Annotated in this window: 107 protein-coding genes, 1 other RNA gene and 2 pseudogenes (1 of these 110 cut by a window edge); 52 read left to right on the top strand and 58 right to left on the bottom strand. The window is 71.5% G+C overall.

Features of this window, described 5'->3' with window-relative positions:
- Positions 1-500 carry the 5' portion of an HtaA domain-containing protein gene (locus ABD366_RS17715; protein ID WP_324766660.1) on the bottom strand. The gene continues 931 nt to the left of window position 1, outside the view, so the window shows 500 of its 1,431 coding nt (coding positions 1-500); its start codon is at positions 498-500; its stop codon lies off the left edge, out of view.
- A 138-nt stretch (positions 501-638) separates the two neighbouring features.
- On the opposite strand from ABD366_RS17715, the gene ABD366_RS17710 reads away from it, so the two are divergent.
- The 5 genes from ABD366_RS17710 (at position 639) to ABD366_RS17690 (ending at position 4,229) form a co-directional block, all read left to right on the top strand.
- On the top strand, positions 639-1,673 hold the full coding sequence (locus ABD366_RS17710) for a heme/hemin ABC transporter substrate-binding protein (protein ID WP_324766661.1): 1,035 nt from the start codon (positions 639-641) through the stop codon (positions 1,671-1,673).
- A 1-nt stretch (position 1,674) separates the two neighbouring features.
- Positions 1,675-2,760 carry a FecCD family ABC transporter permease gene (locus tag ABD366_RS17705; protein ID WP_324766662.1) on the top strand — a complete coding sequence of 362 codons (1,086 nt, stop codon included), beginning with the start codon at positions 1,675-1,677 and terminating at the stop codon, positions 2,758-2,760.
- Positions 2,757-3,593 (top strand): heme ABC transporter ATP-binding protein, encoded by an 837-nt coding sequence (locus tag ABD366_RS17700; RefSeq protein WP_324766663.1) that lies wholly within the window; start codon positions 2,757-2,759, stop codon positions 3,591-3,593. The genes ABD366_RS17705 and ABD366_RS17700 overlap by 4 nt, the downstream gene beginning before the upstream one ends.
- A gap of 109 nt (positions 3,594-3,702) precedes the next feature.
- A complete protein-coding gene (locus ABD366_RS17695) occupies positions 3,703-3,975 on the top strand; it encodes a type II toxin-antitoxin system Phd/YefM family antitoxin (protein ID WP_324766664.1) in 273 nt (90 codons plus the stop codon).
- Complete coding sequence (locus ABD366_RS17690; protein ID WP_324766665.1) at positions 3,972-4,229, top strand: Txe/YoeB family addiction module toxin; 258 nt, start codon at positions 3,972-3,974, stop codon at positions 4,227-4,229. The genes ABD366_RS17695 and ABD366_RS17690 overlap by 4 nt, the downstream gene beginning before the upstream one ends.
- A 35-nt stretch (positions 4,230-4,264) precedes the next feature.
- On the opposite strand, the gene ABD366_RS17685 is transcribed toward ABD366_RS17690, so the two are convergent.
- Entirely contained in the window at positions 4,265-6,391 is a 2,127-nt protein-coding gene (locus tag ABD366_RS17685) for a tetratricopeptide repeat protein (RefSeq protein ID WP_411293632.1), read from the bottom strand.
- Positions 6,388-6,798 carry a hypothetical protein gene (locus tag ABD366_RS17680; RefSeq protein ID WP_324766746.1) on the bottom strand — a complete coding sequence of 137 codons (411 nt, stop codon included), beginning with the start codon at positions 6,796-6,798 and terminating at the stop codon, positions 6,388-6,390. The genes ABD366_RS17685 and ABD366_RS17680 overlap by 4 nt, the downstream gene beginning before the upstream one ends.
- A gap of 229 nt (positions 6,799-7,027) precedes the next feature.
- Here ABD366_RS17680 and ABD366_RS17675 point away from each other — a divergent pair, with 229 nt between their 5' ends.
- The 4 genes from ABD366_RS17675 (at position 7,028) to ABD366_RS17660 (ending at position 10,838) form a co-directional block, all read left to right on the top strand.
- Positions 7,028-7,297 (top strand): hypothetical protein, encoded by a 270-nt coding sequence (locus ABD366_RS17675; RefSeq protein ID WP_324766667.1) that lies wholly within the window; start codon positions 7,028-7,030, stop codon positions 7,295-7,297.
- Positions 7,290-7,928 (top strand): DUF6879 family protein, encoded by a 639-nt coding sequence (locus ABD366_RS17670; protein WP_324766668.1) that lies wholly within the window; start codon positions 7,290-7,292, stop codon positions 7,926-7,928. Before ABD366_RS17675 ends, ABD366_RS17670 begins: the two co-directional genes overlap by 8 nt.
- Positions 7,929-8,148: 220 nt before the next feature.
- The gene (locus ABD366_RS17665; protein ID WP_324766669.1) at positions 8,149-9,942 is read left to right on the top strand and encodes a pentapeptide repeat-containing protein; all 1,794 of its coding nucleotides are present in this window, start codon (positions 8,149-8,151) and stop codon (positions 9,940-9,942) included.
- Between the two features lie 170 nt (positions 9,943-10,112).
- Positions 10,113-10,838 (top strand): hypothetical protein, encoded by a 726-nt coding sequence (locus ABD366_RS17660; protein WP_324766670.1) that lies wholly within the window; start codon positions 10,113-10,115, stop codon positions 10,836-10,838.
- 118 nt (positions 10,839-10,956) lie between these two features.
- On the opposite strand, the gene rnpB is transcribed toward ABD366_RS17660, so the two are convergent.
- An RNA gene (gene rnpB, locus ABD366_RS17655) (RNase P RNA component class A) lies at positions 10,957-11,356 on the bottom strand.
- A gap of 107 nt (positions 11,357-11,463) precedes the next feature.
- Here rnpB and ABD366_RS17650 point away from each other — a divergent pair.
- From ABD366_RS17650 to eda, 4 genes are all read left to right on the top strand, one after another.
- Positions 11,464-12,225 carry a MerR family transcriptional regulator gene (locus ABD366_RS17650; protein ID WP_324766671.1) on the top strand — a complete coding sequence of 254 codons (762 nt, stop codon included), beginning with the start codon at positions 11,464-11,466 and terminating at the stop codon, positions 12,223-12,225.
- Between the two features lie 8 nt (positions 12,226-12,233).
- Complete coding sequence (locus ABD366_RS17645) at positions 12,234-13,031, top strand: hypothetical protein (protein ID WP_324766672.1); 798 nt, start codon at positions 12,234-12,236, stop codon at positions 13,029-13,031.
- A 56-nt stretch (positions 13,032-13,087) separates the two neighbouring features.
- Positions 13,088-13,870 (top strand): peroxide stress protein YaaA, encoded by a 783-nt coding sequence (gene yaaA / locus ABD366_RS17640; protein ID WP_324766673.1) that lies wholly within the window; start codon positions 13,088-13,090, stop codon positions 13,868-13,870.
- Positions 13,871-13,943: 73 nt separating this feature from the next.
- Positions 13,944-14,564: a bifunctional 4-hydroxy-2-oxoglutarate aldolase/2-dehydro-3-deoxy-phosphogluconate aldolase gene (eda, locus tag ABD366_RS17635; RefSeq protein WP_324766674.1), complete on the top strand. Its 621-nt coding sequence runs from the start codon at positions 13,944-13,946 to the stop codon at positions 14,562-14,564.
- A gap of 3 nt (positions 14,565-14,567) precedes the next feature.
- On the opposite strand, the pseudogene ABD366_RS17630 reads toward eda, so the two are convergent.
- From ABD366_RS17630 to ABD366_RS17615, 4 genes and pseudogenes are all read right to left on the bottom strand, one after another.
- Positions 14,568-15,206 (bottom strand): annotated as a pseudogene (locus tag ABD366_RS17630) (histidine phosphatase family protein); the annotation flags it as partial.
- Positions 15,207-15,241: 35 nt separating this feature from the next.
- On the bottom strand, positions 15,242-15,985 hold the full coding sequence (locus ABD366_RS17625; RefSeq protein ID WP_324766747.1) for a zinc ribbon domain-containing protein: 744 nt from the start codon (positions 15,983-15,985) through the stop codon (positions 15,242-15,244).
- On the bottom strand, positions 15,982-16,842 hold the full coding sequence (locus ABD366_RS17620) for a Nif3-like dinuclear metal center hexameric protein (protein ID WP_324766675.1): 861 nt from the start codon (positions 16,840-16,842) through the stop codon (positions 15,982-15,984). The genes ABD366_RS17625 and ABD366_RS17620 overlap by 4 nt, the downstream gene beginning before the upstream one ends.
- A 65-nt stretch (positions 16,843-16,907) precedes the next feature.
- On the bottom strand, positions 16,908-17,957 hold the full coding sequence (locus ABD366_RS17615; protein WP_324766748.1) for an ABC transporter substrate-binding protein: 1,050 nt from the start codon (positions 17,955-17,957) through the stop codon (positions 16,908-16,910).
- Positions 17,958-18,237: 280 nt separating this feature from the next.
- Between ABD366_RS17615 and ABD366_RS17610 the strand changes: the two genes are divergently transcribed.
- The gene (locus tag ABD366_RS17610) at positions 18,238-19,392 is read left to right on the top strand and encodes a hypothetical protein (RefSeq protein WP_324766676.1); all 1,155 of its coding nucleotides are present in this window, start codon (positions 18,238-18,240) and stop codon (positions 19,390-19,392) included.
- A gap of 56 nt (positions 19,393-19,448) precedes the next feature.
- Positions 19,449-19,625 carry a hypothetical protein gene (locus ABD366_RS17605; protein ID WP_324766677.1) on the top strand — a complete coding sequence of 59 codons (177 nt, stop codon included), beginning with the start codon at positions 19,449-19,451 and terminating at the stop codon, positions 19,623-19,625.
- 79 nt (positions 19,626-19,704) lie between these two features.
- On the opposite strand, the gene ABD366_RS17600 is transcribed toward ABD366_RS17605, so the two are convergent.
- The 3 genes from ABD366_RS17600 to ABD366_RS17590 form a co-directional block, all read right to left on the bottom strand.
- Positions 19,705-20,646, bottom strand: a complete 942-nt coding sequence (locus tag ABD366_RS17600; RefSeq protein ID WP_324766678.1) for a 3-oxoacyl-ACP reductase — start codon at positions 20,644-20,646, stop codon at positions 19,705-19,707.
- Positions 20,647-20,928: 282 nt separating this feature from the next.
- The gene (locus ABD366_RS17595; protein ID WP_324766679.1) at positions 20,929-22,005 is read right to left on the bottom strand and encodes a Zn-dependent alcohol dehydrogenase; all 1,077 of its coding nucleotides are present in this window, start codon (positions 22,003-22,005) and stop codon (positions 20,929-20,931) included.
- A gap of 41 nt (positions 22,006-22,046) precedes the next feature.
- Complete coding sequence (locus ABD366_RS17590; RefSeq protein ID WP_324766680.1) at positions 22,047-22,901, bottom strand: MaoC/PaaZ C-terminal domain-containing protein; 855 nt, start codon at positions 22,899-22,901, stop codon at positions 22,047-22,049.
- A 283-nt stretch (positions 22,902-23,184) separates the two neighbouring features.
- Here ABD366_RS17590 and ABD366_RS17585 point away from each other — a divergent pair, with 283 nt between their 5' ends.
- From ABD366_RS17585 to ABD366_RS17570, 4 genes are all read left to right on the top strand, one after another.
- Positions 23,185-24,132 carry an ABC transporter ATP-binding protein gene (locus ABD366_RS17585; RefSeq protein ID WP_324766681.1) on the top strand — a complete coding sequence of 316 codons (948 nt, stop codon included), beginning with the start codon at positions 23,185-23,187 and terminating at the stop codon, positions 24,130-24,132.
- The gene (locus ABD366_RS17580; protein WP_324766682.1) at positions 24,132-24,848 is read left to right on the top strand and encodes an ABC transporter permease; all 717 of its coding nucleotides are present in this window, start codon (positions 24,132-24,134) and stop codon (positions 24,846-24,848) included. The genes ABD366_RS17585 and ABD366_RS17580 overlap by 1 nt, the downstream gene beginning before the upstream one ends.
- A 32-nt stretch (positions 24,849-24,880) precedes the next feature.
- Positions 24,881-26,140 (top strand): sensor histidine kinase, encoded by a 1,260-nt coding sequence (locus tag ABD366_RS17575; protein WP_324766749.1) that lies wholly within the window; start codon positions 24,881-24,883, stop codon positions 26,138-26,140.
- Between the two features lie 145 nt (positions 26,141-26,285).
- Positions 26,286-26,918: a response regulator transcription factor gene (locus ABD366_RS17570; protein WP_324766750.1), complete on the top strand. Its 633-nt coding sequence runs from the start codon at positions 26,286-26,288 to the stop codon at positions 26,916-26,918.
- Positions 26,919-27,117: 199 nt separating this feature from the next.
- Here ABD366_RS17570 and ABD366_RS17565 read toward each other — a convergent pair whose 3' ends face one another.
- The 8 genes from ABD366_RS17565 to ABD366_RS17530 form a co-directional block, all read right to left on the bottom strand.
- A complete protein-coding gene (locus ABD366_RS17565; protein ID WP_324766683.1) occupies positions 27,118-28,569 on the bottom strand; it encodes a DHA2 family efflux MFS transporter permease subunit in 1,452 nt (483 codons plus the stop codon).
- A gap of 110 nt (positions 28,570-28,679) precedes the next feature.
- A complete protein-coding gene (locus tag ABD366_RS17560; protein ID WP_324766684.1) occupies positions 28,680-29,069 on the bottom strand; it encodes a type II toxin-antitoxin system death-on-curing family toxin in 390 nt (129 codons plus the stop codon).
- Entirely contained in the window at positions 29,066-29,260 is a 195-nt protein-coding gene (locus ABD366_RS17555; protein ID WP_324766685.1) for a hypothetical protein, read from the bottom strand. Before ABD366_RS17555 ends, ABD366_RS17560 begins: the two co-directional genes overlap by 4 nt.
- A gap of 80 nt (positions 29,261-29,340) precedes the next feature.
- Positions 29,341-30,534, bottom strand: a complete 1,194-nt coding sequence (locus ABD366_RS17550) for a lipid-transfer protein (RefSeq protein WP_324766686.1) — start codon at positions 30,532-30,534, stop codon at positions 29,341-29,343.
- A gap of 67 nt (positions 30,535-30,601) precedes the next feature.
- Positions 30,602-31,783 carry an acyl-CoA dehydrogenase family protein gene (locus ABD366_RS17545; protein WP_324766687.1) on the bottom strand — a complete coding sequence of 394 codons (1,182 nt, stop codon included), beginning with the start codon at positions 31,781-31,783 and terminating at the stop codon, positions 30,602-30,604.
- 6 nt (positions 31,784-31,789) lie between these two features.
- Complete coding sequence (locus ABD366_RS17540) at positions 31,790-33,016, bottom strand: CaiB/BaiF CoA transferase family protein (protein WP_324766688.1); 1,227 nt, start codon at positions 33,014-33,016, stop codon at positions 31,790-31,792.
- A gap of 168 nt (positions 33,017-33,184) precedes the next feature.
- On the bottom strand, positions 33,185-34,099 hold the full coding sequence (locus ABD366_RS17535; protein ID WP_324766689.1) for a LysR substrate-binding domain-containing protein: 915 nt from the start codon (positions 34,097-34,099) through the stop codon (positions 33,185-33,187).
- Between the two features lie 53 nt (positions 34,100-34,152).
- Complete coding sequence (locus tag ABD366_RS17530; RefSeq protein ID WP_324766690.1) at positions 34,153-36,690, bottom strand: acyl-CoA dehydrogenase family protein; 2,538 nt, start codon at positions 36,688-36,690, stop codon at positions 34,153-34,155.
- A gap of 301 nt (positions 36,691-36,991) precedes the next feature.
- Between ABD366_RS17530 and ABD366_RS17525 the strand changes: the two genes are divergently transcribed.
- Positions 36,992-38,731 carry an MFS transporter gene (locus ABD366_RS17525; protein ID WP_324766691.1) on the top strand — a complete coding sequence of 580 codons (1,740 nt, stop codon included), beginning with the start codon at positions 36,992-36,994 and terminating at the stop codon, positions 38,729-38,731.
- Between the two features lie 119 nt (positions 38,732-38,850).
- On the opposite strand, the gene ABD366_RS17520 is transcribed toward ABD366_RS17525, so the two are convergent.
- Both ABD366_RS17520 and ABD366_RS17515 read right to left on the bottom strand, forming a co-directional pair.
- On the bottom strand, positions 38,851-40,614 hold the full coding sequence (locus tag ABD366_RS17520) for an immunoglobulin domain-containing protein (RefSeq protein WP_324766692.1): 1,764 nt from the start codon (positions 40,612-40,614) through the stop codon (positions 38,851-38,853).
- A gap of 8 nt (positions 40,615-40,622) precedes the next feature.
- A complete protein-coding gene (locus tag ABD366_RS17515) occupies positions 40,623-41,153 on the bottom strand; it encodes a hypothetical protein (RefSeq protein WP_324766693.1) in 531 nt (176 codons plus the stop codon).
- Positions 41,154-41,353: 200 nt separating this feature from the next.
- On the opposite strand from ABD366_RS17515, the gene ABD366_RS17510 reads away from it, so the two are divergent.
- The 4 genes from ABD366_RS17510 to ABD366_RS17495 all read left to right on the top strand — a co-directional run bounded on the left by ABD366_RS17510 (position 41,354) and on the right by ABD366_RS17495 (position 45,191).
- Entirely contained in the window at positions 41,354-42,022 is a 669-nt protein-coding gene (locus tag ABD366_RS17510) for a class I SAM-dependent methyltransferase (protein WP_324766751.1), read from the top strand.
- A gap of 22 nt (positions 42,023-42,044) precedes the next feature.
- Complete coding sequence (locus ABD366_RS17505) at positions 42,045-43,070, top strand: N-acetylmuramoyl-L-alanine amidase (protein ID WP_411293633.1); 1,026 nt, start codon at positions 42,045-42,047, stop codon at positions 43,068-43,070.
- Positions 43,071-43,199: 129 nt separating this feature from the next.
- Positions 43,200-44,069 (top strand): hypothetical protein, encoded by an 870-nt coding sequence (locus ABD366_RS17500; protein ID WP_324766694.1) that lies wholly within the window; start codon positions 43,200-43,202, stop codon positions 44,067-44,069.
- Positions 44,070-44,180: 111 nt separating this feature from the next.
- Positions 44,181-45,191, top strand: coding sequence for an LLM class F420-dependent oxidoreductase (locus ABD366_RS17495; RefSeq protein ID WP_324766695.1), 1,011 nt, complete (start codon positions 44,181-44,183; stop codon positions 45,189-45,191).
- A gap of 30 nt (positions 45,192-45,221) precedes the next feature.
- Here the strand turns inward: ABD366_RS17495 and ABD366_RS17490 are convergent, their stop codons facing one another.
- Entirely contained in the window at positions 45,222-45,710 is a 489-nt protein-coding gene (locus ABD366_RS17490) for a hypothetical protein (protein WP_324766753.1), read from the bottom strand.
- A gap of 213 nt (positions 45,711-45,923) precedes the next feature.
- On the opposite strand from ABD366_RS17490, the gene ABD366_RS17485 reads away from it, so the two are divergent.
- Complete coding sequence (locus ABD366_RS17485; protein WP_324766696.1) at positions 45,924-46,211, top strand: hypothetical protein; 288 nt, start codon at positions 45,924-45,926, stop codon at positions 46,209-46,211.
- Between the two features lie 218 nt (positions 46,212-46,429).
- Here ABD366_RS17485 and ABD366_RS17480 read toward each other — a convergent pair whose 3' ends face one another.
- The 3 genes from ABD366_RS17480 to ABD366_RS17470 are packed head-to-tail and all read right to left on the bottom strand — an operon-like array spanning position 46,430 to position 49,580.
- Positions 46,430-47,503: a prenyltransferase/squalene oxidase repeat-containing protein gene (locus tag ABD366_RS17480; RefSeq protein WP_324766697.1), complete on the bottom strand. Its 1,074-nt coding sequence runs from the start codon at positions 47,501-47,503 to the stop codon at positions 46,430-46,432.
- The gene (locus ABD366_RS17475; protein ID WP_324766698.1) at positions 47,500-48,240 is read right to left on the bottom strand and encodes a class I SAM-dependent methyltransferase; all 741 of its coding nucleotides are present in this window, start codon (positions 48,238-48,240) and stop codon (positions 47,500-47,502) included. Before ABD366_RS17475 ends, ABD366_RS17480 begins: the two co-directional genes overlap by 4 nt.
- Positions 48,234-49,580: a glycosyltransferase family 4 protein gene (locus ABD366_RS17470; protein ID WP_324766699.1), complete on the bottom strand. Its 1,347-nt coding sequence runs from the start codon at positions 49,578-49,580 to the stop codon at positions 48,234-48,236. The genes ABD366_RS17475 and ABD366_RS17470 overlap by 7 nt, the downstream gene beginning before the upstream one ends.
- Before the next feature lie 184 nt (positions 49,581-49,764).
- Between ABD366_RS17470 and ABD366_RS17465 the strand changes: the two genes are divergently transcribed.
- Both ABD366_RS17465 and ABD366_RS17460 read left to right on the top strand, forming a co-directional pair.
- Positions 49,765-50,385 carry a TetR family transcriptional regulator gene (locus ABD366_RS17465; RefSeq protein ID WP_324766700.1) on the top strand — a complete coding sequence of 207 codons (621 nt, stop codon included), beginning with the start codon at positions 49,765-49,767 and terminating at the stop codon, positions 50,383-50,385.
- 146 nt (positions 50,386-50,531) lie between these two features.
- Positions 50,532-50,996: pseudogene (locus ABD366_RS17460) on the top strand (LuxR C-terminal-related transcriptional regulator); the annotation flags it as partial.
- Here the strand turns inward: ABD366_RS17460 and ABD366_RS17455 are convergent.
- The 6 genes from ABD366_RS17455 to ABD366_RS17430 form a co-directional block, all read right to left on the bottom strand.
- Positions 50,910-52,796, bottom strand: a complete 1,887-nt coding sequence (locus ABD366_RS17455; protein ID WP_324766701.1) for an ABC transporter ATP-binding protein — start codon at positions 52,794-52,796, stop codon at positions 50,910-50,912. The pseudogene ABD366_RS17460 and the gene ABD366_RS17455 overlap by 87 nt on opposite strands.
- The gene (locus ABD366_RS17450; protein WP_425576962.1) at positions 52,793-54,958 is read right to left on the bottom strand and encodes an ABC transporter transmembrane domain-containing protein; all 2,166 of its coding nucleotides are present in this window, start codon (positions 54,956-54,958) and stop codon (positions 52,793-52,795) included. The genes ABD366_RS17455 and ABD366_RS17450 overlap by 4 nt, the downstream gene beginning before the upstream one ends.
- A gap of 109 nt (positions 54,959-55,067) precedes the next feature.
- Complete coding sequence (locus tag ABD366_RS17445) at positions 55,068-55,202, bottom strand: SapB/AmfS family lanthipeptide (RefSeq protein ID WP_324766703.1); 135 nt, start codon at positions 55,200-55,202, stop codon at positions 55,068-55,070.
- An 89-nt stretch (positions 55,203-55,291) separates the two neighbouring features.
- Complete coding sequence (gene lanKC, locus ABD366_RS17440; protein WP_324766704.1) at positions 55,292-57,934, bottom strand: class III lanthionine synthetase LanKC; 2,643 nt, start codon at positions 57,932-57,934, stop codon at positions 55,292-55,294.
- A gap of 175 nt (positions 57,935-58,109) precedes the next feature.
- Positions 58,110-58,343 carry a ferredoxin gene (locus tag ABD366_RS17435; protein WP_324766705.1) on the bottom strand — a complete coding sequence of 78 codons (234 nt, stop codon included), beginning with the start codon at positions 58,341-58,343 and terminating at the stop codon, positions 58,110-58,112.
- Positions 58,344-58,345: 2 nt separating this feature from the next.
- Positions 58,346-59,818 (bottom strand): aldehyde dehydrogenase, encoded by a 1,473-nt coding sequence (locus ABD366_RS17430; RefSeq protein ID WP_324766706.1) that lies wholly within the window; start codon positions 59,816-59,818, stop codon positions 58,346-58,348.
- Between the two features lie 205 nt (positions 59,819-60,023).
- Between ABD366_RS17430 and ABD366_RS17425 the strand changes: the two genes are divergently transcribed.
- From ABD366_RS17425 to ABD366_RS17385, 9 genes are all read left to right on the top strand, one after another.
- Positions 60,024-61,076, top strand: a complete 1,053-nt coding sequence (locus ABD366_RS17425; protein WP_324766707.1) for a Strvi_7410 family MBL fold metallo-hydrolase — start codon at positions 60,024-60,026, stop codon at positions 61,074-61,076.
- 106 nt (positions 61,077-61,182) lie between these two features.
- Complete coding sequence (locus ABD366_RS17420) at positions 61,183-61,449, top strand: hypothetical protein (protein WP_324766708.1); 267 nt, start codon at positions 61,183-61,185, stop codon at positions 61,447-61,449.
- A 14-nt stretch (positions 61,450-61,463) separates the two neighbouring features.
- The gene (locus ABD366_RS17415; RefSeq protein ID WP_324766709.1) at positions 61,464-62,630 is read left to right on the top strand and encodes a flotillin family protein; all 1,167 of its coding nucleotides are present in this window, start codon (positions 61,464-61,466) and stop codon (positions 62,628-62,630) included.
- A 554-nt stretch (positions 62,631-63,184) separates the two neighbouring features.
- Positions 63,185-64,423, top strand: coding sequence for an SCO2321 family membrane protein (locus ABD366_RS17410; protein ID WP_324766710.1), 1,239 nt, complete (start codon positions 63,185-63,187; stop codon positions 64,421-64,423).
- Positions 64,420-65,103 carry an SCO2322 family protein gene (locus tag ABD366_RS17405; protein WP_324766711.1) on the top strand — a complete coding sequence of 228 codons (684 nt, stop codon included), beginning with the start codon at positions 64,420-64,422 and terminating at the stop codon, positions 65,101-65,103. The genes ABD366_RS17410 and ABD366_RS17405 overlap by 4 nt, the downstream gene beginning before the upstream one ends.
- Positions 65,104-65,107: 4 nt before the next feature.
- On the top strand, positions 65,108-66,235 hold the full coding sequence (locus tag ABD366_RS17400) for an energy-coupling factor transporter transmembrane component T (RefSeq protein ID WP_324766712.1): 1,128 nt from the start codon (positions 65,108-65,110) through the stop codon (positions 66,233-66,235).
- A complete protein-coding gene (locus tag ABD366_RS17395) occupies positions 66,232-67,845 on the top strand; it encodes an ABC transporter ATP-binding protein (protein WP_324766713.1) in 1,614 nt (537 codons plus the stop codon). The genes ABD366_RS17400 and ABD366_RS17395 overlap by 4 nt, the downstream gene beginning before the upstream one ends.
- Complete coding sequence (locus ABD366_RS17390; RefSeq protein WP_324766714.1) at positions 67,842-68,840, top strand: ECF transporter S component; 999 nt, start codon at positions 67,842-67,844, stop codon at positions 68,838-68,840. The genes ABD366_RS17395 and ABD366_RS17390 overlap by 4 nt, the downstream gene beginning before the upstream one ends.
- A gap of 257 nt (positions 68,841-69,097) precedes the next feature.
- Positions 69,098-69,508, top strand: coding sequence for an aggregation-promoting factor C-terminal-like domain-containing protein (locus ABD366_RS17385; protein ID WP_324766715.1), 411 nt, complete (start codon positions 69,098-69,100; stop codon positions 69,506-69,508).
- A 119-nt stretch (positions 69,509-69,627) separates the two neighbouring features.
- Here ABD366_RS17385 and ABD366_RS17380 read toward each other — a convergent pair whose 3' ends face one another.
- Positions 69,628-70,797, bottom strand: a complete 1,170-nt coding sequence (locus tag ABD366_RS17380; protein ID WP_324766716.1) for a steroid 3-ketoacyl-CoA thiolase — start codon at positions 70,795-70,797, stop codon at positions 69,628-69,630.
- Between the two features lie 258 nt (positions 70,798-71,055).
- Between ABD366_RS17380 and ABD366_RS17375 the strand changes: the two genes are divergently transcribed.
- Positions 71,056-72,303: a cytochrome P450 gene (locus ABD366_RS17375; RefSeq protein ID WP_324766717.1), complete on the top strand. Its 1,248-nt coding sequence runs from the start codon at positions 71,056-71,058 to the stop codon at positions 72,301-72,303.
- Between the two features lie 136 nt (positions 72,304-72,439).
- A complete protein-coding gene (locus ABD366_RS17370; protein WP_411293635.1) occupies positions 72,440-74,068 on the top strand; it encodes a hypothetical protein in 1,629 nt (542 codons plus the stop codon).
- On the opposite strand, the gene ABD366_RS17365 is transcribed toward ABD366_RS17370, so the two are convergent.
- The 16 genes from ABD366_RS17365 to ABD366_RS17290 form a co-directional block, all read right to left on the bottom strand.
- The gene (locus ABD366_RS17365) at positions 74,042-75,244 is read right to left on the bottom strand and encodes a lytic transglycosylase domain-containing protein (protein ID WP_324766718.1); all 1,203 of its coding nucleotides are present in this window, start codon (positions 75,242-75,244) and stop codon (positions 74,042-74,044) included. The genes ABD366_RS17370 and ABD366_RS17365 overlap by 27 nt on opposite strands.
- Positions 75,245-75,289: 45 nt before the next feature.
- The gene (locus ABD366_RS17360) at positions 75,290-76,015 is read right to left on the bottom strand and encodes a hypothetical protein (protein ID WP_324766719.1); all 726 of its coding nucleotides are present in this window, start codon (positions 76,013-76,015) and stop codon (positions 75,290-75,292) included.
- Positions 76,016-76,032: 17 nt separating this feature from the next.
- On the bottom strand, positions 76,033-76,560 hold the full coding sequence (locus ABD366_RS17355) for a nuclear transport factor 2 family protein (RefSeq protein ID WP_324766755.1): 528 nt from the start codon (positions 76,558-76,560) through the stop codon (positions 76,033-76,035).
- 38 nt (positions 76,561-76,598) lie between these two features.
- Positions 76,599-77,246 carry a hypothetical protein gene (locus ABD366_RS17350; RefSeq protein ID WP_324766720.1) on the bottom strand — a complete coding sequence of 216 codons (648 nt, stop codon included), beginning with the start codon at positions 77,244-77,246 and terminating at the stop codon, positions 76,599-76,601.
- Entirely contained in the window at positions 77,243-77,764 is a 522-nt protein-coding gene (locus tag ABD366_RS17345) for a hypothetical protein (RefSeq protein ID WP_324766756.1), read from the bottom strand. Before ABD366_RS17345 ends, ABD366_RS17350 begins: the two co-directional genes overlap by 4 nt.
- Positions 77,764-78,999 (bottom strand): MlaD family protein, encoded by a 1,236-nt coding sequence (locus ABD366_RS17340; protein WP_324766721.1) that lies wholly within the window; start codon positions 78,997-78,999, stop codon positions 77,764-77,766. The genes ABD366_RS17345 and ABD366_RS17340 overlap by 1 nt, the downstream gene beginning before the upstream one ends.
- The gene (locus tag ABD366_RS17335) at positions 78,996-80,165 is read right to left on the bottom strand and encodes an MCE family protein (RefSeq protein ID WP_324766722.1); all 1,170 of its coding nucleotides are present in this window, start codon (positions 80,163-80,165) and stop codon (positions 78,996-78,998) included. Before ABD366_RS17335 ends, ABD366_RS17340 begins: the two co-directional genes overlap by 4 nt.
- On the bottom strand, positions 80,165-81,166 hold the full coding sequence (locus ABD366_RS17330; RefSeq protein ID WP_324766757.1) for an MCE family protein: 1,002 nt from the start codon (positions 81,164-81,166) through the stop codon (positions 80,165-80,167). The genes ABD366_RS17335 and ABD366_RS17330 overlap by 1 nt, the downstream gene beginning before the upstream one ends.
- A gap of 10 nt (positions 81,167-81,176) precedes the next feature.
- Positions 81,177-82,241 (bottom strand): MCE family protein, encoded by a 1,065-nt coding sequence (locus ABD366_RS17325; protein ID WP_324766723.1) that lies wholly within the window; start codon positions 82,239-82,241, stop codon positions 81,177-81,179.
- Entirely contained in the window at positions 82,241-83,302 is a 1,062-nt protein-coding gene (locus ABD366_RS17320) for an MlaD family protein (RefSeq protein ID WP_324766724.1), read from the bottom strand. Before ABD366_RS17320 ends, ABD366_RS17325 begins: the two co-directional genes overlap by 1 nt.
- Complete coding sequence (locus ABD366_RS17315; RefSeq protein ID WP_324766725.1) at positions 83,299-84,555, bottom strand: MCE family protein; 1,257 nt, start codon at positions 84,553-84,555, stop codon at positions 83,299-83,301. Before ABD366_RS17315 ends, ABD366_RS17320 begins: the two co-directional genes overlap by 4 nt.
- Positions 84,552-85,358, bottom strand: a complete 807-nt coding sequence (locus ABD366_RS17310) for an MlaE family ABC transporter permease (RefSeq protein WP_324766726.1) — start codon at positions 85,356-85,358, stop codon at positions 84,552-84,554. The genes ABD366_RS17315 and ABD366_RS17310 overlap by 4 nt, the downstream gene beginning before the upstream one ends.
- A gap of 7 nt (positions 85,359-85,365) precedes the next feature.
- Complete coding sequence (locus tag ABD366_RS17305; protein WP_324766727.1) at positions 85,366-86,199, bottom strand: MlaE family ABC transporter permease; 834 nt, start codon at positions 86,197-86,199, stop codon at positions 85,366-85,368.
- Between the two features lie 169 nt (positions 86,200-86,368).
- Positions 86,369-87,376 (bottom strand): ABC transporter ATP-binding protein, encoded by a 1,008-nt coding sequence (locus ABD366_RS17300; protein WP_324766728.1) that lies wholly within the window; start codon positions 87,374-87,376, stop codon positions 86,369-86,371.
- A 451-nt stretch (positions 87,377-87,827) separates the two neighbouring features.
- Positions 87,828-88,442 carry a hypothetical protein gene (locus ABD366_RS17295; RefSeq protein ID WP_324766729.1) on the bottom strand — a complete coding sequence of 205 codons (615 nt, stop codon included), beginning with the start codon at positions 88,440-88,442 and terminating at the stop codon, positions 87,828-87,830.
- On the bottom strand, positions 88,443-89,396 hold the full coding sequence (locus tag ABD366_RS17290; RefSeq protein ID WP_324766730.1) for a hypothetical protein: 954 nt from the start codon (positions 89,394-89,396) through the stop codon (positions 88,443-88,445).
- Between the two features lie 479 nt (positions 89,397-89,875).
- Between ABD366_RS17290 and ABD366_RS17285 the strand changes: the two genes are divergently transcribed.
- From ABD366_RS17285 to ABD366_RS17275, 3 genes are all read left to right on the top strand, one after another.
- Positions 89,876-90,472: a hypothetical protein gene (locus tag ABD366_RS17285; protein ID WP_324766731.1), complete on the top strand. Its 597-nt coding sequence runs from the start codon at positions 89,876-89,878 to the stop codon at positions 90,470-90,472.
- Between the two features lie 171 nt (positions 90,473-90,643).
- Positions 90,644-92,242, top strand: coding sequence for a DUF6801 domain-containing protein (locus ABD366_RS17280; RefSeq protein WP_324766732.1), 1,599 nt, complete (start codon positions 90,644-90,646; stop codon positions 92,240-92,242).
- A 186-nt stretch (positions 92,243-92,428) separates the two neighbouring features.
- Complete coding sequence (locus tag ABD366_RS17275) at positions 92,429-93,640, top strand: PucR-like N-terminal domain-containing protein (protein WP_324766733.1); 1,212 nt, start codon at positions 92,429-92,431, stop codon at positions 93,638-93,640.
- Here ABD366_RS17275 and ABD366_RS17270 read toward each other — a convergent pair.
- Genes ABD366_RS17270 through ABD366_RS17260 form a run of 3 tightly spaced genes read right to left on the bottom strand, consistent with a single transcriptional unit; the run spans position 93,627 to position 96,853 of the window.
- Positions 93,627-93,968, bottom strand: coding sequence for a DUF397 domain-containing protein (locus ABD366_RS17270; protein WP_324766734.1), 342 nt, complete (start codon positions 93,966-93,968; stop codon positions 93,627-93,629). The genes ABD366_RS17275 and ABD366_RS17270 overlap by 14 nt on opposite strands.
- Positions 93,937-94,782, bottom strand: a complete 846-nt coding sequence (locus tag ABD366_RS17265) for a helix-turn-helix domain-containing protein (protein ID WP_324766735.1) — start codon at positions 94,780-94,782, stop codon at positions 93,937-93,939. Before ABD366_RS17265 ends, ABD366_RS17270 begins: the two co-directional genes overlap by 32 nt.
- A gap of 31 nt (positions 94,783-94,813) precedes the next feature.
- Positions 94,814-96,853 (bottom strand): bifunctional glycosyltransferase 87/phosphatase PAP2 family protein, encoded by a 2,040-nt coding sequence (locus tag ABD366_RS17260; protein ID WP_411293636.1) that lies wholly within the window; start codon positions 96,851-96,853, stop codon positions 94,814-94,816.
- Positions 96,854-97,281: 428 nt separating this feature from the next.
- Between ABD366_RS17260 and ABD366_RS17255 the strand changes: the two genes are divergently transcribed.
- Positions 97,282-98,679, top strand: a complete 1,398-nt coding sequence (locus tag ABD366_RS17255; RefSeq protein WP_411293637.1) for an MFS transporter — start codon at positions 97,282-97,284, stop codon at positions 98,677-98,679.
- A gap of 155 nt (positions 98,680-98,834) precedes the next feature.
- Positions 98,835-99,518 carry an O-methyltransferase gene (locus ABD366_RS17250; protein ID WP_324766737.1) on the top strand — a complete coding sequence of 228 codons (684 nt, stop codon included), beginning with the start codon at positions 98,835-98,837 and terminating at the stop codon, positions 99,516-99,518.
- Positions 99,519-99,568: 50 nt separating this feature from the next.
- On the opposite strand, the gene ABD366_RS17245 is transcribed toward ABD366_RS17250, so the two are convergent.
- A complete protein-coding gene (locus ABD366_RS17245) occupies positions 99,569-99,970 on the bottom strand; it encodes an FHA domain-containing protein (protein ID WP_324766738.1) in 402 nt (133 codons plus the stop codon).
- 73 nt (positions 99,971-100,043) lie between these two features.
- On the opposite strand from ABD366_RS17245, the gene ABD366_RS17240 reads away from it, so the two are divergent.
- Together ABD366_RS17240 and ABD366_RS17235 are read left to right on the top strand one after the other, a co-directional pair.
- The gene (locus tag ABD366_RS17240; RefSeq protein WP_324766739.1) at positions 100,044-100,361 is read left to right on the top strand and encodes an antibiotic biosynthesis monooxygenase family protein; all 318 of its coding nucleotides are present in this window, start codon (positions 100,044-100,046) and stop codon (positions 100,359-100,361) included.
- 123 nt (positions 100,362-100,484) lie between these two features.
- On the top strand, positions 100,485-101,114 hold the full coding sequence (locus tag ABD366_RS17235) for a glyoxalase (protein ID WP_324766740.1): 630 nt from the start codon (positions 100,485-100,487) through the stop codon (positions 101,112-101,114).
- 32 nt (positions 101,115-101,146) lie between these two features.
- Here the strand turns inward: ABD366_RS17235 and ABD366_RS17230 are convergent, their stop codons facing one another.
- Both ABD366_RS17230 and ABD366_RS17225 read right to left on the bottom strand, forming a co-directional pair.
- Positions 101,147-101,689: a hypothetical protein gene (locus ABD366_RS17230; RefSeq protein WP_324766741.1), complete on the bottom strand. Its 543-nt coding sequence runs from the start codon at positions 101,687-101,689 to the stop codon at positions 101,147-101,149.
- A 243-nt stretch (positions 101,690-101,932) separates the two neighbouring features.
- Entirely contained in the window at positions 101,933-102,616 is a 684-nt protein-coding gene (locus ABD366_RS17225; RefSeq protein ID WP_324766742.1) for a hypothetical protein, read from the bottom strand.
- A gap of 171 nt (positions 102,617-102,787) precedes the next feature.
- Here ABD366_RS17225 and ABD366_RS17220 point away from each other — a divergent pair, with 171 nt between their 5' ends.
- Positions 102,788-103,288: a GNAT family N-acetyltransferase gene (locus tag ABD366_RS17220; RefSeq protein WP_324766743.1), complete on the top strand. Its 501-nt coding sequence runs from the start codon at positions 102,788-102,790 to the stop codon at positions 103,286-103,288.
- Between the two features lie 190 nt (positions 103,289-103,478).
- Here the strand turns inward: ABD366_RS17220 and ABD366_RS17215 are convergent, their stop codons facing one another.
- Positions 103,479-105,560 carry an MDR family MFS transporter gene (locus tag ABD366_RS17215; protein WP_324767480.1) on the bottom strand — a complete coding sequence of 694 codons (2,082 nt, stop codon included), beginning with the start codon at positions 105,558-105,560 and terminating at the stop codon, positions 103,479-103,481.
- Between the two features lie 161 nt (positions 105,561-105,721).
- Here ABD366_RS17215 and ABD366_RS17210 point away from each other — a divergent pair, with 161 nt between their 5' ends.
- Positions 105,722-106,546 (top strand): peptidoglycan-binding domain-containing protein, encoded by an 825-nt coding sequence (locus ABD366_RS17210; RefSeq protein ID WP_324767481.1) that lies wholly within the window; start codon positions 105,722-105,724, stop codon positions 106,544-106,546.
- A gap of 62 nt (positions 106,547-106,608) precedes the next feature.
- On the opposite strand, the gene ABD366_RS17205 is transcribed toward ABD366_RS17210, so the two are convergent.
- Entirely contained in the window at positions 106,609-107,277 is a 669-nt protein-coding gene (locus ABD366_RS17205) for an HAD-IA family hydrolase (protein ID WP_324767483.1), read from the bottom strand.
- A gap of 396 nt (positions 107,278-107,673) precedes the next feature.
- Between ABD366_RS17205 and ABD366_RS17200 the strand changes: the two genes are divergently transcribed.
- From ABD366_RS17200 to ABD366_RS17190, 3 genes are all read left to right on the top strand, one after another.
- A complete protein-coding gene (locus ABD366_RS17200) occupies positions 107,674-108,327 on the top strand; it encodes an HNH endonuclease family protein (protein ID WP_324767485.1) in 654 nt (217 codons plus the stop codon).
- A 138-nt stretch (positions 108,328-108,465) separates the two neighbouring features.
- Positions 108,466-110,151 (top strand): alkaline phosphatase D family protein, encoded by a 1,686-nt coding sequence (locus ABD366_RS17195; RefSeq protein ID WP_324767486.1) that lies wholly within the window; start codon positions 108,466-108,468, stop codon positions 110,149-110,151.
- 181 nt (positions 110,152-110,332) lie between these two features.
- Positions 110,333-110,779, top strand: a complete 447-nt coding sequence (locus ABD366_RS17190; RefSeq protein ID WP_324767487.1) for a DoxX family protein — start codon at positions 110,333-110,335, stop codon at positions 110,777-110,779.
- Between the two features lie 80 nt (positions 110,780-110,859).
- Here ABD366_RS17190 and ABD366_RS17185 read toward each other — a convergent pair whose 3' ends face one another.
- Positions 110,860-111,414 carry a superoxide dismutase family protein gene (locus ABD366_RS17185; RefSeq protein ID WP_324767488.1) on the bottom strand — a complete coding sequence of 185 codons (555 nt, stop codon included), beginning with the start codon at positions 111,412-111,414 and terminating at the stop codon, positions 110,860-110,862.
- Positions 111,415-111,636: 222 nt separating this feature from the next.
- On the opposite strand from ABD366_RS17185, the gene ABD366_RS17180 reads away from it, so the two are divergent.
- The gene (locus ABD366_RS17180) at positions 111,637-112,266 is read left to right on the top strand and encodes a DedA family protein (RefSeq protein WP_324767489.1); all 630 of its coding nucleotides are present in this window, start codon (positions 111,637-111,639) and stop codon (positions 112,264-112,266) included.
- Positions 112,267-112,273: 7 nt separating this feature from the next.
- Here ABD366_RS17180 and ABD366_RS17175 read toward each other — a convergent pair whose 3' ends face one another.
- Positions 112,274-112,507 (bottom strand): DUF2277 domain-containing protein, encoded by a 234-nt coding sequence (locus ABD366_RS17175; protein ID WP_324767490.1) that lies wholly within the window; start codon positions 112,505-112,507, stop codon positions 112,274-112,276.
- 126 nt (positions 112,508-112,633) lie between these two features.
- Here ABD366_RS17175 and ABD366_RS17170 point away from each other — a divergent pair, with 126 nt between their 5' ends.
- Complete coding sequence (locus ABD366_RS17170) at positions 112,634-112,993, top strand: hypothetical protein (RefSeq protein ID WP_324767491.1); 360 nt, start codon at positions 112,634-112,636, stop codon at positions 112,991-112,993.
- Positions 112,994-113,026 lie beyond the last annotated feature (33 nt).

Genomic DNA, 113,026 nt, shown 5'->3' with positions numbered 1-113,026 from the left:
CCGTCGCCCTTCATGTTGATCCCGCCGAGGGAGAGCGTGGCGAAAGGCACCTGGCGGGACGACGTGACCGCCCCGGTGCCCTTCACCTTGCTCACGACATCGACGTACAGCGTCCCGCTGCCGCCCGCGATACGGACGGTGGGTCGGCTGATGGTCATGTCGAGTTCGTGGGAGCCGTCGCTCTTGCGGTGCCCGACGAAGTGCACGCCGCCGGAGAACGACGAGGTGAAGGCCCCCGTCGCGCCGTCGTACGTGCCGGTCGCCGAGTGGAAGCGGAACTGGCTCGCGCCGGTGGTCGCCGCGCCGCCCGTCAGGGAGTAACTCCCCTTGGCTATGGGGCCCGTGATGTAGCTCTGGAACGACGATTTGAGGCCCCAGTCCAGCCGGCCGCCCTGCACGGTACGGGCCGCGGCGTGCGCGCCGGCGACCGGGAGCAGCGCGCCGAGCAGCGCGGTGAACAGGGCGACGGCGAGGACACGTATCCGTGCGCGTCGGGGCATGGCGGTTCCTCCGGGGTACGTCACCAGACCCTGGCGACTTAGGTAAGGCTAACCTAAACTATGATCGCTCGAGTCAACAGCCCCTCTCAGCTCTCACTGCTCTCACAGCCCCTCTCACCACGACAGGACGGTGTCCGCGTGCCGACGTCAGCGGCCCCCTCACGCGCTTCCCGACGGGCGGGCGTGCTGATCTCCGTACTCGCCCTGGCCCTCGCGCTGTTCGCCACCGCCTGCACCAGCGGCGCCACGGCCACCACGAAGGCCGGGACCCGGGCGGCCACGACGGCGAACCGCCTCGAACCGCTCGCGGCCCCCGCTCCGAAGCTGCCCGCCACGGTCACCTCGGCCGACGGCCACCGGGTGACCGTGGAGCGGGCCGACCTGATCGTGCCGCTCTCCGGCAGCCTCAGCGAGATCGTGTTCACGCTCGGGCTCGGCAAGCGGGTGGTCGCCCGCGACATCACCGCCACCTTCGACCAGGCGAAGAAGCTGCCGGTCGTCACCCGCAACCACGACGTGTCCGCGGAGAGCGTGCTCTCCCTCAAGCCGGACCTGGTCCTCGCCGAGCAGACGACGGGGCCCGCCGAGGCGATGCAGCAGGTACGCGACGCGGGCATCCCCGTCGTCGTCATCGACCCGGCGCAGGGGCTCGACGACGTGGGCCCCCGCATCCAGGCGGTCGCGGACACGCTCGGAGTCCCGTCGGCCGGGCGGGAGTTGACGAAGCGCTCCGAGGACCGGATCACCGCCGTACGCAAGGACATCCCGCGCGCATCGGCGTCGGAGAAGCCCCGCGTCGCCTTCCTCTACGTACGCGGCTCGGCGTCCGTCTACCTCATCGGCGGCGCGAAGTCCGGCGCCACGTCCCTGCTGGAGGCGGCGGGGGCGGTCGACGCGGGCGCCGCGTCAGGCCTGAAGACCGACTTCCGTGCCATCACCAGCGAGGCCCTCGCCAAGGCGGCGCCCGACGCGGTCCTCGTCATGACGAAGGGCCTCGACTCCGTGGGCGGCATCGACGGCCTGGTGAAGATCCCGGGCGTGGCCGAGACCCCGGCGGGCGTCGACCGCCGGGTCGTCTCGGTCGAGGACGGCGTCCTGCTCAACTACGGCCCGCGCACGGACCAGGTCCTGCGCTCGATCGTGGACCAGCTGTACGGCGAGGACGGTGCCTGACGTGACGGCCACCGCGAGCCCGCCCACGATCTCCCCACGGCAGGCCCCCGCCCGCCAACCCCGTGGCAGAGCCTGGCTGTTGACCCTGGGCCTCGCCGCGGCGCTCGTAGCGCTGGCCCTCCTCTCGGCGGGCATCGGCGCGTACGACATCCCGCCGGGGGACGTACTCGCCTCCGTCCAGCACCGCGTCGGCCTGGGCGGCTCGGCGCTCGACCGGGTCGGCGAATCGGTCCTGTGGAACGTGCGGCTCCCCCGCGTCGTCCTCGCCCTCCTCGTCGGCGCCTCGCTCGGCTGCGCGGGCGCGCTGATGCAGGGCGTCTTCGGCAACCCGCTCGCCGAGCCGGGCGTCATCGGCATCTCCTCGGGCGCGGCGGTCGGCGCGGTCGCCTGCATCGCGCTCGGTCTCGACTTCTTCGGCACGTGGACGATCACGGTCTGCGCGTTCGTGTCGGGCCTGGCGACGGTCCTGATCGTCTACACGATGTCCCGCTCGGCCGGCCGCACGGAGGTCGTCACCCTGATCCTCACGGGCATCGCCGTGAACGCCTTCGCCGGCGCGCTGATCGGCCTGTTCCTCTCCTACGCGGACACGGCCGCCGTCAACCAGATCACGTTCTGGCAGCTCGGCTCGCTGGCGCAGGCGACCTGGCCGAAGGTCCTGGCGGTCCTCCCCTGCGCGGCACTCGGCCTCCTCGTCGCCCCCTTCTACTCCCGCAAGCTGGACCTCCTCTCCCTGGGCGAACGCCCGGCCCGCCACCTGGGCGTGGACGTCGAGAAGCTCCGTATCGCCCTCATCCTCGTCATCGCCCTGCTCACGGCGGCGGCGGTCGCGGTCTCCGGAGTGATCGGCTTCGTGGGCCTGGTGATCCCGCATCTGCTGCGCATGCTCGCCGGCCCCGGCCACCGCTTCCTCGTCCCCGGCAGCGCGCTGGGTGGCGCGGTCGTCCTGATCGGAGCGGACCTGGCCGCCCGCACGGTGGCGGCCCCCGCCGAACTCCCCATCGGCGCCCTCACCGCACTGACCGGCAGCCCGTTCTTCTTCTGGCTGCTGCGCCGCACCCGCCGCAAGCAAGGAGGCTGGGCATGAGCACACCCTGGACGACACGACTGCGCCGCGCCCGAACCCTCCCGTCCCGCCACGCCCCCGGCGAAACGGTCGCCGAAGCCCGCGCCCTGCACCTGAACCTGGGCCCCCGCGAGGTCCTGTCCGGCGTCGACCTCACGGTCCGGGCGGGCGAGGTACTGGCCCTGGTCGGCCCCAACGGGGCAGGTAAATCAACCCTGTTGGCAGCGCTGGCGGCGGACCTGCCACCCGCCTCGGGCGAACTCCGCATCGACGACCGCCCGGCATCCTCCTGGACACCCCCCGAACTGGCCCTGCGCCGGGCCCTCCTCCCCCAGTCGGCGTCCCTCTCCTTCCCCTTCCCCGTCGAAGAGGTGGTCCGTATGGGCCGCGCCCCCTGGACGGGCACCCCGTACGAGGACGAGGACGACGCGGCGATCGCGGCGGCACTACGAGCAACGGAAACCGAGAGCTTCGCCCCCCGCCCCTTCTCGGCCCTCTCCGGCGGCGAACGCGCCCGGGTCGCCCTGGCCCGGGTCCTGGCCCAGTCGACCCAACTCCTCCTCCTCGACGAACCCACCGCCGCCCTCGACCTCCGCCACCAGGAACTGGTCCTCCGCGTCTGCCGAGCCCGCGCCACGGCAGGCGACGCGGTAGTCGTCGTCCTCCACGACCTGGGCCTGGCAGCGGCCCACGCGGACCGCACGGCGATCCTCCACGCCGGCCACATCACAGCGGACGGCCCCCCGGCGGAGGTCTTCACCGCCCCCCTCCTCAGCGAGGTCTACCAACACCCGGTCGAGGTCCTGCCGCATCCGGGGTCGGGGGCGCCACTGGTGGTTCCGGTCCGGAAATGAGTGAGCCACGACCTGAGGATTCCCCTGCGGACAGCCCGTCCCACTCGTACCGGATTCGAGTACGAGAGTGGTACCGTTTTTCCGTACCGTTCGGAATGAGGTGTCGCAAGTGACGATAAGCGCCAGTGAAGCCCGCAAGGACCTCTTCCCGCTCATCAAGCGCGTCAACGACGACCACACACCCGTGCGCATCAGCTCCAAGAGCGGCGACGCGGTCATCATGTCCGCCGAGGACTACGACTCCTGGCAGGAGACCGTCTACCTGCTGCGTTCCCCCGCCAACGCGCGAAGCCTCATGGAGGCGGTCGCCCGGGACAGGGCCGGCGAGACCGTGGTCACCAGGACCGTGGAAGAGCTGGAAGAGCTGGCGGGTGAAGGGTGAGAAGTGTCCACTTCGACCCGGCCGGGTGGGAGGACTTCCTGTTCTGGCTCGGCTCGGACCGCTCCATGGCCCGCAGGGTCACACGGCTGATCGCGGAGATCCAGAGCACCCCCTTCACCGGCATCGGCAAGCCCGAGCCCCTGAAGGGCGACCTGTCCGGCTACTGGTCACGCCGGATCGACGACGAGCACCGGCTCGTCTACCGGGTGGACGAGAAGGAAGTCAAGATCCTCAAAGCCCGTTACCACTACTGAGGCCACCATCTCCGGTTGCGGCACACGCCGTCACCTCACCGACCCGACCGGTACGTGTCCAGCAACCGCCGGCCCGCGACCGTGAAGGGGTGCTCGGGACCCAGGCCGTGTTCCCGCCGAGCGACGACGTCGGTCATCAGCTCGATCGCCGCATCCTCATGACCGAGAGCGGCCCGGGTCCGGGAGAGCAGCTGCCGGGCCGCGAGCACGATCGGGTACTCCGGCCCGAAGCGCCGCACATACGCCTCGGTGACCAGCCGGATCTCGCTGTCCGCCTCGTCGAACCGGCCCAGGAGATACAGCGCCCACGCGTGGTTGTGTTTGGCGCCCAGTGTCACTGTGTGATCGGGGCCGAGGAGCCGGTCGCACTCCGAAGGCAACGAGAGCAGCGCACCGTCCTCCACAGTGACCACCTCGGTTGCGGGCAGCATCTCCAGCAGGCTGGCACGGGCGCGCAGGGTCAGCGGATGTGCGGGTCCCAGTGCCGAGCGCCGACCGGCGACGGTGGCGGTGAGCAACGCGACCGATTCTTCTCGTCTTCCGAGGTTCGCCAGCACGAGCTGAAGGCCGTAGGACGTGTCCAGGGTGCCCGGGTCATCGGGCCCGAACAGACCCTCCTGAGTGGCACGAACGCCGCGGAGCAACGACTCGGCCTCTACGAACCTGCCCAGCCGGAACAACGCCCGTCCGGCCCTGGACCGGGCGGCCAGGACCATACGGTCGTCCGCGCGGAGCAGTCGTCGTGCGAGGTCCGCAGCGGTTCGGGAGGTCTCCCAGGCCGAGAGGTAGTCACCGGTCCGGTGCAGAGCAACTGACAGCCGCGTCGCCACGCCCAGGGCGTCGGCAGCGGCCGACGGCTCGCCGACACGCCGCAGCAGGGCCAGCGCGTGCGGTACCAGCAGGCGCAGTCGCGGCTCATGCGGCCCGGCGTCGGGTACACCGGGTACGGCCGCGTCGAGCAGTCGGACGGCCACCGCGTCGAGAGTGGGCACCAGTTCCGCGGGGGTCGCCGCGGAGACGCTGTCGAGCAGGACGCCATGGCTCTGCACACAGCGCATGCCGACGACGTCGACCAGCTCGGACAGCGACTGGTCGAGCAGGGCCCTCAGAGCTGTCTCGGTACGGGCCCGGGAAAGGACATCGGCGATTCCCTCATGGTTGAGCAGGGCCAGTGGCAGGGGTTCGGCGGCGAACCGGGCAAGGAGTCTGAGCAGGGCCACCGCTTCGGGCAGGCCGCGTGCCTCGAACGTGTCGAGGGTCAGCTGCCAGGTCAGGCCGACCAGGTGCCGCGGGTCCGCTTCGGACAGCGCGTCGGCGCCGCGGTCGATCAGCTGAACCCGCTCGTCTCCGTCGAGATGATGTCCGTAGGCGTCCATCGTCCAGGGGTCGAGCACCTGATGGGAGAGGAAGCCTCCGGCCAGAGTGAGGGCGAGCGGCAGCCGCCCGAGCCGGTCCGCGATCCGCGCCGCCTGCTCCGCCGTACCGCTGTCCGGGGCGAGGTCGCGCAGTACGAGCGCGGCGTCTTCCCGTGGCAGTACGCCGATGTGCTGCAGCTCGGCCCCCGGCCACCAGCGCGCCGCCGCTCGGCGTGTGGTCACCACGACGATGCCGCGTGGGCTGGTGCGCAGCCAGCCGTCTCGCAGGATCTCCGGCTCGTCGGCGTTGTCGAGGACCAGCAGCCAGGGCTCGGCGGAGCGGTCGAGATGCTGCCAGACGAGATCGGCCGCGGGACGGAGGCCGTTTCGGGCGGCCAGCAGTTCGCCGTCGCCCGCACCCCGGTCGGCGGCCACGGCCAGCATGCCGCCGCGCAGGCTCGCACGGTCGGCGACGTTGACCCACAATGCTGCCCGGCCCCGTTCGCGGGCGACCTCCTGGAACAGGGTGCACGCGACCGCCGTCTTGCCCGCGCCGCCCATGCCGTACAGCACGTAGACCTCGCCACCGCGCCCTCCCGCGACGCTCGCCCGCAGGCGTTCCATCACCTCGTTGCGATCACGCAGCACGACGGGAGGCCGTCCCACTGCCGGACGGCGCACCGAGTCCGGGCCGCTCGGCTCGGGGCCACCACCTCCGTAGTGATGGTGCTCGTTGATGTGCTGGTCACCGGATGACTGGAAGACCCGTCCACGGTCCTCTGCGTAACCGTCCATCCCACCCGTCATCGCTCTGCGATGTGCTGGTCTCGTCCCGCTTGGTAGACCCGGGCCTGGCCGGAGGCGGTGGCGTGCTGGGTGACCTGTCGGGCCACCGATCCGTCGGGATCGAGTTCGTCCAGCAGCCTGCGCAGTTCCTCGGCGGCGGCGGGCCGGGCGATGATCAGACGCCGTACGAACCCCTGCCACTGCAAGCGCAGTTCGTCCAGAGTCTCCTGATCGTGCGCCGCCACGGCAGCCAGTACATCCTCGCGGCCTGCCTCTAACTCAGCGACGACCATCTCGGCCCGCTCGGGCTGCATCCGACGCCAGAGCCGCGCGAACCCGTCACGCGTGCGCTGCCAGGCATCTGCTGCCATCAACGTGACCAAGGTGGTTCCTGCGCTCTGTGCGAGCGAGGTCACTTCCGGGTCCACAATCACCCCTCCGTTCACCCGATTTACCGACATCGCAGCAGAAGAAACGTGCCTTCTTGGCGTCGGCATGATCTTCTTTCCAATCAACATCATTTCATCCCAGAACGGCATGAGACAACAAGGAGTCAATCCTCGCCAATACCCTCGTGGACCTGGCCCGACACATGGCCAGGCCAGCTAGTTGCCCGCTACAGTGAAAGCCGCCCGATCTATTGAGGGGGAGACGAAGATGGCCAGGCCATGGGAAGCAGATCCGGACACGACTTTCAAACGACGTCTGGGGAAATCACCCCAAGAACTCGGAAATACAACCGGGACTCCTGACTGCCCCGACATCTGGGAACTCGCCAACGGGGACATCGCCGTCATCGGTCGTGACCTCACTCAGTCACTCGGCAAGAACCTGCCCGACGGTGTCTCGATCGGGTCGGACGAGCGCCTCGTGGTCATCCCCAGGAACATGCTTGTCGCGGCGAAGCCGGACATCCCCAGTGTTTGACTCTTTCCCCGCCGGCGCCTCCCAGCGCATGGATCGCCCTGCGTACCACGCGGACCTGGGCCGGATCTACACCAGCGGGATCGGCTTCCTGAACAAGCTCGAGCGCGGACAGCACTTCAAGGAGCGCGGCTTCGCCAGCTGGGAGGCCTTCGCGGCGGGCGACTGGCACAGGGCCCTGTCCTTGGCCGACGAGGGCCGTGAGGAGTACGCGGAGGAACTGCGTCGGGCCGAGCAGCTAGGAGTCTCGCACCGCCGCCTGCGCGTGGTGGAATTCCCGGTAACGCCGTATGTGCAATGGGAATTATTCGTGCTGCGTGTACGCGTGGACCTGGGCGACGACATCAGAATTCTCGACGCCCGGGAAATTTCGAACATCGAGCAGAGCCGCCCGGTCCCGGAAGTGGTGATCCTCGACGACGTGGTGATGTACGGGGTCGTTTACGACGACGACGGAAACCCGGATGGAGCCAACCGCTACACCGACCGGTCGCTGATCCAGGAAACCAACCTGGGGTTCGACACGCTCTATGAGCGCGGTGAGGGTTTCCACGAGTTCTTCGAGCGGGAGATCGAACCACTTCCCCCGCCCAAGGCAGCCACGAGCAGGCAAGGCTCTCCCGATCTGCGCTGACCAAGCCTCACCCTGCGACTCCGACGAACCCTGGTCCATCAACCTCAGAGCTCAGAACGGGCGTCGGTAGGACGGCCCGGTCGGATGCGGGCATGCACGAGCACGGCAACCATCGGCCGTGCTTGATCGTCCTCCGTGTATGCCACACCCGAGCCCTGAACCGTTCCCGACTCCGCCCGTCTGGCCGCACTGTGGCCAAGGCACCACGACGGATGACCCGGTGGGCTGCCATGGCGTCCACGTCCCTGGTCACACCGCATGCCTCGCCCATCTGGCCGACGCCGACCGCGACGCCTACCTGGCCGACCTGGCCCCCGGGGCCGCCATCGACCATCGCGGCACGCCCTTCACCGAACTCCTTCTCAATGCCCTCCTCGACGCCCTCCTCGACCCCGCCACCGGACACCCCCGCATCGGCGAGGCCCGGTTCGAGGCGGCGACCTTCCAAGGCGACGCCCGGTTCCTCAGGGCAACCTTCCAGAGCAATGCGTGGTTCGACTCGGCGACCTTTCAGGGCCTCGCATGGTTCGACTCAGCGCTATTCCAGGGCCTCGCTCGGTTCGAGTCGGCGTCCTTCCAGGGCCTCGCCCATTTCAACTCGGCCAGTTTCCAGGGGTACGCCGGATTCAGGTCCGCGACCTTCCACGACCTCGCGTGGTTCGACTCGGCGACCTTCCATGGCATCACCAAGTTCGCCTCGGCAACCTTCGAGAACCGTGCGCAATTCGCCTCGGCGACCTTCCAGGAAGCCGCCTTCGAGCGGGCGGTCTTCCAGGGCACCGGCCAGTTCAGGGCGGCGACCTTCGCGGGGCACGCTTCATTCGGGTGGACGACCTTCAAAGGTGCCGCCCAGTTCCAAGCGGCAGTTTTCGAGGGCGACGCCGGGTTCGGGGAGGCGACCTTCGAGCGGTCGGTCACCCTCGGGCCTTTGGCGTGCGCCGGGCGATTCGTGCTGTCCGAGGCGACGTTCAGCGGCCCGGCCAACCTCTCGCTCACCGCGCGCCGCCTGCAATGCTCGCGAACTCGTTGGTCGTCGACGGCCGAGTTGCGTCTGCGCTACGCCACGGTGGACTTCGCCCACGCGGTCTTCGAATACCCCCTCACGATCGCCGCGGAGGCGGACCCTTTCGTACTTCCCGACGGACAGCTGGTGGACGAACAGATTCTGGCCGACGCGCCCGATGCCACAGTGCGGGTGGCTTCGTTGCGTGGGGTGGACGCGGCCCATCTGCTCCTCGCCGACGTCGACCTGTCGAGGTGCCTTTTCGCCGGGACCGTGCACCTGGACCAGGTGCGGCTGGAAGGCGCCTGCGTCTTCGACGGGGTCCCGTCCGGCACGCACCGGCGACGCCGACGCCCCATACGTTTCACACAACGCCGCACTCTCGCCGAGGAACACTGCTGGCGCGCGAGCCGGGCGACAGCGGTCCGGGGCTGGAACGTGGCGGTGTTCGGCGCCGGACAGGTCGGGCCTGCGCAGCTGGCGCCGGTGTACCGGGCGTTGCGCAAGGCGTTCGAGGACGGCAAGAACGAGCCGGGGGCGGCGGATTTCTACTACGGCGAGATGGAGATGCGCCGACACGACCACACCGGCACCGCCCGCGCGGAACGCGGACTTCTGCACAGCTACTGGCTGCTGTCCGGCTACGGTCTGCGTGCCTCCAGAGCGCTGGGCTGGCTCGCTGCGGCCATGCTCGTCACCATCGTGCTGCTGATGGGCTTGGGACTCCCGAGAGCCGATCCCCGGCAGGAGGCGACCGGCACCGTGCCACCCGGTGGCGGCAAGGTCACCTTCGAGATCGACAAGGCTGATCCCCAGAACCCCACCAGGAACAGGTTCACCGGTGAGCGCCTCGAGAAGGCCCTGAACGTCACGCTCAACTCGGTGGTGTTCCGCTCCTCCGAACAGGATCTGACCACCGCCGGCACCTACATCGAGATGGCGTCCCGCGTCACCGAGCCCGTCCTCCTGGGCCTGGCGGTCCTGGCTGTCCGCAACCGCGTCAAACGCTGACGCGCGGGCGTCACTGTCAGGGACCGAAGTGACCGGTCCCCCGGAGCTGCCATGAACCGTCGCGGGCTGGAGAGCCGGTTCGGACCTTTCAGAACATCGCTGGTGCAGGGTCCGGCCGGCTGATTTAGTGACAACTCCAATCAGCACGTGATGACTTGGGGGGCCCAGGCATGGCAGCAGACACCCACGATGAACCGGGCGACAGACCGGATCCAGACGCGGCCGTACGTGGGCAGCGGGTCCTCGACCTCTTGGACAGAGCGATCGACCTCCAGACTCCACTGGTACGCAAGAACATCACCCGAGCCCGCCGGCGCAACGCAGACGCGACACCGGCTCAGGTGATCCGCAGCCTGGAGCGGATGTACGTCAGCGCCCTGACCGGAACGGGTGCTGCGGTGGGAGGAACCGCGGCAGCGCCCGGCGTCGGTACCGGCCTCGCACTGGCACTGTCGGCGGGCGAGACCCTCTCGTCTCTTGAGCTGAGCGCCCTCTTCGCTCTGTCGATCGCCGAAGTCCACGGGGTGCCCATCGACGAGGTCGAGCGCCGTCGGACGATCGTGATGGGAGTCATGCTCGGCGGGTCCGGCTCCACCACCATTACGAAGGTCGCCGAGCGCACGGGACAGCACTGGGGACGCCAGGTTGTCGCCAAGGTGCCGGTCGAGACGCTGCGCCAGATCAACAAGATCCTGGGGAAGAACTTCATCACGAAGTACGGGACCAAGCAGGGAATCATCGTGCTGGGCCGAGTGGCACCGTTCGGTATCGGCGCCGTGATCGGTGGCGGCGCCAACGCCGCCCTCGCCACTCTGGCGGTGAGGGCCGGCCGCCGCGCGTTCGGCCCGGCCCCGACGGCGTGGCCGGAAGCGACGTACGAGGATGCGCAAGGCTGACCCCTGGTGCACCTCGTAGGCGCCCGCTCTGAGGGGAAGGCGGGCGTCTACGCGTGGGGACTGCACGCCAAGCCGGAGAGCAAACTGCTTCAGCGGCAACGACGCGCCGGGGAGGCGGCAGACGAGTCGGGCTGTACGCCGGGTTCTGTCGCCCGGTCACCTCGCGGTGGCCGGGGAGACGGCCATCCATCTAGGGCCGGCGTTGCCACCGGCCTCGTGCGGTCTACCCGCGGACTCGGGCGGGCAGCCCTCGATCGTCCGCGCAGAGCCACCGAGGCGGCTCCTCTTGACCTTGCTCCAGGTGGGGTTTACCTAGCCGCCTGAGTCACCTCAGGCGCTGGTGGTCTCTTACACCACCGTTTCACCCTTACCCGGCACCGAAGCGCCGGGCGGTCTGTTTTCTGTGGCACTGTCCCGCGGGTCACCCCGGGTGGCCGTTAGCCACCACCTTGCCCTGTGGAGCCCGGACGTTCCTCGGGAGGTTCCTAAGAACCCCACGCGGCCGTCCGCCCGGCTCGTCTGCCGTGTCGGCCATGATACCCGGCGTGCGCCATCGTCTTCGCCCGCCCGCGGCCGGCGAGCGGCGCCTTGACCCTGCCGTAGCGTCAACGTTTCTACTGAGGTCATGAGGATCGGAGAGCTGGCCGCGACGGTCGGCGTCACCACGCGTGCCATCAGGCACTACCACCACCTCGGACTGCTGCCGGAGCCCGAGCGCCTCGGCAACGGATATCGCGAGTACGGGCTGCGGCACGCCGTCGAGCTGGCCCGGATCCGGCGGCTGACCGAGCTGGGGCTCGGGCTCGGCGAGGTGCGGGACGTGCTGGCCGAGGACGCCGGGCGCGATCTCGTCGAGGTGCTCGCCGAGCTGGACGCCGATCTGGCCCGGCAGGAGGCCGCGATCCACGGCCGGCGCGCCCGGCTGCGCGAGCTGCTGGCGGAGGCCGAGCAGGGGCGGCTGCCCGCGGAGGGGCCTGTTTCGCCTGAACTGGCGGCGCTGTTCGGCGAGTTGGGTGATCTGGGCCGAACGTCACCGACGGCAGCGAAGGACCGCGAGATGCTCACTCTGATCGACACGTCCACACCGCCCGAGCTGCGCGGACAGCTGATGGCGACGCTGCTGCCCACCATGACGGGGCCGGGCGCGCTGGACGCTGCCCGTGACGTGTACGCCCGGCTCGACGCGCTCGCCGACGCCGCGCCGGACGACCCGCGGGTGGCCGAGGCGGCGCAGGCCGTGATGGCGTGGCTGCCGCCGGAGCTGCCGACGGCCGAGGTGGAGGAGAACAACGCCCTCCTCGACGCGATCCTCGGTGACTTCTCCCCCGCGCAGGCCGAGGTCGTGCGGCTCGCGCTGCGCATGGCCTCCGAGGGCGGTGCGCGGTGAAGCGGGTGATGCGGGCACTGGCCTGCGCGGTCCTGGCCGCCGAGCTCGGGCTCGCGGGCTGCCTGGTGGCGGGGGTGCGGCTGCCGTGGTTCGTCGAGGCCACCGTGCTCCTCGTCGTCGCCGTCGAGGTCGCACTGCTCCTCGTGACGTACCGGCGTGGGGGCCGGGCCGCCCTTCAGGATGTCCTGCCCGCGGGCGCGCGCCAGATCGTCGGGAACGAGCTGCGGGTGTTCGGCAGTCTCGGGCTGTGGGCGGCCCGGCGGCGGCACGGAGTGCCCCCGGGCGCCGACTCCTTCTCGTACGCCCGCGGCCAGGCCACGATGATGTACGCCTTCGCGTTCGTCTGCGTCGTCGAGACCTTCGGGATGTCCGTACTGCTGCGGGACTGGCCCACGGCGCACAGGATCGTGCTGATCCTCGACGTCTACACCGTGCTGATGGTGCTCGGCCTGCACGCGGCGTCCGTGACGCGGCCGCATGTGATCACCGCCGACGCGCTGCGGGTGCGCCGGGGCAGTCACGTGGACCTTCGCATACCGCTGGAGCGGATCGCGTCCGTGCGCCGGGAGAACCGGTTCACGCACACGGCGAGCAAGGGCGAGCTGAACCTCGATGTCGCCGCGCAGACCAGCATCACCCTCGAACTCGACGAGCCGGTACGGCACCTCACCTTTCTGGGGCGGCCCAAGGAGGTCCACCGGGTGCGGCTGCACGCGGAGGAGCCGGACCTGCTCGCACGCACACTCGAGGTCCGGCTCACGCAGGCGCGGACCGGACCTTCACCCGTCCCCGAACTGCCTGGGTGAGCCGACTACCCTGGCGCGGGGCCGCACCCCTCCCCCCGCTCCGAAGGAGAACGCACGTGCTCGTCTTGCTGCCGCCGTCCGAAGGAAAGGCCGCCCCCGGCCGAGGCGCCCCGTTGCGGCTCGACTCACTGTCGCTGCCGGGGCTCGCCGGGGCGCGGGCCGCGGTCCTGGACGAGCTGGTCGAGCTGTGCGCCGCCGATGAGGAGAAGGCGCGCGAGGTGCTCGGGCTGAGCGAGGGGCTACGCGGCGAGGTCGCCAAGAACGCGGAGCTGCGCACGGCCGGCACCCGCCCGTCCGGTGAGATCTACACCGGTGTCCTCTACGACGCCCTGGACCTGGCCTCCCTCGACACGGCGGCGAAGAAGCGGGCCGCGAAGGCGCTGCTGGTGTTCTCCGGGCTGTGGGGCGCGGTGCGCGTGACCGACCGCATCCCCTCCTACCGCTGCTCGATGGGCGTGAAGCTGCCGGGGCTCGGCGCGCTCGGCACGTACTGGCGGGCGCCGATGGCCGATGTGATGCCCGAGGCGGCCGGGAACGGGCTGGTGCTCGACCTGCGTTCGGCCGCGTACGCGAGCGCCTGGAAGCCGAAGGGCGAGGTGGCCGAGCGGACGGCGACGGTACGGGTGCTGCACGCGCCGACCCGCAAGGTCGTCAGCCATTTCAACAAGGCGACCAAGGGCCGCATCGTGCGCGCGCTCCTGACCTCGGGGGCCGCGCCCGCGTCCCCGGCCGTACTGGTCGACGTGCTGCGGGACCTCCAGTACACGGTGGAGGTCGAGAAGCCCGCGAAGGCCGGGCAGCCGTGGAGTCTGGACGTGCTGGTCGACGAGGTCCACTGAACCTGGAGGGCATGCATTGCAGCATGCGCAACGTGCTTTGCGCATGCTGCGTACCGCGGGGCAGGATGTTGCCATGACCTCCTCTGTGCTCGATCTCGCCCCTGTCGTCCCCGTCGTCGTCGTGGAGGATGTCGCCGACGCGGTGCCGCTCGCGCGGGCGCTGGTCGCGGGCGGGCTGCCCGCGATCGAGGTGACCCTGCGCACGCCCGCGGCTCTCGACGCGATCAGGGCCATCGCCGCCGAGGTGCCGGACGCGGTCGTCGGCGCGGGCACCGTCATATCGCCCGAGAACGTCGCCGACTCGGTGGCCGCGGGCGCCCGCTTCCTGGTCAGCCCCGGCTGGACGGACACGCTGCTCGACGCGATGCGGGACTCCGGGGTGCCGTTCCTGCCGGGCGTATCCACGACGTCGGAGGTCGTGGCGCTGCTGGAGCGCGGTGTGAGCGAGATGAAGTTCTTCCCGGCCGAGGCCGCGGGCGGCGCGCCCTACCTGAAGGCGCTCGCCGGGCCGCTGCCGCAGGCCCGGTTCTGCCCGACCGGCGGGGTCTCGCCCGCGAACGCCCCCACCTACCTGGCACTGAAGAACGTCGGCTGCGTGGGCGGCAGTTGGATGCTTCCGGCCGACGCGATCGCGGCGAAGGACTGGGCGCGGGTGGAGGAGCTGGCCCGCGAGGCCGCGGCACTGCGCCCGTAGTCGCTAACGCAGGTGCGCGGTCTCGTTGAGGACGCGCACGCTCGCGTTGCCGTCGGCGTAGTACGCGATCGTCGTCAGGGACGCCGCCGACAGCTCCATGCGGAACAGTGCCTCGGGCGGGGCGCCGAGCGCGAGCCGCACCAGCGTCTTGATGGGCGTGCCGTGGCTGACCACGAGGACCGTACGGCCCCGGTGCCCGGCGGTCAGCCGGTCGCGGGCCGCCGCGACCCGCTCGGCGACCGCGGCGAAACTCTCGCCGCCACCGCTGGGAGCCGCGTCCGCCGAGGCCAGCCAGGCCTTCATGTCGTCCGGATGGCGCTCCCCGACCTCCTTGAACGTGAGCCCTTCCCAGGCCCCGAAGTCGGTCTCGCGCAGGCCGTCGTCGACCGTGACGCCGAGGCCGAGCCGGTCGGCCACGGCCTGAGCGGTCTCCCGGCAGCGCCTCAGGGGCGACGACACGATGGCCTCGACGGAGCGGGGGCCGCGCGCCGCGAGGGCGTCCGCCACGCGATCAGCCTGGTGCCGGCCCGTCGCGGACAGCTCCGGGTCGCTCCCCCCGCTGCCGGAGAACCGCTTCTCGGGGGTGAGGGCCGTCTCGCCGTGCCGGAGCAGGACGAACGTGGCCGGGGGGCTCATATCAGGCCCCCCGGCCCTCGCGTTCGTGGCGTTCTCGCCGGTCAGAGGCCCGACTCCGACGTACGGACGAGGATGCGACGGCAGTTCTCGCAGCGGACCACCGCGTCGGCGGCGGCCTTGCGGACGTCGTTCAGCTCCGTGATGTTGAGCTCCAGGCGGCAGCCCTCGCAGCGGCGCTGGAACAGCTTGGCCGCGCCGACGCCGCCCTCCTTCTCGCGCAGCTTGTCGTAGAGCTTCAGCAGGTCGGCGGGGATGGAGCCCGCGACGACCTCGCGCTCCTTCGTCACCGTGGCGGCCTCGGCGTCGAGCGAGGCGGCGGCCTCGTCACGGCGGGCCGTCGCGTCGTCGACCTTGGCCTGGACGGAGGCGAGGCGCTCGGTCAGCTCGCTGACACGCTCCTGCGCCGACTCACGGCGCTCCATGACCTCCAGGACGACGTCCTCGAGGTCGCCCTGGCGCTTGGCGAGCGAGGCGATCTCCCGCTGGAGGTTCTCCAGGTCCTTCGGCGACGTGACCGCGCCGGAGTCCAGACGCTGCTGGTCGCGGGTGGCGCGCTGGCGGACCTGGTCGACGTCCTGCTCGGCCTTGGTCTGCTCGCGGGAGCAGTCGCTCTCCTCGGTCGTCGCGGCGACGTGCAGGTCACGCAGTTGCGCGAGGTCCTTGTTGAGCGACTCGATCTCGGCGTGCTCGGGCAGCGACTTCTTCTTGTGCCGGAGCTGCTGGAGGCGTACGTCCAGATCCTGGACGTCGAGAAGGCGGATCTGGTCGGCGGGCGCGGCGTTCAGTTGGGGGCTCCAAAAGTAGTCAGGGGTTCGCGGTGGGACGCCGCGTGGGCGGTCCAGGGGTCGGTGACCGTACGCGAGACGTGGACGCGCAGGTCCCATCCCTCGCGGTCGGAGATCTCGTCGAGCTGGGCGGCGGCCAGCTCGCACCAGGGCCACTCGGTGGCCCAGTGCGCCGCGTCGAGCAGCGCGAGAGGTGTGTGGGCGCGGGCCTCGCTCACCGGGTGGTGGCGCAGGTCGGCGGTGAGGAAGGCGTCGACGCCGGCGGCGCGCACGTCGTCGAAGAGGCTGTCGCCGCTGCCGCCGGAGACCGCGAGCGTACGGATCGTCGCGTCGGGGTCGCCCGCGACGCGGATGCCCTGCGCGGTGGCGGGGAGGCGCTCGGCGGCGCGGGCGGCCAGCTCGCGCAGGGTCAGCGGGTGGTCGAGCTCGCAGACGCGGCCGAGGCCGCGGCGGCCCGTGGGGTCGGCGGGGTCGGGCACGAGGGGGCGCACGACGCGGACGTCGAGCGCTCCGGCGAGCGCGTCGGAGACGCCCGGGTCGGCCTTGTCGGCGTTCGTGTGCGCGACGTGCAGCGCGATGTCGTTCTTGATGAGGGTGTGGACGGCCCTGCCCTTGAAGGTGTCGGCCGCGACCGTCGTCGTCCCGCGCAGGTAGAGCGGGTGGTGCGTGACCAGCAGGTCCGCGCCGAGCTTCACGGCCTCGTCGACGATCTCCTGGACCGGGTCGACGGCGAACAGGACCCGGCCGACCTGGGCGTCCGGGTCCCCGGCGACCGTGCCGACCGCGTCCCAGCCCTCGGCCAGGGCGGGGGGCCAGAGGGCGTCGAGCGCGGCGGTTACTTCAGACAGACGGGGCACGCAGACAGGTTACCTGCGCTACGCGCCCCTCCCCCAAGCCCGGTTGCCTCACGAGGCCTGCCCGATCACTTGACCAGATGCGTGCGGAGGTCCTCGATGACCTCGCCGGCGGCGGTGACACCGAGGCCCAGGTACCAGGTCTCGTCCGGGACATCCTCGGCCTGTCCGTTCTTCACGGCACCGAGCTTCTTCCAGAGCGGGTTGTCCTCGGCGCTCGCACGCTGCGTCTTCTTGGCGTCGCCATAGACACCGGTGAAGATCCAGTCGGCGTCCGCGGAGTCGATCTTCTCGGGGCTGATCTCGGTCGCCAGGTCGTTGACCTGCTGGTTCTTCGGGCGCGGGATGCCGGCGTCGTCGAGGATCGTGCCGATGAAGGAGGCCTTGGCGTAGAGGCGGATGCGGTCCGGCATGTAGCGCAGCATCGTGACGGTGGGGGCTTTGCCACCGCCCGCCTTCTTCACGTCGGCGCCGAGCTTCGCGACCTTCTTGTCGTACTCCGCGAGGTTCGCCTCGGCGGCGGCCGTCCGGTCGAGGGCGGAGGCGTTGAGGAGGTAGTTCTCCTTCCACGTGAAGCCCGGGCGGATGGAGAAGACGGTCGGGGCGATCTTGGAGAGCTGGGGGTAGAGCTTGGCGGCGCGCAGTTCGCTGCCGAGGATCAGATCGGGCTTGAGGCCCGCGATCGCCTCCAGGTTGAGCGAGTTGATCGTGCCGACGTTCTTGGGGTGGCCGGCCGTCTTCTTCAGGTAGGAGGGAATGCCGTCGTCGCCCTCGGTGGGGGCGTAGCCGACGGGCTCGACGCCGAGCGAGGCGACGTTGTCCAGCTCGCCGACGTCGAGGACGACGACGCGCTGCGGCTTCTTCGGCAGCTCCGTCCTGCCCAGGGCGTGCGTGACGGTGCGCGGGAACTCGCCGGGCTTCGCCGTCGTCCCCATCTTCGCCGTCCGGTCCGCGGCCTTCGAGAAGTCGTCGCCGCCCTGGGCGACCGCCTTGAAGCCCGCGCCGTTGTCGCTCTTCGCCGAACCGTCGCCGCCGCCGGAACCGCAGGCGGTCAGGGCCAGCGCGGCGGCCGTCGTGACGGCGGCGGCCGCGATCCGGGTGCGGGGACGCAGGGCTATCGGGGACATCGGTTTGCTCCAGCTCTGGGTGCACAGAAGGCTCACAGGTGTGAGTTAGGGAAACCTAACACCAGCGTCCGCGGGCTCCGCCGCCGGTCGGTGAGCACACCAAGCAGTTCCCGCACAGTCGATTCCGGCCATGGCCACCCTTTGGTGTGAAGAGGAGGACGGCGTGTGCCACGGAGGTCTGTACGAAAACTAGCTTCGGCTGTGCAGACGAACGGGGCGGACACCGAGGTAACCGACCGAGGTACCAGGACGAGCGGAGGCGACGGACCCCATGACGGCCTTGGCCATCGAGCCCGCGACCGGGACGCGACCCGAGCCGCCGCGGACCGGGTGTGTGATCACCGCGGACGCGACGTACGCGGCACGGCTCGCGCACGACGGGGCGAACCCCGGGTCGTGGTTCCCCGAGCGCTGGACGCTGGACGGGCCCGAGCCGTACGCGGTGCCGCTTCCCGCCCACCAGCCGGAGGAGCCGGGCACCGCCGTCCTGCCGCTGACCGACGGCCGGGTGCTCATCCGGCGCGAGGCCGACGGCCGCCACCTCTTCTCCCTCCTCTATCCGACCGGTCCCGGCACCGGCGAGGTGCCGCTGGGGGCCGTGGAGTGCGGGGAGCTGACGCTGCTGCCGCCGGCCCCGGACGGGCTGCGCGCGTACGCGCTGGCCGTGCGCGAGGAGATGACGGACGTCTGGCTCGTGGCGGGCGGCGCGTTCGGGCCCGAGCACGTGGCCGAGATCAAGGGGCGCTGCTCGGGCGGGGTGTGGCTGGATCACGCGGGGCGGCTGCTCGCGCTCGACCGGGCGGAGCCGGGGGGCGGGCCGGTGAAGACGGTGGCGGTGGACCTGGACCGGGGCGGCGAGGTGTCCCCGCTGCTGCAGATCACCGAGGACAGCACGGACCGGCTGCTCCTCGCCGATCTCGACAGCGGCCTGATCGTGGTCCGTTCGGACGCCGCGGAGCCGGGGCGGCCACGGCTCGGCTGGGGTGTCCTCGGCAGTACGCTTCCGGTCCGCTTCCCGCGTGCGCTGCGGCCGGCGGACTGCGCGGTGACGCCGTTCGCCGTGCAGCCGGGGCAGACGCTCATGCCGGAGGGCTGCGCGGTGGCGCTGCGCATCGACAACACGGCCGGCGCGGGCGGCCACGAGGCCGGTGCGCCGTGGCTCGGGGTGTGGCGCCCGGCCGACGGGCAGCTGCATCAACTCGCGGCGCCGCGCGGCTGGTTGACGGGCTCCGGCTTCTGGTCGCGGGACGGTGTCCTGGCGCTTCCCTACTCCACCGAGGACGTGCCGTGCGGGCTGGCCCGGCTGCCCGCGCCGGAGCCCGCGGCGCCTCGCGCGGCCCCGCCGGACAGCACGCCGGCGCCCGCCGCGCCACGTCCGGTGCCGTTGGCGCAGGCGCCTCTCGGGGGGCGCAGCGCCGGAGGTTAGACTCGCCCGGCTGTAAGTGAAGGATCTTGTACGGGTTTACGGGGTGAGTTCTTCCGATGACGGAAAGCAACGGCATGGGCGCGGGTACGGACAGCGCGGAGTGGGCCGAGGGCACGGACACCGGGCACGGCCGCCACCGCGGCACGGTCACGGCGTCGTCCGCACAGGGTGGGCAGGGCGACCAGCCCGAACCGCACGGGCGGCACCGGGGGCCTCGCGCCCAGGAGGCGTAGGCCGTACGTGACGCAGCGCGAAGGGCCCGGTTTCCGCCGGGCCCTTCGCGTTGTGCGGAGGGGGTTCCAAGGCGGGCTCTCAGCCGTGCTTGAGGCCGAGCACCTCCGCCGCCGCGAACGTCTCGTTCGGGGGGCGGTCCTTGTAGTGCGGGGTGAGCAGCGCGTCGAGTTCGTCGTACGTGAACGCTTCCTCGGCGGTGTCGAACTTCGCCTGCACCCTGGGGCGTTCGACGATCGCGACCATGCCGCCGTGGACGACGAGGAGTTGGCCGTTGATGCGCGCGGCGGCGGGTGAGGCGAGGTAGCCGACGAGCGGGGCCACGTGTTCGGGGGCGAGCGGGTCGAGGCTCTCGTCCGTCGGCTCGGCGAACCCGGCGAAGACGTCCTCGGTCATCCGGGTGCGGGCCCGGGGGCAGATGACGTTGGCGGTGACGCCGTACTTGGCCAGGGCCAGCGCCGTGGACGTGGTCAGGCCGACGATGCCGCCCTTCGCCGCCGCGTAGTTGGGCTGGCCCGCCGAGCCGGCGAGGAACGCCTCGGAGGACGTGTTCACGATGCGGCCGAAGACCGGGGCGCCGGTCGCCTTGGCCCGCTCGCGCCAGTGGCGGGACGCGAAGTGGGTGGTGTTGTAGTGGCCCTTGAGGTGGACGTGGATGACGGAGTCCCACTCGTCCTCGGTCATCGAGAAGATCATGCGGTCGCGGAGGATGCCGGCGTTGTTCACGAGGATGTCCAGCGATCCGTACGTGTCCACGGCCAACCGGGTCAGTTCTTCGGCCTGTTGATGGTCGGCCACGTCGCCGCTGTGCGGGGTGGCTGTGCCGCCCTGTGCGCGGATCTCCTCGGCGACCTGCTCGGCCGGGGTGGCGTCGGCGTGGCCTGTGCCGTCCCGGCCGGGGCGGCCGAAGTCGTTGACGACCACGTGGGCGCCGAGGCGGGCCAGTTCCAGCGCCTCGGCCCGGCCGAGCCCGCGCCCGGCCCCGGTCACGATGGCCGTACGGCCCTTCAGCGGCATCTCCATGTGAGCGGGATCCTCTCCCATCGGGCCTCTTCGGCAAGGCGGTGCGGCTCCGTTTTCGGGTGCGCGTCTCGTCGTGGCTGGTCGCGCAGTTCCCCGCGCCCCTGGGCAACCAAGCCCCTCCGGCGATATGGGCCGATCAAGCCCCTCCGGCGATTGAGGAGCGGGGGCCGGGGCGGAGCCCCGGGGCTGGGTGTCGTCGCCGAGTGCGGATTCTTCGTGGCTGGTCGCGCCGTTCCTCGCGCCCCTTCGGGGCGTAGGACCCCGGCCCGCCGAAGCGTTCGGCTAGATCTCGATGCACGTCCTCAGGGCGGAGCCCGTCCGCATTTGGTCGAGGGCCTCGTTGACCCCCGCCAGGGGAACCCGGTGGGTGATGAGGGACTCCAGGTCGATACGGCCCGCCCGCCACAGGGCGATGGCCCGCTCGTAGGACTGCAGCACATCCCCACCCCCGTACATCGAGGGCAGAATCCGCTTCTCGTCGAAGAAGAGCTCGAACATGTTGAGCTGAAGGAAGTCGTCCATCGCACCCGCCCCGACGACGACGAGCGTGCCACCCCGCCGCGTCGTCTCGTACGCGGTCCGGGCCGTGGCCGACTTTCCGACGACCTCGAAGACGTAGTCGAATCCCTCGCCCGCCGTGAGCCGCTGCTTGGCGTCGGCCAGTTCCCCGGGGGCGACAGCCTCCGTCGCGCCGAACTTCAGGGCCGCCTCGCGCCGCGACGTGACGGGGTCGACGGCGACGATCTGGGCGGCGCCCTTGAGCCGGGCGCCCTGGATCGCCGAGATGCCGACGCCGCCGCAGCCGATGACCACGACCGACGAACCGGCGCGCACATCGGCCGTGTTGATGGCGGAGCCGAGCCCGGTCGTGACGCCGCAGCCGATGAGCGCCGCGATGTCGAAGGGGACGTCGTCGGGGATCGGGACGGCGCACCCCGCGTCGACCACGACCTCCTCGGCGAACGTGCCGGTCCCGGCGAAGCCGAACACATCGCCGCCGGGACGCCTGAAGTTGGGGGTGCCGGCGTTCATGAACCCGGCGAGACAGAGCTGGGTCTGGCCGCGCTTGCAGGCGGGACAGGTGCCACAGGCGGGCAGCCAGCAGACAAGCACACGCTGACCCGGCGTCAGATGCGTGACACCTTCGCCCACTTCGAGGATTTCGCCCGCACCCTCGTGGCCGGGGACGAACGGGGCGGGCTGCGGCAGCACCCCGCTCATGGCGGAGATGTCGGAGTGGCACAGGCCGGTCGCCCGTACCCGGATCCGCACCTTGCCGGGGCCGAAGCCGACCGCCTCGACGTCGTCCAGTACCTCGAGTTTGCCCTGGCCTGTCTCGTGCAGTACGGCTGCTCTCATGGCGTGCGGCTCCTCTACGTCGCGTCGCGAAGGAAGGTCGTTCAGCTGTGGTCGATGACGGTGTCGGCCAGGACCGGCGCCTCGTCGCGTTCCAGGGCGGCCACCGTGACCCGGACCCGGTCCGGCTCCTGCCACATCCGGATGCGCAGCGTCTCGCCGGGGAAGACGACGCCGGCGAACCGGGTGGTGTAGCGGGTGACCCGGGAGACGTTGCCGTCGAGGAGGGTGTCGACGACGGCCTTGAGCGTCATGCCGTACGAGCACAGGCCGTGCAGGATCGGCCGTTCGAAGCCGGCGAGCTTGGCGAACTCGGGGTCGGCGTGCAGCGGGTTCCAGTCGCCGGAGAGGCGGTAGAGGAGGGCCTGGTCCTCGCGGATCGGGCGGTCGACGGTGCGGTCCGGCTCGCGGGCGGGCGGCTCCGTGCGCTCGGAGGGGCCGCGCTCGCCGCCGAAGCCGCCTTCGCCGCGGATGAAGATCTGCGCGTCGCTGGTCCACAACGGCCCGTCGGAGTCGGCGACTTCGGTGCGCAGGACGACGACGGCGGCCTTCGTCTTGTCGTGGACCGCGGCCACCCGGGCCGTCGTGTGTGCCGTGCCCTTGACGGGGATGGGGCGGTGCAGCTCGATGGTCTGGCCGCCGTGCAGGACGTGCGCGAGGTTCACGTCGATGCCGGGTGCGGCGAGTCCGCCCATCATCGCCATCCCGGCGCCCGCGACGGTCGCGAAGCTGGGCAGGACCTGCAGCCTGGACTCGAGCGTGTAGCGCAACTCGTCGGGGTCGGTGGCGGGCAGGCCCGCGCCGAGGCCGAGGTGGTAGAGCTGGATGTCCTTGTGGTCCCAGGTGATGTCGGCGGACCGAGGCTCGGCGGCCAGGGCCTTCGCGGCGTCGATGGGCATGTGACGGTCGCTCCTCACACGGGTCGGGCAGGTCGAGACCTCGGTGCGGCCGTCCGCACCGTCGGTCGCACCGAGGTCGTCACGGGCCGGTTCTAGAACCTGTTTCATTCCGTCCGGCGATCCTCATGTATAGCCAAGAGCCGATGGGTTGGGAAGGGTGCGGCCCCGCTTTTCTGACGCCACGTCAGGTAGTGCTCGGGGTCGCGGCCATGACATTTGTACCGGCCGGCCGTGGACATTGCGTATCTGCCGCTCCCCCGCCCCGGCCCGTAGCGTCGTACCCATGACGACGAGGGCGACAAAGACAGCGAGGACCGGCACCGACACGGGCACCGCACCGGCCGTGTCCTTCACAGGGGCCGTCAAGACGTTCGGGGAGGTACGGGCGGTCGACGGGCTCGACCTGGAGATCGCAGCGGGCGAGACGGTGGCGCTGCTCGGCCGCAACGGCGCGGGCAAGTCCACCGCCATCTCGCTGCTGCTCGGTCTGGACGACCCGGACGAGGGCCGCGTCGAGTTGTTCGGCGCCGCGCCGCAGGACTCCGTACGGGCCGGGCGGGTCGGCGCCATGCTCCAGGAGGGCCGGGCCGTGCCCCGGGTCACCGTCGCGGAGCTGGTCGGCTTCGTGGCCGGGCGCTACCCGGCGCCGATGGCCGTGCCGGAGGCGCTGCGGCTCGCCGGGATCGAGGAGCTGGCCGGGCGGCGGGTCGACAAGCTGTCGGGCGGGCAGACGCAGCGGGTGCGGTTCGCCGTGGCGCTGGCCGGAAACCCGTCGCTGATCGTGCTCGACGAGCCGACCGCCGCGCTCGACGTCGAGGCGCGGCACGCCTTCTGGGCGTCGATGCGGGCCTTCACGCAGCGCGGGCACACGGTCCTGTTCTCCACGCACTACCTGGAGGAGGCCGACGCCAACGCCGACCGGATCGTCGTCATCGACCACGGCCGGGTCGTCGCCGACGGCAGCGGCGAGGAGCTGCGCCGAGCGGGCGGCGGCAGCCTCGTCTGCTTCGACCTGGCGGGACGCGGCTCCGAGGGGCTCTCCCTGCTGCCGGGCGTCCTCTCCGTGGAGATCCGCGGCGACCGGGCACGGCTGCGCACCGACGACTCGGACGCGACGGTCGTGGCGCTTGCCGCGATGAACGCCGTACGGAATCTGGAGGTCGCCCCGGCCTCCCTCGACGACGCCTTCATGGCGCTGACCGCGGACCCCCGCGACCTGGAGCGTGTGTGATGTGGGACTACCTGCGGCTCGAAGTACGGCGCACGCTGCGCGACGGGAAGTTCGTGCTCGGCACGGTCGCGATGCCCGTGATGATGTACCTCCTGTTCACCAACCTCGGTGCGGACGCCAGTGGCTGGAAGACGGCCTCGATGGTCGGCATGGCCGCGTACGGAGCGCTCGGCGCGGCCCTCAACACGGGCGCCGGGGTCGCCGAGGACAAGGCGATCGGCTGGCTGCGCCAGTTGCGGATCACGCCGATGACGCCGCGCCAGGGCGTGATCGGGCGGGCCCTGACCGGCGCGGTGACGGTGCTGCCCGCGATCGCGGCGGTGCTGCTCGCGGGCGCCCTCGTCAACGGCGTACGGATGGACGCGTGGAAGTGGCCGGTCATCGCGCTGCTGCTGTGGACGGGCTCGCTGCCCTTCACCATGCTGGGCCTGGGCAACGGCTACCGGCTCACCTCGCAGGCCATGGGCGGCATCACCATGCTCTGCTACCTGGGGCTCGCGGTCCTCGGCGGCCTGTGGTTCCCGATCCAGCTCTTCCCCGGCTGGCTCCAGCAGGTCTCGTCGTTCACCCCGACCAACCGCTTCGCGCAGCTCGGTACGGCGGTCGCCGACGGGCACGCCCCCTCCGTCGCGGCTGTCGGCGTGCTTCTCTGCTGGCTGCTGGCGTTCGGTTCGTACGCTGTGGTCTCGTACCGCAGGTCCGCGCGCACCGTCTGAACGGCACCACGGGGAATCGGAGAGTGACGCACATGTCCTGGTGGAGCAAGATCGACGGGCAGTTCCACGAACTGCGCGCCACACAGGCCGAGTGGAAGGCCGAGCACGAGCGGGTGAAGGCGGAGCGCCGGGCGCGCGGGGAGCACGGCCGCCTGCCCGAGGAGCTGGGCCCGCCGCCGACCGGCTTCGCGCTGCTGCCGTGGGTACTCATGGGCCTGGGCGCGTTCTCGAACATCGTCCAGGGCAAGACCGGCAACCCGTGGCTCGGCGGCCTGGGTCTGCTCACCTTCAACTCCCTCTACGTGTACGTGGTGTTCAGGGCGTTCCACAAGGAGGCCCGCAACGCGGCCTCGACGCGGGTCGCGCTGGGCCTGATGACGCTGCTCACCTGCGCTCTCGTCGGCGGCTTCGGCGGCAGCTGGCTGGCGTTCTTCCCACTGCTCGGGCTCGCGGCCGGCGCGATCCTGCGCGGCCCGTACCTCGGCAGGTTCGCCCTGGGACTGAGCGCGCTGGCCGGGGTCGTCGCCGGGCTGAAGGAGGGCTGGGACGCGGTCGGGGTCGTGTACGGCACGTTCCTGTCGATGATGGTGACCGCGGCGATCCTCTCCCTCTCCGAGGCGGTACGTGAACTGCGGGCGGCCCGCGAGGAGTTGGCCCGCCAAGCCGTGGAGAAGGAGCGGCTGCGCTTCTCCCGCGACCTGCACGATCTGCTCGGCCACACGCTGTCGGTGATCGTGGTGAAGTCGGAGGCGGCGCGGCGGCTCGCCCCGCGCAGCATGGACGCGGCCCTGGAACAGGTCTCCGACATCGAGGCCGTCGGCCGGCAGGCCCTCACGGAGATCCGCGAGGCCGTCACCGGGTACCGGGAGGGCAGCCTCGCCACCGAACTGGACCGGGCGCGCTCGGCGCTCGACGCCGCCGGTATCGAACCGGTCGTACGCCAGTCGGGGCCGCCGCTGTCCGCGCAGACGGAGGCGCTGCTGGGCTGGGTGGTGCGGGAGGCGGTGACGAACGCGGTCCGCCACAGCTCGGCCACCACGTGCACGATCTCCGTCGAGGGCGCGGCGGAGACGGTGGTCCTGCGGGTCACCGACGACGGGGTGGGTGCGGCGGCGGTGACCGACCGCACGGTCGGCGGCACCGGCATCAAGGGCCTCACCGAGCGGCTCGCCACGGCGGGCGGCTCCCTGGAGGCGGGGCCCGGGGCGCGCGGCGGATTCGTGGTGCGGGCCGAACTGCCGTCGGGCGAGCGGGACTCGGCCCCGGACGCCGCGCTGACGGAGAGCGTCTGAGGGGGCCGGGGCCGACGCGGGGCTCTCCGGTTCCGGGAATGCGTCCCGTCAGCGGGGCGTGAGCCATACCGCGAGGCCGCTGCCTCGAGCGCGGCTGGCGCTGCCGTGACGGGCCGGCCGCCCTACGCTGTTCCCCGTGACCGAGATGCCGCAGGACCACCGCCCCGTGAAATCCGTGAGAGTCCTCCTCGCCGAGGACCAGGGAATGATGCGGGGGGCGCTGGCGCTGCTGCTCGGTCTGGAGGCGGACATCGAGGTCGTCGCCCAGGTCGCGTCGGGGGACGTCATCGTCGACAAGGCGCTCGAGTGCCGGCCCGACGTCGCTCTCCTGGACATCGAGCTGCCCGGCCGCAGCGGTCTGGACGCCGCCGCCGAGCTGCGTGACGAGGTGCCGGACTGCCGGGTGCTGATCCTCACGACGTTCGGGCGGCCCGGATATCTGCGCCGGGCCATGGAGGCGGGCGCCGCGGGATTCCTGGTCAAGGACGGGCCCGTGGAGGATCTGGCCGAGTCGATCCGCAAGGTGCTGCGCGGGGAGACGGTCGTCGATCCGGCGCTGGCCGCTGCCGCGTTGAGCGCGGGCCCTAACCCTTTGACGTCCCGTGAGGCGGATGTGCTGCGGGCCTCCGCGGACGGGGCGACTGTCTCCGACGTGGCCGGGAAGCTTCATCTCTCGGAGTCGACCGTGCGGAACTATCTTTCTTCGGCCATTGGGAAGACGGGGACGCGGAACCGTACGGAGGCGCTTCGGGCCGCGCGTCAGCAGGGCTGGTTGTAAGTCCCGCCCAGGGGCGCGGGGAACTGCGCGAGAAGCCCCACCGGGCGGGGGCGTCGATGAATCGGCAACCGGCACGGCGCTCGCCGCCCGGGGCTCCGCCCCGGCCCCCGCTCCTCAATCGCCGGAGGGGCTTGAGGAGGCAATCGCCGGAGAGGCTAGAAGGGAGCGATCGCCCGGAGGGGCTGGAAGAAGGGCTGGGTCAATCGCCCGGAGGGAATCGGCGGGGCATCCATGTCAGCAGTACCAGCACCGCCAGCACCAATATTCCCGCCCCGCAGAGGAACGCCCCCGCATAGCCGCGGGTCAGCGCCGCAGGATCCGCCGCACCCGCGGAGCGACTCGCCGCGACGGTCGACAGGATCGCGAGGCCCAGCGAACCCCCGAGTGTGCGGGAGGTATTGACGAGGCCGGAGACGAGACCCGCGTGGCCCGGCGCCGCCCCGGACGTCGCAAGGGACGCGAGCGGCGTCATCGCGAACCCGGCACCGGCCATCATCACGATGCCGGGCAGCATGATGGTCGTCACGTAGGAGCCGTCCGCGCTCATGGTCGACTGCCACGCGAACCCGGCGGCGGTCACGAGGACACCGGCCACCGCCACGTTGCGCGCCCCGAACTTCGGCATCAGGCGCGGCGCGATCTTCGAGCCGGCGACCACCGCGAGGGAGCTGGGCACGAGGGCCAGGCCCGCCTCGATGGGCGTGTAGCCGAGTACGTTCTGCGCGTACAGCGTCATGAAGAACCACATGGCGAAGCTGCCCATGCCGCAGACGAACATCGCCGCGTTGGCCGCTGCCACGGACCGCACCCTGAACAGTCCGAGCGGCATCAGCGGCAGCCGCGTACGGGCCTCGACGATCAGGAACCCGGCGATCAGGGCGAGCGCGATCCCCAGCGGCACCAGCGTCGTGGCGGCGCCCCAGCCCTCCGCCTCGGTCTGCACGACGGCGTACGCGAGGGTGGCCGTGCCCGCCGTCACGAGGAGCGCGCCCGGCAGGTCGAGGCGGCGTTCACCGCCCGCCCGGGACTCGCGGATCCAGCGGGCCGCGGCCGTGAGGACGACGGCGCCGAGGGGCACGTTGATGAGCAGTACCCAGCGCCAGTTCAGGCCCTCGGTGAGGACGCCGCCGACGAGTCCGCCGGCCGCGCCGCCGCCCGCGCCGACGGCGGTCCAGGTCGCGATGGCCCGGGCCCGCGCCGCGCCCTCCGGGACGGCGGAGGTGAGGATCGTGAGGGTGGAGGGGGCGAGCACCGCGGCGCCCAGGCCCTGCACGGCGCGCGCCGCGAGGAGCTGCCAGTCGTCCTGCGCGAGCCCGCCCGCCAGTGAGGCGAGGGTGAACAGGCCGAGGCCGACGAGGAACATCCGTTTGCGGCCGAAGAGGTCTCCCGCCCGGCCGCCGAGGAGCATGAACCCGGCGAACGCGATCGAGTACGCGTTCACCACCCATTGCAGGCCGGTCGGGCTCAGCCCGAGGTCGGCGCGCATGGACGGCAGCGCGACGTTCACGACGGACACGTCCAGGACGACGAGGAACTGCCCGGCACACGCGACGGCCACGATCAGCCAGGCGGGCGGGGCGGGTCTGCGGGCGGGTATCCCGACAGCGGTGTCGGCCTCGAGGTCAGCGGAGTTCTGCGGCATGAGTGTCATGGTCGCAGCCCGGAGGGACCCCGTACATCAGGATTTCGGTGCACCGGGACCGGGCCGGAGGTCATACGTCCGGGGACCTAGGACCGGCTCGGCCACGGGGCACGGCGGCGTCAGCCGACGGGGAACCACTCCTGGAGCGTCTTGGTGATCGTCGCCACGTCGAGATGGTCCTGCGCCACACGCTCGACGAACGGTCCCGCCTCGTCGGCCGGCGGTACAGGATGACCGGCCGGCAGGCCGTTGATGCGCAGGAAAAAGCGGGTGGCGAGCCAGGCCATGGGCTTGTTGCCGTCGATCAGCGCGTGATTGCGGGCGACGGCGTGCAGCAGTGCGGCAGCCTTCTCGTGCAGGGTCACGTACATCTCGGTACCGAACACATGAATCCGGGGCCGCTCGACGGCCGAGGCGAGCAGGCCGAGATCGCGCACACTGTGTGCCGTGCCGTTGACCTTGGCCGCGATGGCCAGGATCTCGTCGAGCTGAACGTACCGGACGCTCACTTCAGGTGGTCCAGGATCTCCGCGTCGGACTCCGTCAGCTGGGCGAGGACGTCGTGGACGTTCAGCTCGGCGCGCTCTTCGGCTTCGCGGATCGCCTCGATCGCGAGGGTCTGCTTGCTGCGCCCGGTGCGCTCCGCACGCCGGGTGAGCTTGGCGTCGAGGTCGTCGGGGAGCCGGAGTGTCATCGCCATACCTCGATGATGCCTCGCCGGTAACAGGTAGCAACGCGATACCGCATGTCGAGGCCCGGCCATCCGGGCCACCCCAGCCGTCAGGCGCGCCGGACCAGCGTCACCACCGCCGCCCCGCCGAGCCCGATGTTGTGCGCGAGCCCGGTCCGGGCGCCGGGCACCTGACGGGCGGCGGCCTCGCCGCGCAACTGCCAGGTGAGCTCGGCGAGTTGGGCGATGCCGGTAGCGCCGAGCGGATGCCCCTTGGAGATCAGGCCGCCCGAGGGGTTCACGACCCAGCGGCCGCCGTACGTGGTCGCGCCCGATGCGACGAGCTTGCCGGACTCTCCCTCCTCGCACATGCCGAGCGCCTCGTAGGTCAGCAGTTCGTTGACCGAGAAGCAGTCGTGGAGCTCGATGACGTCGACGTCGTCGATGCCGAGCCCGGCTTTCTCGTACACCTGGCGGGCCGCCGCCCGCGACATGGACTGTCCGACCACGTCGATGCACGAGCCCGACGCGAAGGACTCCCGTGTGTCCGTGGTCATCGACTGGGCCACGATCTCGACCGCCCTGTCCCCCAGGCCCCGTTCCTCGACGAACCGTTCGGAGACGACGACGGCCGCCGCCGCGCCGTCCGAGGTCGGCGAGCACTGGAGCTTGGTGAGCGGCCGGTGGACGGTCTTCGAGGCGAGGATCTCGTCGACGGTGTACGCGTCCTGGAACTGGGCGTACGGGTTGCCGGCCGAGTGGCGGTGGTTCTTGGCGCCGACCGCCGCGAGCTGCGCCTCGGTCGTGCCGTACTTCTCCATGTGTTCGCGCGCCGCGTCGCCGAAGATCTGTGCGGTGGGCGGGCTCGTCTCGAAACCGTGGCGGGCCGCCATGATGCCGTAGTGGCGGGCGACGGGCGAGGTCGCGAAGTCGGAGCCGGCGTCGGCGCCTGAGCCCAGCGCGCCGCGCTTCATCTTCTCGAAGCCGAGCGCGAGCACGCAGTCGCCGGCACCGCCCTCGACGAACTGGCGCGCCATCATCAGCGCGGTCGAGCCCGTCGCGCAGTTGTTGTTGACGTTGTAGACGGGGACGCCGGTCAACCCCAGTTCGTAGACCGCGCGTTGGCCCGCCGTGGAGGCCTGGAAGCAGTAGCCGACGGGGACCTGCTGTACGTCCTCGTACGCGACACCGGCATCCGCGAGGGCCGCGCCGCCCGCCTCCTTCACCATGTCCCAGTACTGCCAGTCGCGACCCTCGGGCTTCTCGAACCTGGTCATGCCGACGCCGACTATGTACGACTTCATGGCTGCACAGCCCTCCTGCCACCTGCCACTACCTGACTGATCGTCAGATAGTGGCAGGGCGGAGCGGCTAACGGAAGGCCGCGTGGCCCGTCAGCGCCTGACCGAGGGCGAGCGTGTGCATCTCGGTCGTGCCTTCGTACGTCAGGACGGACTCCAGGTTGTTGGCGTGCCGGATCACCGGGTATTCGAGGCTGATGCCGTTCGCGCCGAGGATCGTGCGGGCGGTCCGGCAGATCTCGATGGCCTCGCGTACGTTGTTCAGCTTGCCGAAGCTGATCTGTGCGGGGTGCACCCCGGCGTCCGAGTCCTTGAGGGCCGACAGGTGCAGCGCCGTCAGCGTCGCCTTGTGCAGTTCGAGCGCCATGTCGACCAGCTTCTGCTGCGTCAGCTGGAACGCGGCGATCGGCTTGCCGAACTGCTCGCGCTGCACCGCGTAGTCCCGCGCCGACTGCCACGCCGAGCGGGCCGCGCCCGTGACGCCCCAGACGATGCCGTAGCGGGCCTCGTTCAGGCAGGTGAGCGGGGCGCCGACACCGCGCGCCTCGGGGAGCTGCGCCGAGGCCGGGAGGCGTACGCCGTCCAGGACCAGCTCGCTCGTCACCGACGCGCGCAGCGACATCTTGTGCTTGATGAGCGGCGCCGAGAAACCGGGGGTGCCGGTGGGGACGACGAAGCCCCGTACGCCGTCCTCGGTCTGCGCCCAGACCACGGCGACGGCCGCCACCGAGCCGTTCGTGATCCACATCTTGCGGCCGTCGAGCACCCAGTCGGCGCCGTCGCGGCGGGCCCGCGTCGTCATCGACGCCGGGTCGGAGCCGTGGTCGGGCTCGGTCAGGCCGAAGCAGCCGATGGCCTCCCCCGCGGCCATCCGCGGCAGCCACTCCTGCTTCTGCTCCTCGGAGCCGAAGCGGTGGATGGCGAACATGGCGAGGGAGCCCTGGACCGAGACGAAGGAGCGCAGGCCCGAGTCGGTGGCCTCCAGCTCGCGGCAGGCGATGCCGTACGCGCGGGCCGACATCCCGGCACAGCCGTACCCCTCCAGGTGCATGCCGAGCAGGCCCATCTTGCCGAATTCCCGGGCGAGTTCGGGCAGGGCGGGCAGTTCGCCGGATTCGAACCAGTCGGCGATGTGCGGCTCGACCTTGTCGTCGAGGAACTGGCGGACGGTGTCGCGTACGGCCCGCTCCTCGTCGGTGAAGAGGGCTTCGAGGTTCAGCGGGTCGACGGGGTCGACGGCGGGGAACGGCATGGTCTCTCAGGCTCCTTGCGGGTGAGGGTCTTCGGGCGCGGCGGTCAGGAGACGGTCGGTCTCCGCTTCCCCGTACCCGAGTTCGGCGAGTACGGCACGGCTCTGCTGTCCGAGGATGGGCGGTGCGCTGCGCACGGGCGGGCGCTCGCCGCGGAAGGTGACGGGGAACGCGACCTGCCGCAGCGGCCCCACCACCGGGTGGTCGACCTTCTGCACCATGCCGAGCGCGGCGGTCTGCGGGCAGTCGTAGACCTCGTCGAGGGTGCGGATGGCGGCGACGGGGACACCGAGGGGCTTCAGCAGGCCGGTCCAGTGCGCGACCGGCTCGTCGACGAGGACGGACTCCAGCTTGGCGTTGAGGGCGGTGCGGTGGGCGACCCGGTCGCGGTTGGTGGCGAACCGCGGGTCGTCCGCCCACTCCGGGTGGCCGAGGGCGCCCACTAGACGGCGGAACAGGGCGTCGTTGCCGACCGCGATCACGAAGTGCCCGTCGGCCGCGGAGTACGCCTGGTACGGGACGAGGCTGGGGTGGCCCGAGCCGAGCCGGGCGGGGCGCTCGCCGGTGGCGAAGTAGCCGGTGGCCCAGTTGATGTGCAGGGCGAGCTGGGACTCGTAGAGGGAGGTCGTGACGGACTGGCCGCGGCCCGTGCGCTCGCGTTCGACGAGGGCCGCGTTGACGCCGACGAGGCCGAAGAGGGCGGCGCCGAGGTCGCCCATCGCGTAACCGGCCTTGACGGGCGGTCCGTCCGGTTCGCCCGTGAGGGACATCAGGCCCGCGCTCGCCTGCGCCACCATGTCGTAGCCGGGCTCGTCGCGCAGCGGACCGGTGTCGCCGAACGCGGAGATGTGCAGGACGACCAGGCGCGGGTAGCGCTCGCTCAGTTCCTTGTGGTCGAAGAGGCGGGCGAGGGTGGAGCCCGGCCGGAAGTTCTCGACCAGCACGTCCGCGTCGGCGAGCATCCGGTGCACGGCCTCCTGGCCGCCCGCGGACTTGAGGTCGAGGGTGACGGAGCGCTTGCTGCGGTTGGCCGCCAGGTAGTACGTGGCATCGGGGCCGTTGAAGGGCGGGCCCCAGGAGCGGGTGGGGTCGCCGCCGTCCGGATGCTCGACCTTGATGACGTCGGCGCCCAGGTCGGCGAGGGACATGGTGACGTACGGGCCCGCGAGGATCTTGGAGAGGTCGACGACCTTCATGCCCTTCAGGGGCGCCGCTGCGGTCTCGGGCTCAGGCACGGTCGTTCTCCCGGAGGTCGGCGGGCGGGGCCCGTCCACCATCCGGCAGCCGGGCGACGTGGTCCAGGGCGGGCGCTTCGCCGGCGGAGCCGTGCACGCCGCTTCCCGATCACTGTGCCCCGCGCGATTAGGTGCTGTCCAAGACCGATAACGGGCTCGATCGAGACGTCATCCGTCATGATCCGGCGCGTCGGCGGGGGTCGGCAGGACCTCCTCGGCCACCCGCAGCACCGCTTCCAGGGCCGCCGACCTGTCGCCGGTGCGCCAGGCGAGGGCCATCGGCAGGACCGGCACCTCGTCCCCGGTGAGCGGCCGGAAGACGACGTGTTCCAGGTGGATGTCGCGGGCCGACTCCACGACGACGGCGACCCCGACACCCGCCCCGACCAGGGCCAGCATGGTGTACGAGTCCGGGGCCTCCTGCGCGATGCGCGGCGCGAACCCGGCGTCGTGGCAGGCCTGCACCATCGCCTCGCGCACCGCCGACTCGCGCGAGAGCGGGAACGTGACGATGGGCTCGTCCGCGAGTTCGCTCACCGGCACCCCGGGCCGGCCGGCGAGCGGATGGCTGTCGGGCAGGGCGAGGACGAGGCGTTCCATGCGGACGACCCGGGCGGTGATGCCGCGCCGCACCGGCAGCGCGACGAAGCCGATGTCGAGGGTGCCGTCGATGATCCGGCGCAGCGCTTCCCCGGTGTAGGTCCGGCCCTCCAGGACCAGCTCGATGCCCGGGAGCCGGGAGGTCACGGCGCGGGTCAGCAGCGGCAGCGCGGAGTAGCTGCTGGCCCCGGCGAAGCCGACCGTGACGCGGCCGGCCTCGCCGAGGTGGGCGGCGCGTACGGTGCGGCGCACGGCGGAGGCGTCGGCGAGCAGCCGCCGGGCCGGCTCCACCAGCGCCTGCCCCGCGGGGGTCAGCCGTACGGTGCGTGTCGTGCGCTCGAAGAGCCGGACGCCGAGGTCGCGTTCGAGGAGCCTGATCTGCTGGCTGAGCGGGGACTGGGCGATGTGCAACCGCTCGGCGGCCCGCCCGAAGTGCAGTTCCTCGGCGACGGCCACGAATCCGGTGAGGTGTCTCAGCTCCACGGCCCGACGATACGTCGCCGTACGAGAGGCTCCGCCGGCATCGCGGCGGGGGCTCAGTCCCTGGGCAGCCCCAGAATCCGCTCCGCCACCACGTTGAGCTGTACCTGGGTCGTGCCGCCGGCGATCGTCAGGCAGCGGGAGAGCAGGAAGCCGTGCAGGGCCCGTTCGCCCGGCCCTTCGCGGAGTGCGCCCGTCGGGCCGAGGAGTTCGAGGGCCAGTTCGGCGACCTTCTGCTGGTGCGGGGTCTGGACCAGTTTGCGGACGGACGCCCCGGCCCCGGGCTCCTCGCCCGCGATCTGCCGCATCGTCGTCCGCAGGCCGATGCAGCCCAGGGCGTGCGCCTCCGCCGCGAGGGCCCCGATCCGCGCCCGGTACGCGCCGTCGAGGCCGCCGGACCGGGCGAGGAGCGCCTCCAGGCCGGTGTCGAAGGTCAGCTGGTCGGCCATGTGGACCCGTTCGTTGCCGAGGGTGTGCCGGGCGACCCGCCAGCCGTCGTCGACCTCCCCGACCACGGCGTCCGCGGGCAGCAGGACGTCGTCGAAGTAGACCTCGTTGAAGAGGGAGTCGCCGGTGATCTCGCGCAGCGGGCGGATGTCGATGCCGTCCGTGTTCTTCATGTCGACGAGGAAGTACGTGAGACCCCGGTGCTTGGGGGCCTGCGGGTTGGTGCGGGCCAGCAGGATGCCGTGGTCGGCCCACTGCGCGGCGCTCGTCCACACCTTCTGCCCGTTGATCCGCCAGCGCCCGTCCCCCGTCCGTTCGGCGCGGGTGCGCAGGGAGGCGAGGTCGGAGCCCGCGCCCGGTTCGGAGAACAGCTGGCACCACAGGAGGTCGCCGCGCAGGGTCGGCGGGAGGTAGCGGTCGCGTTGGGCGGGGGTGCCGTACGCGAGGAGGGAGGGGACGACCCAGGTGGCGATGCCGAGGTCGGCGACCTTGACCCCGGCCGCGCTCAACTCCTCCTGCACGGCGAGCTGTTGCACCGGTCCGGCGCCGAGCCCGTACGGCGGCGGCAGATGCGGTGCGGCGTACCCCGTCGGCGCGAGGGCACGGCGCGCGGCGGCCGGGTCGAGGCCGCGCACGCCCGCGATCACCGCCCGCGCCTCCTCCCGGTACCCGTTCGCCTCGGCGGGCAGCGCGCACCGCAGTTCGCGGCGGGCCCCCGCTCCGGCGAGCCGCACGGCCCGCAGCCGGTGCGCGTCCCCGGCGCCGAGGAGCTGCCGGGCGACGACGGCCCGGCGCAGATACAGATGGGCGTCGTGCTCCCAGGTGAAGCCGGTGCCGCCGAGGATCTGGATGCAGTCCTTGGCGCAGCTGTACGCCGTGTCGAGGGCGGACCCGGCGGCGAGCGCGGCGGCGAGGCCCCGTACGTCCTCGGCGGGCTCGTCGTCGAGGGCCCGCGCCGCGTCCCACACCAGGGCGCAGGCCTGCTCGACGCGGACGAGCATGTCGGCGCAGAGGTGTTTGACGCCCTGGAACCGTCCGATGGGCCGCCCGAACTGTTCGCGTACTTTGGCGTGCTCGGCGGCGGTGTCCAAAGCCCAGGCGGCGGTGCCGCAGGCGTCGGCGGCGAGCAGCACCGCCGCGAGGTCGCGGACGAGGGTGCCGTCCACGGCGAGGACCCGGCCGGCCGGGACGACGGCGCCCGCCGCGACGACCTCGGCGGTGGGCCTGGTCGGGTCGGCGCTCTCGTGCCCCCGCACGGTGAGCCCCGGGGTGTCGGCGTCGACCGCGAGCCAGACGACCCCGTCGGCGCTCTCGGCCGCGAGAACGAGCAGATCGGCGTCGGCGCCGGTCAGCACGGGGGGCGCGACCCCGTCGAGCACGAACCCGCCGGGCCCGACCACGGCGCCGAGCCCCCCGGACCCGAGGACGTCAGCGCCGAGACCCCCGGCCCCCGGGACGGCAGCGCCGAGCCGTTCCGACCCCGGGACGGCAGCGCTGGGGCCCTCCGACCCCGAGGCGGCAGCGCCGAGACCACCCGGCCCCGGGACGGCAGCGCCGAGACCCCCCGACCCCGAGACATCATCGCTGGGGCCCTCCGGCCCCGAGACGTCAGCGCCGTGCCCCTCCGGCCCCGAGACGTCAGCGCCGTGCCCCTCCGGCCCTGGGACGGCAACGCTGTGCCCCTCCGACCCCGGGACGGCAACGCCGGGACCACCCGACCCCGAGACGTCAACGCCGAGACCACCCAGCCCCGGGAGGGCAACGCCGAGGCCCCCCGGCCCGAAAGCGACGGCCCCGATCCGCTCCCCGCCTGCCAGTGCCCCGGCCAGATCATCGCGCCCCGCCCGCCGCAGCACCTCGGCGGTGAGCGCGCTGCCGAGGTAGGGGCCGGGCAGCGCCGCCCGGCCCGCCTCCTCGACGGCCACCGCGAGGTCGAGCAGGGTCCCGCCGCCGCCCCCGCAGGACTCCGGCAGGTGCACGCCGAGCAGGCCCTGTCCGGCGAGCCCGTCCCAGAAGGGCGGGCGGTGACCGGGCGCGGCCGGGGCGTCGAGCAGTTTGCGCACCTCGTCGGGCGGGACGACGCGCGCGATCCAGCCGCGCACGGCATCCGCGAGTTCCCGCTGTTCCTGCGTGATGGCGATGCCCATGCGGCGCACGGTAGAACACGTTCCAGTAGAGCGGAAGACCGAATCTGACGGTAAGTCAGAATTAACAACGAGGGCATCGATGTAAACAAAAGGTCAAGGATCGGCCTCGTACGACGATCGTCGGAATAGTCGCCTCAGGAAACAGGTTCGAGTTACACGCAAGCTGACCGCAGCGCACGCGGCGCACTCAGCTCACTCGTACCGCCCGCACACCGACGTGCACGCACACCGAGGTGCACGCACCCACCCGCCGTACGCGCACTCCGCCGTTCCCGAGACCGCCTTCCGGAGGCCCTCCGTAATGTCCCAGCCGACGACCACCACGCGCCGTACAGCCGGTGTCGTCCCCGTCCTCGCCTTCGCCGGCATCGTCGTCGCGGTGATGCAGACCCTGCTCGTGCCGGTGATCAAGGACCTGCCCGAGCTGCTGAGCACCGCTCCCTCCAACGCCACCTGGGTCATGACCGCGACCCTGCTCGCCGGCGCCGTCTCCACCCCGATCATGGGCCGCCTCGGCGACCTCGCGGGCAAGCGCAGGATGCTCCTCATGAGCCTTGCGATCATGGTGGTGGGGTCGCTGGTCTGCGGTTTCACCGACCAGCTCGTCGTGATGATCGCGGGCCGCGCCCTCCAGGGCTTCGCCATGGGCGCGATTCCGCTCGGCATCGGCCTGATGCGCGACATGCTGCCGCCCGAGAAGCTCGGCTCGGCCATGGCCCTGATGTCGTCCTCCATCGGCGTCGGCGGCGGTCTCGCGCTGCCGCTGGCCGCGCTCGTCGCGCAGCACGCCGACTGGCACGCGCTGTTCTTCGGCGCCGCGGGCCTCGGCGTCGTCTCGATCGTCCTCACGGTCCTCTTCGTCCCGGAGAGCCCGCTGCGCGCCAAGGGCACCTTCGACGTCGCGGGCGCCCTCGGCCTCTCGCTCGGCCTGGTCCTCTTCCTGCTGCCGATCACCAAGGGCAGCGACTGGGGCTGGAGCAGCGGTATGACGCTCGGCCTGTTCGCCGCGGCGCTCGTCGTGCTCCTCGCCTGGGGCGTGATGGAGCTGCGACTGAAGGCCCCGCTGGTCGACCTGCGCACCACCGCCCGCCGCGAGGTACTGCTCACCAACCTCGCCTCGATCATGGTCGGTGTCGCCTTCTACGCGATCTCCCTCGTCCTGCCGCAGCTGCTCCAGCTGCCGGCCGCCACCGGCTACGGCCTCGGCCAGTCGATGGTCGTCGCCGGTCTGTGCGTGGCGCCGCTCGGCCTGACGATGATGTTCACCGCCCCGGTCTACGCCCGCCTGTCCGCCCGCTTCGGCCCGAAGGTCACCCTGATCCTCGGCATGCTCATCATCGCGATCGGCTACGGCGCCGGGCTCGGCCTGATGAGCGCTGCCTGGCAGACGATCGTGATCTCGGTGGTCGTGGGCGCGGGCATCGGCCTCGCCTACTCCTCGCTGCCCGCGCTGATCATCGGCGCGGTCGACGCCTCGGAGACGGGCGCGGCCAACGGCCTCAACACCCTGATGCGCTCCATCGGTACGTCTGTGTCGTCGGCGGTCATCGGCATGGTCCTGGCCAACACGGCGAACCACGTGGGCGGCGCCGCCGTCCCGACGATGACCGGCTTCCGCACCTCCTTCATGATCGCCACGGGCGCGGTCGTCGTCGGTGTCCTGCTCGCCCTGTTCCTGCCGGGCCGCCGCGCGGCCACCGTGCGCCAGCACGTCCAGCTGCGCGCCAGCAGCGAGGAGGACGCCAACCTGGCACGCGCCGAGGTGGCCCTCGCCGACTTCCGCGGCCAGGTCCTGGACCCGGCGGGCCTGCCCGTCGCCCACGCCAAGGTGACGCTGATCGACCGGCGCGGCCGGCAGGCGGGCGCGGCGCTGACCGACGCCGAGGGCCGCTACGCCCTCGCCGTGCCCTCCGGCGGGTCCTACGTCCTCGCGGTGACGGCCCCCGGCCACGCACCGCACGCCTCGGCCGCCACGCACCACGGCGAGGCGCGCCCGGTCCACGTCGACCTGGCTCTGGCTGCGGTCGCCGAGAAGGTCTGACGGAACCGGCGGGGCTGCGGGCTCCGCACAAGAAGACGCGCCGCGCTTTTGCGCGGCGCGTCTTCTATTTCTATGCGGCGCGTCTTCTATGCGGAGCCCGTAATCCAGCGGCCCGTGATCTAGGCGGTGCTGGTACCGGTGCCGGTGCCAGAGCCGACGCCGGTACCGCGGCGCCGAGCCCTGCGTACCGCCACCGCGCCCGCCGCCAGCAGGGCCGCCGCCGCTCCGGCCGCGGACAGGACGCCCGTACCGGTCGAGGCGAGGCTGCCGCCGGTGGAGCCGGAGGCGGCCGATCCGGTGGTGCCGCCCGTGGTGGAGCCGGTGGCGCCGCCCGTGGTGCCGGACGCCGGGTCCGCCGTCGCGCCGGAGGACGGGTTCGCCCCGTCGCCGCCGTCGTCTCCGCCCGCGTCACCGGAGCTGCCGCCCGGGTCGTCCCCGGGTGTGCCCTCCGACTCGCCCGGGGCCGGAGTCGGCGTGGCGGCCTCCGTGACCGTCAGGGTCGCCGCTTCCGTGCGGGCCACGCCCGCGTCGTTGCTGAACTCGGCGCGGAACTGCCGTCCGTTCATAGTGACTTCGGCCGTGAAGGCGTACGTACCCCCGTCGGCGCCCTCCCCCGCTCCCTCGACGTCCTGCCAGGTCTGCCCGTCGTCCGCGCTGGACTGCCAACGGACGTTCGGGGCAGGGCTGCCCTCCGCCTCCGCCGTCAGCTCGACCTTCGTCCCGGCCTCGGCGGTGACGTCGGCGGGCTGCCGCGTCACCTGGGGCGTGATCTGCCGGACGAGTTTGACGATGTTCGAGGCGGCCGGGCTGGGGTTGCCGACGAAGACCTCCCCGCCGCCCGGGGTGACCGCGACGGCCGAACTGCCGTACTGGGACGAGCTGTCGCGCAGCGCTACGGGCGCCGTCACCTCGGTCAGGGTCTTCGTGTCGTAGACGCTGAGCGAGCCGACGCCGTTGCCGTCCGAGCCGGGGGTGCCGGACGCCTCGCTGTCCTGCCGTACGAGGTAGGCGCGGGCGGAACCGGCGTCGAAGGCGACGTCACCGGCGTAGTCCGTGCCCCGCAGGGTGGCGCGCGGGGTGCCGTCGGCCGCGTACACCGCGACGGTGTCGCCGCGGCCCACCCACACCGAGCCGTCGGCGGGGTCGACCTCGATGAACGGCGTCGCGTTGCCCTGCGCGGCGGGCAGTTCATAGGAACCGGCAACGGTCAGGCCCGCCGACTCGACGCGGCGCAGCAGCCCCGCGCCCGTGTCGAGGTACCAGACGCTGCCCCGCCCGGTGTCGACGGCGAACGGGCCGCTGCCGCCGGGTTCCACGGAGCGCAGCACGGTCCCGGTGGCGGTCTCGATCTCGGAGAGCTTCGCGCCCTGGGCGGCGAAGGACGTGGTGTCGCTCGTGCCGGGCCCGAGGTCGGAGACGGTCGAACCGGCCAGCCAGACGCCGGACGCCTGTGTGTCCCCGTCCTTGGCCCAACCTATGCCGCGCAGCGGGTAGTTGAAGACGACGCCGTCGGCGGCGCCGGGCAGCGGCCCCGCCATCCGGCGCACCGCGGCGGTGGCGAGCGTGCCGGCCGCGTTCGGCGCCCGGGTCACCTTGCTGCGGAGAGCGCCGGTGGCGGGGTCGAGGACGTACAGGCCCCGCTCGTCGACATCGGCGGTGGCCGCGAGGTTGTCGGCGCCGACGTACAGCTTGCCGGAGGTGGGGTGGAGGAGCAGGTCGAGAGGTTTGCCGACACCCGTGAACTCGGCCTGCCGGACGTACAGTTCGGTGCCGGGCGCGGGTTCTTCGGCGGCCACGGCGGGCGCGGGGGCGGCCCCGAGGACGACAGCGGCGGCGGCCGCGACACGCACCGCCCGTCTTCGTCCACGTACGGAGTGATCCATGGCGGCCTCTACTGGAAGTCGATCGGCGCGTGGACGTCGTAGGCGCGGTTCGCGGACGCCGTGTGGTCGGCGCGGGTCACGACGGCGCACTCGACGGTGGAGCCGCAGACGTTGCCGCCGCCGAGGTCGGCCTTGACGTGGATCGTCACGCTGAAGCTGCCGTTCGCCCCGAAGGTGGTGCTGTTCGGCACGGTGCCGCCGCCCTGGTTGGAGATCCAGTACGAGGCGCCGGTGGTGCCGGACTCGTCCTGGCCGCCGAGGCACGGGGTGGGCTTGTTGGCGCCCTGGTCTCCGTCGATCGCGCACAGGCCGACGTAGATGCCCCGCGCGGTGTTGTAACCGCTGCCGCCGACCGTGATGTTGGCCCCCGTCGTGGCCGCGCTGCCGGGAGCGGTGAGCGACAGGTTGTAGGTGGCGCCGCCGTCGGTGACGGTGCGGGTCACGGTCGCGGCGGAGGCCGAGCCGGCGAGGGTGATGGTCAGCGCGGTGGCGGCGACGGCGGCCAGGCCGAGGCGGGAGGCGGTACGGAAGGCAGTCATGGCAACGGGACCTTTCTCGTCCACGGAGCCGGGGCAGAGGGAAGCACGGCGCACCACCCCCACCACCGAACTTAGGTAAGCCTTACCTAACCTTGACCGTCTGTGGTGTGTCAACCGGTCCTGTACCAACTGTGCTGCGCCAACCGGGGCCCGAGGTGGAGGAAGGGCTGCCGAGCCGGTGCTCCACGGCGTACGGCAGCATGAGCGACATGACCACATCAGGGAGCACCCCGGCCCCGGACGTCCTCGCCGCCTTCGAGAAAGCCAAGGGCTTCATGCCGCTCGGCGAGGGCCTCGCGCTGTACGCCGCGGCGGTCGAGGCCGCCGCGCTTGGCCTGCCGCTCCTGGAGGTCGGCACGTACTGCGGCCGCTCCACCATCCTGCTCGCCGACGCCGCCCGCGCCGCCAGGGTCCCGGCGCTCACCGTCGACCACCACCGGGGCAGCGAGGAGCAGCAGCCCGGCTGGGACTTCCACGACCCGGAGACGGTCGATCCGGTGGTCGGGCTGATGGACACACTCCCCACGTTCCGGCGCACGCTGCACGCGGCGGGCCTGGAGGAGCACGTGATCGCGATGGTCGGCCGCTCCCCGCAGGTCGCGCGGGCCTGGGGCGGAAAGCTGGGGCTCGTCTTCATCGACGGCGGCCACACCGACGAGCACGCGAACGCCGACTACGAGGGCTGGGCGCCGCACGTCGCCGACGGCGGGCTGCTCGCCATCCACGACGTCTTCCCCGTCAAGCACGACGAGTGGACGGGCCAGGCCCCGTACCGCGTGTACCTGCGGGCACTGGAGTCCGGCGCGTTCACCGAGGTCTCGGTACACGACTCCCTGCGCGTCCTGCGCCGAACAGGAGCAGGGAGCTGAGCGCGCGGTTAAGGTCGGGAACGTGTCATACGTAGGTCCGGAACCAGACGACTTTGATGACTTCTACCGCGACGACGACCCGGGGCGCGGCTCCGGCGGGCGTCGGTTCCGCGGGCGCCCGGTGCTGGTCACCTTCGCCGCGCTCGTGCCGACGGCGCTCGCGGGGTGGCTGGTGTGGCAGGTCGTGAGCGGTCCCGGGGAGAGCGAGCCGCCCAAGGTGCTGCCGGCGCCGGGCCAGTCCTCGACGTCCCCGGCCGGGACTCCTTCGGACGCGGACGCCAAGGCGCCGAGCCCGTTCCCGTCGAAGTCCGCCACGTCACCGGCCGCGCCGACGACATCGAAGGCACCGTCGAAACCGGCGGCCGGCGGCTCGGGCCCCCTCAAGGGCAAGGTCGTCGTCATCGACCCGGGTCACAATCCGGGTAACTTTCAGCACACGGCCGATATCAATCGGCAGGTGAACGTCGGCAACGCCACCAAGGAGTGCGACACCACCGGCACCTCCAGCAACGCCGGTTACACGGAAGCCCAGTTCACCCTGGACGTGTCGCGCCGCCTGCGCACCCTCCTCGAACAGCAGGGCGCCACCGTGAAGTTGACGCAGAACGGCGACCGGGCCTGGGGCCCGTGCGTCACCGAGCGCGCCGCGATCGGCAACCAGGCCAGGGCGGATGCCGCGATCTCCGTCCACGCGGACGGTTCCGCCGCGGGCAACCGCGGCTTCCATGTGATCCTTCCCGCATCCGTGCACGCGGGGGCCGCGGACACCCGCCCGATCGTCGCCTCCTCGCGCGACCTCGGCGAGCGCATCGCGGGCAAGTTCATCCAGGTCACGGGCCAGCCCCCGTCGAACTACATCGGTGGCGGGACGGGCCTGGACACCCGCAGTGACCTGGGCGGACTCAATCTGTCGACCGTGCCGAAGGTCTTCATCGAGTGCGGCAACATGCGGGACACGCAGGACGTGAACCGGCTGACCTCCGGCACATGGCGGCAGAAGGCGGCCCAGGGCCTCTCTGAGGGAATCGTGAGTTTCCTGCGAGGGTAGATGTCACCCTGTGGATCTCGGCGGACACCCACAGGACGCGGACGATAGTGTCCTCCGTACGATGAGGGGCCACCCCCGCGCTTGGCGCCGCCTCCTCCGATGACGAGACGACTGACGAAGGACCCTGAAGTGAATATCCGCTCCCTCACTCGAGGCGACGGCGTGGTGATCGGAGCAGCGGTGTTGCTCTTCATCGCCTCGTTCCTCGATATCTACTCGATCGACGGCGCGCCCGACGGCGTCGAGCTGCCGAACTCGTGGAGCAGCGGCCCGCTGCTGATGAGTGTTGTCCTCGCGGGCATCATCGGTGCGGCTCTCATCGTCGTCTCCCGGGGGCTGCCGCAGCCGCGCAAGGTGGCGGGTCTGGACCTCGGCCAGTTCGGTGTCGCGTGCGCCGTACTCGCCGCGTGGGCCGCGCTCGGCAACATCTTCGACCCGTCCGGTGGCGCCAACAACGTCGGCACCAGCAGCAGCGACGGCCCCGACGCCGGCATCGGCCTCATCCTCGCCCTGATCGCCACCCTGGTCATGGCCGCCGCCGCGATCGCCACCCCCCTGGTCCCGGCCCTCAAGGCCGCCCTCGTCGGCGCCCCGCGCCCGCAGCAGCCGCAGCCCTACGGTGGTCAGCCGGGCGGTTCCTACGGTTACCCGGGCGCCCAGCAGCAGCCGGGTCAGCCGTACGGTGCGCAGCCGGGTCAGCCCGGTCCGGGTCAGCCCGGTGGTGGCCAGCCGTTCGGCGGGCAGCCGCAGCAGGCCGCCGCTCCGGCTCCCGGCGCCCCGCAGGGCGGGCAGCCCGCCGGGGACTTCTCCCCGTTCTGGTTCGCCGTGCCGGTGCCGCGTCCGCTGTACGCGGAGGACGGCTCGCCGACGCCGATCGCCGAACTGGCGCCGGGTACCTGGTACTTGGCCGTCGAGCAGCGCGGTCCCGGCCTCGTCGCCCAGACGCAGGACGGCCGCCGCGGCGTCCTCCAGGACACCACGGGGATTCAGCGCGGCTGATCCCCCAGCGCCTCGCCGAGGCCCCTCGCCCACCTTCCGGGCGAGGGGCCTTTCGCGTACAGTCGCCCGACAGTTCAACTGACACACCGTCAGCCGGCAGGAGGGGGCGCGATGCGGCTCGGACTCGCACTCGGCTACTGGGGGCGCGGGCCCGACCCCGGCCACCTCGACCTCGTACGGAGCGCGGAGGAGCTGGGGTACGACTCCGTGTGGACCTCCGAGTCCTGGGGCAGCGACGCCTTCACCCCGCTGACCTGGTTCGCCGCGCACACGAGCCGGATCCGGCTCGGTACCGCCATCGCGCAGATGGCGGCCCGCTCCCCCACCACGACCGCCATGCACGCGCTCACCCTCGACCATCTCTCCGGCGGGCGGATGATGCTCGGGCTCGGCCTGTCCGGGCCGCAGGTCGTGGAGGGCTGGTACGGGCGGCCGTTCCCCCGCTCACCGCTGACGGCGACCCGCGAGTACGTCGACGTCGTACGCCAAGTGCTGCGGCGCGAGGGCCCGGTCGAAACCGACGGGCGCTTCCACCCCCTGCCCTACCGGGGCGAGGACGGGACCGGCCTCGGCAAGCCGCTCAAGCCCATCACGCACCCGTTGCGCGCCGATCTACCCGTCCTGCTCGGCGCCGAGGGGCCGAAGAACGTCGCGCAGACCACGCGGATCGCGGACGGCTGGCTGCCGCTGTACTGGTCGCCGACCCGGACGGACGCGTACGAGGCGGCACTGACCGGGCTGCCCGACGGCTTCATGGTCGCGCCGATGGCGCGGGCGCAGGTCTGTGACGACGTCGCCGAGGGGCTGCTGCCCGTCAAGGCCATGCTCGGGTTCTACATCGGCGGCATGGGGCACAGCACCCGTAACTTCCACGCCGATCTCATGGCGCGCATGGGCTACGAGGCGGAGGCCCGCCGCATCCAGGAACTGTTCGCCGAGGGGCGGCGCGAGGAGGCGGTCCTCGCGGTGCCGGACGCGTTCGCCGACGAGATCTCGCTCGTCGGGCCGCGCCGGCGCATCGCCGAACGCCTGGAGTTGTGGCGCAAGGGGCCGGTGACGGACCTGCTGGTCCTGTCACCGGATCCGGTCACCCTGCGCGTCCTCGCCGAACTCAACTCATGAGCCGCACTCACGCAATGAGCCGCACACAACTCATGAGCCGCCGCTGCGCAGTTCGGACGCCGACGGCACCTTGTCCTTGACCGGCGCGCCCGCGTCGCTGCCCGCGCCCTTGACCTTGTTGATGATGTCGTCGAAGGACGAGGCGGCCGAGTCGTCGCCCTTGCGCAGCTTGCCCGGCAGGTCCTTGAGCGCGTCGATGCCGGAGGTGAGCGGGGCGACCGCCTTGGAGAGCGTGGGGTCGCCCTCGGCGTTCTTCTTCGCGGCCTTCAGCCGGTTGTAGGTGAGCGTGCCCGCCAGACCCGCCTTGACCAGCGCGAACTTACGTCCGTCGGCGCCCTTCTTGAACTTGCCGGCCTTCCACGGCTTGACGATCCACTGGTACGTGGCGCCGGCCGCGATGCCCGCGTTGGCCACGAACCGGGTCTTGGCGAGCTTCTGCTTCTGGGCGGTGGTGGAAGCGCTGGGGTCGGCCGTCGCGTCCTTGTCGTCACCGCCGCACGCGGTGGTGCCGGCCAGCATGGCGCCGCACAGGAGAACCGCCACGACCGGGCGGCGCAGGGGAAGGGGGAAGCTGAGCACCACGGGTACCTCCGGGGCGGGGGGCTGCACTTCTGGCAGCCTCACCCGGCCCGGCGGACTGCGCCACCCGGGCGAGCCCGTCCGGGTCGGTGTCCGTTCGCGGGGCGGTGCGCGCCCTGGTTTTCCCGCGGGATTCGGGGACATCCGGACTGCATGTCTGTGAATCGGAGAGGTTCAAGCGCAAGCCGGGTTGTCATGATCATTGCAGACATCCTGGCGGTCATTCTCGTCCTGTGGATCGTGATGTATCTGTTGGACGCGAATCGGGGCAACGACCTGGTCCAGTGGGTCCACGACGCGGCGAACTGGCTGGCCGGCTGGTCGCACGACCTGTTCACCTTCGACGCGGCGTGGGCGCGCGTGGTCGCGGGCTACGGCCTCGCGGCGGTCGTCTACCTGGCGATCGGCCACTTCGTCGCGAACCAGCTGCGCCGCCACTGAACGGCTCCGCCGTTGTGCCGGGCTCTTGTGACGGACCGGTGTGGTGGCGCGGGCCGCCGACCGGGGGCGCCCAGGCGGGGCTCCGCAGGAGGGGACGGCGGCGCGCGAACCAGCGGCGTGGCGCGCCCCCGGGCACGGATGGCCCGGGGCTGCGCCGCACGGCCGCGCGTGGGGCGGATCGGCGCTCCGGGCGGGATAAGTTCACACCCCCCGGAGGGTCAGACGCAGCAGTCCGGTTCGACACCGGAGGGCAACAGCTCGCCGCCGAACACCTGGCAGGTCGCTTCGTCCCCGCCGAGGGCCGCCACGGCGAGCAGGACGGAGCCCGCGGTCCACGTCGTGAGTTCCTCGGGCCACACGGCCCGGTCCTCGAAGACGTACCCGGTCCAGTAGAGGCCGGTCCGCGGGTCACGCAGGTGCTGGATGTCCTGAAGGATCGTCAGCGCGCGGTCGGACTCGCCCATCGCCCAGAGAGCGAGGGCTAGTTCGGCGCTCTCGCCGCCGGTCACCCAGGGGTTCGGCACGACGCAGCGCACGCCGAGTCCGGGCACCACGAACCGCTCCCAGCCGTCCTCGATACGTGCCTTCGCGTCGGCGCCGCGCAGCGCGCCGCCGAGGACCGGGTAGTACCAGTCCATGGAGTAGCGGTCCTTGTCGAGGAACCGCCCGGGGTGGCGCCGGATCGCGTGCCGCAGTGCGCCGAGGGCCAACTCCCAGTCGGGCTGCGGCTCTTCGCGCTGCTCGGCGATGGCGAGCGCGCAGCGCAGGGCGTGGTGGATCGAGGAACTGCCGGTCAGCAGCGCGTCGTTCACCGCGGTGCCGTCCGCGTCGCGCTTCCAGCCGATCTGGCCGCCGGGCTGTTGCAGCCGCAGCACGAACTCGACGGCGGCGCACACCACGGGCCACATGCGGTCCAGGAAGGCGTCGTCGCCGGTGGAGAGGTAGTGGTGCCAGACGCCGACGGCCACGTAGGCGACGAAGTTGGTCTCGCGGCCCCGGTCGGTGACGTCGTCCGGATCGCCGTCCTGGTAGGCGGCGTACCAGGATCCGTCCTCGTTCTGGTGCCGGGCGAGCCAGTCGTAGGCGCGGGCCGCGGCCTCGTGCTCGCCGGCCACGTCGAGCGCCATGGCGGTCTCGGTGTGGTCCCACGGGTCGAGGTGGTGGCGGCGGAACCACGGGATGGCGCCGTCCGGGCGCTGTACGGCGAGCAGCCCGCGCACGGTGTGCCCGACCTGATCGGCCGTCAGTACGCCGTCGAGTACGAGGAGTTCGGTCCGCTCGGGACTGCTCACGCAGCGGCCCCGCTGGCCTTCGGCAGGTGCGGCTTGGTGGCGTAGGCGACGAAGCTCTTGCCGACGACGGGGTTGAGGAGTTGCTCGGCGACCCGGGTGAGGGCGGGCTTCTTCATGATGTCCCAGACCAGGAGCTTGTGGTACGCCTTCACCGGCAGCGCCTTGTCGTTGTCGACGCCGAACGCGCACTTGAGCCACCAGTACGGGGCGTGCAGGGCGTGCGCGTGGTGCGTGCCGTAGGGCTTGAGGCCCGCTTCGCGCATCCGGCCGAGGAGTTCGTCGGCCTTGTAGATGCGGATGTGGCCGCCCTCGACCTCGTGGTACTCGTCGGAGAGCGCCCAGCACACCTTCTCGGGGCCGTAGCGCGGCACGGTGACGGCGATGCGGCCGCCGGGCTTGAGGACGCGCACCATCTCGGCGAGCACGCCCTTGTCGTCGGGGATGTGCTCCATCACTTCGCTGATGATGACGACGTCGAACGACTCGTCGGGGAAGGGGAGTTGGAGCGCGTCACCCTCCATCGCCGTGGCGGTGGCGCCGGCCGGGGCCTCGCCGGCCTCCTTCATGGCGGCGAACCACTTGGCGACCTCGGCGATCTCCTCCGCGTTCTGGTCGAGCGCGACGACCTGGGCCCCGCGCCGGTAGCACTCGAAGGCGTGCCGGCCGGCTCCGCAGCCGAGGTCGAGGACGCGATCACCCGCGGCGAGCGGGAAGCGGGTGAAGTCGACGGTCAGCACGTGGCCCTGCTTTCCTGAGAGGTTTCCTGAGGAGTCTTCTGGTGGGGTCGGACGGAGGCGCCGGGGGCCGCGTCGATGGCCGCGCGGTACAGCTCGGCCGTGCCCTGGGCGGCCCGCGCCCAGGTGAAGCGGGCGAGGACCCGGGCGCGGCCCGCGGCGCCGAGGCGGGCGCGCAGGTCCTCGTCGCCGAGCAGGCGCAGGAGGGCCGCGGCGAGTGCGCCGGGGTCGCCCGTGGGCACCGCGAGGCAGGTCTCGCCGTCGGGTCCGGCGACCTCGGGGATCGCGCCGCCGGTGGTGGCGACGAGCGGGGTGCCGGTGGCCATGGCCTCGGCGGCGGGCAGCGAGAACCCTTCGTAGAGGGAGGGCACGCAGGCGACCTGCGCGGAGCGCACGAGGTCCACCAGTTCCTGGTCGCTGATGCCCTTGACGAACTGCACGGCGTCCTCGAGGCCGTACCGCTCGATGGCCTGGGCGACGGGCCCGTCCTCGGCGCGCTTGCCGACGACGACGAGATGGGCGCCGGGCTGCTCGGCCCGCACCTTGGCGAGCGCCTCGACGAGGTACACGAGGCCCTTGAGCGGGACGTCGGCGCTGGACGTCGTCACGATCCGCCCTGCGACCACCGGTACGGCCGGATTCGGCGAGAAGAGGTCGGTGTCGGCGCCGATGTGGACGACGCTGATCCGGCTCTCCCGGACACCGAGGTGCTGGACGATCTCGTCGCGGGAGGTGCCGGAGACGGTGAGGACGGACGGCAGGCGGCGCGCGACGCGCTTCTGCATGCGGGTGAACGCGTACCAGCGGCGCACCGACATCCGCCGCTTCCAGCTCTCCGCGGCGTCCAGCTCCAGCTGCCGGTCGACGGTGATGGGGTGGTGGATGGTGGTGACCAGCGGGGCGCCGAGCGCGTCGGGGCCGCCGAGGAGGCCGTAGCCGAGGGTCTGGTTGTCGTGCACGACGTCGAAGTCGCCGCGGCGGGCGCGCAGATGGCGCCGGGCGCGCAGGGAGAACGTCAGCGGCTCGGGGAAGCCGCCGGTCCACATGGTGCCGACCTCGACGCCGTCGACCCAGTCGCGGTACTCGTCACGCTTCGGGGTACGGAACGGGTCGGGGCTGCGGTACAGGTCGAGGCTGGGCAGCTCGGTGAGCGAGAGCCCGGCCGCGCCGCTGCCGTCGAGGACCTCGTCGAGGACGGGGTAGGGCTGGGCGCCGATCACCTCGACCCGGTGGCCGAGGCGGGCCAGCTCACGGGAGAGGTGCCGCACGTACACGCCCTGGCCCCCGCAGAACGGGTTGCCCTTGTACGTGAGGAGAGCGATGCGCAACGACTCCGCGGTCACTCCAGGCCACCCTTCTCCCTGCTTGCCCGTGGACACTGGACACTACGTGGGGACGCTAATCTAGAACAAGTTTCAGACTTGATCGTTCAATGAGCACCGAATCTACCGGCAGGTAGCCAGGCTGTGACCGGCGGATCGGGTGATTCACGCCACGGCCGGGACCACGGGACACGGAAGCGAACTGATGACAGCTCCGGACGCCAGAAGCTCCGCACAGGGCGCCCCCGCGCTCACCGAGCGGCAGGAGGCGCGGCGGCGCCGCATCCTGCACGCGAGCGCTCAGCTGGCGGCGCGCGGCGGCTTCGACGCGGTGCAGATGCGCGAGGTCGCCGAGGACTCGCAGGTCGCTCTCGGCACGCTGTACCGCTACTTCCCGAGCAAGGTCCATCTGCTGGTCGCCACCATGCAGGACCAGCTCCAGCACATGCACACCACGGTCCGCAAGCGCCCGCCGTCCTCGGACTCCCCCGCCGAGCGGGTCGCCGAGACGCTGATGCGGGCGTTCCGGGCGCTCCAGCGCGAGCCGCACCTGGCCGACGCGATGGTCCGCGCGCTCACCTTCGCGGACCGCAGCGTCAGTCCGGAGGTCGACCAGGTCTCCCGGCAGACCACGGCGATCATCCTGGACGCGATGGAGCTGGACGATCCGACCCCGGCGCAGCTCTCCGCCGTCCGGGTCATCGAACACACCTGGCACTCGGCGCTCATCACATGGCTGTCGGGCCGGGCCTCGATCGCCCAGGTGAAGATCGACATCGAGACGGTCTGCAAGCTCATCGACCTGACGGATCCCGGCCGGCAGTGACTCCCGGCCACCGTTGGCCAGTTCTGCCCATTGAGAACGGGGCACTCGACTGTTCAATTGTTGCTGCGCTGTACGAAGCAGCCGGAGCGGACGTTTTCTAGGGGGCAGACGTGACGCGGGTACTTCTTGTGCACGACTCCTGTCTGATGCGTTCGGCCCTTGCCGAACGGTTGGCGAAGGAGCCGGACCTGGAGGTGCACCACGCGCCGTGGCGCAGCGCACCCAGCAAGGCGAACTCGGTCGACCCGCACATCTGCGTGGCCGACCTGGACTGCGAGACGCCTTACGGGATACCGCCGTTGAGCGAGCTGCGGTGCTCGCTCGTGGTGCTCGGCACCGCCAGCAGGCCCGGCCTGCTGCGCCGGGCCGTGGAGGCGCGGGCGCTCGGTTTCGTGGACAAGGACGGCCCGGTGGAGCAGCTCCTCACGGGCATAAGACAGGTGGCCAGGGGGCAGCGTTTCGTCGACGACTCGCTGGGCTTCGGCTTCCTGAAAGCCTCACAGAACCCGTTGACGTTACGGGAGTTAGGGGTGTTGTCGCTCGCCGCCGGAGGCGCTTCGATCGCCGAGATCGCGCGCAGCCTGCATCTGTCCAACGGCACGGTGCGCAATTACATGGCCGCCATCACCCGCAAGATCGGCGCCCGCAACAGGATCGACGCGATCCGTATCTCCCAGGGCGAGGGCTGGCTGTGACGGCCGTGGCCCCGCGGGCTCGCCCCACTCCCCGGCCAGGTCGCGGTAGAGCGACGAGCGTACGAGCAGCTCCTCATGGCGGCCGCAGACGGTACGCGGGCCGTCCATGACGAGGATCCGGTCGGCCCGGTGGGCGGAGCTGATCCGGTGCGCGACGACCACGAGCGTGCCGCCCGGCCGGGCGGCGAACGCCCGCTCCGCACGCTCCTCCGCGGCCGGGTCGAGATGACAGGTGGCCTCGTCGAGCACGGCCAGGGGGGCGGGCGAGAGGTAGGCGCGGGTCAGCGCGACCAGCTGCCGCTCCCCCGCCGACAGGGCCGCCGGGTCGAGCGGGGCGTCGAACCCGCCGAGGCGCCCGAGCAGCGTGTCGAGCCCGATCGCGGTGGCGGCGCGGGTGAGTTCGCCGTCGGGCACCGGGTCGGGGCGCAGATAGCCGAGGTTGTCGCGCAGGGTGCCGCTGAAGACGTACGCCTCCTGCGGGATCAGCACCCGCTGCGCGGCGGCCTGCTCGCAGCGCGGGGGAAGCCCGCACACCCGGATGTCGCCGGCTCCGGGTACGAGCAGTCCGGCGGCGAGTCCGGCCAGAGTGGATTTGCCGATGCCGCTGGGGCCCACGACGGCGAGGTGGCCGCCTTGGGGGACGGTCAGGGTGAGGCCGTCGAGGACCGGCTCGGCGCCCGGCCCGTAGGCGAAGGTCAGTGCGGTGGCTTCCAGGGCGGGTGCGGACGGGTCCCATGCTTCACGCGTCAACTCGCTCAAAGACGAATCCTGTTGACCCGTCTCGGAGGTCAGCCTGCGCAGGACGACGACCAGGCGTGAGCCGCCCGCGCCGAGGCCGTGCACCAGGTTCCGCAGGGCGGGCAGCAGGGACTGGCTGACGTAGGCGAGGGCGCCGACCAGGGCGCCGGGGCTCACACCGCGGTCCAGGGTCCACGGCGCCGTCACCAGGAGCAGCAGGAGCGGCAGCTGTCCGCCGATGCCGAGGGCGAGCACGCGGGGCACGGCCCACCACGCCAGGGTGCGCGCGGCCCGGTACTGGCGGTCGATGAGTGTGCCCGCGTCCCGGGCCGTCGGCTCCTCGGCGCCGGCCGCCGTGACGTCCCTGAGCCCGGCGCACACGAGGGCGAGGCGGGCCGAGACGCTCTCGTCGGCGATGAGGAACCTCTCCTGCCCGCGGGAGAGGGGGCGCAGCGTGCCGAGGAACAGGGCGAGCCCGGCGACCAGCGGCGGCGCGACCACGAGCAGCAGCACCGGGGCGAGCGAGAACAGGCCGATCAGGGCGCCGGCCGCGGTGAACACGAAGGACCGGGACACCATGATCAGGCCGGCGAAGGTGTCGCGGGCGATCTCCACCTGCTGGGTGAGCCGGGACACCGCCGCTCCGTCGCCGTCGAGCACCCCCCGCTCGACGACCCGGCGCACGAGGAGGTCCCGCAGCGGCTCGACGAGTCCGGCGACGGCGCTGTAGACCCGGGCCGTGCCGACCGCGCCCGCGACGACGCCGAGCACGGCGACGCCCAGCCACAGCAGGCCGATGTCCTGGCGCCCGGCGAGGAACCCGTCGTCCAGCGCCCGGGCGAGGGCCAGGCCGAGCAGGAACGTCTGCCCCGTCTCCAGGACCGACCAGGCGGCGAGCCGGGCGAGGGTGGCGCGGCGCCGCAGCAGGAAGCGCAGGCCCCGGCGGTACGTTCCCGGGCGGGGCGGGGTCGCGGTCACGCCGCCCCACCGGCCCCAGTGGCCCCGTCGGCCCCGTCGGCCTCACTGTCCCTGTCGGCCCCGGCGGCCCCGGCGGCCTCGTCGGTCCGGCTGGCGCCGTCGCCGGCGAACACCGCGCGGTAGGCGGGGTCGTTCCAGAGCCGCGCGTGCGGGCCGAGCGCGCGCAGGCGGCCGGCATCGAGCCAGGCCACGGTGGAGGCGCGGGCGGCGGTCGTGGCGCGGTGGGCGACGACGAGGCGGGTGGTCCCGGGGGCGTGCCGCAGGAGGGCGGCGGCGATCTCCCGTTCGGTGATCATGTCCAGGCTGGACAGGGCGTCGTCGAGGACGAGTAGCCGCCCACCGTGCGCGAACGCCCGTGCCAGGCCGAGGCGTTGGACCTCGCCGCCGGACAGGGGCGCGTCCGCGCAGGCGGTGGCGTATCCGTCGGGGAGGCGGCGTACGAAGCCGTCGGCGTGGGCGGCTTCGGCGGCGCGCAGGACCCGGTCGCCATGCGGGGGCCGGGGATCCGGGCCAAGGGCGACCCGGTCGGCGTCCGGCGTACGAGGATCCGGGCCGAGGGCGACCCGGTCGGCGTCCGGCGTACGGGGATCCGGGCCGAGGGCGACCCGGTCGGCGTCCGGCGTACGAGGATCCGGGCCGAGGGCGCCCCGGTCGGCGTCCGGCGTACGGGGATCCGGGCCGAGGGCGCCCCGGTCGGCGTCCGGCGTACGAGGATCCGGGCCGAGGGCGACCCGATCGGCGTCCGGCGTACGAGGATCCGGGCCGAGGGCGACCCGGTCGGCGTCCGGCGTACGAGGATCCGGGCCGAGGGCGCCCCGGTCGGCGTCCGGCGTACGAGGATCCGGGCCGAGGGCGATCGTGTCGGCGAGGGTGTCGCCGAGCAGGGCGGGGCGTTCGAAGGCGTAGCCGATCGCGGCGCGGAGTTCGGTGCGGCCCAGTTCGGGCAGCGGGGTGCCGTCGAGGAGGACGGTGCCCTCGTCCGGGTCGGCGAGGCGGCCCGCGAGGGCGGCGAGGAGGGACTTGCCCGCGCCGGACGCGCCGACCACGGCGAGCGTCTCGCCCGCGGGGACGGTCAGGTCGATGTGGTCGAGTACGGTGCGGCCGTCGCGGCGGGCGGTGACGCCTCGCAGCTCCAATCGGCCGCCGCCGGGGGCGAGTTGCGCGTCTCCGTGCTGGGGGGCGGGCTCGTCCAGGACCTCGCCGAGGCGTTGCGCGGCGGCGCGGGTGCGGACCAGGGCCGCGAGGTCGCCGACGAGCACGCCGACCCCGGTGGCGAGGACGGCGTAGCGGGAGGCGGCGAGCAACTCCCCCACGGACAGGCGGTGGTGGAGGAGCAGCAGGCCGGCCGTCGCGATCACCGCGATCTGCAGCAGGGGCGCGAGGGCCACCGCTCCCGCACTCGCCCGCCCCTGCACACGCCACAACCGCAGCCCCTGATGGCTGAGTTCGGGCAGGGGCTCCAGTACGCGCGCCGCCTCCCGGTCCGCGGTGCGGGCGGCGGCGATGGTGCGGGCGCCGCCGATCGCCTCGGTGAGCCGGGTCGCGATCGAGCCCTGTGCGCGCAGATAGGCGGCGACGCAGTCGGACGAGGCCCGCGCGAAGGCGCGCAGCAGCAGGGCGAGGGCGGGCGCCCCGGCGAGGAACGCTGCGGCGAGCCAGAGGTCGGTGAGTGCCAGGGCGGCGATCGCGCCGACGGGCAGGACGAGGGTGGCGGCGAGTGCGGCCACGGTCGCGGGGGCGGGCCCGGCCTGTGCGGTACCGCCGACGAGCCGCGCGACGAGGTCGCCGGCGGGGAACCGCGCGGTGGCCCCGGGTCCGACGGCGAGGACGTGCCGGACGAGACGGCGGCGCAGCCAGGCCGTGGTGCGGGCGCTGGTGGCACCGGTGAGGACGGACTCGCAGCAGTCGAGGAGCGTGAGGCCGCCGAGCAGGGCGGCGCAGAGCACCAGCCAGTGAGCGGCGTCGCCGCCCGCCGGGTCGCCGCCGCCCGCGGAGTGCGCGGCGAGCAGGGCGTCCACGGTGCGCCCGAGGACGTACGGCAGGAGCAGGCCCGTGCCCGCGGAGGCGACGGTGAGCAGGCACAGGGCCAGGCACCGGCCGGCGCTGTACCGGGTGGCGGTGCGCAGGAGCGTGTCGCCGGACGTCTTCACAGGGCCTCGCATCCGTGGTTCGCGTCCGGGGGACGGGGCGGGAACGGGGACGGGGCCGCCCGTCAGGGGGCGGCCCCGCCGTCATCGGTGCAGGAAGGCCTTCACCGGCGCGGACAGACCGTCACAGACACAGGATCGTGCTGTTGGAGCTGTGCTTGTCGCAGAGCAGCAGGCTGACGTTGCTGCCCTCGCCGCCGCCGCCACCGCCACCGGTGGTCTCGTCGGCTTCCAGGTTCTGCAGGTCGAGAAGGGCCATGGGATTACCTTTCGTCGCTGTTGCATTTTGTGGGGACGGGATGGTGCTGTGCGGTTGTGTCACGACTCCGGACGGTGCCGGAACCGGTCTCAGGGCTGCCGCAGGGGCGGCAGGAACGGCAGATGCGCGCCGCACTCCTCGTCCAGGGCCGCACCGAGGGCGAGCAGGCACCCTGCCGTTCCGGTGCCGAGGTCCATGGACAGGCGCATCATCTGGTGTCCGGGGAAGGCGAGTTGGTCCTGGTAGCGCATCGACAGCCAGCCCAGGGCGTCGACCTGTGCGGCGAGCCGCGTGCCGGTGGCGCCGGGCGTGGTGGTGCGGGCGAGGTGCAGGATCATGCCGGCGCGGCCCTCGAACAGGCCGGGCTGGACGTAGAAGCGGGAGGACGCCGCGGTGAGTACGGCCTGCCGGAGCTGTGCGGTGTCCCGGCCTCCGAGGTCCGCGTCCGGGGCGAGCCGTAGGTGGTCGTCGAGGACCAGGCCGATCCCGGCGCTGCCGTCACCGAGGTAGGGCATGGTGCGCCAGCCCTCGTCGACCTGGAGACCGCCGTCGGACGCCGTGCGGCACCGGTCCAGGTCGAGCTCCAGTGCGCTGCCCGCCAGGTCCAGGTACGCGGCGTCGCCGGTGTGCTCGTACCGGCGCAGCAGGAAGAGGGCGGGTCCGCTCAGTCCGCGCATCAGTCCGGCCCGCCGCTTGGAGGTGGGCACGCGGTCGGTGGACCGTACGTGGACGATCCGGTCGGCGACGATGTCCGCCGCCTCCGTGGCCCGGTCGGCGAGGGCGCTCTCGCCGGTGGTGCGGGCGAGGTGGTCGAGGACCAGGCCGACCCCGGCGAGCCCGCTGTGCAGTCCCACGGCGAGCCGCTGCCACTTCTCGGTCAGCAGGCGTTCGGCCAGGTCGAGGGCGCGCAGGGGGTAGCCGAGGCGGTCCAGGACGTACGCAATGCCGGCGATGCCGTCGTAGAGGCCGAGCGCGGTGCCGGGCGGCACGGGGTCGGTGTGGTCCAGGAGCCAGCGTTCACCTTGTTCGTAGCGGGGGGCACCGGTCTCGGCGAGGGCGTGCAGGACACCGGCCGCACCGTGGGCGAGGCCGAGGCCGCCGCCGATGGCGAACTGGGCGACGTCGCCGGGGAAGAGCCGGTCGTCGCGCTCCGGGGTGGCCGAGGCGAGGATGCCGGCGACCATGGAGTCGCGGCTGCGCGGCCAGTCGCCGGGCTCGACGGGCGGAACGGTGCCGGCCGTATGTCTCACCGGGGCAGGGACCTTCGCCGGAGCCGGCGCTTCGCCCGCATCCCGGGTGATCTCGGCGACCGCCTCGTCCAAAAACTCCCGTGGCACGGTGGGGAATTCGGCCGCGATCACGTCGGCCAGGTGGGCGGCCTTGCCGCGGTCGACGACGAACAGTGTCGTCACGGGCAGGAACATGGCGATGCGCAGGCACGCGAGGGCGTAGCGGTCGATGTCGGTGCCGCTGCGGTCCATCGGCGCCCAGAAGCCCGGGTGGGCCAGCATCTGGCCGCCGTCCTCCTCGACGCGGGTGGCGGCCTCGAAGTCGATGAGGGTGACGGTCTCCTCGTCAGGGGCGACCATGATGTTGAACAGGTGCAGGTCGTTGAAGACGATGCCGCGTTCGTGGACGGCGGTCACCGCCTTCTCGACGGCGGCGTTGATGCGCAGCACCCAGGCCGCGTAGTCGGCGACGGCCGCCGGGTCGGGGGCGGGCGAGAGCAGCGGGTGGCGCTCGGCGAAGAACGCGTTGAGGGGGCGCCCCTCCACGTGGTCCATGACGAGGAAGCGGTGGTCTCCGACGAGGAACCAGTCGCGGACCTCGGGGGCGACGCCGAGCCCCGACAGGCGTTCCAGGGCGGCTTTCTCGCGGGCGAGGCGGGCGATGGCGTCGGCCCCGTCGGCGGCCAGTCCGGCGTGCGGGCGGCCTTCTTTGAGGACGACCTTGCGGCCGTCGCGGGTGTCGACCCCGCGGTAGACGCCGCCTCCGTTGGAGAAATGCAGGGCTTTCTCGAAGCGATAGGGGAGGTCGGTGACGGTCGTGGCGTTGCGCGCGTCGAAGTGGGGTTTCAAGAAGCCCGGCAGGGGCACCCAGTCGGGGACCTGGAACGCCGGGTCCCTGTTGTCGGGCACGAGGCGGCCCTCGCCGTCCTCGATGGCGGTGACGAGCGTGCCGCGTTCATTGACGACCATCCGGCGGGAAAAGGCGCCGTACCGCACATAGAGCGGTCCTTCGCCCCAGCGCAGATCGGTGAGAATGTACGGCCCGTCGAGGCCGCGCAGCAGTTCTGCCAACTCCTCCAGTATCCGGTGACACTGCTCGTCGTCGGCCGGATAGACGGTGACGAACTTCCCGCTGGTGTCGCGCCCCGCGTATTTCGCATTCCGTAAGTGAAGAACGTGCGGTGCCGGGACGAATTTGAAAGGGATGCCGCGGGGCACGCAGTAGTCCCAGACGGTGGAAGCGATCTTCTCGGCGGCCTCCCGGGTGGCCGAGGCATGTATTTTCCAGCCTTGCCCGGGGCCCTGGCGGGGGGTGCCGTCGGGGTCCAGCGGGGTGAGATTCAGCCATTCTCCGTTGTTGTCGGCGCGCCATCCGTCGGGGACCGCCCGGCGGGCCGTCTCGAACTCGGGCAGGGCGCGTGCTTTCCCGTCGGCGGAGAGCCGCTCCGGCGTCTCGTAGAAATGCGGATCGGCAAGGGCGTAGACCTCGTACCGCTTGTCCATGGCGTGGGTCGCCCTCCTTGGCATCTCGTTGTCGGCCGGCAACGAGATTCGCATGGGGCCAAGGAGGGCGGACAGTCACAACTGTCATCAGAAACAGTGCGGAACGCACGAGGAAAGTAATGTTCGCCCTGTTCGAGTTCACGTTTTGTTCCTATGCGTTCGAACAGGCCCTGTGTCACTCCTCGGGCGGGAACACCGGTTCACCCCCGCCGACGACCGTGATCGCGATCGCCTCGACGGGGCAGCCCTCCGCCGCGGCCAGGACCGCCTCGTTCGCGTCGGTCTCGGACTCCTCGGGGTGGGACTGGCGCGCCGTGCCGAGGCGGAACGCGCCCGGCGCGTGGTGCAGGCACATGCCCGAGCCGATGCACACGCCCCGGTCGACCTCGACATGCCAGCGGTCGCCCATGCTCAGCCCTCCTCGGGTGCGTACCCGGCGGGCAGGTGGATCATCTTGTGCTCCAGGTAGGCGCTGAAGCCCTCGGGCCCGAACTCCCGTCCCACACCGCTGTTCTTGTAGCCGCCGAAGGGTCCGAGCATGTCGAGGCTGAAGGTGTTGACGTTGTAGGTGCCCGTGCGTACCTGCCGCGCGATGTCGATGCCATGTCCGATGTCGCTGGTCCACACGCTGCCGCTGAGCCCGTAGTCGGAGTCGTTGGCGATCTTCAGGGCCTCGGTCTCGTCTCCGTACGGGAGGAGGCAGATGACGGGTCCGAAGATCTCCTCGCGGGCGATCCGCATGCCGTTGTGGACGTCGCCGAAGAGGGTCGGCTCGACGTACCAGCCGTGTTCGAGCCCTGCCGTGGTGGGTGCGCCGCCGCCGGTGAGGATCTTGGCGCCCTCCTCCTGGCCGATGCGGATGTAGTCGAGGTTGCGCTGCTGCTGGCGCTTCGCGACGAGCGGGCCGACCTGGGTGGCGGGGTCGAGCGGATCACCGACGACGAGTGCGGCGGCGGCTGCCGTGAACGCCTCGGCGAACTCGTCGTAGCGGGAGCGGGGCAGCAGGATGCGGGTCTGGGCGACGCAGGCCTGCCCGTTGTTCATCCAGGCGGCGGGCACGACCCCGGCGACGGTCGACTCGACGTCGGCGTCGGGCAGTACGACGGCGGCGGACTTGCCCCCCAACTCCAGGGTCACGCGCGTCAGATGACGGGCCGCGACCTCCATCACCCGCTTGCCGGCGGCGACGGACCCGGTGAAGGAGATCTTGTCGATGCCGGGATGCCCGACCAGGTACTCGCTCACCTCGCGGTCGGCGGGAAGGATGGACAGCACCCCCTCCGGCAGCCCGGCCTCCTTGGCGATGTCACCGAGGATGTACGCGTCCAGGGGCGACTCCGGCGACGGTTTCAGCACGACGGTGCAGCCGGCGAGGAGGGCGGGCGCGAGCTTGGCGGCGGCCACGAACTGCGGCACGTTCCACGGCACGACGGCCGCGACGACCCCGACCGGCTCGCGCCGCACGAGGAGCTTCCCGAGGGCGCCGTCGCGGGTCTCCTCGTACGTGAATGCGCGCGCGACGCCGATCGCGGAGTCCCACACCATCATCGCGCCGAGGGCCTGGGCGAGCACCGACCACGAGTAGGGGGAGCCGTTCTCCCGCGAGATGACCTTGGCGATCTCCTCATGGCGAACGGCGATGGCGTCCTTGATCCGTGAGACGACGGCGATCCGCTCGTCGAGGCTCATACGCGGCCAGGGCCCCTCGTCGAAGGCGCGGCGCGCGACGGCGACGGCGCGGTCCACGTCGGCGGGCGCGGCGTGCGGCACCCGTCCGAAGACCTCGCCGGTGTGCGGGGAGACGACCTCGATGACGTCCTTGCCGAGGGGGTCGGTCAACTCCCCGCCGATGAACAGCTGTCCGTGTTCCACGAGCTCGGTCATGGCGACTTCCGCTTCCGTGAGGCGTCCTGGGTACGGTTTCTGACGCTGCATCAGAACTGATACCAGTTCCAGTTGCGATGCGGAAGACGAGCGGCGGGCGAGGGGCGACGGCCGCCGAGCAGGTCGACCGGGGCAACCATTGAAACAAGTTCTACAAGTTCCATTACAGTGCTGGCAGTTCGGGACGACAGGGAGAGGCGGGCCCATGGCGCAGGCAACCCAGGTGACCGACCACGGCGGAGGCGTGCACAGCATCCGCGTACCGATCCCCGACAACCCGCTCGGCCACACCCTCATCCACCTCCTGGACACCGACGCGGGCCCCGTCCTCATCGACACCGGATGGGACGACCCGACGTCCTGGGCCGCGCTGACCGCGGGCCTCACCGCATGCGGCACCACGGTCACCGACCTCACCGGCGTCCTCATCACCCACCACCACCCCGACCACCACGGCCTCTCCGCGAAGGTCCGCGAGGCGTCCGGGGCGTGGATCGCGATGCACGAGGCGGATGCCGCGGTGGTACGCCGCACCCGTGAGAACCCGCCCTCGCGCTGGTACGCGTACATGGGCGCCAAACTCGCGGCGGCCGGGGCCCCCGAGGCCCACGTGGCACCGCTGCTCGCCGCCGCCGAGGCGGGCCGCCCGCGCCGCCTGCCCGGACTCGACCCGGCCCTGCCCGACCGCACCGTCACCCCCGGCGACCTCCTGGACCTGCCCGGCCGCAGACTGCGCGCGATCTGGACGCCCGGCCACACCCCCGGCCACCTCTGCCTGCACCTGGAGGAGGCCCACCCCGCGGGCCTGCCCGGCAACGGCCGCCTCTTCTCCGGCGACCACGTCCTGCCCGGCATCACCCCGCACATCGGCCTGTACGAGGACCCGGCCGTCGAGGAGGGCTCCACCGATCCGCTCGGCGACTACCTCGACTCCCTGGAGCGCGTCGGCCGCCTCGCCCCCGCCGAGGTGCTCCCCGCGCACCAGCATCCCTTCACCGACGCGCCCGCCCGCGTACGGGAGTTGCTGGAGCACCACGAGTCCCGCCTCACCGACCTGCGGGCCCTGCTGGCCACCCCGCTCACGCCGTGGCAGCTCGCGGAGCGCATGGAGTGGAACCGGCCCTGGGCCGACATCCCCTACGGCTCACGGAACATCGCCGTCTCCGAGGCGGAGGCCCACCTGCGCCGGCTGGTGAAACTGGGCCGCGCGGAGACGGTCGCCGGAAGCGATCCGGTGACGTATGTGGCGACCTCCTGACGAGCGCGGATCTTTGCCTCACCTGGATAGTTTGCCGCCGGACGCGGGCGTAGGGTCTGGCCTTCAAGGGCTCATACGAGCTGGAACGACAAGGGGGCAGCCGCCGATGGCGCCGGACGAGGCTGTGATCGGCTGTACGGGGGAACTGGTCGTCGGCACACGTGGGGCCGGCGGGCCGGGTGAGGTGCTGGTGCGGGTCAGAGGCGGCACGGAGACGTTCATCGCGTACTCCGACGAGCCGCTGACACGGGGTGCGACCGTACTGGTCGTGGAGTCCCTGGGACACCGGCAGGTCTCCGTCATGGCGTGGAGCGATCCACTGCTCGACCCACCGCTCGGCCCGTCGCCCGGCGACGGCGGCGGCGCCCGCTGAAGGAGACCACAGGGATGTTCGGATATCGCGTTCCCGCACCCGACGAGGCGATGCTGATCTCGGGCGGCAGGCGGGGACTTGGGGGAGCGCCGTTCCGTGTCGTCACCGGGCACGGAAAGTTCGTCCTGCCCGTCTTCCGCAAGACCCGCTTCCTCTCCCTCGCCATGAGCGAGTCGGAAGTGGTGGAGAAGTGCGTGACCCGGCAGGGCATCGCCCTGACCGTGCGCGCCGTCATCGCGTTCAAGGTCGGCAACGACCACGAGTCGATCGTCAACGCGGGCCAGCGCTTCCTCTCCGACCAGGAGCAGATGTCCGTCCTGACCGGGCGGATCTTCGCGGGCCACCTCCGCTCCATCATCGGCTCGATGACCGTCGAGGAGATCGTCACCGAGCGCCAGAAGCTGGCGACGGAGGTCCTCGACACCTCGAAGGCCGAGATGGCCAAGATCGGCCTGCACGTCGACTCGCTGCAGATCCAGTCCATCGACGACGGCAGCACCGGGTACATCGAGGCGATGTCCCGCCCGCACAAGGCCAACATCCAGCGCGCCGCGCAGATCGCTCAGGCGCAGGCCACACAAGCCTCCACGGAAGCCGAGCAGGCGGCGGCCCGCAAGCAGGCCGAGTACGCGCGGCAGACCGCGATCGTGCAGGCCGAGTACAGCGCGGAGGTCGACCGCGCCAAGGCGATGGCGGACCAGGCCGGGCCGCTGGCGCTGGCCCGCGCCCAGCAGGAGGTCCTCGAGGCGCAGACCGAACTCGCGCTCAAGCAGGCCGAGTTGCGGGAGAAGCAGCTGGTCGCCGAGATCGTGAAGCCGGCGCAGGCCGATGCGGAGCGGATCCGTGTCCTGGCCCTGGCCGAGGCCGAGCGGATGAAGATCCAGGCGGAGGCGGCGGCGTCGTACGACCGGGTCGCGCTGGACCGGATGCTCATCGATCAGCTGCCGCAGATCGTGAAGGAGGCGTCCGCCGGTCTTGCCGGGGCGAACGTGAATGTGCTGAACGGGGCGGACGGGCTCGGCGAGATCGCCGCCGGGCTGGTCGGGCAGGGGCTGACGATCCTCGACTCGGTCCGGAAGAATTTGAGCGGGCAGGACGGGGTGGCTGCGCCCGGTGCGGTGATCGAGCGGTATTTGGGGGCGCCGCGGGGGGATGATGACGGGCCGGTCGACGTGCGGTAGGGCTTCGCCGGGGCTGGTTTAGGGGTGCGGGTCCGTTGGGGCTGTTTGCGCCGTTCCCCGCGCCCCTGGGTGGCTGTCGTCGGGGCCGGTTGAGCGGTGCGGGTCCGTGGGGGCTGTTTGCGCCGTTCCCCGCGCCCCTGAAGGGGTGCATTCGCGGGTGCGGGAGCATCGTGGTTGCTCGCGCCGTTCCCCGCGCCCCTCAGCGGGGCTCCCGTCAGGCGGCTGCACCGTGCGGGGCGCTTGCCGTGTTCGCGCCGTTCCCCGCGCCCCTGAGCGGCGCTCGGCCTCCCCGGGGTCGGGCGGGCGGGGGCCGGTACAGTGGGTGGGTCGTCATATGCGCGTGCGTGGGGAAGCCGGTGCGAGTCCGGCGCTGATCCCTTCCCCAAGCTCTCGGCTTCGCTCGAGCAGGGAAGACCCCAGTCCGTACCAGCCGGAATGCCTCGGACGCGTCGTGATCGGCTCAGGACCGTCGAGGCATACGGGGCTGGAGCCGCCCGGTGCCCACGTGTGCCGTGCCGCCCGGCTCCCCCACAGGGAGAGGCACCCGCCCCACCATGAACATTCGCCGCAGCGCCGCGCTCGTCGCCGCGACCGTCGTGATCGGCGCCGTGAGCGCGCAGGCCTCGGTCGCGGACAGTGTCTCCCCCTCGGCTTCCTCCTCGCCGAAGACCGTCGTGCCGTCGGGGCTCTACGGGAAGTCCGACCCCACCTATGACGGCGTGTGGCGGCAGTCGCTCGCCTTCGTCGCCCAGGACACGGCCGGTGTGAAGCCGGCCGGCAAGGCCGTCGCCTGGCTCTCCGGGCAGCAGTGCGACAACGGCGGCTTCGCCGCCTTCCGCGCGGAGCCCGGCAAGGCGTGCGACGCCAAGACGCCCCTCGACAGCAACAGCACGGCCGCCGCCGTGCAGGCCCTGGTCGCGGTCGGCGGCCGGGACGGCGAGGTCTCCAAGGGCGTCGACTGGCTGAAGAAGAACCAGAACGACGACGGCGGCTGGGGCTACAACCCCGGCGGCGCCAGCGACGCGAACTCCACCTCCGTCGTGCTGGGCGCGCTCGCCGCCGCGGGCCAGAAGCCCGCCGACGTGAAGACGGGCCCCGGCAAGTCCGGCCTCGACGCCCTCGCCTCGCTCGCCCTGCCCTGCTCCGACGGCAAGAGCGCCGGCGCCGTCGCCTACCAGCCCGACAAGAAGGGCAAGCTCGCGGCGAACGCCGACGCCACCGCGGCCGGTGTCCTCGGCGCCCTCGGCTCCGGCTTCGCGCCGGACAGGGGCAAGGCCCCGGACGCGTACACGTGTGAGGACGGCAAGACGCCCGACGACCTCGCGCACAACGGCGCCGTCTACCTCCAGAACCAGCTCTCCACCCACCTGTACCTGAAGTCCCAGCTCGCCGGAGCCGAGGACCAGCCCGACTACGGCAACACCGCGGACGCGGTCACCGCGGTCGCCGCCGCCGAGGGCATCAAGTACACGAAGGACCCGTACGCCTGGCTGGAGAAGAACGCCAGGGCCTGGGCCGTGCAGTCCGGCCCCGCGGCCTACGCCCAGCTGATCTTCGCCGCGCACGCCACCGGCAACGACCCGCACGACTTCGGCGGCACCGACCTGGTCAGCGCCCTGAACAAGACCGGCCCGGCGCCCGCCTCCGCGAAGTCCGCCGACGAGAGCCAGGACAAGAAGGACGACAAGAGCGACGGCGGCGGCCTGGGCACCTGGTGGATCGTCGGCGTCATGTTCGTCGCCGCCGTCGGCGCGGGCTTCCTGATCAGCGGACGCAAGAAGCAGCAGCTGTGACGCGTACGAAGGCGACGGCCGGGCTCGTCCTGGGCCTGCTGTTCGCGCTCCTCGGGCTGACCGCGGCCCCGGCCCAGGCGGCGGGCTACCGCTACTGGTCGTTCTGGGAGCGGACCGGCGACGCGTGGACGTACGCGTCGATGGGCCCGTCCGGCACCACCCCGTCCGACGGCGACGTGCAGGGTTTCCGGTTCTCGGTCAGCGCGGACTCCAAAGACGCCACGCAGCCGCGCGGCACCGCCGACTTCGACACCATCTGCGCCGGCACCCCGGCGAAGGGCGGCGACAAGCGCGTCGCCCTCGTCATCGACTTCGGCACGGCGCAGGACGCGCCCGGCGTCGAGACCCCGCCGAAGCTCCGCACGGCCTGCGCGCAACTGGACGAGGATGCCACGTCCGCGGACGCGCTGGCCTCGGTCGCCAAGCCGCTGCGCTACAACAGCAACGCGCTGCTGTGCGCCATCGCCGGCTACCCGGAGACGGGCTGCGGCGAACAGGTGACGAAGAAGTCGACGGAGCCCTCGGGGTCCACGGGGTCCACGTTCGCCACGGACGGCGCCACCGCCACCCCCTCCACGAAGTCCTCCTCCGGCCCCTCCGTGGGGGTCATCGCCGGGGTCGCCGTCGTCGCCGTACTGGGCGTCGGCGCGATCTGGCAGGCCAAGCGCCGCCGCGGCTGATCCGATGACCGGCCGTACGCTGCGGGCCCCGCGGGCCCACCGTTCCAACGCCGTGCACCCGGGCGCCTGGTGGATCTGGGCGCTGGGCCTCGGCACCGCGGCGTCCCGCACCACGAACCCGCTGCTGCTCGCCCTCCTCATCGGCGTCGCCGGTTACGTGGTGGCGGCGCGACGGACCGAGGCACCCTGGGCGCGCTCGTACGGAGCGTTCGTCAAACTGGGCCTCGCGGTCCTGGGCATCCGCCTGCTCTTCGCCACACTCCTCGGCTCCCCGATCCCCGGCACGCACCTCCTCTTCACACTCCCCGAGGTCCCCCTCCCCGACTGGGCACAAGGAGTCCGGATCGGCGGCAAGGTCACCCTCGAAGGCCTGGCCTTCGCGCTCTACGACGGCTTGAAACTGGCCACACTCCTCATCTGCGTGGGCGCGGCGAACGCCCTCGCCTCCCCCTCCCGCCTCCTCAAGTCCCTCCCGGGCGCCCTCTACGAAGCGGGGGTGGCGGTCGTCGTGGCGATGACGTTCGCCCCGAACCTGATCGCGGACGTACGCCGCCTGCGCGCGGCCCGCCGCCTGCGGGGCCGCCCGGACAGCGGCCTGCGCGGCCTGCTCCAGGTAGGGCTCCCGGTACTGGAGGGCGCGCTGGAACGCTCGGTGTCGCTGGCGGCGGCCATGGACGCCCGCGGCTACGGCCGCACGGCGAAGGTGCCCCCCGCCATCCGCCGCACCACCGCCACCCTGACCCTGGCCGGCCTGATCGGGGTCTGCGCGGGAACCTACGGCCTCCTGGCGACGGACGGCGCGGGTTACGCCCTGCCGGTCCTCCTCATCGGGGTGGCGTCGGCGCTCGGGGGCCTGTGGCTGGGCGGCCGCCGCTCGGTCCGCACCCGGTACCGCCCGGACGTCTGGGGCGTACGGGCATGGCTGATCGCGGCGTCCGGGGCGGCGGTCGCCGCGGTCATGATCTGGACGGGCACGCAGGACCCGGCGGCGCTGCAACCCCAGGTCGTCCCCCTGACGGCACCGACCCTGCCGCTGTGGCCGGCGGCGGGCATCCTGCTCGGCCTGCTCCCGGCGTTCGTCGCCCCGGCCCCGCACCCCACGACCAAGCAGCCGCCGGAGGCGACACAGTGATCCACTTCGAGAACGTCTCCGTACGCTACGACGACGCCGCACAGCCCACCATCACCGGCATCGAACTCACGGTCCCCGAGGGCGAGTTGATGCTGCTGGCGGGCCCGTCCGGGGTCGGCAAGTCGACCCTCCTCGGGGCGGTCAGCGGACTCGTCCCGCACTTCACCGGGGGCACGCTCACCGGCCGGGTCACGGTCGCGGGCCGGGACACCCGTACGCACAAGCCGCGCGAACTGGCCGATGTCGTCGGCACGGTGGGCCAGGACCCGCTGGCCCACTTCGTCACGGACACGGTCGAGGACGAGCTGGCGTACGGCATGGAGTCACTGGGCCTGACGCCTCCGGTCATGCGCCGCCGCGTGGAGGAGACCCTGGACCTCCTGGGCCTGGCCACCCTCCGCGACCGCCCGATAGCAACGCTGTCGGGCGGACAGCAGCAGCGGGTGGCGATCGGCTCGGTCCTCACCACGCACCCCAAGGTCCTGGTCCTGGACGAACCGACGTCCGCACTGGACCCGGCGGCGGCCGAGGAGGTCCTCTCGGTCCTCCAGCGCCTGGTCCACGACCTGGGCACCACGGTCCTCATGGCGGAGCACCGCCTGGAACGGGTGATCCAGTACGCGGACCAGGTGGCGCTGCTCCCCGCACCGGGCAAGCCCCTACAGGTAGGCGACCCGGCCACGGTGATGGCCGACTCCCCGGTGTACCCCCCGGTGGTGGGCCTGGGCCGACTGGCGGGCTGGACCCCACTCCCCCTGACGGTCCGCGACGCACGCAGAGCGGCGACAGACATGCGGACCCGCTTGACCGACCTGAGCCCGTCACCGAAGCGCGTCCCCGCTGCGACGGACCGGGACACCGGTCTGGCCGTCACGCGAAAACTGGGGGTGCGCAGGGGCCGGGTGGAAGCCCTGCGCAACGTGAACATCACGATTGCGCCCGGCGAGATCGTCGCCCTCATGGGGCGCAACGGGGCGGGCAAGTCCACGCTGCTCTCCACACTCGTGGGCATGATCAAGCCGACGACGGGCTCGGCCACACTCACCGGGGAGCACCCGCACCAGCTCTCGCCACGAGACCTGATCCGCAAGGTGGGACTGGTCCCGCAGGAGCCCCGGGACCTGCTCTGCGCGGACACGGTGGCGGCGGAGTGCACGGCGGCGGACAGGGACGCGTCAGCACCACCCGGAACCTGCCGCACGCTATTGACGGACCTCCTCCCCGGCATCGCACAGGACACGCACCCCAGAGACCTCTCCGAGGGTCAGCGCCTCACTCTCGCCCTCGCGATCGTCCTGGCGGCGGCCCCGCCCCTCCTCCTCCTGGACGAACCGACGCGGGGCCTGGACTACGCGGCGAAGTCCCGCCTGGTCACGATCCTGCGCGACCTGTCGGCCGACGGCCACGCGATCATCATGGCGACGCACGACGTGGAGCTGGCGGCGGAGCTGACGCACCGGGTGGCGATCCTGGCGGACGGCGAGATCGTCGCGGACGGCCCGACCCCGGAGATCGTCACATCCTCCCCCTCCTTCGCCCCCCAGGTGTCCAAGATCCTGGCCCCACAACAGTGGCTCACCGTGAGCCAGGTAGCGCAGGCCCTGTCATGACGGCCGGGAACGGGCAACCGCGCCCGCAGCCGCGTACGAGACAGGAGGGGCCGGGCCGGGGTGCCCCCGCAGGACTCCGCAGGCACCGCATCCCGGATCACCCGCCTTCGGCGTCCGGTGGCGACGAGACCGAACCGGCCGAGGAGGCGCCCCGGCCCGGCCCCGCCCCCCACCACGACAGGGACCGCGCCAACCCGGTCCGCCTCGGCCCACGCTCCATCGCCGCCCTGCTCCTGGTGAGCGCCGTGGGCATCGTGGCCATCGGCTGGCCGCTGATCACCGGCCCCGGTTCCCAGGTGAACGCCCACGCCCAGGACGCACCCTGGCTCTTCGCGGGCCTCCTCGTCCTCCTCGTGGCCGTGGTCGCCGCCACGATCTCCGAGTCCGGCATGGGCCCCAAGGCGGTGGCGATGCTGGGCGTACTGGCCGCCGCAGGCGCCGCCCTGCGCCCCATCGGCGCGGGCACGGCCGGCATCGAGCCGATGTTCTTCCTCATGGTGCTCAGCGGCCGGGTCCTGGGCCCGGGATTCGGCTTCGTCCTGGGCTCGCTCAGCATGTTCGCCTCGGCCCTGCTCACCGGCGGGGTCGGCCCCTGGATGCCGTTCCAGATGCTGTCCATGGGCTGGTTCACGATGGGCGCGGGCCTGCTCCCGGCCCCCCACCGCCTCCGCAACCTCCCCGAGCGGGCGATGCTCGCCGCCTACGGCTTCCTCGCCGCCTTCGCGTACGGCACGATCATGAACCTGGCCGGCTGGCCGTTCATGAACGCCCTGGCGTCCTCCGTGGCGTACCAGCCGGACGCGTCGCTCCCCGACAACCTGGCCCGCTTCGCCGCGTACTGCCTGGCCACGTCCCTGGGCTGGGACCTGGGCCGGGCGGCGCTCACGGTGGTCCTGACGCTCACGGCCGGGGCAGCGGTCCTCAAGGCGTTGCGCCGGGCGACACGACGGGCGGCGTTCGAGGCACAGGTCACATTCGACAGAGGCCCGGGGTGAAGCCACGCACATGACGTGGGTCACGTACTACTCGGCTTCGTAGGAGACGCCCGGGACCACAAAGCCCCCCGCCCCCCCTCCGACCTGCACAGGAGACCCAGCCACATAAGGGACATAACGCCCACATACGACCCCAACTAGCAAAGGGGGTCTTTGCGGAACACCCCGAGGGCCTGTTTCTGTGGAGCAGTCGCCGAGCGCAGGGCACACACCCCGCCGCCGGCCGACACCCCCGCTCCCCACGGAAGGCCCTCGCTTTGTCCGCCACGCTCCTCCGCCGCGCAGCCACCCCGAAGAAGGCGCTCGCCGCCGCCACGATCGCGACGGCCGCGACCGGCATGTTCTTCGCGTCGGCACCGGCCCAGGCCGCGTCCGCCTCCACATCCGCGAAGGCGATCGCGCACGAGCAGATCCGGGACTCGGCGCAGTTCAACTGCTTCGACAAGATCGTGTCGCACGAGAGCGGCTGGAACCCGAAGGCGACGAACGCCTCGACCGGCGCGTACGGGCTGGTGCAGGCGCTGCCCGCGAACAAGATGGCGTCGGCAGGTTCGGACTGGAAGACGAACCCCGAGACGCAGATCAAGTGGGGCGTCGACTACATGAACGACCGCTACGGCAGCGCCTGCGGCGCGTGGTCGCACTGGCAGGCCAACGGCTGGTACTGACGGGGCCGGCACCACCCCCTGCCAGCACCCAGCACCCAGCACCCAGCACTCAGCACTCAGCACCCAGCACTCAGCACTCAGCACTCAGCACTCAGCACTCAGCACTCAGCACCGAAACCCTAGAGCCGCTGAATAATGGTCCCGGTGGCAAGCGCCCCGCCCGCGCACATGCTGATGAGGGCGAACTCCTTGTCCCGCCGCTCCAGTTCGTGCAAGGCGGTGGCGATGAGCCGCGCTCCGGTGGCCCCCACCGGATGCCCGAGGGCGATGGCCCCGCCGTTCACGTTGACCTTCTCCAGATCCTGCTCGAAGACCTGGGCCCAGCTCAGCACCACGGACGCGAACGCCTCGTTGATCTCGACGAGGTCGATGTCCTTGAGGGACATACCGGCTTTGCCGAGCACGGCGCGGGTGGCGTCCACCGGCCCATCCAGGTGGTAGTGCGGATCGGCGCCGACCAGCGCCTGCGCCACGATCCGCGCCCGCGGCCTGAGCTTCAGGGCGCGGGCCATCCGCTTCGAGGCCCACAGGATGGCGGCGGCGCCGTCACTTATCTGGGACGAGTTCCCGGCGGTGTGCACCGCGGTGGGCATGACGGCCTTCAGCCCGGCCAGCCCTTCCATGGTGGTGTCGCGCAGCCCTTCGTCCCGGTCGACGAGCCGCCACATGCCCTGCCCTGCGGCCTGCTCCTCCTCGGTCGTGGGGACCTGCACAGCGAAGGTCTCGCGCTTGAAGCGCTCCTCGGCCCAGGCGACGGCGGCCCGCTCCTGCGAGATCAGCCCGAGGGAGTCGACGTTCTCCCGGGTCAACCCCCTTCTGCGGGCGATACGTTCGGCGGCCTCGAACTGGTTCGGAAGGTCCACGTTCCACTCGTCGGGGAACGGCTTTCCGGGCCCGTGCTTGGATCCGGAGCCGAGCGGCACCCGGGACATGGCTTCGATGCCACAGCTGATCCCCACGTCGATGACGCCGGCCGCGATCATGTTGGCGGTCATGTGCGAGGCCTGCTGGGACGACCCGCACTGGCAGTCGACGGTCGTGGCGGCGGTCTCGTAGGGAAGGCCCATCGTGAGCCAGGCGGTGCGCGCGGGGTTCATGGACTGCTCGCCCGCGTGGGTGACGGTCCCGCCGACGATCTGTTCGACGCAGTCCGCGTGGATGCCGGTGCGCCCGAGGAGTTCGCGGTACGTCTCCCCGAGCAGATACGCGGGATGGAGGTTGGCCAGCGCTCCCCCGCGCTTGCCGATCGGCGTACGTACGGCTTCGACGATGACGGGCTCGGCTGCCATGACGGTCGTCCTTCCACGCTTCCCGGACCAGCAGGACAGAACCGGCACGCACCCGTACGCACCTCGCACACCCCCGCACGCGAAACTAGAACGCGTACCAGTTCTCCGTGCAGTCTCGATGTGATTACCCCGGGTACGCAAGGGGCGTGCAAGCACCGCGCACGGAACCGACACACCCGCGGCCCTTGCCACTTCTAGAACGCGTTACTACCTTTCGAGCCATACCTGACGGACTGTCAGAACACTCGGGAGAGACCCATGCCGTGCCCCGCGCTGCCCGACGGGTTCGACTTCACCGACCCCGATCTGCTGCAAGACCGCGTGCCCTACCCGGAGTTCGCCCGGCTGCGGCAGACCGAACCGGTCCGCTGGATCGCACAGGAGCCGGGGATCTCCGGTTTCGCCGACGCGGGGTACTGGGCGGTGACCCGGCACGCGGACGTCAAGTACGTCTCGACGCATCCGGAGCTGTACTCCTCCAACCTCAACACGGCCGTGATCCGCTTCAACTCCTCGATCCAGCGTGACCAGATCGAGGTCCAGAAGATGATCATGCTGAACATGGACCCGCCGGAGCACACGCGCGTACGCCAGATAGTGCAGCGCGGCTTCACGCCACGCGCGATCAGGTCCCTGGAGGAGGCGCTGCGCACCCGCGCCCACGACATAGTCACCACGGCACTGCGCCACGCAGGCCCGGACGGCACCTTCGACTTCGTGACGAACGTGGCGGTGGAACTCCCCCTCCAGGCCATAGCCGAACTGATCGGCATAGCGCAGGACGACCGCTCCAGGGTCTTCGACTGGTCGAACAAGATGGTGGCGTACGACGATCCGGAGTACGCGATCACGGAGGAGATCGGCGCCGAGGCGGCGATGGAGATCGTCGGGTACGCGATGAACCTCGCGGCCGAGCGCAAACAGTGCCCGGCGAAGGACATCGTCAGCCAACTGGTGGCGGCGGAGGACGAGGGCAACCTGTCCTCGGACGAGTTCGGCTTCTTCGTGATCCTGCTGGCCGTCGCCGGGAACGAGACGACCCGCAACGCCATCACGCACGGCATGCACGCGTTCCTCACCCACCCCGACCAGTGGGAGCTGTACAAGCGGGAGCGCCCGTCGACCACGGCGGAGGAGATCGTGCGCTGGGCGACGCCGGTCGTCTCCTTCCAGCGCACGGCGACCCAGGACACGGAGCTCGGCGGCCAGAAGATCAGGGCGGGCGACCGCGTCGGCATCTTCTACTCCTCGGCCAACCACGACCCGGAGGTCTTCGAGGACCCCGACGCCTTCGACATCACCCGGGACCCCAACCCGCACCTCGGCTTCGGCGGCGGCGGACCCCACTTCTGCCTGGGCAAGTCCCTGGCCGTCCTGGAGATCGACCTGATCTTCCACGCGATCGCCGACGCGATGCCGGACCTTCGCCTGGCGGGCGACCCGCGGCGGCTGCGCGCGGCGTGGCTGAACGGCGTGAAGGAACTACAGGTGTCCACGCGCCGGTGAACTCCGGCCAGATGGACAACCAGATCTCCGGCCGGATCTGCGCCACCGACTGAACATTTCCGTTGCCATACGCGTCTTCGTCCGTGGAACATGCCCACGCCCGCGACTCGCAACGCAACGGAACGGACCGCTACCCGTGGCCACGGCCGACCTGCCCCTGGGGCGCCACCCGGCACGCCGGCGCCCCACTCTCGCCGCGCACCACCGCGTGGCCCTGCTGGCCACGCTGCCCACACTGCCGCTCTACGTGGTGTGGGCGCTGTTCCTGGCGACCGGCGGCGGTGATCTGGCGGCCCAGCAGGCCTGGGCCAGGTTCGCCGCCGATCACGGGGCGTCGGCGTACAACCTGTTCTGGTACGGCGGTATGCACACCGCCAACTATTCGCTGATCTCGCCGTATCTGATGGCGGAGCTCGGCGTGCGCCCGGTGACGGTGGCGTCGGGTCTTGCGGCGGCCTGGCTCGGGTCCGTCCTCGTCGTACGGACCGGGATCGGCCGCCCGCTGGTCCCGGCGGTCCTGCTCTCCCTGGCGCTGTGGTGCAACGTGGCGTCGGGGCGTACGACGTTCGCGCTCGGTGTCGCGTTCGGGCTCGGCGCCTGTGTGGCGCTGCGGGGGCGGCGCGGGTTCGCGGCGGCGGTGCTGTGCGGGGCGCTGGCCGCGATGGCGTCACCGGTGGCCGGACTGTTCCTCGCGGTCGTCGGGGCCGGGTATGCGGGCGCGCGGGACTGGCGGCGGGCGGCGTCGCTGCTGGTGCCGCCGGCGGTGGTGGTGGGGACGACGACGCTGCTGTTCCCGTTCAAGGGTGAGCAGTTGATGCCGCTGGACCGGGTCTGGCCGCCGGTCCTGTTCGCGCTGGCGCTGGTGGTGGCGGGTCCACGGGGCTGGCGGGTGGCGCGGTGGGCGGCGGTGGTCTACGCGGCCGGCACGGTCCTCACGTACCTCATCCCCTCGCCCGTCGGGACGAACGTGGAGCGGCTGGCCGAGCTGGTGGCGCCCGCGGTGCTGCTGGCGGCGGCCCGCGCGCCTGGCGTGACCCGGGTGCGGGCGGCGGTTCTCGTCATCGCGCTGGTGCTGTCGTCGGCGTGGGTGGTGCAGAAGACGGTGGACGACCTGGAGGTGTCGACGCACGTGCCGTCGTGGGCGGCCGAGACGCACGGCGTGGTGCGGGAGCTGAGGCGGCTCGGCGCGGACCGCACGCGCGTCGAGGTGATCCCGGCCCGCAACCACCGGGAGGCGACGCGGCTCGCCCCGTACGTGAACATGGCGCGCGGCTGGAACCGGCAGCTGGACATCGAGCGCGGGCGGCTGTTCTACGACGGCACGTTCTCGGCGGGTACGTACCGGGCCTGGCTGGACCGGTGGGCGGTCGGCTTCGTCGTGCTGCCGGAGGGCAAGCCGGACGGGTTCGCCGAGCAGGAGGCCGCGCTCGTGCGGGCCGGGCCCGGCTACTTGGAGCGGGTCTGGCGCGACCCGCACTGGCAGGTGTTCCGGGTGCGCGACGCGGTGCCGCTGGTCTCCGCGCCCGCGTCCGTCGTCAGCTCGGACGGGGCGCGGGTCACGGTCCGTTTCCGGCGCGCGGGTGCGGCGACGCTGCGGGTCGCGTACTCGCCCTGGCTCAAGTCCGAGGGCGGCTGCCTGAAGGTACGCGAGCAGGGCGAGTTCACCGAGCTGACGGCGCCCGCGGCCGGGACCTACCGGATCGGCTCCGGCTGGGAGAGGTCCCCGTCGCCGGGCGCGTCAGGCGGTGGGTGTCCCGCACGGTGAGGGCGTGTCCGACGGGCTCGGGTCCGGGGTCTCGGAGGGGCTGGGCGAGTCCGTCGGGGAGGCGCTGTCGGAGGGGCAGTCGGACGGGGTGCCCGGGTCGGTCGGCTCCTCGGTCGTCGGCTCGTCCGTCGTGGGCGGATCGGTCGGGGGCGGTGTGGTCGGCGGCTGGGTGGGCGGGGTCGCGGAGTCCGAGGGGCCGGGGGTCGGGCTCGGCTCGCCGCTGGGCCTCGGCGTGGTGCTCGGCCGCGGAGTCGGGCTCTTCGTGGGGTCGGGTCCGATGACGATGCCGCCCCCGCCACCCCCGCCACCGTGCCCCACGGGTTCGGTGGCCGGGGTCTTGGATCCGGCGCCCGGGCTGGCCGGGACGACGCCGCGCCCGTCCGGCACGGTGTGCACGCCCTCCCGGTAGAACTCCAGCCAGTACAGGACGAGCCGGAGATAGTCCTGCGAGTAGTTGTAGCTGAGGATGGCCCGCTCCCGGCCGGCCGTGGTGCTCACGTCGCGGTCGCCCGCGCACAGGTAGTGCCCGGCGCCTAGGGCGGCGTCGAAGATGTTGTTGGGGTCGGCGCGGCCGTCGCCGTTGCCGTCGGCGCCCCAGCGGCGCCAGGTGCCGGGCAGGAACTGCATCGGCCCGACGGCCCGGTCGTACACGGTGTCGCCGTCCCAGGCGCCGCCCTCGGTGTCCCGGATCAGGGCGAAGCCGTCACCGTTCAGGGCGGGCCCGGTGATGCGGTGGCGGGTGGTGCCGTGCGCGTCGACGTCGCCGCCGCGGGCCTGACCCGACTCGACCTTGCCGATCGCCGCGAGGAGCTGCCACGGCAGGCGGCAGCCCGGGTCGCTGCGGGCGACGGAGGACTCGGCGCGGCGGTAGGCGGCGAGGACGGTGGCCGGTATGCCGGACTGGGCGCGCAGCTGCCGTACCGGGTACGTCATGTTCGGGGCCTGCGGGCTTTCCAGGGGCGGGAGTTCGGTGTGGTAGGAGTCGTCGCCCTGGGAGTCGACGCGTGGCAGCGGCCCGGAGTCCGCGGCGATGACGGGATCACTGTCCGAGGCGGCCTTTTCGGTCAACTCCCGGACGATGTCGGGCGCTTGGGACGCCGTGAGGAGCGCGGTCGCGGCGACGGCCACGGCGGTGCCACGCAGGCGGCGGCGCAGTCGGGTACGCGGGGTTCGCATGGGGCCCTTTCTGTCCGGTCTGTCCTGGTCTGGCTCGGGCGCGGCTCAGCTGCCGCCGAAGGTGTCGAGGGCGGAGACCAGCCAGCGGCCGTCCTTGCGGACGAGGTCGACGGCGAGCATCGCGCCCGCGTAGTTCGCGGCGTCCTGCGCCTTCGCGGCGGTGCTGGTGCTGCTCTGGTCGGCGTAGACGAGTACGCGGGCACGGTCGCCGTCGATGCGCTCCACCGCGGCGTCGGTGACCGTGGTGGTCACGACGGTCTTCTGCTTCTTCGCCTGCGCGAGTACGGGTGCGAGGAGCGCCCGGTGCTGGGCGACGGCCTTGCCGGTGAGATAGGTGGCGGCGGCCTTCTCCGAGGTCCCCGGATTGGCGTGGTCGTACGAGAAGAGCGCGTTCACGGCCTTGCTCGCCTGCCCCTTGACCTCGCTGGTGCGGGCGGCGTCGGTGAGGGCGGTGTTGCCCGTCGCCGCGTCGTCCTTCAGGCCGCGGGTCTCGGAGTACGCCCAGCCGGCGAAGCCGCCCAGGAGGAGGGTGAGGAGGCAGAGGACGGCGAGGAGGAGACGGCCGGTGCGCCCGGTCCGCTCCGCGCTGTCGGCCCGCTCCGCGCCGACCCGGGTCCGGGGCGCCGGGACGGCCTCGTCCCGCTCGGGCTCGGTGGCGGCCTCGTCCCGCTCGGGCGGTGAGGCGGTGTCGATCGTGGTGGCGGCCCCGGTCGCGGGTCGTTGTGCGAGGCGGCGCTGGCGGTTGATGTGGTGGCGGGTCGTCGTCGACATCCCTCGGTCCTTTCCGGTCAGTCGGCGGTGGCGGTGGAGCCGACCGGCGCCTGGCCGAGGGCGCTGAGCTTCCAGTGGCCGTCGGTGCGGGTGAGTTCGCCGAGCATGCGGCTGTCCTTGTCGGTGGCCTGCTGCCCGGAGGCCCGTACGGTGACGCGCAGGGCGACCATGACGCGGGCGCGGCCCGCGCGTTCGTCGAGCTCGGTCACGGCGCCGGACAGCACCTTGGCCGTGCTGACGGTCTTGGCGCTCTGTACCTGCTTGGTGAACTCCCGCCGGCCCTCTACGAGTTGGTTGTGCAGGTCGCCGGTGGTGGAGGTCTCCCAGAGGTCGAGCCCCGGCTCCAGCTTCCGGTGATCGAGGGTGTTGAGGTTCTGCACGGCCTGTTCCCCGGCCTCCAGGGCGTCGTCGCGGGCGGCCGCGTACCCGGCGCCGTCGTCGTGGGCGGCGCCGTACCAGGACCAGCCGGCCCACGCGGCGATGCCGCCCGCGAGGAGGGTGAGTGCCAGTGCGGCGACGAGCAGCGGCTGCGTGACCCGGTACATGCGCGCCCCTTTCATCGGGTTCATCGGATCCATCGGGTTCATCGGGCTTTTATGTCGACGATCTGCCAGACGTCGTCGTGGAGCCGGGCGGTGACGGACAGCTGGGCGGCGGACGTCGTGGGCTTCTTCGTGCCGCGCCGGGCGGTCTGGTCGAGGAAGACGAGGAGGTGGGCGGTGTCGCCGCGCAGGCTGACGGTGCCGACGCGCACGGTCTGGGTGGTGAGCGTGACGTGCTGGCTGCTGACGTTCTCCCTGACCTGGGCGAAGAGCTGCTCGTACTGCCGCGCGGCCTGCCCGGACAGCACGGTGCGGGCCGAGCGCTCGGTGGCGTCGGTGCCGCCGGGCGCGTACGAGAACACCTTGGCGAGAGCACTGCTCACGTCCCCGTTGACCCGGGTGGTCGCCTCGACGTCCGTCAGCGCGTGGTTCCCGGCGGCGGGGGCGCTGCGCAGCTCATGGGCCTCGTACAGGAACACGCCTCCCCCGGCGGCCAGCAGGACGGCCCCGGCCGCGATCCCGACGGTGCCGCGCCGACCCCGCAAGAGCCCTCTCAGGAACCGCTGGAACCGCGTCCAGGACGCGCGACGCCCGCCCGGACGTTCACCGGACTCCGACTCCGTCCCCGCCTCCGGCCCCGACTCCAACTCCGTGCCCGACTCCAGTTCCGTAGCCGTCTCCGCCGTCATCCGGACACCTCCGTCACCGGTACCGCGGTGAGTGTCTTCACCTTCCATGTGCCGTCGGTGGCACGGGCCAGGACCGCCTCCAGGCGCTTGCGCTCCGGCGAGGCCGAGTCCGATGCCGAGTCCGATGCCGACGACGCGCCCTTCGGGGTCGTCTCCACCCGGACCGTGGCGATGAGCTTCGCCGTGCCGGCCCGGTCGTCGAGCGCGGTGATCGCCGCGTCCGTGACGACGCCGCGCGAGGACGCCCCGGCGGCCGGGGTCAGGCGGCCGAGCTGGGTACGGAGCGGGCCCGACGTGACGCTCTTCCACGTGGTCACCCCGGCCCGGGCGTGCGCCGCCGTCGACGCGTCCAGGGTGGAGAGCGTCGCGACGGCGGCGCGCCCGTCGGCGAGCGCCGCGTCCCGTGCCCGGCCGTACGCGAGGTCGTCGTCCCCCCGCGCCTGCGCGTACGACCAGGCACCCGTCCCGCACAGTGCGAGCGCCGCGGCGAGCCCCACCCCCGCGAGGGCCCGACGCATCATGAACCGCTCCCTGTGCGGGAGTTCAGGCCGAGCAGGCCCGGCATGCCGGAGGACGAGGTCGCCCCGGACTCCGTGACCGACGGCAGTGACAGTGCCCCGGGCCGGGCGGGCTCCGGTACGGCGCCGCCCCGCGGCGCGTTCGCCGAGCCGCGTACGCCGGTCCCGCTCGACGGCGGTGCCGTACAGCGGGCGCCCGTGTTGAGGGCTGGCGCCGCGCTGAGGTCCGTACCGAGGCGGTACTTCGTACCGGAGTAGCCCGCCGTGCAGGGCAGGGGTTTGAAGAAGGTGACCGCCATGCCGAGGTTGACCTTCTTTCCGTCGACGGCCGTGGCTCCCGCGGCGACGGCCTGCGGGAGTTTCACGAGGAGTTCCTCCGTGCCGCGCTGCCGGGTGACGGCGACCTCGGAGGTGGTGAGGAGGTTGGCGAGGACGACGCCGAGTTCGGGGTTCATGTCCCGGAGCACGCCGCTGACCTGGGTGGCCGCTTCGGGCGCCGCCATGATCAGTTGACGCAGGTCGGCGTCGGAGTTCTTCAGCGTCGCCGCGAGGTCCTTCGCCCCGGACGCGAAGTCCTTGATGGCCTGGCCCTCTTCGGCCTGCGTGCGCAGCACGATCTGCCCGTCGGTGATGAGCTTCGTGGTCTGGGGCAGCGCCCGGTCGGCGGCCTGGACGAAGTCGGTGCCGTTGTCCAGGAGGAGCTGGAGGTCCTCCCCGCGCCCTTCGAAGGCCTTGCCGAACTCGTCGACGACCGTGCGCAGGGAGTCCAGCGGCACCGACGTCGTCAGGTCGTCGACGCTCGCGAGGACGTCCGTGACGGGACGCGGGACGCTCGTCGCGTCCGGGTCGATGACCGCGCCGTCGGCGAGGTAGGGTCCGTCGGCGCGCCCGGGGCGCAGGTCGATGTACTGCTCGCCGACCGCGGAGAGGCTCGCGACGACGGCCTTGGCGTCGTCGGGGATGCCCGGCGCGGACTTCTTGATGCGCAGGTCGGCCACGACCCCGTCCGAGGTCAGCCCGATCGCGCCGACCCGGCCCACCGATACGCCCCGGTAGGTGACGTCGGAGTGGGTGAACAGGCCGCCGGTGCGCGGGAGTTCCACCTTGACGGTGTAGTAGTCGGCGGCTCCGACGTACCGGCCGAGGTCGGCGTAGCGGATGCCGAGGAAGGCCAGGACGAGGACGGCGATGACGAGGAACGCGAGGTTCTTGAGCCGGACGGCGAGGGTGATCACCGGGTGCCTCCGCTCGACGGCAGGGGCAGTGGCGACGACTTCTGCTTCTGCTGCTGCTGCTGCTTCTGCTGCTGCTGCTCGGTCGCCGTGGGAGTCGGCGACGAGGAGGCGGAGTCCTCGGTCAGCGGTGGGATCAGGGTCGTACCGGGTGCGGCCGTGAGGTCGAGATACGTGTTGAGGTAGTCGCCCTTGATGCCGCGCAGCACCTCGTCGGTGAACGGGTACGTGAGCAGCACCTGGAGCGAGTCGGGCAGGTCCTTGCCGGAGTCGGCGAGCGCCTTGAGGGTGGGGGCGATCGCTTTGAGGTCGGCGACCATGTCGGCCCTGCCCGCGTCGAGGGTGGAGACGGCGACGCCGCTGAGCCGGTCCAGGGAGCGCAGCATCGTCATCAGCGAGCCCCGTTGCTTCTCCAGGGTCTTGAGACCGGGCGAGAGGTCGGTGAGCACGGTCCCGACGTCCTCCTTGCGGTGCGCGAGCGTGGCCGACAGGCGGTTGACGCCGTCGAGTGCGGCGGTGATGTCGCCGCGGTGGTCGTCGAGGTCGGTGACGAGGGTGTTGACGCGGCGCAGGGTGGAGCGGACCTCGCTCTCGCGGCCGCCGAGGGCGGAGTTGAGTTCGGTGGTGATGGTCTTGAGCTGGTTGACGCCGCCGCCGTTGAGCAGCAGGGACAGGGCGCCGAAGACCTCTTCGACCTCGGAGTTGCGGCCGGTGCGCGCCAGCGGGATGCGGCCTCCTTCGCCGAGCGAGCCGGTGCCGTCCTTGGGCGGGACGAGCTGGACGTACTTCTCGCCGAGCAGGCTGGACTGTTCGAGCCGGGCGCCGGTGTCCGCCGGCAGGCGTACGTCGCCGTTGAGCCGCATCGTCACGCGTGCGGACCAGCTGTCCTTGCCGGACAGCGAGATGTCGGTGACGCGGCCCACCGCGACGTCGTTCACCTTCACCGCCGACTGCGGGACGAGGCTCAGCACGTCCTTCATGTCGGCGGTGATCGTGTACGGGTGGGAGCCGAGGTCGGCGCCGCCGGGCAGCGGCAGGTCGGCGACGCCGCCGAACGACGGTGTCGGCACGGAGATGACGCCGATGGTCAGGAGGAAGGCCGTCGTGATGGAGAGCGCGCCCACGGCGATCGCGCCGGTGCGGATCCTGGTCCGCCGGGAGGTCGCCATCACTGGTCACCGCCGACCGCGGGCAGTGGCAGCAGCGGGCCGCCCATGCTCAGTTCGTTGAGGTTGGCGCGGCCGTCGAGGGTGCGGGCCTCGGGGTTGTACGCGCCCACGACGTTGCCGGCGGCCAGCGGCGCCACGTCCAGCGCCTCGGCCAGGGACGCCCGTTGGTCGACCAGTGTCTGGGTGAGGGGCACGAGCCGGTCGACGTTCGCCTTCAGTTCGCCCCGGTTGTCCTTGATGAAGGTCTTGACCTGGCCGAGGGCCGCGCCGAGTTCCTTCAGGGCGCCCGCGAGGTCGTCCTTGTTGTCGGCGAAGTAGCCGGTGACGTCGTCGAGGTTCTCCTGGGCGGTGCGCACCCCGCCGTCCTTCTCCTTCAGCATCGTGGTGAAGGACTGGAGCTGGGCGAGGGTCGTGAACAGGTCGTCGCTGCTGCCGTTCAGCGTCTTCGCGGCCTTGCCGAACTGCTCGATGCTGTCGCCCATCGCGGTCCCGTTGCCCTTGAGGTTCTTCGCCCCGGTGTCGAGCAGCCCGGACAGGGCGCCTTCGGCGTTGGCGCCGCCGGGGCCGAGCGCCTTGCTCAGTTCGGTGACGCTGTCGTAGAGCTGGTCGACCTCTACGGGCATGCGGTTGCGGGACGCGGGCAGCTTCGCCCCGTCGTGCAGGACGGGTCCGGAGGTGTAGGCGGGCGTGAGCTGTACGTACCGGTCGGCGACGATGCTGGGCGCGACGGCGACGGCCCGCGCGTCGGCCGGTACCTTCACCCCGTCGTCCACGTCGAGCGTCACCCGCACCCGGGTGCCCTCGGGCCGCACGGAGTCGACCGTGCCGACGCGCACCCCGAGGATCCGCAGGTCGGATCCGGCGTAGATGCCGACGGCCCGGTCGAAGTAGGCGGTGACGCGGGTGCCGCCCGAGCCGGTGGCGCGTACGCCGACGACTCCGGCGGCGATCAGCAGGGCGAGTGCGAGCCCGCCCACGAGCAGCTTGCGGCGCCCGGTCATCGTCGCCATGTCAGCCACCACCCTTCACGTCGTACGTCCCGTTCTTCGGTGGCATGCAGGAGGTCTTGGGCAGCGAGGTGGCGGGCAGGTAGTTGCGGGGCACGACGCCGCACAGGTAGCTGTCGAACCAGCGGCCGTTGCCGAGGGTGTTGCCGATGAGCCGGTAGTAGGGGCCGACGAGGGCCAGGGTCTTGTCGAGCTTGCCCTGGTTCTTCTCCAGAACGTCCGTGACCCGGCCGAGCGCCTTGAGGGTCGGTCCGAGCTGCTTGTCGTTGTCGTCGACGAGCCCGCCGAGTTCCCGGCCCAGCGCCTCGCTGCCGCTGAGCAGCGCCTTGATGGCGGTCCGCCGCTTCTTCAGCTCGCCGAGGAGCGAGCCGCCGTCGTCGATGAGCGTCTCGAAGCTCGACTTCTTCGTCTGGAGCGTCTTCGTCAGCTTCTTGCTGCCCGCGAGGAGTCGGGCGAGTTCGGTGTCGCGCGTCGACACGGTCTTGGACAGGGCGGACAGGCCCTTCACGGCCGCCCGCACGTCGGGCGGCGAGTCCTTGAAGGTCTCGGAGATCGTCTCGAAGCTCGCGGCGAGCTGCTTGGTGTCGATCTCGTCGATGGTGCCGCTGAGGTCCTGGAACGCCTCGGTGACGTCGTACGGCGAGGTGGTGCGCGACACCGGGATGCGGGTGTCCGGGTTCTGCTTCTCGCCGCCGACCGGGTCGAGGGCGACGTACTTCTCGCCGAGCAGGGTCTTGATGGCGATGGCGGCGGTGGTCTTGTCGCCGATCCAGGTGCTCTCGTCCTCGATCTCGAAGGAGACCTTCACCTTGTTCCCGTCGAGGGCGACGCCTGTGACCTCGCCGACCTTCACGCCGGCGACCCGCACCTCGTCGCCGTCGCCGAGCCCCGCGGCCTCGGTGAAGTCGGCGGTGTAGGCGGTGCCGCCGCCGACGACGGGCAGGCTGTTCGCGTTGACCGCGGCGAGTCCGACGAGCGCGAGCACCACCAGGCCGACGAGGGCGACGGCGACGGGGTTGCGCTCCTTGACGGGCTTGAGCCGGGGCCTTCTCAGGGCCGGGGTCCGCATCACTGGCACCTCGCTTCGGTGACGGAGATGCCGGTCGGCGGCTTCGACCCGTCGGACATCTTCAGGCCGCCGACCTTGGCCTCGCAGAGGTAGAGGTTGAACCAGGATCCGTACGACGACAGGCGGGACAGGGCGGTCAGCTTGGTGGGGGTCTTGTCGAGGAAGTTCTGGATCTGCGGGATGCCGTCGCCGAGCGAGGTGGACAGGCGTCCCAGCTGATGGATGTCGTCCTTCAGCGGCTTGCGGGCGTCCTGGAGGAATCCGGCGGTGACCGTGGTCAGGTCGCCCATCGCCTCGACGGCGTCGCCGAGCGGTTTGCGGTCCTCGTCGAACCCGGAGACGAGCTTCTGGAGGGTGGTGACCAGGTCGTCGAACTGGTCCTCGCGGTCGTTGATCGTCGTCAGGACGTCCGTGAGGTTCCCGACGACCTCGCCGATCACCTTGTCCTTGGCGGCGACGGTCGTCGAAAGGGAGCCGACGTGCTGGATGAGGCTGTCGACGGTGCCGCCCTCGCCCTGGAGGACCTTCACGATGGATCCGGCGAGATCGTTGACGTCGCGGGGGGACAGGCCCTCGAACAGCGGCTTGAACCCGTTGAAGAGGAGGGTCAGGTCGAGGGCGGGTGTGGTGCGGGCGAGCGGGATGGTGTCGCCGTCGGCGAGCTCTGCCGTGCCGCCTCCCGCGCCGCGCTCCAGGGACACGTACCGCTGGCCGACCATGTTGAGGTACTTCACGGCGGCCGTGGTGGTGCCCGGCAGGTGCCGGCCGTCGGTGACGGTGAAGGTGACCTGGGCGGTGCGCCGGTCGACGACGCGCACGTCCGTGACCTCGCCGACCTTGACCCCGGAGATCCGTACGCCGTCGCCGTCGACGAGCCCGGTGACATCGGTGAACAGGGCCTTGTACGTGGTCGCGTCGGTGCCCACCCCGGTGTTGGCGATGCTCAGGCCGAGCACGGTGGTGGCCAGTGCGGTGACGACGACGAAGAGGAAGGACTTGACCAGCGGCCCGGCGAGCGAGCGGCGCTTGATGTGCGCGAACTCCGTGTCCTTGTCGCTCACTTGAGCTTCACCTCCGTCCCGCGGTACACGGGCCCGACGAGCAGGCTCGACCAGTCGGGCAGGTCCTCGGGCGAGGCTTTGGCGCCGGGCGCGATGAGCTCGTTCACCAGGTCGTTCTCCTGCGGCGAGTTGGCGGGCCCGAGGTCCTGCTCGGCGGAGGCGGTGGCGGTGACCGGCGCCTTGGCGGTCGCCGCGCCGAGGTACGGCACCGGGTAGCAGTGCGGGCCGCCGCCGGACCCGTACGAGGGGGTGTCGCGTCCGGCGGTGTAACTCCCCCTGGACGGGACGGTGGTGACGTTCACGTGCAGGCCCGGCTGGTCCGTCCCCTTGCCCAGCACCCTGTCCATGCGCGGTACGAAGTCGGAGAGGGTGCGCAGGGTGCAGGGGAAGGACGAGGAGTACTCGGCGAGCAGTTCGAGGGTGGGCCGTGAGGTGGCGGACAGCCGGATGATGTTGTCCTTGTTGGCGCGCAGGAAGGCGTCGAGGTCCTCGGCGGCCCGGGTGGTGCCCCCGTAGGCGCCGGCGAGGTCGCCTTCCTTCTCAGCGAGCGTGCCGCTGGTGGTGGTGAAGTCGGTGAGCGCGTCGATGATGCCGGGCGCGGCGTCGGCGTACACGTGGCTGACCTTGACGAGCTGCTTGAGGTCCTCGTTGAGGGCCGGCAGCTGCGGGTTGAACTTCCGTAGGTGCGCGTCGAGTTGAGTGAGCGTGTCGCCGAGCTGGCTGCCCCGCCCCTCCAGCGCCTGCGACACGGCGGACAGGGTGGACGACAGCTTCTGCGGCTGCACGGCGGTCAGCATCGGCAGGACGTCGTCGAGTACCTGTTGCAGTTCGATGGCGTTGGCGGACCGGTCCTGCGGGATGGTGGCGCCGGCCGCCAGCATCCGCGTACTGGGATCGCTGGGCGGTACGAGGGCGACGTAGCGCTCGCCGAAGAGGGTGGTCGGCAGCATCTGCGCGCGGACGTCGTCGGGGATGGAGTCGAGGGCCCCGGGTTCGAGGGCGAGGGTGAGGCGGGCGCCGGTCGGCGTGGCGTCGATCTCCCTGACCTCGCCGAGGACGACGCCGCGCAGCTTCACCTCGGCGCCGAGGTGCATCTCGTTGCCGGTGCTGCCGGTCTCGACGACGATGTCGTCGGAGGCGACGAAGTCCTTGTTGTAGACGGCGACGGCGAGCCAGATCAGCAGCGCGGGCACGACGAGGAACACGATGCCGGCGAGTCTGCGGCGGACGGTCTCCCTGCTTGTCTTCGTCACCCCGCCACCTTCACGGTCGTGGTCGCGCCCCACAGGGCCAGCGACAGGAAGAAGTCGGTGACGGAGATGAGCACGATGGCGTTGCGCACGGACCGCCCGACGGCGATGCCCACCCCGGCGGGCCCGCCGCTCGCCCGATAGCCGTGATAGCAGTGGGCGACGATCACCATGACGCTGAAGATGAGCACCTTCAGCACGGACAGCAGCACGTCGGTCGGTGACAGGAACAGATTGAAGTAGTGGTCGTACGTGCCTTGCGACTGCCCGTTGAAGACGACGGTGACCAGGCGCGAGGCGACGTAGGAGGAGAGCAGCCCGATCGCGTAGAGCGGGATGATGGCGACGACGCCGGCGATGATGCGGGTGGTGACGAGATAGGGCATGGACCGCACGCCCATCCCCTCGAGCGCGTCGACTTCCTCATTGATCCGCATGGCGCCGAGCTGGGCGGTGAAGCCTGCGCCGACGGTGGCGGAGAGGGCGAGGCCCGCGACCAGCGGGGCGATCTCGCGGGTGTTGAAGTACGCGGAGACGAATCCGGTGAAGGCGGCGGTGCCGATCTGGTCCAGGGCCGCGTACCCCTGGAGGCCGACGACGGTTCCGGTCGCGGCCGTCATCGCGATCATCACGCCGATGGTGCCGCCGATGACACCGAGCCCGCCGGAGCCGAAGGCGACCTCGGCCAGCAGCCGCTGCACCTCTTTCGTGTACCGGACCAGGGTCTTCGGTATCCACAGCAACGCCCGTACGTAGAACAGCAGTTGGTCGCCGCCGCGATCCAGGCGTTCGAGGGGGGAGGTCATGACGGGTTCAGCCTCCCTTCGGCGGAACGATCTGGAGGTAGATGCCGGTCATCACCATGTTCACGAAGAAGAGCAGGATGAAGGTGATGACGACGGACTGGTTGACGGCGTCGCCGACGCCCTTCGGGCCGCCGCGCGGGTTGAGTCCGCGGTACGCGGCGACGATCCCCGCGATGAAGCCGAAGATGAGGGCTTTCAGCTCGCTGATGTAGAGGTCCGGGAGCTGGGCGAGGGCGCTGAAACTCTGGAGGTAGGCGCCCGGGGTGCCGTGTTGCAGGATGACGTTGAAGAAGTAGCCGCCGAGGGTGCCGACGACGGAGACCATGCCGTTCAGCAGGACCGCGACCGACATGGTGGCGAGCACGCGGGGCACGACGAGGCGCTGCACGGGTGAGACGCCCATGACGGTCATGGCGTCCAGCTCCTCGCGGATCTTCCGGGACCCGAGGTCGGCGCAGATGGCGGAGCCGCCGGCGCCCGCGATGAGCAGGGCGACGATGAGGGGGCTGGCCTGCTGGATGACGGCCAGCACGCTGGCGCCGCCGGTGAAGGACTGCGCGCCCAACTGCTGGGTCAGCGAGCCGACTTGGAGGGCGATGACGGCGCCGAACGGGATCGACACGAGGGCCGCCGGCAGGATGGTCACGCTGGCGATGAACCAGAACTGCTCGACGAACTCGCGGAACTGGAACGGCCGCCGGAAGGTGGCCCGCGCGACCTCGAGCCCGAGCGCGAAGAGCTTGCCGGTCTGCCGGAGGGGCCCGAGAAGCGGGTTCGGGGTACGGGGAGCGGCCCGCTTGCCCTTGACGTCGGACACCGGCACCTTGTTGTCGACGCTCATATGGTCACCGCCAGCTGAAGCCCGGCCCCGGGGCTCCGCCCCAGCCCCCGCTCCTCAATCGCCGGAGGGGCTTGATGGGGCAATCGCGCCGGTGAGCCAGAGGTGCCCAGGGGCGCGGGGAACTGCGCGACCAGCCACGACGTACCCGCAGACGAACCACGACGGCGAGTCACACCGCACCCCCTGCCCGGGGCAGAACCGCCGTCGGCTCGAGCCCGGTGGGGCCGTACGTGGCCCGGATAGCCGCAGCCGCGGACGGCGGCAACGTGTCCAACATGCCCAGCACCCGCGCCCGCCGCCGCGCAACAGCGGCCCGCTCCCCCAACCCCGGCGAGGGCTGGAGTTGCGGCACAAGGGCCCGCGGCTCGACAACCCCGCCACCCCCGGAAGCCTCAGCGGCCAGCGCCGCCGCGTCCTTCTCCTCCGACATCCCGATCGGCCCCGTCTTGCTGGCCGTGAGGAACTGCGCCACCACCGGCTCCCGGCTGGTCAGCAGCACCTCGCGCGGCCCGAACGTCACGAGGTTGCGCCGGAACAGCATCCCCATGTTGTCCGGCACGGTCGCCGCGATGTCGAGGTTGTGGGTGACGATGAGCATCGTCGCGTCGATCTTCGTGTTCAGGTCGATGAGGAGCTGCGAGATGAAGGCGGTGCGGACGGGGTCGAGCCCGGAGTCGGGCTCGTCGCAGAGGATGATCTGCGGGTCGAGGACGAGCGCCCGCGCGAGACCGGCCCGCTTGCGCATGCCGCCGCTGATCTCGCCGGGCAACTTCCCTTCCGCGCCCAGGAGTCCGACGACCTCGATCCGCTCCATGACGATGCGGCGGATCTCCGACTCCTTCTTCTTCGTGTGCTCGCGCAGCGGGAAGGCGATGTTGTCGAAGAGGTTCATCGACCCGAACATGGCGCCGTCCTGGAACATGAGCCCGAACAGCTTGCGGGCCTCCATGATGTCCCGCTCGGGGCTGCGCGCCATGTCGACGCCGTCGACGAGGACGCGGCCCCGCTCGGGCTTGAGCAGGCCGATCAGCGACTTCAGGAAGACGGTCTTGCCGGTGCCGGACGGGCCGAGCATGACGCTCACCTCGCCGGCCGGCAGGGTGAGGCTGACGTCCTGCCAGATCTGCTGCTTGCCAAAGGACTTGGTGAGGCCCTCGACCTTTACTTCGATTCCCATGTCACCTCCACCAAGCGCTGGTGTGCGCCGGGCGCACGTTAAATGGGTCTATCCCGCTGTTACAAGCGGTACGGCAGTTAATTCCGTACCTCGTCCCCACCTTTGTCATCGCTCGACAAACTTGCGGAAAAACTTTGTCATCGAGTGAGCGATTCCCTGGGGAAAGGGGCGGAGCCTCGTGTCTCCGAGGGGCGGATCGACAAGGCTCCGCCCATGGGGAATCCGGCCCGGAAGGAGGGTTCGGGTGAACGGATTTCCCATATGAACTCCTGGTCGACCGGGGTGTGCCGACCAGGAGTCGAACAGCCGGGAACCAGATGTTACGGCCGAGTAACCTGGCTCTGCAATAGCGGTTCCCCAACTTTCCACCCGTTCTGGACCGGCCTAGGGATTCTTGGCAAATCGGTGCGGGTTCGGGCGGATTCTTTGTACGTGGGTGATGAATTTCGGGTCAGGTGGCGGGGGTGATCTTTTGGGCGGGGGTCAGGGAGTAGGTGGCCTGCATGGTGGCCACCTCGTCGGGCGAGACAAGCCCTAGGCAGGAGGAGCCAGGCAGCGAGATGAGCTTGCTGGCGGGATCGTCAGCGGAGCCGAGAACGAGGCGGCCGGTGTCGTTGTCGTAGTGGCCGTATTGGGTCCCCTTGAACTCCACGGCGCATCCGGGGCCCGCCCACTTCAGGTCGATCCCGCTCACCGCCACGTCAACCCACGAGCTGTGCGCAGAGTTCTTCTGGAGGAGGTCCACCTTCCAAGTCCCCACAGCCTTGAAATCCAGGACGATACCGGCGAGACGGCAGTTGCTGTACATCACGTCAACAGTGCCGGCCGCCAGACCGTCCCCGTCGCTCGCCGCCAGCGTCCCGTCCGCAGTGCTCGTGGCGCACGGCCATCTGACCCTGCGGAGCGAGAACACGACAGTGGTCGCCTGTCCGGCGAAGGCCCCGCCCGGATCCACCCGCCAAGCCGTCGTCTGCGCCGCCCCCGAGGCCGGAGTGACCGCCAGCCCCATCCCGGCGCACAGCGCAAGCGCGCCGAGCAATGCCTTCCGCGCAGTTCCTCGCAGCACCTACTTCACCCCCGCGTGCCAGTGCTGCGAGAGCAGGGCCCCCTCGTTCGGCGCCGCCGTGGTGGGGTCGGCGAACATCGCGACGTGGGTCGACGCGCTGTTCAGTACGACGTTGTTCTTGCCGGAGGCGGACGGCAGGGCCGACTTGAGGTTGACCGCGAAGTTGAGGGCGCCGAGGAAGCCGCACCCGTTCGCGCCGGGGACGCTGTACGTCGAGTCACCCTGGTTGGCGTTGACGGCGACGATGCGGTTGAGGACGCCGTCGGGGTTCTCGGTGCCGTCCGGGTCGAAGGCGTCGACGGAGACGTCAGGAGCAGTCGCGTTCTGCGGGCGCAGCACGACCGGGTCCTTGGCGGAGCCGATGTAGCACTTGTCGCCGAGGAACGGGTTGTCGAGCTTGATCCGGACGGGGAGCGACAGGATCGGCTGACCCTCCATGACGCCCGCGAGCAGCTGGAAGTCGGTCGGGGTGTTCACCGACTCGACGGTGGCGACGACCTTGTTCAGCTTGGCGTCGGCGAGCTGCTTGCAGATGGCGCCGACGACCGGCGTGTTGTTGGGGCACATCAGCCCGAGCAGCCCGCCGGGCAACGTGGCCGGGGCCGCCACGAGCGCGCCCTCGGGCGGCGACACCACGGTGCTGGTGCCGTCGGCGTGCGTGATCACTCCGGCCTGGAGATCTGTGCGTCCGGTGGGGACCTGGGAGCTGCCCAGTTTGATGGAGCCGCTCGCGGAGCTGGAGGAGATACAGATCGCCGTGTCTGCTACGCCGTCGGCGGTGAGCATCGTGGGGCTGTCGACCGGGCATCGGTTGAACGGCGCCCAGGAGCCGTTCAGTTCGACGCCGGCGGCCGAGGCCGGGGCCACCGCCGCCATGGTCGCGAGGGCGGTGGCGGCGGCCACCGCGGCGACGCGAGCGGTACGGGCGGCGGTCACACGTCTGACTACGGACATGAGTTGTTTCCCTTCGGAAGTGAGGGGGTGCGGCGGGGCTCACGGCCGCGGGCGGAAGATAGGCCGGAACCGGGACGTTACTCACGAGGAAACCAAGACGGCAATGGGCTTGCTGACAGAATTTTTACTACCAGCGCGTTTATCGCGGAGTGAGCAAGTTCCGGCCGGCGATGCGCACTTGCTGAGCATTTTGCGGACCGCACGGAAAAATACTCACCCGCCGACTAAGCCCCGAAGATCGACTGTGCGCCCACGGACAAGAAAAAAGCCGAATTGAATCGGGCGGAAGGAATCCGGGCATTCCCCATTGCGGGGCGAGGTTACTTGCTCGTAACGTCCTTCGGCAGGCGACGGACCAGCCATCCCGCAGTTTCGGCCATGGCGTCCGCGTGGAGTGTGCACCGCCGTTCTCGCCCCACCGGCCGACCGGCCGACGGGAATTCAGTCAGCACGCACCCAACCCTCTGGAAGGATCCACCGTGCGCAGATTCACCAGAAACACCGCGATCGCCGCAGCGTCCCTGGGCGCCGCCATCGGCCTCTCCGTCTCCTCGGCCTCGGCCACCTCGCTGGCCACGTGGACCGTGACCGGCGGCGGCGCCTACACGGCCAACGCGACCAACCCGACCTTGACCGTGCCACTCGCCCAGCTCAAGTGTGCTTCGTCGACCGCTTCGGGGACGATCAAGAACGGCACCGGTCTCTCCGGCACCGCCATCGGCAACATCAGCTCCATCTCCTTCGCGACCTGCAAGGTGGCGGGCATCACCTTCAACGTGACGGCCAGCGGACTGCCGTGGTCGATCAACGCGGTCAGCACGAGCGGCACCGACCACGTCAACGGCACCATCACCGGCATCAACGCGACCATCACCGGCCCCGGCTGCAACGCGAAGTTCGCGGGCAGCGTGAACGGCTGGTACCAGAACAGCACCCACACCCTGCACGTCACGGGCGGCGGCACCCTGGCGGCGCAGGCCGGCGCCAGCTGCCTCGGCCTGATCAACGCCGGTAATCACGCGGACTTCGTCGGCGACTACATCCTGAACACGAGCCCGGTCATCACCACGCCGTGACGCTCTGACCCTCGCCCCATCCAGCCCGCCGCCGGTCATTCACCGGCGGCGGGCCCGGCCGCGTCCGGGACGCAGCACGGCCGGTCCAGCAGCGTCCGTACCAGTGGAGGACAGCGGATGAGAGTGCAAGGACGGCAAGGCCGACGGGCGGGTGGCGCCCGGACGGTACGGATGGCGCGGGTGATACCGATCGCCTCGGTCGCACTCGCCGCCGGTCTGCTCTCGGGGCCGGGCTCGCACGCGGACGAGGGCCAGGCCGCGGTGGATATCGCTTACGACTGCGCGATACCGGCCCCGGCCGCGGACAAGCCGGCCGATGGACAGACAGCCCCGGAGAAGACGGGACAAGAAGCGGCCACCGGCACGAAGACGCCGACCGCCCCCGCCACACGGCGTTCGGCCAAGGCGGTGCACGCCTCGGTACGGATCGCCACCGGGCTCCCGACGACCGCTGGACCGGGCACCCCGATCGATCCGGGTGCCGTGACCGTGGAAGCCGCTCTGCCGTACGCCGACCTCGCTCCCCTGCTGCCCGCCGGCCTCACCACGGTCACCAGCGACGCGACACTCGGCGTGCAGGTACAGCAGGGCGAGCAGACGGCCGACGCCACCTGGTCCGCGCTGACCGGGACCGCCACGGCCCCGCCGTCCGACGGCACTCTGCGCCTCAGCCACACCGGCAGCGCACCTACGATCACCGTGAGCGAAGCAGAGGACGTCGGCCTCTACGCGGGCCAACTCACGCTCAGCATCATGCCGTTGCCGGGAACTGCCCCCGGCGAGGACGGCGGGTCCGCCACCGCCCCCTTCTCCGTCACCTGCACACCCACGAGCAAGGGCGCGGCCGACAGGCGGCTGGCCCGGATCAGCGTGCCGGACGGCACGGACCCGGACGCGCCCTCCTCGCCGAGCGCGTCCGGCCCCTCGGAATCAGCCCGCGAAGGGATAGCGGTCGAGCCGGGGGCCGACGCCGGCCAGCCGACCGGCGAAACCACCTGCGCACCGACGGTGCCGCCCGGGGACATCGATCTCAGCCAGATACCGGACCCCCTGCCGGGAACGGTGCTGGGGCCCCTGAACCAGAACCCGGACGCCCAGATCGTGTGTGCCTACGCAGTGGGCCTGACCACCATACGGAAACCGGACGGCTCCATGATCATCAATGATCCGGACAAGGAGCCGGGCCTGATGAACATCAGGGCAGCCGCGCAGACCCAGTTCGGAGCGAGCGGGCCCTACTACTTCCGCATCGACTCCCTGGGCTACCTCGACCTGCCCGACGCCGAGTCGACCCTCCTCACCTTCGGCTTCGTCCCCGTCAGCGCGAAGGTCTCGTTCGAGAACGGGCCGATCTCCATCTCCACCGGATCCATGGGCGATGACCCCAACACCGCGAAGTCATTCGCCGTCGTGACCTTCTTCCAGTCGCTGCGCGTCCACGACGTGAAGGTCAACGGCACTCCGCTGGACGTCGGCTCCAATTGCCGCACGTCAGAGCGGTACCGGGCCGTACTACGGGGCGACTTCGAGTCGGAGACCGGCCAGTACGGCAGCGTCTTCGACGGCGGCATCCTCAAGGGAACGGTCGACATCCCGTCGTTCTCCGGCTGCGGCTCGAAGGGCGAGGACCTCGACCGTCTGCTGACGGCGTCGCTCAGCGGCCCCGGCAACCGCATCATCATGAACCAGGCGCCGACCTGCATACCGGGCGAGTTCCCGTACCAATGCCCCCCGCAGATCCCGAGACTGCCCGTCGTGAAGACGCCGTGAAGACTCTGTGACCTTCGATCACTTCCGGCCACCAGGAACCCAAGTGGTTCACTTCACACCTAAGTTGCCCTAGCTTCAGGAGATCCCGAAGGTACGCACCTGACGAATGCCGCGCGGGAGCCGTCCCCACGGCTCCCGCGCGCGCCTGTCCCCCCCACCGGGCGCCCGAACAGCAAGGACCGCGCAATGCCGCACCGCGTACAGCACCTTGATGTGAACGAGCCGCTGGGCCCGCTGCCACCGGAGTTCGCCACGGTGATGCGGCCGGAACTGCCTTCCCTCATCAAAGAGATCCGGGTCGAGGTGGAGCGCGCCTACCCCGAGTACGCGCGGCTCCTCAACGGCCCGAACGCCGCCGCGATCCGGCAGGGTGTCGAGCACGCCCTCTCCTCGTTCGTCGACCGCGTCGCGGACCCCGGCGCGCCCTCCTCCGTCCGCGACGAACTGCTGCGCAAGTTCGGCCGCGTAGAGGCGTACGAGGGCCGGGAGCTGGACTCCCTCCAGGGCGCCTACCGCCTCGGCGCACGGGTCGCGCTGCGCCGCGCCAAGACCATCGGGCGCCGCTACGACCTCTCCCCCACGCTCCTGCTCACGTTCGCCGACGCGCTCTTCGCCTACGTCGACGAACTGGAGGCGCTGTCCCGCGAGGGGTACATGGAGGTGCAGGCCAGGTCCGGCTCCGCGCTGGAGACACTGCGAAGACGGTTACTCCACCTGCTGCTCGCCGGCACCCCACTGACCCACACGACCATCAACGACCTGTGTGAGCAGGCGAGTTGGCCGCTGCCCGACGAGGTCACCCTGATCGCCCTGCGCACCCCCGCGCCCGATCACATCCAGGCCGGCCTGGACGCCGACGTCCTCACCGACCTCGGTGTCCCGCAGCCGCATCTGCTCGTCCCCGGCCCGCTCACCGCGGAGCGCCGCGCCATGCTGGAGTCCGCCGCGCTGGGCAACCCGCTCGCGATCGGCCTCACCGTGCCGACCGCCGACGCCGCCGACTCGCTGCGCTGGGCCCGCCGGATGCTTCAGCTCGTGGACGACGACATCGTTGCCGATGCCCAGGTCATCGACTGTGCGGATCATCTGGTGACGCTGTGGCTGCTGGCCGACCCGGCGCTTGCCACCCAGATCGCGGCCCGTGAACTGGCTCCGCTCGACAAGGCGTCCGGCACCCGCCGCGCCCGCCTCGTGGAGACCTTGCACGCGTGGCTGACGACGCGCGGCACGGCGGAGCACGTCGGTGACGCGCTGGGCGTCCACGCGCAGACCGTCCGCTACCGGCTGCGCAATCTGGAAGCCCACTTCGGTGACCAGCTGGACGACCCGGAGCACCGGTTCGCGATGGAAGCGGCGCTCCGGGCCCTGCACCTGCACGGCGAGATCAAGGCCGGCTGACCAGCCCACCCCGTACGAAGGTCCGGAACGCGTCCGGCGAGAACGAGATGCTCGGTCCCGCCGGATTCTTGGAGTCACGCACGGCGACGGCGGCACAGGGGGTTCCGGCGACCTCCACGCACTCCCCGCCCTGGTCACTGCTGTACGTGGACTTCTGCCAGCCGAGCGCGCCGACGGGAGCGCACTCGACACAATCGCCGCCCTGGTCACCGCTGTACGTGGACGTGCGCCACGCGAGCGGACCGAGCGGCGCGCACTCCACGCAGGAGCCGCCCTGGTCGCCGCTGTAACTGGACTTACGCCACTGGATGTTCGTCGACTTCGGCATAGTGCTCCTCCATCACGTACCGGATCAGCTCCGCCGAGTCCCGCACCGACAGGGCAGCGGCTTGCAGGTGATCGTAACGGAGCGAACAGTCCTTGACGGTGGCCGGATTGGCCGTCGGATGCCCCTGCCCATACCCCTCGGTATAGACGATGGCCGGATCGGCGAAGAAGCGGAACAGGTCGAACGATCCCTGCGCCCCCGCGTGCGGCCCCGCCGCGAACGGCAGTACCTGCACATTCACCCGCGGATCCTTCTCGTAGGACAGCAGGCGCTCGAACTGCCCCCGCATCGCCGCGTGTTCACCGACCCCCATGTCCTGGTACAGCACTCCCTCCCCCAGGATCAGCCACACCAGCGGCGGGTCCTCCTTGTCCAGGATTCGCTGGCGCGCGAGCCGGACCTCCGTGCGGTCGTCGAGGTTCTCCTGGTCGAGCGCGCCGAGCACAGCGCGCGCGTAGGCCCGGGTCTGGAGCAGCCCGTGCACCAGGTGCGTATGGAAGGCGCAGATCTCGACGGCCCGCGCCTCCAGCTCGGCGACCTGCTGGAACCAGGCGGGCAGTTGGGACCTCAGTACGAGGCCCACGAGGCGTGAGAAGAAGCCGTCCGTGCCGAGCCCGGCATCGACGCGCTCGCTGAACTCCGGCGTCGGCAGCTTGCGGGCCGTCTCGATCTGGCCCACCAGGGAGCCGGTGTAGTTGAGGATCGCCCCGAGCTTGTCCTGGGTCAGGCCGGCGGCCTCCCGGTGTCTGCGCAGCTCGAAGCCGTAGTAGTCGAGCGGTGAGGCGCTCGGGTCGAGGACGTTGACGTTGGCCATGCAGCCCCCTCAGGTCGGCTGCACAGCGTAATCAACTCGCTACGGAAGCACTTGAATTGCGATCGGATTCCACCTGTGCGGGTGGTTCTTTCCGCGTTCGTGCCCGGGGGCCCTGGAGCACGTAGGTGAGGAGGAAGCCGATGCCGACGACGGTCGCGCCGCCCACCGCGTCGAGGATCCAGTGGTTGCCGGTGCCGACGATCGCGGAGACCGTGCACAGGGGGTGGATGAGCCCGAGGGTCTTCACCCACTTCCTTCTGGCCAGGACGACGATGACGATGCCGCACCACAGGGACCAGCCGAAGTGGAGTGAGGGCATCGCCGCGTACTGGTTGGTGAGCTGGGTCAGCGTGCCGTAGTTCGGTTTGGAGAAGTCCTGGACGCCGTGGACCGTGTCGATGAAGCCGAGTCCGGGCATCAGGCGGGGCGGGGCGAGGGGGTACGCCCAGAAGCCGACGAGGGCGAGCAGTGTGGCGAAGCCGAGCGCCGAGCGGGCCCAGCGGTACTCGGCGGGGCGGCGCACGTACATGAGGGCGAGGAGGCTGAGCGGGACCACGAAGTGGAACGACGTGTAGTAGAAGTTGAAGAAGTCCTTCAGCCACGTGGCGTGGTGGAAGACCGCGTGGTTGACCCAGTGCTCGATGTCGATGTGCAGGAACTTCTCGATCGAGTGGATCTGCTCCCCGTGGTGCTCGGCGGTGGCCCGGCCCCCGGAGATCGTGCCGCCCGTCGCGGCGAGCCTGACCTGCTGGTACGCGGAGTAGCCGACGCGGATGAGGAGCAGTTCGAGGATCAGGTTCGGGCGGGCCAGGACGCGGCGCCAGACCGGGACGAGCGGCACCCGGGCCCAGCGGGCGGGCACGGGCTCGGCGTAGTCGGTCGGGATCGGCGTCCGGTAGAGCGGTGACGTGCGGGAGAGGAAGGGGACGACGCAGGCGGCGGCGAGGGCCGCGATCAGCACGACGTTGTCCCGGATCGGTTCGAGCGACGTCATGTTCGGCAGCAGCATCTTCGACGGCAGCGTCAGCGCCAGGACGACGAGGACCGGCCACATGTAGCGGTCGGAGGCGCGCTTGCCGACACGGCCGACGACCGCGAGGAGCACCCACAGGAGCTGGTGCTGCCACGTCGTCGGGGAGACGGCGACGGCGACACAGCCGGTGATGGCGACGGCGAGCAGCAGCTGTCCGTCGCGCGCGTACGTGACGGCGCGGCGCACACCGAGCACGGCGACTCCCGCGCCGAGGACGAGGAAGAGCACCTTCTCGAGCGGGCCCTCCAGGCCGAACCGGAGCAGCATGCCGTGCAGCGACTGGTTGGCGTTGGCGGCCGGGTCGGTGGCCAGGCCCGCGCCCGCCAGGTGGTGCACCCAGTACGTCCACGAGTCGTGCGCCATCGCGGCCCAGGCGACGCCGGTCGCGGCGACGAAGGTGACGCCCGAGGAGAGTGCCGCGCGTCTGCGGCCGGTGAACCACAGGAGCGGCGCGAACAGCAGCACGGTGGGCTGGAGGGCGGCGCCGACGCCGATGAGCACGCCGGACGCCTTCTCCCCGCGTACGGCGAAGCAGCCGAGGAGGACGAGGAGGACCGGCAGGATGCTGGTCTGGCCGAGCGTGAACGCGTTGCGCACCGGCAGGGACAGCATGAGCAGACTGATCGCGACCGGCGTCGCGAACAAGGACGTACGGCGGGAGACGGGCCCCGGAAGCGCGCGGGCGGCGACCACGCCGAGGGCGACGACGAGAGCGAGCGAGCCGAACGTCCACCCCCAGCCGAGCGCCTGCTCGGCGGCGCGGGAGAGCGGTTTGAGGACGAGACCGGCGAAGGGCGTGCCGGTGAACCTGTCGGGCGCGTCGTACAGGGAGCCCTTGACGTGCAGGACACCCTCCGGCCCGATCCAGGTCTCCAGGTCGGTGAGGCGCTCGCCGCGCGGGGTGCTCAGGACCGCCACGAGCTGACGTACGGCGAGTACGGCGGCGATCAGCCACAGAGCGGCGCGCACGGCGCCCATCCGCCCCGTCGCCGCGCCCGCAGGTCCCGTCATCGGGCTTCCGTGCTCCACATTCGCCACGCGCTCCCGGCCCTCCCGCCTTGTCGGCTTCCGGTCGGAAGCCCCATGTCGCCCTACTCGCCCTTGCTCGTCCCTGTTCGTCCTCGAAGGTTCGCACCACCCCCGGTATGAGACGCACGCAACCCCCACTTCACCTGTCTGTCCACTCGGTTTTGACCGGAAGACACCGGTCGGAACGGCGGTGGAGCCCATTTCGCCGCGCTCTACACGGGCTCGGTTCCGCGACAAAGATCACAGATTAGATTGTTTGCGAAGCGTAAGGCCATCTGCGTTTTCCCAGCTCAGAGCACGTTTCCGAACGCAACGCAGCGGAACCGGCACTACACGTTACGTTCCCGAACGCCCCTATGGTCCTTTTGAGGCCGTTCCCCGTTTTCCCGTGGACGGCCTCTGCCCTTGTCCTCCACGAAAGGCAGGCGAGCGGACCCTTGGCCAGCGCCACGTCCATCGCAGTCAGTACCGGCAAGGTCTCCGTACCTGTGCGGAACCGGGACCGGAACCGCACCTCGTCCGATGTCACCGTCACCGACCCGTCCCTGGTCAAGCGCGCGGTGAAGGCCGCGGCGCTCGGCAACGCGATGGAGTGGTTCGACTTCGGCGTCTACGGCTACCTGACCGCGACGCTCGGCCACGTCTTCTTCCCGACGGCGTCCAGCACGGCGCAGGTCCTGTCCACGCTCGGCACGTTCGCCGCCGCCTTCCTCGTGCGCCCCATCGGCGGCGCCTTCTTCGGCCCGCTCGGCGACCGCATCGGCCGCCAGCGCGTCCTCGCCATCACCATGATCATGATGGCGGCGGGCACGTTCGCGATCGGCCTGATCCCGTCGTACAACGCCATCGGGGTGTGGGCGCCGGTGCTGCTGATCGTGGCGCGCATGCTCCAGGGCTTCTCGACGGGCGGTGAGTACGGCGGCGCGTGCACGTTCATCGCCGAGTACGCCCCCGACAAGCGGCGCGGCTTCTTCGGCTCGTTCCTGGAGTTCGGCACGCTCGTCGGCTACGTGGCGGGCGCGGGCCTCGCGACGGCGCTGACGACCCTTCTCTCCGACGGCGACCTGTACAGCTGGGGCTGGCGCCTGCCGTTCCTGATCGCCGGGCCGATCGGCCTGGTGGGTCTCTACGTGCGGATGAAGCTGGAGGAGACCCCCGCGTTCAAGAAACTGACGGAGGAGGCCGAGAGCAAGCAGAAGGAACGGCCGAAGCCGAAGCTCAAAGACATGTTCGTAGGCAACGGCAACGCGATGGCGCTGTGCATCGCCCTCGTCCTCGTCTTCAACGTCACCGACTACATGCTCCTCTCCTACATGCCCACCTTCCTGAGCGAGGAGCTCGGCTACGACGCCACGCACGGCACGCTGATCCTCATCGCCGTGATGGTGCTCATGATGTGCGTGCAGATCCCGATGGGCCGGGCCAACGACCGCTACGGCCACCGCGTCGTGATCGGCGCGGCCTGCGCCGGCTTCGTCGTGCTCTCCGTCCCGGCGGTGCTGCTGATCCGCGCGGGCTCCACCTGGGCCATCGCCCTCGGCCTCGCCGCCCTCGGCCTGCTCCTGGTCGGCTTCACGTCGTCGATGCCCTCGACGCTCCCGGCGCTGTTCCCGACGAAGGTCCGCTACGGCTCCCTGTCCGTCGGCTTCAACCTCTCGGTGTCCCTGTTCGGCGGCACCACCCCGCTCGTCGCGGCGGCCCTCATCGCGGCCACCGGCGACCTGATGATCCCGGCCTACTACATGATGGCCGCGGCCGTCGTCGGCGGCATCGCGGCCTGGCGCATGCGCGAGTCGGCGGGCCGCCCGCTCCCGGGGTCACCGCCCGCCGTCTGATCCGGCGGCCGGAGCGGGATCGCGGTCCACGAGCACGGCGCAGGGGCGGCGGAGCAGGGGCGGCGGCACAGGGTTGCGCCACCGCCCCTCCGTCTGCCGCCGCCCGTCCGTCGGCACCCGCCCCCGCGTCCGCCCCCGCGCCTAGGCTGACGGCCATGACCTCTCACCCCGAGCCCCAGCAGCCCGCTCCCGCCGCCGTCGACGCGTATCTCAGCGACCTTCTCGCCCCCGCCGACGAAGCGCTGGCCGCCGCTCTCTCGGACAGCGAGGCGGCGGACCTGCCCAGCATCAGCGTCACCGCCACCAACGGAAAGCTGCTGCACCTGCTCGCCCGGATCCGAGGCGCCCGCCGCATCCTGGAGATCGGCACGCTCGGCGGCTACAGCACCATCTGGCTGGCCCGCGCCCTGCCCGCCGACGGCAGCCTGATCACCCTGGAGTACAGCCCCCGCCACGCCGAGGTGGCCCGCGCCAACATCGCCCGCGCCGGCCTGGACAAGGTGGTCGAGATCCGGGTGGGCGCCGCCCTCGACTCGCTCCCCCAGGTCGCCGACGAGGGGCACGTGTTCGACCTCGTCTTCATCGACGCGGACAAGGTGAACAACCCGAACTACCTGGACTGGGCGGTGCGGCTGACGCGGCCGGGCAGCGTCATCGTGGTCGACAACGTGGTGCGCGACGGCCGCGTCATCGACGCCGGGAGCACCCAGCCGGACATCACCGGCACCCGTGCGGCGCTCCAGTTCCTCGCCGACCACCCGAAGCTGGAGGCGACGGCGATCCAGACGGTCGGCGCCAAGGGATACGACGGCTTCGCCGTGGCGTACGTACAGGAGTGAGCAGCGGGGCGTGGTGTGGCTGCCTCAACCCTCCGCCTCTGCCCTCCGCCTCAACTCTCCTGGTAGAAGCCCACGTTCACGCTGCGCGGCCCGCCCCGGTCGAGGACGACGACCTCGCCGGAGCCGCCGCGCGGCAGCCGCAACACCCCTCCGTACGACAGGGGTTGACCCGGCCCCTGCGCGTCCCCGAGCCGCACCCGCACCTCCGACGCGGGATCACCCTGGGAACCCCGCAGCCAGAAGAGGCTCCACTCCCCGTCGGGCCCGCACTGGAACTCCAGATGCACCCGGGACACGAACAGCCAGTCCTCCGGCGTCACGAGCCGGCACACGCTGCCGTCCCTCCCCACCCGCAGCACGGCCCCCGGCTCACTGGGCGCCTCGGCCATCACCATCCCGGCCGTGGCCCCCGCGTCACCGCCCGCCATCGTGGCCATGGTCAGTTCGAGCACCGCACTCCCCCAGCGTTCGTGTCCGTAGGAGCCGCATACTAGGCGCCGGACGGCCGTGCGGCAGGATGAACCCATGAGCATCGTCAAGATCAACGTCCTGACCGTCCCGGCCGAACAGCGCGAGGTCCTGGAGAAGCGCTTCGCCTCCCGCGCGGGCGCCGTCGAGAACTCGGACGGCTTCGAGTGGTTCGAGCTGCTGCGCCCCGTCGAGGGCACCGACGACTACCTGGTCTACACGCGCTGGCGTGACGAGGAGTCGTTCCGGGCCTGGATGGAGGGCCCGATGAAGGCGGCCCACCAGGGCGGCGGCGACCGCCCGAAGCCCGCCGCCAGCGGCTCCTCGGTCTGGTCCTTCGAGGTCGTGCAGCAGGCGGCGCCGAAGAACGCGTAAGCACGATCCGCCCGGTGTCGCGGGCCCCGCGATACGGCCCGCGAAACGGCCCGCGAAACGGCCCGCGATACCGGTCAGGAATGAAGAAGCCACGGCGGCACCGCCGGTCCTAGCGTTGTCCGCATGACCTCCCTCGCATCCGTAACCCTCGAAGTCGCCGACCTCACGGCCGCCGAACGCTTCTACGCCACCGCCTTCGGCCTCGGTCCCGAGCTGAGCCTGCGGGCCACCGAGGAGCCGGCTTCCGGCTTCCGCGGATTCACGCTGTCGCTCACGGTCTCCCAGCCGGCCGACGTCGACGTACTCGTCCGGGCAGCCCTCGAGGCCGGCGCCACCACGCTGAAGCCGGCCTCGAAGTCGCTCTGGGGTTATGGCGGCGTCGTCCAGGCCCCGGACGGGACCATCTGGAAGCTCGCCACCTCGGCCAAGAAGAACAGCGGCCCGGCCACCGGGCACATCGACTCGGTCGTGCTGCTGCTCGGTGTCGAGGACATGAAGGCGAGCAGGCAGTTCTACGTCGGTCAGGGCCTGGCCGTGGCCAAGAGCTTCGGCAGCAAGTACGTGGAGTTCGCCGCCGGGACGGGGCCCGTCACGCTGGCGCTGTACAAGCGCACCGCGCTGGCCAAGGACGCCGGTGTTCCCGCAGACGGCACGGGTTCGCACCGGATCGTGCTGGGCGGCACCGCCGGGTCGTTCACCGACCCCGACGGTTTCGCCTGGGAAGCGGCGTCCCTGGCCAGGACGGGCGAGTAGCGGCCTCGCGGGCTCCGCGGCTCAGCGGCTGCTCAGAGGCTCAGCAGGCGCTCGGCCGTCTCCCGGTAGTCCTGGAGCGCCAGGCGGAGCCGCTCCGTGTCCTCATGGGACTCCTCCCAGGACGTCCGCAGGGTACGGCGGCGGCCGGCGAGGGTCTCGGTGAGCCGGACCGTCAGGTCCTCCAGGACGTGGTCGGCCTCCTCCACCGCGGCCCGGGGCTGGTCCACGAACCCGGCGACGGCGTGCTTGAGGCGTCCCGCCAGGTCGTCACGGGCGTCGGGAGCGACCAGGGTGGACGAGGTGCCGTTTCCGTGGTGCGCCGCCGGTCCGTCCAGGCCGTGCCGTGGGCTGTCGCCGTGGTGGCCGGCGCCGGTACCCGCCGGGCCGGTATGCGCCGGACCGGTACCCGCCGGGCCGGGGTTCGGAGTGGCGAGGGGGTCCGTGGCGCCCGCGCCCGGTGCGGCCAGCGGATCCGGTGCGGCGAGCGGGTCCGCGCCCTGGCCCGTGCCCTGGCCCGGTACCTGCTCGTGCCGCGGCTCGTACCCGGGCTCCGGCGGGGCGTCGTGCCGAGGCATGCGCGGGGGCTCGTGAGCGCCGGGCGCCGGCGGCTCGCGCAGCGGGTCACCGCCCGTCACCGAACCGTCCCGCTGCCCCGGAACCGACCCCGGCACCCGGCTCTGACCCGGCACCTGACCCTGAGCCGGTACCTGCCCCTGGCCCGGCACCTGACCCTGACCCTGACCAGGCACGGAACCCTCGTGTCGACCCGTCGCGTACTCGTCGTCCTGCCGCGCTCGATCGATGTCCTTCATCGTCGCTCAACTCCCCTTCGCAAGACGCCCCTTGAGGGGGCTCGTCCGCTCGTGCCGCGTCGTCGTGCCGTCCGTCGCACGGTCGGCCGCCTCGTCCGTCCTGTCGCGGCGGCCGACCTGGCCGCCCGCCCCGATCAGGTCCTCGAACAGGGCCCGCGCCTCGACCATCGCGGCGCGCAGCTCCTCCGTACCGGTACCGCCACCGGCACCGTTCGCCTCGGCACCGTCCAGGTGGGTGTGCGCCGCAAGGTGGACGCGCCGGTAGCCGTGGACGTGCGGGCCGTGGTGCACGGAGAGGGCTTCGAACTGCTCGTCGTAGCGGCTGCCGTCGGGGAAGCCGCGCTCCTTCGCCAGGGCGCCGATGAGCAGGTCGGCCTCGGTGACCGCCTCCGCGGGCGACTCGACGAAGCGCTCCTGGGCCGCGGCCCAGCGCGCCTGGTACCGCTCGCGCGCGGCGGGCTCCAGCTCGTGCGTGTGCAGCGACCCGTGCCGCCGCACCCGCTCCGTCAGCTCCTGCTCGGCGGCTTTCGTGTCGCCGTCGTGCCGGGCGACGACCCGCTCGTACTCGGGCCCGAAACGGCTCCTGAGGCTCCGTCCGCCGCGGGGCTTGGTCCGCGCGGCGAAGACGCCCGCCGCGACGACGACCACGATCCCCACCACGATCAGAGCGATGATCACGCCTGTGGACATGGGTGTCTTCCCGACCTTCCCGGTATCCGTCGAATACGGCTCAGCTGTCAACCGTGCTTACGGTGAACCGGGTTGCCCGCCCCGCCAGGCTCAAACAGGCCGCACGACCCAGGGCTCCCGCAGGACGAAATCCGGTTGCGGCCGCTCACCCCACCGCCCCCACAATGCGCCATGCGCACCCCCTGGACCGTTTCTCCCGAGCCGTACGACTCTCCCGTCGCCGCCGCCCTGTGGCGCGCGTACTACACGGAGGTGAGCGACCGCTGGTATCTGCTGCACGAGGGGCACGCCACCGACCCGGCGGAGCTGGAGCGGGAGATCGCGGCCGAGACCGGTGAGCAACTGGCGCCGCCACGGGGCCAGTTGCTCGTCGGGTGGTACGACGGGGAGCCCGCCGGGACCGCGGGGGTGCGGCTGGTCGGTCCGGACACGGGCGAGCTGACCCGCGTCTTCGTGACCAAGGAGCTGCGTGGCAAGGGCGGGGCTCCGCTGCTCGTGGCGGCGGCCGAGGAGGCGGCCCGCGGCCTGGGCGCCGGGAGCGTCCGCCTGGACACCCGCGGCGATCTCGTCGAGGCCCGCGCCCTGTACGCCCGGCTCGGCTATCAGGAGACCGAGCGGCACAACGACGACATCTACGCCGAGCACTGGTTCGTCAAACGGCTGGCCCGCTAGGACCTGTCTTCAAACTCCCGTCTGCCCCGCGACGCCTGGCACGCACTCTCGCCGCACCGGGCGTAAGGCCAAGTACATCCAGTACGAGGCCTTGCACCCGGCACGCCGAGAGCACGCACCAGACGCCGCGGGGCCGCCCTCCGGGCGACGACGGGAGTTTGAAGACAGGTCCTAGCCGCCGGCACGGGCGTCAGGCGGCGAGCCCCTGCCGTCCGCCGCCACCCCCGGCGTGCGGCCGCTCGGCGTCCGATCCGCACATCTCCGCGTTGAGTTCGCGCACCAACTGGTGCAGATCCGTAGGACGTTCGGGAGTCCACCAGTCGCCGAGCAGCTCCGCGAGCGACTCCTCGCGGGCCGCGCCGAGCCGGGCGGCGACCGCCCGCCCCTCATCGGTGAGGACGAGGTCGAGCCCCTCCCGCACCGCGAGCCGCCGCTCCTCCACCTGCCGCGCCGCCGCGATGATCACCGGCAGGGGTACGGCGCTGCGCTCGGCGAGGACGGCCGGCTCGGCCCAGCCGTACCGGTTGACGCGCAGGAGGAGCCAACTGGCCGCGGGCAGCAGGTCGTAGCCGGCCCGCGCGGTGATCTTCTCGTAGATCTCGCGCCGTCCCTCGCGCGTCCCGAGGGTCGACAGGGCCCGCGCCACCTCGTCGTAGGAGGAGCGCTCCACGGGGTTGGAGGCGAGCGTCTGGGTCGGGTCGGGCGCGGTGACGGAGGCACGCAGCCGGTCCTCGCGCAGGAACCAGGAGAGGACGAAGGCGAGCAGGGCGACCGGGGCGGCGTAGAGGAAGACGTCGGTGATGGAGGTCGCGTAGGCGTGCAGGACCGGCTGGCGCAGGTCGGGCGGGAGGCCGCCGATGCCGCGCGGGTCGGCCTTGAGCGAGTCGGGGCTGACACCGGGCGGCGCCTGCTGCCCGCTCAGCGCCGAAGTCAGCTTGGTGGCAAGGCGGTTGGCGAAGATCGTGCCGAAGATCGCGACGCCGAAGGAGGCTCCGATGGAGCGGAAGAACGTGGCGCCCGAGGTGGCGACGCCCAGGTCCTCGTACGGCACCGCGTTCTGCACGATGAGCACGAGCACCTGCATGACGAGGCCGAGACCGAGACCGAAGACGAAGAAGTAGCCGCTCATCTCCCAGGTGGAGCTGGTCTCGTCGAGGTTGTGCAGGAGCAGCAGGCCGATGGTGGTGACGGCGGTGCCCGCGACAGGGAAGATCTTCCAGCGGCCGGTGCGGCTGACGATCTGCCCGGAGACGGTGGAGGAGAGCAGCAGGCCGATCACCATGGGCAGCATGTGCACACCCGACATGGTCGGCGAGACACCCTGGACGACCTGGAGGAACGTCGGCAGGTAGGTCATCGCGCCGAACATCGCGAAGCCGACGACGAAGCTGATGACGGCGGCGAGGGTGAAGGTGCGGACCCGGAACAGTTTCATCGGCAGCACCGGTTCGGCCGCCCGGAGCTCCACGAACACGAAGACGACGGCGAGCACGACACCCAGCACGGCGAGGCCGATGATCTGCGGCGAGCCCCAGCCCCAGGTCGTGCCGCCGAGCGAGGCGACGAGGACGAGACAGGTGGCGACGGCCGCGATGAGGAAGGTGCCGAGGTAGTCGATGCGGTGTTTCTTCGAGTGGACCGGGATGTGCAGGGCGGCGGCGATGACGAGGAGCGCGACGACGCCGACCGGCAGGTTGACGTAGAAGACCCAGCGCCAGCTCAGGTGCTCGGTGAACAGCCCGCCCAGCAGCGGCCCGAGCACGCTCGTCGCACCGAACACGGCACCGAACAGCCCTTGGTACTTCCCCCTCTCCCGCGGCGACACGAGGTCGCCGACGATCGCCATGGACAGCACCATCAGGCCGCCGCCGCCGAGTCCTTGAAGCGCCCGGAAGCCGATCAGCTGCGGCATGTTCTGTGCCATTCCGCAGAGCGCCGAACCGATCAGGAAGATCACGATCGCGAGCTGGAAGAGCCTCTTGCGCCCGTACTGGTCGCCGAGCTTGCCCCACAGGGGCGTCGCGGCCGTCGCGGCGAGCATGTACGCGGTGACGACCCAGGACAGGTGCTCCAGGCCGCCCAGATCGCTGACGATGGTCGGCAGCGCCGTGGAGACGATGGTCTGGTCGAGCGCGGCGAGCAGCATGCCGAGCAGCAGCGCCCCGATGGAGACGAGGACGCCCCCGGATTTGTGTGCGTCGCCGGGAAGGCCCTGATGCGTACGGGAGCTGCCGCCTCCGCCCGCTGTGGCGCCGGTGTCCTGGCTGCTCATGGCCACCTCCGAAGGCACCCCGGCCCGGTCCGGCCGGGGGCTTGGTACTTCCCATCCTGGTCGGTGCGGCGCGGTTTGGCCTGTTGAGTCGGGGACCGGCGCTGCGGACGTAACCCGGGGTCTGCATAATTCGCTGCAGTTCTCGGGGAGGGGGACCACAGATGAGTGGTGAGCGACGGCGCAAGTGCCCGGAGTGCGGAGCAGGGGTGGGGCCGGACGGGGGTCCGGCGTGCTCCTGCGAGGCGGACGGCTTCGGTCCGCTCCGTGTCCGCCCCTATGTGACCCTGCCCGAGCCCTCACAGCCCCCGCCACCGCGCGTCCCCGACCCGTACGCGCATCCGCCGCTGCCGCCGGAGCAGCCCAGGGCGACGCCCGACGAACCGGCGGACTACGACGACCGGCCCGAGGACAGGCCGCGCCGCGCGCCGGTGCTGCTGCTGGCCGCGGTCGCGGGTGTGCTGAGTGTGGCGGCGCTGGTGACGGTCCTGATCTCGTCGGGCGACGGCGACACGAGCGCCACCGCGCAGGAGGCGACCGCCCCGCTGACCTCGACGTCGGCGCCGCAGCGGCCGACCCCGAACCGGTCCGCCCCGTCGACGCGCACCACGACACCGCCCCCGGCATCCCAGCCGGCCTCGGCCTCCGCATCCCCCACGGCGACACCGACGCCGACCCGCACGCCGTCCCACGCCCCGTCCCCGACCCGCTCGGCAGCGAGCCCGTCCACGACCCCGACACGCAGCCAGACGCGCCCGCCGCAGACACAGGAATCAGTTCTGCGACGCGGCGACCGCGGCCCGCAGGTCGCCGAACTCCAGTACCGGCTGCGGAAGTTGCACCTGTACGCGGACGACCCGGACGGCGACTTCGACAGCCGTACGGAGTACGCGGTGCGCGCCTTCCAGATGTCCCGCGGGATCCGCGACGACTCCCCGGGCACGTACGGCACGGCGACGCGCCAGGCACTGGAGAGGGAGACCCGCTGAGGGTCCCTACGGTCCCTGACAGTCCCTGACGGGCGTACGGAGGCTCCTTCCGCTGGGGCGACTCACCCGATGTGCAGCAGGATCTCCCCGTCGGCGCCGGCCTCGACCCGTACGGCCGTCAGGTCCGGCACATGGACGGTGGGCTCGTGCGCACCCGCGCGGGGCCCGACCCCGACCACCCGCATCCCCGCGGAACGCCCTGCCGCGATTCCGGCGCCCGAGTCCTCGAACACGACGCAGTCGGCCGGGTCGACTCCCAGCTCGGCGGCGCCCTTCAGGAACCCCTCCGGGTCCGGCTTGCTGGCGCCCACGCTCTCGGCCGTCACGCGCACCACCGGGTAGGGCAGCCCCGCGGCGGCCATCCGCCCGGTCGACAACGCGACGTCCGCCGAGGTGACCAGCGCGTGCGCAAGCCCGCCCGAGATGATCGCCTCCAGGAACCCCGCGGCGCCCGCGACGGGCACGACCCCGTCCATGTCGGCGGTCTCGGCGGCGAGCATGCGGGCGTTGTCGGCGTAGTTCTCCGCCATGGGGCGCTCGGGCAGCAGGACGGCCATGGAGGCGTATCCCTGCCGTCCGTGCACGACGCCCATGACGTGGTCGCCGTCCAGCTCGTGCGTGGCGGCCCAGCGCCGCCAGATCCGCTCGACCACGGCGTCGGAGTTGACGAGGGTGCCGTCCATGTCGAGCAGGAGGGCGCGCGCGGACAGAACGGTGGGCGTGGCCGTCATCAACAGTCTCCAGAGAACGCGGACCAACGAAAACAAGGTGGCCCCGCCCACCGGTCAGGGTACGCGGGCGGGAACCACTTTGTTCCCCCACGGTACAAAACACTCCACCGTGATCGCCACCCGCCCCCCACTTAAGCCCGCACTTGAGCCCCTCCGGCGATTGAGGAGCGGGGCCCGGGGCAGAGCCCCGCGACCTCGGCGCAAACCCCGCCCGCCAATAAGGCGACGTACACCCAACCGGCTCAAATCCCCACCCGGATCACCCAGTTACGGCCAAACCCCTTGCTCCGCACACCAACTTGACGCGACCCTGTCACCACCCGCACACCCCACCGAAACCCCCTCCCCCCCACGATGGCCCCACGCCAACACCCCCCCACCCCAAGGGAGCCCGACATGCCCCGCATCTACGCGCGTCACCTCCACCGCGCAGCGACAGGCACCGCCACAGCCGCCCTCCTCACCACCCTCACCCTCCTCACCGCACCGACCGCCCAGGCCGCCCCACCCACCCCGGTGACCGCCGCCACAGCCCGCACCTACCTCGCGGCGCTGACCGTCAAGACAGAGGGCTCCTCCGACGGCTACAGCCGGGACAAGTTCCCGCACTGGATCACCCAGTCCGGCACCTGCAACACCCGCGAGACGGTCCTCAAGCGCGACGGCAAGAACGTGAGCACCGGCTCCGACTGCGCGGCCACGTCCGGCAGTTGGTACTCCGAGTACGACGGCGCCACCTGGACCGCCTCGGGCGACGTGGACATCGACCACGTCGTACCGCTCTCCGAGGCATGGAAGTCCGGGGCGAGCTCCTGGACGACGGACAAGCGCCAGGGCTTCGCCAACGACCTCACCCGCCCCCAGCTCATCGCCGTCACCGACAACGTCAACCAGTCCAAGGGCGACAAGGACCCGGCCGAGTGGATGCCGCCGCGCGCCGCGTACGCCTGCACGTACCTGCGGATGTACGTGCAGGTGAAGCACTACTACGCCCTCTCGGTGGACTCGGCGGAGAAGTCGGCGATCCAGTCCAAACTGAGCGGCTGCTGACACAGGCACCCCGCCCCGCACCCCCACTCCGACCCGGCGTTCCGTACCGTACGGACCCACTGGGGCACGACGAAGCGAGACGAAGCCCGACACCGACCGGTCACCGGTCCGGACGTCGGAGGAGCGGAGGAGAGCAACGTGGCAAGGCTGTGCCTGGGACCACTGCTGAGGTACGTGGACGAGGAGGCGGCGACGGTCTGGGTCGAGGCGAGCCGGCCCTGTGTCGCCGAGGTGCGCTGCGCGGACGGCGCGTCCGGCAGCGCGCACACCTTCCAGATCGACGGCCACCATTACGCGCTGGTGCCGGTCACCGGCCTCACCCCGGGCACCGGAACCCCGTACGAGGTGGTCCTGGACGGCGTCACGGTCTGGCCCGAGCCGGACTCCGCCTTCCCGGCCAGCACCATCCGCACCCCCGCGTACGGGGCGGACGAACCCGTACGCGTCACCTTCGGCTCGTGCCGCTGGGCCGCTCCGCCCGCCTCGGGCTCCTCCTGGCGCGAGCGGAGCCGGGAGCTCGGCGGAGAGCGCGACCCCGTGGGCCCCGACGCCCTCGACACACTCGCCGCCCACCTCGCCGCCGACCCGACGGCCGACCGCCCCGACGTCCTCGTCCTCCTCGGCGACCAGGTGTACGCGGACGAGACGTCACCGGCGACGCAGGAGTGGCTGGCCCGCCGCCGCGACCTCTTGGACCCGCCCGGCACCCAGGTCGCGGACTACCAGGAGTACGCGCACCTCTACTACGAGTCCTGGCTCGACCCGGAGATCCGCTGGCTGCTCTCCACGGTCCCCAGTTGCATGCTTTTCGATGATCACGACGTGATAGACGACTGGAACACCAGCGCCGCCTGGGTCCAGGACATGCGTGCCACACCCTGGTGGCAGGAGCGCATCCTGAGCGGCCTCATGTCGTACTGGGTGCACCAGCACGTAGGCAACCTGACCCCGTCCGAACTCGCCGCCGACCCGCTCTACGCGGCGGTCCGCGCGACCCCCGACGGCACGGACGTCCTGCGTGAGTTCGCCGCGCGGGCCGACGCCGACCCCTCCTGCGCCCGCTGGAGCTACCGCCGCGACTTCGGCCGCGTACGCCTGGTGATGGTCGACACCCGGGCCGCCCGCGTCCTCGACGAGCAGAACAGGGCGATGCTCGACCCGGACGAGGAACGCTGGGTGCGCGAGCAGGCCCTCGAAGGGCAGGACTCCGCCACCGGCGCCTACGACCACCTCCTCATCGGTACGTCACTGCCCTGGCTGCTGCCGCATCTCATCCACGACGCCGAGGTATGGAACGCGGCGATGAGCCGCGGCGAGCGAGGCGCCCGCTGGGCACAGCGCGGCGAGAAACTGCGCAGGCGCGCCGACCTGGAGCACTGGGCGGCGTTCCCGGCCTCGTTCGACACACTCACGGATCTGGTCGCGGAGGCCGGTGGCGGCCCCGCGGCGCCCGCGACCGTCTCGGTCCTGGGCGGCGACGTGCACCACGCGTACATCGCCGAACCGTCCTGGCCGGCGGGCGCCCAGGCCCCCAGCGCCCATGTCCTCCAGCTCACCTGCTCCCCCGTCCACAACTCCATTCCCAGCTATATGCGGGTCGGCTTCCGCTTCGGCTGGAGCCGCACGGGGCGGGCCATCGGGCGCCGTCTGGCCCGGCACGCGCGCGCGGCTGCGCCCCGGATCAAGTGGCGCAGGACCGGCGGCCCCTGGTTCGGGAACCACCTGATGACGCTGACGCTGCGCGGCCGTTCGTCGGACCTCTCCCTCGACCGGGCCGACGCGCGACGCGGCCTGGTCCGGACGGACCACCGCACGATCACCTGAGCCGCGCGCTCCTTCCGGGACCCGAAACGGAATACGACCTTGGCCGAATGTTGAACTTGCAAGCGTTGTTTAGGTGCACCTAACCTGTGGCTCTTCCCCTCCGGTGGCAACGGCGGCAGCGTCGGCGCCGACTCCATCGGTGAACTCGGTTACGTCCCCAACCGAACTGAAGGAGCCCCCCATGACTGGACGTCTCAACAACGCCCAGCCCTACGCCCTCGGCCTGTTCCGCATGGTCGTCGGCCTGCTTTTCGCCTGCCACGGCGCCTCCTCGCTCTTCGGCGTCCTCGGCACCTCCGGGAGCGGCACCGTCGAGGCCGGCACCTGGCCCGGCTGGTACGCGGCCGTCATCCAGCTCGTCGGCGGCGTTCTGGTCCTGCTCGGCCTCGGCACCCGCGCCGCGGCGCTGATCTCGTCCGGGTCGATGGCCTACGCGTACTTCAAGGTCCACCAGCCCGAGGCCCTGTGGCCGCTCCAGAACGGCGGTGAGGCCTCCACGATGTTCTGCTGGGCCCTGCTGCTGCTCGTCTTCACCGGTTCGGGCGCGTTCGGCCTGGACCGGCTGTTCGCCGCGCGCGGCGAACGGGCCGAGGAGGCACGCCCGGAGCGCGCCACGGTCGCGGCCTGACCTTCCCGGCACAGGCACACGACGGCGCCCGCCCTCCCCACGGAGAGCGGGCGCCGTCATGAGCAGCGCGGGCGGTGGTACTAGGACGCCGACGACACCGACTGGAACGGCACCGTCAGACACCCCACGCGCTTGCCCGCCCCGCCCGGCGCGTCATGGATCACGACCGACCCCGCCTCGCCGGCCCGCAGGCCCCACGCCTTGCGGACCGCGACCGCGCCCTTCCCGGTGGCGTCGGTGGTCAAGTCGAGCCACACCTCGTTCGCGGCGGTCGCCTGCTTCGGATCGACCACGTGCTGGTAGTGCCCGCCCGCGGCCTCCGGGTCCGCGCCACAGGGTTTCTGGTGCACGTGCGCGCCGTAGGCGTGGCCCGGGGCCAGCCCCTCGACGCTCAGGCCCACGGTCATGCTCTTCCCGTCGCCGCGCTGGTCGACCGTGATCGACGCCGCCGCGGGCACCAGCTTCATGTCGTACGTCATCGCGGGCGACGCCACGAACGCCATGGGCGGTGAGAAGGTCGCCGCGGCCCGCACCCAATAGCTCTGCGCATAGCTCTGCGCGGTGCCGCCCGCCCCGCCGCCGCCCGCCGCCAGCACGGCCGCCGCGAGAGCGCCGGTCACCATTCCTGCCACCATCGCCAGTTCCTTTGGTCGTCTCGGTACTGGCTCGTTCGTACGCGAAGCGGAGGCCCGGCGCCGCCCGGAGCGGCGCACTCGGGTGAACGTGAGATGGGGAACATCTGTACCCCTTGCGTCACTCGGGCGACACTCCGGGCGTACGCTGTACAGCTGTCATGAAGCCGCTCCTGCCTGGAGGGAACGGTCCCGGGGGAACGTTCGTACAGGAGTTGGCTCGCAGTGCTGGAGAGTGTGGGGTCGCTGACCGGAAGCCCATGGATCTACGCGATCGTGGCGCTCTCCGTGCTCTTCGACGTCTTCGTGCCCGTGCTGCCCAGCGGCGTCCTCGTGATCACCGCGGCCACCGCGGCGGCGGCCGGCTCGGGCGCGGCCACCGGCGCCGTCCCGCACGGTGTGCCGGACCTCCTGGTGCTCACGCTCAGCGCCGCGACGGCCTCCGTCCTCGGCGACCTGGTCGCGTACCGCCTCGCCTGGCGCGGCGGCGAGCGCCTGGACCGCGCCATCGCCCGCTCCCGGCGCCTGACGACCGCGCAGGAACGTCTCGGCGGAGCGCTCGCCCGCTCCAGCGGCGGCCTGCTCGTGATCATCGCCAGGTTCGCGCCCGCGGGCCGCTCGGTCGTCTCCTTCGCGGCCGGCTCCGCACACCGCAAGGTCCGCGAGTTCCTGCCCTGGTCCGCCGCGGCGGGCGTCGCCTGGGCCGCGTACAGCGTGGCGCTCGGCTACTTCGGCGCGCAGTGGCTCGGCGCTAGCTGGCTCTCCACCGTGGTGTCGCTGCTCGCGCTGGTCGGCGCGGGCCTGGTGGCGGCGTACGTGATGCGCCGCCCGGCCCCGAAGCCCCAGGAAGCCTGAGCCGCAGTCAGGAGGCCTGAGCCGCCTTGGGGGCTCCCCGCACCTCCAGACCGTCGAGCAGGGCGGCGGTGGCCCGGGCGATCTCCTCCACGGCCCGGTCGAACACCTCCTGGTTGTGCGCGGCCGGCGCCCGGAACCCGGACACCTTCCGCACGTACTGCAAGGCTGCGGCCCTGATCTCGTCCTCGGAGGCTTCCTCGGGGAGCACGGGCGGGCGAAGGGTCTTGATGCTGCGGCACATGCCTCCAGTCTGCCGCCGCCCGCCGCTCGTCGCCCACCTCTTCCGAACACGCGTTCCGATCGCACGTTCGCGTGAACTCCCCCGACTGGCTCGCACGTCGAATTCGAACAGACGTACCATTGCCGGGTGGCAGCGACCGATGATTCCGACTTCGATTTCCCGAGCGACCTCCGCGCCGGCCAGGAGGAGCTGCACCAGATCCGGGCCGAGCTCCTGGACCTGCTCAAGCGGCTCCCCTGGTCGGTCGCGCCCCTCGACGCGGTCAGCGACACCCAGGGCTGGCGCAAGCTGGAGCGCCCGGCCTCACCGGGCTGGACCGAGGACGAGCAGGCCGAGGTCGAAAAGCTCCGCCGCCGTGAGCTGGAGCTGGCCGTCTTCGTGACGTGCCACCGCTACTGGTCGGACCTGACGGGCCCCGACTCGGTCCGCGCCCGGGCCCGCCTCAAGCACGTACGCGACGGCGGCAGCGGCAGAGACCGGGCTTAGGACGCCACGCGGAACACCGAAGGCCCCCGGCGC

Source organism: Streptomyces kunmingensis (assembly GCF_039533535.1).
Classification (GTDB): domain Bacteria; phylum Actinomycetota; class Actinomycetes; order Streptomycetales; family Streptomycetaceae; genus Streptomyces; species Streptomyces kunmingensis.
Note: the sequence above shows the minus strand (reverse complement) of the source record. Positions and strands in the feature narration are given on the sequence as shown.

Bases quoted from the DNA above. Each gene is read 5' to 3' on its own strand.
- ABD366_RS17700 (WP_324766663.1), top strand. From the start codon at position 2,757: ATGAGCACACCCTGGACGACACGACTGCGCCGCGCCCGAACCCTCCCG.
- ABD366_RS17685 (WP_411293632.1), bottom strand. From the start codon at position 6,391: ATGACGGGTGGGATGGACGGTTACGCAGAGGACCGTGGACGGGTCTTC.
- ABD366_RS17675 (WP_324766667.1), top strand. From the start codon at position 7,028: ATGGCCAGGCCATGGGAAGCAGATCCGGACACGACTTTCAAACGACGT.
- ABD366_RS17660 (WP_324766670.1), top strand. From the start codon at position 10,113: ATGGCAGCAGACACCCACGATGAACCGGGCGACAGACCGGATCCAGAC.
- ABD366_RS17650 (WP_324766671.1), top strand. From the start codon at position 11,464: ATGAGGATCGGAGAGCTGGCCGCGACGGTCGGCGTCACCACGCGTGCC.
- ABD366_RS17645 (WP_324766672.1), top strand. From the start codon at position 12,234: ATGCGGGCACTGGCCTGCGCGGTCCTGGCCGCCGAGCTCGGGCTCGCG.
- eda (WP_324766674.1), top strand. From the start codon at position 13,944: ATGACCTCCTCTGTGCTCGATCTCGCCCCTGTCGTCCCCGTCGTCGTC.
- ABD366_RS17610 (WP_324766676.1), top strand. From the start codon at position 18,238: ATGACGGCCTTGGCCATCGAGCCCGCGACCGGGACGCGACCCGAGCCG.
- ABD366_RS17605 (WP_324766677.1), top strand. From the start codon at position 19,449: ATGACGGAAAGCAACGGCATGGGCGCGGGTACGGACAGCGCGGAGTGG.
- ABD366_RS17600 (WP_324766678.1), bottom strand. From the start codon at position 20,646: ATGGAGATGCCGCTGAAGGGCCGTACGGCCATCGTGACCGGGGCCGGG.
- ABD366_RS17595 (WP_324766679.1), bottom strand. From the start codon at position 22,005: ATGAGAGCAGCCGTACTGCACGAGACAGGCCAGGGCAAACTCGAGGTA.
- ABD366_RS17590 (WP_324766680.1), bottom strand. From the start codon at position 22,901: ATGCCCATCGACGCCGCGAAGGCCCTGGCCGCCGAGCCTCGGTCCGCC.
- ABD366_RS17585 (WP_324766681.1), top strand. From the start codon at position 23,185: ATGACGACGAGGGCGACAAAGACAGCGAGGACCGGCACCGACACGGGC.
- ABD366_RS17580 (WP_324766682.1), top strand. From the start codon at position 24,132: ATGTGGGACTACCTGCGGCTCGAAGTACGGCGCACGCTGCGCGACGGG.
- ABD366_RS17575 (WP_324766749.1), top strand. From the start codon at position 24,881: ATGTCCTGGTGGAGCAAGATCGACGGGCAGTTCCACGAACTGCGCGCC.
- ABD366_RS17570 (WP_324766750.1), top strand. From the start codon at position 26,286: ATGCCGCAGGACCACCGCCCCGTGAAATCCGTGAGAGTCCTCCTCGCC.
- ABD366_RS17565 (WP_324766683.1), bottom strand. From the start codon at position 28,569: ATGACACTCATGCCGCAGAACTCCGCTGACCTCGAGGCCGACACCGCT.
- ABD366_RS17555 (WP_324766685.1), bottom strand. From the start codon at position 29,260: ATGGCGATGACACTCCGGCTCCCCGACGACCTCGACGCCAAGCTCACC.
- ABD366_RS17550 (WP_324766686.1), bottom strand. From the start codon at position 30,534: ATGAAGTCGTACATAGTCGGCGTCGGCATGACCAGGTTCGAGAAGCCC.
- ABD366_RS17545 (WP_324766687.1), bottom strand. From the start codon at position 31,783: ATGCCGTTCCCCGCCGTCGACCCCGTCGACCCGCTGAACCTCGAAGCC.
- ABD366_RS17530 (WP_324766690.1), bottom strand. From the start codon at position 36,690: ATGGGCATCGCCATCACGCAGGAACAGCGGGAACTCGCGGATGCCGTG.
- ABD366_RS17525 (WP_324766691.1), top strand. From the start codon at position 36,992: ATGTCCCAGCCGACGACCACCACGCGCCGTACAGCCGGTGTCGTCCCC.
- ABD366_RS17520 (WP_324766692.1), bottom strand. From the start codon at position 40,614: ATGGATCACTCCGTACGTGGACGAAGACGGGCGGTGCGTGTCGCGGCC.
- ABD366_RS17515 (WP_324766693.1), bottom strand. From the start codon at position 41,153: ATGACTGCCTTCCGTACCGCCTCCCGCCTCGGCCTGGCCGCCGTCGCC.
- ABD366_RS17510 (WP_324766751.1), top strand. From the start codon at position 41,354: ATGAGCGACATGACCACATCAGGGAGCACCCCGGCCCCGGACGTCCTC.
- ABD366_RS17495 (WP_324766695.1), top strand. From the start codon at position 44,181: ATGCGGCTCGGACTCGCACTCGGCTACTGGGGGCGCGGGCCCGACCCC.
- ABD366_RS17490 (WP_324766753.1), bottom strand. From the start codon at position 45,710: ATGCTGGCCGGCACCACCGCGTGCGGCGGTGACGACAAGGACGCGACG.
- ABD366_RS17485 (WP_324766696.1), top strand. From the start codon at position 45,924: ATGTCTGTGAATCGGAGAGGTTCAAGCGCAAGCCGGGTTGTCATGATC.
- ABD366_RS17465 (WP_324766700.1), top strand. From the start codon at position 49,765: ATGACAGCTCCGGACGCCAGAAGCTCCGCACAGGGCGCCCCCGCGCTC.
- ABD366_RS17450 (WP_425576962.1), bottom strand. From the start codon at position 54,958: ATGCGAGGCCCTGTGAAGACGTCCGGCGACACGCTCCTGCGCACCGCC.
- ABD366_RS17445 (WP_324766703.1), bottom strand. From the start codon at position 55,202: ATGGCCCTTCTCGACCTGCAGAACCTGGAAGCCGACGAGACCACCGGT.
- lanKC (WP_324766704.1), bottom strand. From the start codon at position 57,934: ATGGACAAGCGGTACGAGGTCTACGCCCTTGCCGATCCGCATTTCTAC.
- ABD366_RS17435 (WP_324766705.1), bottom strand. From the start codon at position 58,343: ATGGGCGACCGCTGGCATGTCGAGGTCGACCGGGGCGTGTGCATCGGC.
- ABD366_RS17430 (WP_324766706.1), bottom strand. From the start codon at position 59,818: ATGACCGAGCTCGTGGAACACGGACAGCTGTTCATCGGCGGGGAGTTG.
- ABD366_RS17425 (WP_324766707.1), top strand. From the start codon at position 60,024: ATGGCGCAGGCAACCCAGGTGACCGACCACGGCGGAGGCGTGCACAGC.
- ABD366_RS17420 (WP_324766708.1), top strand. From the start codon at position 61,183: ATGGCGCCGGACGAGGCTGTGATCGGCTGTACGGGGGAACTGGTCGTC.
- ABD366_RS17415 (WP_324766709.1), top strand. From the start codon at position 61,464: ATGTTCGGATATCGCGTTCCCGCACCCGACGAGGCGATGCTGATCTCG.
- ABD366_RS17410 (WP_324766710.1), top strand. From the start codon at position 63,185: ATGAACATTCGCCGCAGCGCCGCGCTCGTCGCCGCGACCGTCGTGATC.
- ABD366_RS17400 (WP_324766712.1), top strand. From the start codon at position 65,108: ATGACCGGCCGTACGCTGCGGGCCCCGCGGGCCCACCGTTCCAACGCC.
- ABD366_RS17390 (WP_324766714.1), top strand. From the start codon at position 67,842: ATGACGGCCGGGAACGGGCAACCGCGCCCGCAGCCGCGTACGAGACAG.
- ABD366_RS17380 (WP_324766716.1), bottom strand. From the start codon at position 70,797: ATGGCAGCCGAGCCCGTCATCGTCGAAGCCGTACGTACGCCGATCGGC.
- ABD366_RS17375 (WP_324766717.1), top strand. From the start codon at position 71,056: ATGCCGTGCCCCGCGCTGCCCGACGGGTTCGACTTCACCGACCCCGAT.
- ABD366_RS17365 (WP_324766718.1), bottom strand. From the start codon at position 75,244: ATGCGAACCCCGCGTACCCGACTGCGCCGCCGCCTGCGTGGCACCGCC.
- ABD366_RS17360 (WP_324766719.1), bottom strand. From the start codon at position 76,015: ATGTCGACGACGACCCGCCACCACATCAACCGCCAGCGCCGCCTCGCA.
- ABD366_RS17355 (WP_324766755.1), bottom strand. From the start codon at position 76,560: ATGTACCGGGTCACGCAGCCGCTGCTCGTCGCCGCACTGGCACTCACC.
- ABD366_RS17350 (WP_324766720.1), bottom strand. From the start codon at position 77,246: ATGACGGCGGAGACGGCTACGGAACTGGAGTCGGGCACGGAGTTGGAG.
- ABD366_RS17345 (WP_324766756.1), bottom strand. From the start codon at position 77,764: ATGCGTCGGGCCCTCGCGGGGGTGGGGCTCGCCGCGGCGCTCGCACTG.
- ABD366_RS17335 (WP_324766722.1), bottom strand. From the start codon at position 80,165: ATGGCGACCTCCCGGCGGACCAGGATCCGCACCGGCGCGATCGCCGTG.
- ABD366_RS17330 (WP_324766757.1), bottom strand. From the start codon at position 81,166: ATGACCGGGCGCCGCAAGCTGCTCGTGGGCGGGCTCGCACTCGCCCTG.
- ABD366_RS17325 (WP_324766723.1), bottom strand. From the start codon at position 82,241: ATGCGGACCCCGGCCCTGAGAAGGCCCCGGCTCAAGCCCGTCAAGGAG.
- ABD366_RS17310 (WP_324766726.1), bottom strand. From the start codon at position 85,358: ATGACCTCCCCCCTCGAACGCCTGGATCGCGGCGGCGACCAACTGCTG.
- ABD366_RS17305 (WP_324766727.1), bottom strand. From the start codon at position 86,199: ATGAGCGTCGACAACAAGGTGCCGGTGTCCGACGTCAAGGGCAAGCGG.
- ABD366_RS17300 (WP_324766728.1), bottom strand. From the start codon at position 87,376: ATGGGAATCGAAGTAAAGGTCGAGGGCCTCACCAAGTCCTTTGGCAAG.
- ABD366_RS17290 (WP_324766730.1), bottom strand. From the start codon at position 89,396: ATGTCCGTAGTCAGACGTGTGACCGCCGCCCGTACCGCTCGCGTCGCC.
- ABD366_RS17280 (WP_324766732.1), top strand. From the start codon at position 90,644: ATGGCGCGGGTGATACCGATCGCCTCGGTCGCACTCGCCGCCGGTCTG.
- ABD366_RS17275 (WP_324766733.1), top strand. From the start codon at position 92,429: ATGCCGCACCGCGTACAGCACCTTGATGTGAACGAGCCGCTGGGCCCG.
- ABD366_RS17270 (WP_324766734.1), bottom strand. From the start codon at position 93,968: ATGCCGAAGTCGACGAACATCCAGTGGCGTAAGTCCAGTTACAGCGGC.
- ABD366_RS17265 (WP_324766735.1), bottom strand. From the start codon at position 94,782: ATGGCCAACGTCAACGTCCTCGACCCGAGCGCCTCACCGCTCGACTAC.
- ABD366_RS17250 (WP_324766737.1), top strand. From the start codon at position 98,835: ATGACCTCTCACCCCGAGCCCCAGCAGCCCGCTCCCGCCGCCGTCGAC.
- ABD366_RS17240 (WP_324766739.1), top strand. From the start codon at position 100,044: ATGAGCATCGTCAAGATCAACGTCCTGACCGTCCCGGCCGAACAGCGC.
- ABD366_RS17235 (WP_324766740.1), top strand. From the start codon at position 100,485: ATGACCTCCCTCGCATCCGTAACCCTCGAAGTCGCCGACCTCACGGCC.
- ABD366_RS17230 (WP_324766741.1), bottom strand. From the start codon at position 101,689: ATGCCTCGGCACGACGCCCCGCCGGAGCCCGGGTACGAGCCGCGGCAC.
- ABD366_RS17225 (WP_324766742.1), bottom strand. From the start codon at position 102,616: ATGTCCACAGGCGTGATCATCGCTCTGATCGTGGTGGGGATCGTGGTC.
- ABD366_RS17220 (WP_324766743.1), top strand. From the start codon at position 102,788: ATGCGCACCCCCTGGACCGTTTCTCCCGAGCCGTACGACTCTCCCGTC.
- ABD366_RS17215 (WP_324767480.1), bottom strand. From the start codon at position 105,560: ATGAGCAGCCAGGACACCGGCGCCACAGCGGGCGGAGGCGGCAGCTCC.
- ABD366_RS17210 (WP_324767481.1), top strand. From the start codon at position 105,722: ATGAGTGGTGAGCGACGGCGCAAGTGCCCGGAGTGCGGAGCAGGGGTG.
- ABD366_RS17205 (WP_324767483.1), bottom strand. From the start codon at position 107,277: ATGACGGCCACGCCCACCGTTCTGTCCGCGCGCGCCCTCCTGCTCGAC.
- ABD366_RS17200 (WP_324767485.1), top strand. From the start codon at position 107,674: ATGCCCCGCATCTACGCGCGTCACCTCCACCGCGCAGCGACAGGCACC.
- ABD366_RS17190 (WP_324767487.1), top strand. From the start codon at position 110,333: ATGACTGGACGTCTCAACAACGCCCAGCCCTACGCCCTCGGCCTGTTC.
- ABD366_RS17185 (WP_324767488.1), bottom strand. From the start codon at position 111,414: ATGGTGGCAGGAATGGTGACCGGCGCTCTCGCGGCGGCCGTGCTGGCG.
- ABD366_RS17175 (WP_324767490.1), bottom strand. From the start codon at position 112,507: ATGTGCCGCAGCATCAAGACCCTTCGCCCGCCCGTGCTCCCCGAGGAA.